At 49.7% G+C, this 115,343-nt stretch carries 87 protein-coding genes, 3 tRNA genes, 3 rRNA genes, 6 pseudogenes and 1 riboswitch; of the genes and pseudogenes, 52 read left to right on the top strand and 47 right to left on the bottom strand.

Translation table 11 applies throughout. The features are described from left to right. Positions 1–152: 152 nt before the first annotated feature. Complete coding sequence (gene gltS / locus OK023_RS17135) at positions 153–1,355, top strand: sodium/glutamate symporter (RefSeq protein WP_317693844.1); 1,203 nt, start codon at positions 153–155, stop codon at positions 1,353–1,355. 46 nt (positions 1,356–1,401) lie between these two features. On the opposite strand, the gene recG is transcribed toward gltS, so the two are convergent. Genes recG through gmk form a run of 5 tightly spaced genes read right to left on the bottom strand, consistent with a single transcriptional unit; the run spans position 1,402 to position 7,264 of the window. Further along, complete coding sequence (recG, locus tag OK023_RS17130; RefSeq protein WP_317697792.1) at positions 1,402–3,483, bottom strand: ATP-dependent DNA helicase RecG; 2,082 nt, start codon at positions 3,481–3,483, stop codon at positions 1,402–1,404. Further along, positions 3,480–4,178: a tRNA (guanosine(18)-2'-O)-methyltransferase TrmH gene (gene trmH, locus OK023_RS17125; RefSeq protein ID WP_317693843.1), complete on the bottom strand. Its 699-nt coding sequence runs from the start codon at positions 4,176–4,178 to the stop codon at positions 3,480–3,482. Before trmH ends, recG begins: the two co-directional genes overlap by 4 nt. A 5-nt stretch (positions 4,179–4,183) precedes the next feature. Beyond that, positions 4,184–6,292 (bottom strand): bifunctional GTP diphosphokinase/guanosine-3',5'-bis pyrophosphate 3'-pyrophosphohydrolase, encoded by a 2,109-nt coding sequence (gene spoT / locus OK023_RS17120; RefSeq protein WP_317693842.1) that lies wholly within the window; start codon positions 6,290–6,292, stop codon positions 4,184–4,186. 18 nt (positions 6,293–6,310) lie between these two features. Next, on the bottom strand, positions 6,311–6,586 hold the full coding sequence (rpoZ, locus tag OK023_RS17115) for a DNA-directed RNA polymerase subunit omega (protein WP_317693841.1): 276 nt from the start codon (positions 6,584–6,586) through the stop codon (positions 6,311–6,313). Positions 6,587–6,640: 54 nt separating this feature from the next. Further along, positions 6,641–7,264 carry a guanylate kinase gene (gene gmk, locus OK023_RS17110; protein ID WP_317693840.1) on the bottom strand — a complete coding sequence of 208 codons (624 nt, stop codon included), beginning with the start codon at positions 7,262–7,264 and terminating at the stop codon, positions 6,641–6,643. Positions 7,265–7,695: 431 nt separating this feature from the next. Here gmk and ligB point away from each other — a divergent pair, with 431 nt between their 5' ends. Beyond that, on the top strand, positions 7,696–9,456 hold the full coding sequence (ligB, locus tag OK023_RS17105) for an NAD-dependent DNA ligase LigB (RefSeq protein ID WP_317693839.1): 1,761 nt from the start codon (positions 7,696–7,698) through the stop codon (positions 9,454–9,456). Positions 9,457–9,585: 129 nt separating this feature from the next. Here ligB and OK023_RS17100 read toward each other — a convergent pair whose 3' ends face one another. Next, complete coding sequence (locus OK023_RS17100) at positions 9,586–10,986, bottom strand: 6-phospho-beta-glucosidase (RefSeq protein ID WP_317693838.1); 1,401 nt, start codon at positions 10,984–10,986, stop codon at positions 9,586–9,588. Between the two features lie 23 nt (positions 10,987–11,009). Next, positions 11,010–12,890, bottom strand: coding sequence for a PTS beta-glucoside transporter subunit IIABC (bglF, locus tag OK023_RS17095; RefSeq protein ID WP_317693837.1), 1,881 nt, complete (start codon positions 12,888–12,890; stop codon positions 11,010–11,012). 658 nt (positions 12,891–13,548) lie between these two features. On the opposite strand from bglF, the gene OK023_RS17090 reads away from it, so the two are divergent. Further along, positions 13,549–14,298 carry an NAD(P)-dependent oxidoreductase gene (locus OK023_RS17090; RefSeq protein ID WP_317693836.1) on the top strand — a complete coding sequence of 250 codons (750 nt, stop codon included), beginning with the start codon at positions 13,549–13,551 and terminating at the stop codon, positions 14,296–14,298. A gap of 277 nt (positions 14,299–14,575) precedes the next feature. Here the strand turns inward: OK023_RS17090 and OK023_RS17085 are convergent, their stop codons facing one another. Beyond that, positions 14,576–14,812, bottom strand: coding sequence for a DUF4282 domain-containing protein (locus OK023_RS17085; RefSeq protein ID WP_317693835.1), 237 nt, complete (start codon positions 14,810–14,812; stop codon positions 14,576–14,578). Between the two features lie 700 nt (positions 14,813–15,512). Between OK023_RS17085 and OK023_RS17080 the strand changes: the two are divergent. From OK023_RS17080 to OK023_RS17055, 6 genes and pseudogenes are all read left to right on the top strand, one after another. Then, positions 15,513–15,773 (top strand): annotated as a pseudogene (locus tag OK023_RS17080) (transposase); the annotation flags it as partial. 187 nt (positions 15,774–15,960) lie between these two features. Next, positions 15,961–16,134 (top strand): annotated as a pseudogene (locus OK023_RS17075) (DUF1795 domain-containing protein); the annotation flags it as partial. Positions 16,135–16,140: 6 nt separating this feature from the next. Next, positions 16,141–17,532: an L-seryl-tRNA(Sec) selenium transferase gene (selA, locus tag OK023_RS17070; RefSeq protein WP_317693833.1), complete on the top strand. Its 1,392-nt coding sequence runs from the start codon at positions 16,141–16,143 to the stop codon at positions 17,530–17,532. Beyond that, on the top strand, positions 17,529–19,370 hold the full coding sequence (gene selB / locus OK023_RS17065) for a selenocysteine-specific translation elongation factor (protein WP_317693832.1): 1,842 nt from the start codon (positions 17,529–17,531) through the stop codon (positions 19,368–19,370). The genes selA and selB overlap by 4 nt, the downstream gene beginning before the upstream one ends. Positions 19,371–19,588: 218 nt before the next feature. Then, positions 19,589–19,747, top strand: a pseudogene (locus OK023_RS17060) (hypothetical protein); the annotation flags it as partial. Positions 19,748–19,840: 93 nt separating this feature from the next. Then, positions 19,841–21,379: an aldehyde dehydrogenase family protein gene (locus OK023_RS17055; protein ID WP_317693830.1), complete on the top strand. Its 1,539-nt coding sequence runs from the start codon at positions 19,841–19,843 to the stop codon at positions 21,377–21,379. Between the two features lie 47 nt (positions 21,380–21,426). Here OK023_RS17055 and OK023_RS17050 read toward each other — a convergent pair whose 3' ends face one another. After that, complete coding sequence (locus OK023_RS17050) at positions 21,427–22,671, bottom strand: MFS transporter (RefSeq protein ID WP_317693829.1); 1,245 nt, start codon at positions 22,669–22,671, stop codon at positions 21,427–21,429. 947 nt (positions 22,672–23,618) lie between these two features. On the opposite strand from OK023_RS17050, the gene pfkA reads away from it, so the two are divergent. Together pfkA and OK023_RS17040 are read left to right on the top strand one after the other, a co-directional pair. Then, positions 23,619–24,581 carry a 6-phosphofructokinase gene (gene pfkA, locus OK023_RS17045; protein WP_317693828.1) on the top strand — a complete coding sequence of 321 codons (963 nt, stop codon included), beginning with the start codon at positions 23,619–23,621 and terminating at the stop codon, positions 24,579–24,581. A gap of 183 nt (positions 24,582–24,764) precedes the next feature. Then, a complete protein-coding gene (locus tag OK023_RS17040) occupies positions 24,765–25,754 on the top strand; it encodes a sulfate ABC transporter substrate-binding protein (RefSeq protein ID WP_317697789.1) in 990 nt (329 codons plus the stop codon). A 72-nt stretch (positions 25,755–25,826) separates the two neighbouring features. Here OK023_RS17040 and tpiA read toward each other — a convergent pair whose 3' ends face one another. Together tpiA and OK023_RS17030 are read right to left on the bottom strand one after the other, a co-directional pair. Then, positions 25,827–26,594, bottom strand: a complete 768-nt coding sequence (tpiA, locus tag OK023_RS17035) for a triose-phosphate isomerase (protein ID WP_317693827.1) — start codon at positions 26,592–26,594, stop codon at positions 25,827–25,829. A gap of 174 nt (positions 26,595–26,768) precedes the next feature. Then, the gene (locus tag OK023_RS17030) at positions 26,769–27,356 is read right to left on the bottom strand and encodes a DUF1454 family protein (RefSeq protein ID WP_317693826.1); all 588 of its coding nucleotides are present in this window, start codon (positions 27,354–27,356) and stop codon (positions 26,769–26,771) included. A 197-nt stretch (positions 27,357–27,553) separates the two neighbouring features. Between OK023_RS17030 and OK023_RS17025 the strand changes: the two genes are divergently transcribed. Continuing rightward, complete coding sequence (locus tag OK023_RS17025; protein WP_317693825.1) at positions 27,554–27,973, top strand: DUF805 domain-containing protein; 420 nt, start codon at positions 27,554–27,556, stop codon at positions 27,971–27,973. Here the strand turns inward: OK023_RS17025 and fpr are convergent, their stop codons facing one another. After that, positions 27,974–28,720 carry a ferredoxin--NADP(+) reductase gene (gene fpr, locus OK023_RS17020; protein WP_317693824.1) on the bottom strand — a complete coding sequence of 249 codons (747 nt, stop codon included), beginning with the start codon at positions 28,718–28,720 and terminating at the stop codon, positions 27,974–27,976. It lies immediately after the preceding gene. Positions 28,721–29,319: 599 nt separating this feature from the next. On the opposite strand from fpr, the gene emrD reads away from it, so the two are divergent. Continuing rightward, positions 29,320–30,504 carry a multidrug efflux MFS transporter EmrD gene (gene emrD / locus OK023_RS17015; protein ID WP_317693823.1) on the top strand — a complete coding sequence of 395 codons (1,185 nt, stop codon included), beginning with the start codon at positions 29,320–29,322 and terminating at the stop codon, positions 30,502–30,504. A gap of 36 nt (positions 30,505–30,540) precedes the next feature. On the opposite strand, the gene glpX is transcribed toward emrD, so the two are convergent. From glpX to OK023_RS17000, 3 genes are all read right to left on the bottom strand, one after another. Then, a complete protein-coding gene (gene glpX / locus OK023_RS17010; protein WP_317693822.1) occupies positions 30,541–31,551 on the bottom strand; it encodes a class II fructose-bisphosphatase in 1,011 nt (336 codons plus the stop codon). Between the two features lie 185 nt (positions 31,552–31,736). Next, positions 31,737–33,245: a glycerol kinase GlpK gene (gene glpK / locus OK023_RS17005; protein WP_317693821.1), complete on the bottom strand. Its 1,509-nt coding sequence runs from the start codon at positions 33,243–33,245 to the stop codon at positions 31,737–31,739. A 42-nt stretch (positions 33,246–33,287) separates the two neighbouring features. Further along, positions 33,288–34,133 carry an MIP/aquaporin family protein gene (locus tag OK023_RS17000; protein WP_317693820.1) on the bottom strand — a complete coding sequence of 282 codons (846 nt, stop codon included), beginning with the start codon at positions 34,131–34,133 and terminating at the stop codon, positions 33,288–33,290. 802 nt (positions 34,134–34,935) lie between these two features. On the opposite strand from OK023_RS17000, the gene zapB reads away from it, so the two are divergent. Further along, positions 34,936–35,175 carry a septal ring assembly protein ZapB gene (gene zapB, locus OK023_RS16995; protein ID WP_317693819.1) on the top strand — a complete coding sequence of 80 codons (240 nt, stop codon included), beginning with the start codon at positions 34,936–34,938 and terminating at the stop codon, positions 35,173–35,175. Between the two features lie 57 nt (positions 35,176–35,232). Here the strand turns inward: zapB and rraA are convergent, their stop codons facing one another. The 7 genes from rraA to priA all read right to left on the bottom strand — a co-directional run bounded on the left by rraA (position 35,233) and on the right by priA (position 43,623). Beyond that, entirely contained in the window at positions 35,233–35,718 is a 486-nt protein-coding gene (gene rraA / locus OK023_RS16990; RefSeq protein WP_317693818.1) for a ribonuclease E activity regulator RraA, read from the bottom strand. Positions 35,719–35,977: 259 nt separating this feature from the next. Continuing rightward, entirely contained in the window at positions 35,978–36,895 is a 918-nt protein-coding gene (locus OK023_RS16985; protein ID WP_317693817.1) for a 1,4-dihydroxy-2-naphthoate polyprenyltransferase, read from the bottom strand. 100 nt (positions 36,896–36,995) lie between these two features. Beyond that, the gene (gene hslU / locus OK023_RS16980; protein ID WP_317693816.1) at positions 36,996–38,330 is read right to left on the bottom strand and encodes an HslU--HslV peptidase ATPase subunit; all 1,335 of its coding nucleotides are present in this window, start codon (positions 38,328–38,330) and stop codon (positions 36,996–36,998) included. A gap of 12 nt (positions 38,331–38,342) precedes the next feature. After that, a complete protein-coding gene (gene hslV, locus OK023_RS16975; RefSeq protein ID WP_317693815.1) occupies positions 38,343–38,873 on the bottom strand; it encodes an ATP-dependent protease subunit HslV in 531 nt (176 codons plus the stop codon). A gap of 101 nt (positions 38,874–38,974) precedes the next feature. Beyond that, on the bottom strand, positions 38,975–39,949 hold the full coding sequence (gene ftsN / locus OK023_RS16970) for a cell division protein FtsN (protein ID WP_317693814.1): 975 nt from the start codon (positions 39,947–39,949) through the stop codon (positions 38,975–38,977). A 206-nt stretch (positions 39,950–40,155) separates the two neighbouring features. Further along, the gene (cytR, locus tag OK023_RS16965; protein ID WP_317693813.1) at positions 40,156–41,184 is read right to left on the bottom strand and encodes a DNA-binding transcriptional regulator CytR; all 1,029 of its coding nucleotides are present in this window, start codon (positions 41,182–41,184) and stop codon (positions 40,156–40,158) included. Positions 41,185–41,427: 243 nt separating this feature from the next. Further along, a complete protein-coding gene (priA, locus tag OK023_RS16960) occupies positions 41,428–43,623 on the bottom strand; it encodes a primosomal protein N' (protein WP_317693812.1) in 2,196 nt (731 codons plus the stop codon). Between the two features lie 398 nt (positions 43,624–44,021). On the opposite strand from priA, the gene rpmE reads away from it, so the two are divergent. Continuing rightward, entirely contained in the window at positions 44,022–44,237 is a 216-nt protein-coding gene (gene rpmE, locus OK023_RS16955) for a 50S ribosomal protein L31 (protein ID WP_317693811.1), read from the top strand. Positions 44,238–44,325: 88 nt separating this feature from the next. Here the strand turns inward: rpmE and metJ are convergent, their stop codons facing one another. After that, complete coding sequence (metJ, locus tag OK023_RS16950; protein WP_006317756.1) at positions 44,326–44,643, bottom strand: met regulon transcriptional regulator MetJ; 318 nt, start codon at positions 44,641–44,643, stop codon at positions 44,326–44,328. A 318-nt stretch (positions 44,644–44,961) separates the two neighbouring features. On the opposite strand from metJ, the gene metB reads away from it, so the two are divergent. From metB to metF, 3 genes are all read left to right on the top strand, one after another. Further along, positions 44,962–46,122: a cystathionine gamma-synthase gene (gene metB / locus OK023_RS16945; protein ID WP_317693810.1), complete on the top strand. Its 1,161-nt coding sequence runs from the start codon at positions 44,962–44,964 to the stop codon at positions 46,120–46,122. Between the two features lie 2 nt (positions 46,123–46,124). After that, positions 46,125–48,560, top strand: coding sequence for a bifunctional aspartate kinase/homoserine dehydrogenase II (locus OK023_RS16940; RefSeq protein WP_317693809.1), 2,436 nt, complete (start codon positions 46,125–46,127; stop codon positions 48,558–48,560). Between the two features lie 335 nt (positions 48,561–48,895). Continuing rightward, complete coding sequence (metF, locus tag OK023_RS16935) at positions 48,896–49,789, top strand: methylenetetrahydrofolate reductase (RefSeq protein ID WP_317693808.1); 894 nt, start codon at positions 48,896–48,898, stop codon at positions 49,787–49,789. Between the two features lie 99 nt (positions 49,790–49,888). Here the strand turns inward: metF and ppc are convergent, their stop codons facing one another. Next, on the bottom strand, positions 49,889–52,525 hold the full coding sequence (gene ppc / locus OK023_RS16930; protein WP_317693807.1) for a phosphoenolpyruvate carboxylase: 2,637 nt from the start codon (positions 52,523–52,525) through the stop codon (positions 49,889–49,891). Positions 52,526–52,846: 321 nt separating this feature from the next. Next, positions 52,847–53,992: an acetylornithine deacetylase gene (gene argE / locus OK023_RS16925; protein ID WP_317697786.1), complete on the bottom strand. Its 1,146-nt coding sequence runs from the start codon at positions 53,990–53,992 to the stop codon at positions 52,847–52,849. 216 nt (positions 53,993–54,208) lie between these two features. On the opposite strand from argE, the gene argC reads away from it, so the two are divergent. From argC to oxyR, 5 genes are all read left to right on the top strand, one after another. Continuing rightward, positions 54,209–55,213, top strand: a complete 1,005-nt coding sequence (gene argC / locus OK023_RS16920; RefSeq protein ID WP_317693806.1) for an N-acetyl-gamma-glutamyl-phosphate reductase — start codon at positions 54,209–54,211, stop codon at positions 55,211–55,213. A gap of 92 nt (positions 55,214–55,305) precedes the next feature. Further along, positions 55,306–56,079 (top strand): acetylglutamate kinase, encoded by a 774-nt coding sequence (argB, locus tag OK023_RS16915; RefSeq protein WP_317697783.1) that lies wholly within the window; start codon positions 55,306–55,308, stop codon positions 56,077–56,079. Between the two features lie 26 nt (positions 56,080–56,105). Continuing rightward, positions 56,106–57,323: an argininosuccinate synthase gene (locus tag OK023_RS16910; RefSeq protein WP_317693805.1), complete on the top strand. Its 1,218-nt coding sequence runs from the start codon at positions 56,106–56,108 to the stop codon at positions 57,321–57,323. A 72-nt stretch (positions 57,324–57,395) separates the two neighbouring features. Continuing rightward, positions 57,396–58,769, top strand: coding sequence for an argininosuccinate lyase (gene argH, locus OK023_RS16905; RefSeq protein WP_317693804.1), 1,374 nt, complete (start codon positions 57,396–57,398; stop codon positions 58,767–58,769). A 316-nt stretch (positions 58,770–59,085) separates the two neighbouring features. Beyond that, positions 59,086–60,003, top strand: coding sequence for a DNA-binding transcriptional regulator OxyR (gene oxyR, locus OK023_RS16900; protein WP_317693803.1), 918 nt, complete (start codon positions 59,086–59,088; stop codon positions 60,001–60,003). Here oxyR and sthA read toward each other — a convergent pair. Beyond that, positions 59,986–61,383, bottom strand: coding sequence for a Si-specific NAD(P)(+) transhydrogenase (gene sthA / locus OK023_RS16895; RefSeq protein WP_317693802.1), 1,398 nt, complete (start codon positions 61,381–61,383; stop codon positions 59,986–59,988). The two genes, oxyR and sthA, sit on opposite strands and share 18 nt — an antisense overlap. A gap of 216 nt (positions 61,384–61,599) precedes the next feature. Between sthA and fabR the strand changes: the two genes are divergently transcribed. Together fabR and OK023_RS16885 are read left to right on the top strand one after the other, a co-directional pair. Next, the gene (fabR, locus tag OK023_RS16890; protein WP_317693801.1) at positions 61,600–62,265 is read left to right on the top strand and encodes an HTH-type transcriptional repressor FabR; all 666 of its coding nucleotides are present in this window, start codon (positions 61,600–61,602) and stop codon (positions 62,263–62,265) included. After that, a complete protein-coding gene (locus OK023_RS16885; RefSeq protein WP_317693800.1) occupies positions 62,246–62,614 on the top strand; it encodes a YijD family membrane protein in 369 nt (122 codons plus the stop codon). Before fabR ends, OK023_RS16885 begins: the two co-directional genes overlap by 20 nt. A gap of 46 nt (positions 62,615–62,660) precedes the next feature. Here the strand turns inward: OK023_RS16885 and trmA are convergent, their stop codons facing one another. Then, a complete protein-coding gene (gene trmA / locus OK023_RS16880; protein ID WP_317693799.1) occupies positions 62,661–63,764 on the bottom strand; it encodes a tRNA (uridine(54)-C5)-methyltransferase TrmA in 1,104 nt (367 codons plus the stop codon). Between the two features lie 120 nt (positions 63,765–63,884). Beyond that, positions 63,885–64,200, top strand: a riboswitch (cobalamin riboswitch). A 68-nt stretch (positions 64,201–64,268) separates the two neighbouring features. On the opposite strand from trmA, the gene btuB reads away from it, so the two are divergent. From btuB to OK023_RS16840, 8 genes are all read left to right on the top strand, one after another. Continuing rightward, positions 64,269–66,155, top strand: coding sequence for a TonB-dependent vitamin B12 receptor BtuB (gene btuB, locus OK023_RS16875; protein WP_317693798.1), 1,887 nt, complete (start codon positions 64,269–64,271; stop codon positions 66,153–66,155). Beyond that, a complete protein-coding gene (murI, locus tag OK023_RS16870; protein WP_317693797.1) occupies positions 66,100–66,978 on the top strand; it encodes a glutamate racemase in 879 nt (292 codons plus the stop codon). Before btuB ends, murI begins: the two co-directional genes overlap by 56 nt. Before the next feature lie 412 nt (positions 66,979–67,390). Then, positions 67,391–68,932: ribosomal RNA gene (locus tag OK023_RS16865) — 16S ribosomal RNA — on the top strand. Positions 68,933–69,137: 205 nt separating this feature from the next. Then, positions 69,138–69,213 (top strand) — tRNA-Glu (locus tag OK023_RS16860). A gap of 218 nt (positions 69,214–69,431) precedes the next feature. Beyond that, positions 69,432–72,341 (top strand): 23S ribosomal RNA (locus tag OK023_RS16855). Positions 72,342–72,460: 119 nt separating this feature from the next. Next, positions 72,461–72,576: ribosomal RNA gene (gene rrf, locus OK023_RS16850) — 5S ribosomal RNA — on the top strand. Together the 16S, 23S and 5S rRNA genes with 3 tRNA genes alongside form the textbook arrangement of a ribosomal RNA operon. Positions 72,577–72,670: 94 nt before the next feature. Next, positions 72,671–72,747 (top strand) — tRNA-Asp (locus tag OK023_RS16845). A gap of 8 nt (positions 72,748–72,755) precedes the next feature. Beyond that, a tRNA-Trp gene (locus OK023_RS16840) sits at positions 72,756–72,831 on the top strand. A 526-nt stretch (positions 72,832–73,357) separates the two neighbouring features. Here the strand turns inward: OK023_RS16840 and hdfR are convergent. After that, positions 73,358–74,185, bottom strand: a complete 828-nt coding sequence (gene hdfR, locus OK023_RS16835) for an HTH-type transcriptional regulator HdfR (RefSeq protein WP_317693796.1) — start codon at positions 74,183–74,185, stop codon at positions 73,358–73,360. Positions 74,186–74,304: 119 nt separating this feature from the next. On the opposite strand from hdfR, the gene OK023_RS16830 reads away from it, so the two are divergent. Then, the gene (locus OK023_RS16830; RefSeq protein ID WP_317693795.1) at positions 74,305–74,643 is read left to right on the top strand and encodes a DUF413 domain-containing protein; all 339 of its coding nucleotides are present in this window, start codon (positions 74,305–74,307) and stop codon (positions 74,641–74,643) included. 26 nt (positions 74,644–74,669) lie between these two features. Here OK023_RS16830 and OK023_RS16825 read toward each other — a convergent pair whose 3' ends face one another. Continuing rightward, complete coding sequence (locus tag OK023_RS16825) at positions 74,670–76,193, bottom strand: YifB family Mg chelatase-like AAA ATPase (protein WP_317693794.1); 1,524 nt, start codon at positions 76,191–76,193, stop codon at positions 74,670–74,672. 450 nt (positions 76,194–76,643) lie between these two features. Here OK023_RS16825 and ilvL point away from each other — a divergent pair, with 450 nt between their 5' ends. The 7 genes from ilvL (at position 76,644) to OK023_RS16790 (ending at position 83,976) form a co-directional block, all read left to right on the top strand. Further along, positions 76,644–76,742 (top strand): ilv operon leader peptide, encoded by a 99-nt coding sequence (gene ilvL / locus OK023_RS16820; protein ID WP_317693793.1) that lies wholly within the window; start codon positions 76,644–76,646, stop codon positions 76,740–76,742. A 141-nt stretch (positions 76,743–76,883) separates the two neighbouring features. Continuing rightward, the gene (gene ilvG / locus OK023_RS16815) at positions 76,884–78,530 is read left to right on the top strand and encodes an acetolactate synthase 2 catalytic subunit (protein ID WP_317693792.1); all 1,647 of its coding nucleotides are present in this window, start codon (positions 76,884–76,886) and stop codon (positions 78,528–78,530) included. After that, a complete protein-coding gene (gene ilvM / locus OK023_RS16810; protein ID WP_317693791.1) occupies positions 78,527–78,784 on the top strand; it encodes an acetolactate synthase 2 small subunit in 258 nt (85 codons plus the stop codon). The genes ilvG and ilvM overlap by 4 nt, the downstream gene beginning before the upstream one ends. Positions 78,785–78,805: 21 nt before the next feature. Further along, on the top strand, positions 78,806–79,732 hold the full coding sequence (locus tag OK023_RS16805) for a branched-chain amino acid transaminase (protein ID WP_317693790.1): 927 nt from the start codon (positions 78,806–78,808) through the stop codon (positions 79,730–79,732). A 120-nt stretch (positions 79,733–79,852) separates the two neighbouring features. Then, the gene (gene ilvD, locus OK023_RS16800) at positions 79,853–81,703 is read left to right on the top strand and encodes a dihydroxy-acid dehydratase (RefSeq protein ID WP_317693789.1); all 1,851 of its coding nucleotides are present in this window, start codon (positions 79,853–79,855) and stop codon (positions 81,701–81,703) included. 5 nt (positions 81,704–81,708) lie between these two features. Further along, positions 81,709–83,253 (top strand): threonine ammonia-lyase, biosynthetic, encoded by a 1,545-nt coding sequence (ilvA, locus tag OK023_RS16795; RefSeq protein WP_317693788.1) that lies wholly within the window; start codon positions 81,709–81,711, stop codon positions 83,251–83,253. A gap of 21 nt (positions 83,254–83,274) precedes the next feature. Continuing rightward, positions 83,275–83,976 carry a DUF2461 domain-containing protein gene (locus OK023_RS16790; protein ID WP_317693787.1) on the top strand — a complete coding sequence of 234 codons (702 nt, stop codon included), beginning with the start codon at positions 83,275–83,277 and terminating at the stop codon, positions 83,974–83,976. Between the two features lie 178 nt (positions 83,977–84,154). Here OK023_RS16790 and ilvY read toward each other — a convergent pair whose 3' ends face one another. Then, complete coding sequence (ilvY, locus tag OK023_RS16785; protein WP_317693786.1) at positions 84,155–85,036, bottom strand: HTH-type transcriptional activator IlvY; 882 nt, start codon at positions 85,034–85,036, stop codon at positions 84,155–84,157. Positions 85,037–85,235: 199 nt separating this feature from the next. Between ilvY and ilvC the strand changes: the two genes are divergently transcribed. Next, positions 85,236–86,711: a ketol-acid reductoisomerase gene (gene ilvC, locus OK023_RS16780; protein ID WP_317693785.1), complete on the top strand. Its 1,476-nt coding sequence runs from the start codon at positions 85,236–85,238 to the stop codon at positions 86,709–86,711. A 125-nt stretch (positions 86,712–86,836) separates the two neighbouring features. Here ilvC and OK023_RS16775 read toward each other — a convergent pair whose 3' ends face one another. From OK023_RS16775 to OK023_RS16755, 5 genes are all read right to left on the bottom strand, one after another. Next, positions 86,837–87,769 carry a sugar kinase gene (locus tag OK023_RS16775; protein ID WP_317693784.1) on the bottom strand — a complete coding sequence of 311 codons (933 nt, stop codon included), beginning with the start codon at positions 87,767–87,769 and terminating at the stop codon, positions 86,837–86,839. Between the two features lie 160 nt (positions 87,770–87,929). After that, positions 87,930–88,133, bottom strand: coding sequence for a 4-oxalocrotonate tautomerase family protein (locus OK023_RS16770; protein ID WP_317693783.1), 204 nt, complete (start codon positions 88,131–88,133; stop codon positions 87,930–87,932). Positions 88,134–88,185: 52 nt separating this feature from the next. Continuing rightward, positions 88,186–88,938 carry a CDP-diacylglycerol diphosphatase gene (locus tag OK023_RS16765; protein ID WP_317693782.1) on the bottom strand — a complete coding sequence of 251 codons (753 nt, stop codon included), beginning with the start codon at positions 88,936–88,938 and terminating at the stop codon, positions 88,186–88,188. A 106-nt stretch (positions 88,939–89,044) separates the two neighbouring features. Continuing rightward, positions 89,045–90,367, bottom strand: coding sequence for an MFS transporter (locus tag OK023_RS16760; protein WP_317693781.1), 1,323 nt, complete (start codon positions 90,365–90,367; stop codon positions 89,045–89,047). A 198-nt stretch (positions 90,368–90,565) separates the two neighbouring features. Continuing rightward, positions 90,566–91,261 (bottom strand): IS6 family transposase, encoded by a 696-nt coding sequence (locus OK023_RS16755; protein ID WP_317693780.1) that lies wholly within the window; start codon positions 91,259–91,261, stop codon positions 90,566–90,568. A 47-nt stretch (positions 91,262–91,308) separates the two neighbouring features. Between OK023_RS16755 and OK023_RS16750 the strand changes: the two genes are divergently transcribed. Together OK023_RS16750 and OK023_RS16745 are read left to right on the top strand one after the other, a co-directional pair. After that, entirely contained in the window at positions 91,309–92,016 is a 708-nt protein-coding gene (locus OK023_RS16750) for a group II intron maturase-specific domain-containing protein (protein ID WP_317693779.1), read from the top strand. Between the two features lie 612 nt (positions 92,017–92,628). Continuing rightward, positions 92,629–93,447 (top strand): DUF4225 domain-containing protein, encoded by an 819-nt coding sequence (locus OK023_RS16745; protein ID WP_317693778.1) that lies wholly within the window; start codon positions 92,629–92,631, stop codon positions 93,445–93,447. On the opposite strand, the gene OK023_RS16740 is transcribed toward OK023_RS16745, so the two are convergent. The 3 genes and pseudogenes from OK023_RS16740 to OK023_RS16730 form a co-directional block, all read right to left on the bottom strand. Further along, positions 93,444–93,764, bottom strand: a complete 321-nt coding sequence (locus OK023_RS16740; protein ID WP_317693777.1) for a hypothetical protein — start codon at positions 93,762–93,764, stop codon at positions 93,444–93,446. The two genes, OK023_RS16745 and OK023_RS16740, sit on opposite strands and share 4 nt — an antisense overlap. 180 nt (positions 93,765–93,944) lie before the next feature. Next, a pseudogene (locus OK023_RS16735) lies at positions 93,945–94,355 on the bottom strand (IS6 family transposase); the annotation flags it as partial. A 52-nt stretch (positions 94,356–94,407) separates the two neighbouring features. Next, positions 94,408–94,569 (bottom strand): annotated as a pseudogene (locus OK023_RS16730) (IS6 family transposase); the annotation flags it as partial. 71 nt (positions 94,570–94,640) lie between these two features. Between OK023_RS16730 and OK023_RS16725 the strand changes: the two are divergent. Next, positions 94,641–95,806 (top strand): IS3 family transposase gene (locus OK023_RS16725; protein ID WP_317692555.1). Its coding sequence is split into 2 segments (ribosomal slippage): positions 94,641–94,905 and positions 94,905–95,806, totalling 1,167 coding nucleotides; the frame shifts between segments, so codons are not numbered across the junction. Positions 95,807–95,824: 18 nt separating this feature from the next. On the opposite strand, the pseudogene OK023_RS16720 reads toward OK023_RS16725, so the two are convergent. Then, positions 95,825–96,361 (bottom strand): annotated as a pseudogene (locus OK023_RS16720) (IS6 family transposase); the annotation flags it as partial. Between the two features lie 216 nt (positions 96,362–96,577). Beyond that, positions 96,578–97,579 carry an inner membrane protein YhjD gene (yhjD, locus tag OK023_RS16715; protein WP_317693776.1) on the bottom strand — a complete coding sequence of 334 codons (1,002 nt, stop codon included), beginning with the start codon at positions 97,577–97,579 and terminating at the stop codon, positions 96,578–96,580. Between the two features lie 485 nt (positions 97,580–98,064). On the opposite strand from yhjD, the gene OK023_RS16710 reads away from it, so the two are divergent. Then, the gene (locus OK023_RS16710) at positions 98,065–98,931 is read left to right on the top strand and encodes a crotonase/enoyl-CoA hydratase family protein (protein WP_317693775.1); all 867 of its coding nucleotides are present in this window, start codon (positions 98,065–98,067) and stop codon (positions 98,929–98,931) included. Between the two features lie 18 nt (positions 98,932–98,949). Here OK023_RS16710 and pdeR read toward each other — a convergent pair whose 3' ends face one another. Then, the gene (pdeR, locus tag OK023_RS16705; protein WP_317693774.1) at positions 98,950–100,944 is read right to left on the bottom strand and encodes a cyclic di-GMP phosphodiesterase; all 1,995 of its coding nucleotides are present in this window, start codon (positions 100,942–100,944) and stop codon (positions 98,950–98,952) included. Positions 100,945–101,281: 337 nt separating this feature from the next. Between pdeR and rsmJ the strand changes: the two genes are divergently transcribed. After that, the gene (gene rsmJ / locus OK023_RS16700; RefSeq protein WP_317693773.1) at positions 101,282–102,028 is read left to right on the top strand and encodes a 16S rRNA (guanine(1516)-N(2))-methyltransferase RsmJ; all 747 of its coding nucleotides are present in this window, start codon (positions 101,282–101,284) and stop codon (positions 102,026–102,028) included. A 350-nt stretch (positions 102,029–102,378) separates the two neighbouring features. On the opposite strand, the gene gdhA is transcribed toward rsmJ, so the two are convergent. Together gdhA and uspA are read right to left on the bottom strand one after the other, a co-directional pair. Then, positions 102,379–103,722: an NADP-specific glutamate dehydrogenase gene (gene gdhA, locus OK023_RS16695; RefSeq protein ID WP_317693772.1), complete on the bottom strand. Its 1,344-nt coding sequence runs from the start codon at positions 103,720–103,722 to the stop codon at positions 102,379–102,381. 187 nt (positions 103,723–103,909) lie between these two features. Beyond that, positions 103,910–104,344 (bottom strand): universal stress protein UspA, encoded by a 435-nt coding sequence (uspA, locus tag OK023_RS16690; RefSeq protein ID WP_317693771.1) that lies wholly within the window; start codon positions 104,342–104,344, stop codon positions 103,910–103,912. 858 nt (positions 104,345–105,202) lie between these two features. Here uspA and uspB point away from each other — a divergent pair. Further along, on the top strand, positions 105,203–105,538 hold the full coding sequence (uspB, locus tag OK023_RS16685) for a universal stress protein UspB (RefSeq protein ID WP_317693770.1): 336 nt from the start codon (positions 105,203–105,205) through the stop codon (positions 105,536–105,538). 63 nt (positions 105,539–105,601) lie between these two features. Here uspB and pitA read toward each other — a convergent pair whose 3' ends face one another. Next, a complete protein-coding gene (gene pitA, locus OK023_RS16680; RefSeq protein WP_317693769.1) occupies positions 105,602–107,107 on the bottom strand; it encodes an inorganic phosphate transporter PitA in 1,506 nt (501 codons plus the stop codon). 295 nt (positions 107,108–107,402) lie between these two features. Here pitA and OK023_RS16675 point away from each other — a divergent pair, with 295 nt between their 5' ends. Together OK023_RS16675 and OK023_RS16670 are read left to right on the top strand one after the other, a co-directional pair. Then, positions 107,403–108,593, top strand: coding sequence for an NAD(P)/FAD-dependent oxidoreductase (locus OK023_RS16675; protein WP_317693768.1), 1,191 nt, complete (start codon positions 107,403–107,405; stop codon positions 108,591–108,593). Between the two features lie 416 nt (positions 108,594–109,009). After that, positions 109,010–109,312, top strand: coding sequence for a hypothetical protein (locus OK023_RS16670; RefSeq protein ID WP_317693767.1), 303 nt, complete (start codon positions 109,010–109,012; stop codon positions 109,310–109,312). A 24-nt stretch (positions 109,313–109,336) separates the two neighbouring features. Here OK023_RS16670 and OK023_RS16665 read toward each other — a convergent pair whose 3' ends face one another. From OK023_RS16665 to OK023_RS16655, 3 genes are all read right to left on the bottom strand, one after another. Continuing rightward, entirely contained in the window at positions 109,337–109,483 is a 147-nt protein-coding gene (locus OK023_RS16665; RefSeq protein ID WP_317693766.1) for a hypothetical protein, read from the bottom strand. Positions 109,484–109,802: 319 nt separating this feature from the next. Continuing rightward, positions 109,803–110,639 carry a TIM barrel protein gene (locus OK023_RS16660; protein WP_317693765.1) on the bottom strand — a complete coding sequence of 279 codons (837 nt, stop codon included), beginning with the start codon at positions 110,637–110,639 and terminating at the stop codon, positions 109,803–109,805. Positions 110,640–110,735: 96 nt separating this feature from the next. Continuing rightward, the gene (locus OK023_RS16655; protein ID WP_317693764.1) at positions 110,736–112,178 is read right to left on the bottom strand and encodes a sugar porter family MFS transporter; all 1,443 of its coding nucleotides are present in this window, start codon (positions 112,176–112,178) and stop codon (positions 110,736–110,738) included. A 556-nt stretch (positions 112,179–112,734) separates the two neighbouring features. On the opposite strand from OK023_RS16655, the gene OK023_RS16650 reads away from it, so the two are divergent. Next, entirely contained in the window at positions 112,735–114,240 is a 1,506-nt protein-coding gene (locus OK023_RS16650) for a CoA-acylating methylmalonate-semialdehyde dehydrogenase (protein WP_317693763.1), read from the top strand. 134 nt (positions 114,241–114,374) lie between these two features. After that, positions 114,375–115,187: a 5-deoxy-glucuronate isomerase gene (gene iolB, locus OK023_RS16645; protein WP_317693762.1), complete on the top strand. Its 813-nt coding sequence runs from the start codon at positions 114,375–114,377 to the stop codon at positions 115,185–115,187. The last annotated feature ends 156 nt before the right edge of the window (positions 115,188–115,343 follow it).

The raw sequence follows: 115,343 nt of genomic DNA, 5'->3' as shown, positions 1-115,343 counted from the left end.
GGTCTGCGACGGCACCACGGGCAATTGAGGGACACAGCCTGGTGGCCGGGGTGAATCCCACCCTTTGTACTCTTATGTGGGTTAGCTAAAAGTCTGATTAGATTTATGGTTTATAATTAATCACATATTGATTCTAAAATGGGGTAATTGAGATGTTCCATCTCGATACTTATGGCACTTTAGTTGCAGCCACGCTGGTTTTGCTGATTGGAAACAAAGGTATCCGCACCATTCCTTTTCTGAGAAAATATACTATTCCCGCTCCCGTTGCCGGGGGACTGCTCGTAGCATTGCTGCTACTACTACTGAAAAAAACCATTAACTGGGAAATCAGCTTCGATATGTCGCTCAGAGATCCCCTAATGTTGGCTTTTTTTGCCACTATCGGTCTGAATGCCAATCTGGCGCGTTTGCGTGCAGGAGGGAAGGCACTGTTTATATTCCTGTTTGTGGTGCTTGGGCTGCTGGTGGTGCAAAACGGTATTGGTGTTGCCATGGCGAAAATGCTGGGTCTGGACCCTCTAATGGGGTTGATCGCAGGCTCGATCACGCTTTCTGGTGGTCATGGTACAGGCGCTGCTTGGAGCAAAGTGTTTATTGAGCGTTATGGTTTTGAGAATGCGACAGAAGTCGCAATAGCCTGCGCTACTTTTGGTCTGGTTCTAGGGGGGCTCATTGGTGGCCCGGTTGCACGCTATTTGGTGAAACATTCCTCAACCCCTGAAGGGAGGCCGGACGACAGTGTACAGCCGAGTGGTTTTGAAAAGCCGGAAAGTGGCCGTCTGATTACCTCATTGGTTATGGTGGAAACCATTGCCATGATCGCTATTTGCCTGAGTGTTGGCCAATTTATTGCCGAATTATTGAAAGGTAGTGTGTTTGAATTACCTATTTTCGTTTGCGTGCTGTTTGTGGGAGTGATCCTTAGCAATTCGCTGTCGGCTACCGGTTTCTACACCGTTTTTGAACGTGCGGTTTCGGTGTTGGGTAATGTCAGTCTCTCGCTGTTTCTGGCGATGGCATTAATGAGTCTGCGCCTGTGGGAACTGGCTTCTCTGGCACTGCCGATGCTGGCTATTCTAGCCGTTCAGACTTTGGTGATGGCACTGTATGCGATTTTTGTGACTTACCGCGTCATGGGCAAAAATTATGATGCCGCCGTGCTGGCGGCCGGGCATTGTGGTTTTGGGATGGGGGCAACACCTACAGCTATTGCTAACATGCAGGCGATTACCGATCGTTTCGGCCCTTCCCACTTGGCTTTCCTTGTTGTGCCAATGGTTGGTGCATTCTTTATCGATATCGCCAATGCGATTGTAATTAAGCTGTATCTGTTGCTACCAATGTTTGGCTGATTTGCATGGGAGATCCTGCAGCTCGCCGAGCGGGAGGGTTGCAGGTTCAGGCGTTGGAGTAGCGGGTTGTTTCCGGCATCCAGCGCTCGATCAGGGCATGTGCATGCTGTGGGTAATGCTGGTGTATATGGCGTGCCACGCGCTGAACTTCGGGGATCATCGACTGATCGCGCAATAAATCGGCCACTTTGAACTCTACGCTACCGGTTTGGCGGGTACCCAATAACTCACCCGGCCCACGGATTTCTAAATCTTTCTGAGCAATAACGAAGCCATCGTTACTGTCCCTAAGTACTTGTAGGCGTTTTTGTGCGGTTTTGCTCAGTGGTGTTTTATAGAGCAATACGCAGTGTGAGGCTATGGCACCACGACCAACCCGGCCACGCAGCTGGTGCAACTGCGCCAGTCCTAAACGCTCAGGGTTTTCGATAATCATCAAGCTAGCATTCGGCACATCGACACCCACTTCAATTACGGTTGTGGCTACCAGTAATTGCAGCTCTCCCTGTTTGAATGCTTGCATGATGGCCTGTTTCTCTTGGGCCTTCATGCGCCCATGAACCAATCCAACTTTCAGCTCTGGTAGGGCGATTTTTAACTCTTCCCAAGTTGCTTCAGCTGCCTGAGCTTCCAGTAAATCGGATTCTTCAATCAGCGTACACACCCAATAAGCCTGCCGGTTTTCTTCAAGACAAGCACTTTTTACTCGCTTAATGATATCGGCACGGCGCGTATCGGGAATAGCAACGGTAGTCACGGGGGTGCGCCCCGGGGGCAGTTCATCAATGACGGAGGTGTCGAGATCGGCGTAGGAAGTCATTGCCAGTGTGCGTGGGATGGGAGTGGCAGTCATGATCAACTGATGCGCATGGAATCCTTGTTCTTCACCTTTTTCCCATAATGCTAGCCGTTGGTGCACGCCAAAACGGTGCTGTTCATCAATGATCACCAGTGCGAGGTTGCTAAACAGCACTTGCTCCTGAAACATGGCATGCGTTCCCACCACCATGGAGACTTGACCGCTGGCAATCGCTTCCTGCTGTGCGATTCGCGCTTTACCTTTTTGCTTTCCAGCCAGCCAGCCTACCTCTAAACCCAGAGGTTCAAACCATTGCCGGAAGTTATTGGCATGTTGTTCAGCTAGCAGTTCGGTTGGTGCCATTAGTGCTACCTGTTTACCATGAGCAATGGCTTGCAAAGCTGCCATTGCTGCAACTAACGTTTTACCTGAACCCACGTCGCCCTGAACCAGACGCATCATTGGGAAGCCTTTTTGCATATCGGCTTCAATCTCTGCCACTACGCGATATTGTGCTGCAGTGGGGGCAAACGGGAGTTGAGAGAGGAAACGGGTTCTCAGCTTATGATCTGGTAGTAACGGTAACGCTTTGTGACTTTGTGCCCCGGCACGAACTGCTAGCATACTGAGGTTGTGTGCCAGTAACTCTTCAAGGATAAGACGTTTTTGTGCAGGATGTTTACCCTGTTCCAAATCAGCCAGTTGGATATCAGGTGGTGGGCGGTGCAGAGTATGCAAAGCCTGCGATAGGCTCATCAAACCACCGCTTAACTCTGGTGGCAATAGTTCGGCAATAGCACTGCTATCCAGAAGGGTTAGTGCCTGATCGGTCAACTTACGTAGCGTAGCTTGCCGCACTCCTTCAGTGGTGGAATAAACAGGCGTTAAGGCTTCCTGTAGCGCCATGTCACTGTTCTCACCCTGAATACGATATTCCGGGTGAATGATTTCTGCACCATGGGTACCACGTTTGACTTCACCATAGGCGGTTACACGGCGACCAGTAGCCAGGCTATTCTTCATTGCTGCATTGAAGTTGAAGAAGCGCATGGTCAGGATGCCGGTGCCATCGCTGATCTGGCTGGTCAGCATACGGCGACGACCAAAACTGATATCGGTGCGCAAAACCTCACCTTCAACCGTAGCAAAAATGCCAGGTAGCAGATCGTTAATCAGGTACAAACGAGTACGGTCTTCATAACGCAGAGGGAGGTGTAGCAGCAAATCCTGAATGGTGCTCAAACCGATTTTAGCCAGTTTTGCCGCCTGGCTGGCCCCAACCCCGGAGAGCGTCGTTAGTGAGACGGCATCCAGTAAACGGCCTTTCATCGGTGTGCCGTTGTCGCCTGCATGGTTGCCCACCATTCGGCATCGGCGACCACTTGGCCTTGTTCGTCAATGTGTGGGCGCGGCAACCTTTTGCGTTTGGCCACGTTGGCCAACACCGGATAACCGCCTTCAAACAGCAGACGTTGCTGTTCTTCTACATCCAACGCGCTGTATTCACGGCGATACATGTCTGCATTTTGCCGCTGGCGTTGTGCTTCATACAGAATAAGTGCTGAGGCGACAGAAACATTGAGCGATTGCACCATACCGATCATCGGAATAATGATATCTCTATCGGCCAGGCCCAAGGCTTCTTCGGTAATACCTGTTTTTTCCTGCCCCAATAGGATACATGTGGGGCGGGTATAGTCTATTTCACGGAAATCGACGGCGCGTGTAGAAAGGTGAGTTGCCAGGATTTGCATGCCCTGAGCTTTGAGGTGGGCGACCGCATCGACAATGGTACGATGCGTTTTTACATTTACCCAGCTGTTACTGCCCGCGGCTGAGGCAACTTGCGTACGCATCCGTGTGGATGGCCACACCGCGTGGACCTGATGCACGCCAACGGCGTCGGCAGTGCGAATAATAGCGGAGACGTTATGCGGTTTGTTCACCTGCTCAAGGCAGACCGTCAGGTCGGGCTGCCGTGTCGTCAGCATTTCACAAATCCGCGCATAGCGTTCAGGGCTCATAAGCGCTAATTTCGGTTTCGGTGAACTTTAATCACATCCGGCATAATACGGATTTTACGCATGATATTTGCCAAATGGATGCGATCGCGGGTGGTTAAACGAATAAAGGCGCAGTAGACCCGACCATCTTTCTCTTCGGTATTCAGACTTTGAATATTTGATTCTGCTGCATTTATAGCTGCCGTAAGGCTGGCCAGCACCCCTTGATGGTTGAACATATCTACTTTGATTTCCGCAATGAATTCCTGTTCAGTTTCCATATCCCATTCTACCGCCATGAATTTTTCAGGTTCTTTCTGATAGCCGCGTATATTACGACAGGACTCATGGTGGATCACCAGCCCTTTACCTGGACTGACATGGGCAATGATTGGATCACCGGGAATTGGGCGGCAGCATTTGGCGAAAGTAATAAGAACACCATCAGCACCTTTGATCGCCAGATGGTGCGTGCCAGAGGAAGCTCCCAGGCTTGACTTGTCACCCTGCAGGTTCTTCGCCACTACAACACTCATGGCGTTACCGAGGCCAATTTCTGCCAGCAGATCGTCCAGAGTGGCCAATTTCATGCGTTCCAGCTCGTGCTGAATGTTTTCTTTTGGAACTTCGGAAAGTTTGCGGCTACCACCGAGTGCATGGTTGAGCAACCGGCGGCCCAAGCTGACGGAGTCGTCGCGCTTAAGGTTTTTCAGCATCTGGCGTATTTTTGCGCGGGCCTTCGAGCTCACAACAAAATTCAACCAGGCTGCATTTGGCCGCGCACCTGGGGCGGTGATGATCTCTACCGTTTGACCACTGTGCAGGGCCTGCGACAAAGGATAAGGTTGGCGATCAACACGTGCACCGACGCAGGCATGACCGATATCGGTATGTACCGCATAGGCAAAGTCGACAGGGGTTGCGCCTGCCGGCAGCTCAACAATACGACCTTCTGGTGTGAAAACGTAAATCTCATCCGGGAACAGATCGGATTTCACACTTTCGATAAATTCAAATGAACTGCCCGCGCTTTGTTGCAATTCAAGCAGGCTTTGCATCCACCGCTGTGCGCGAATTTGTGCGGTAGTACCGGGTGTTTCCCCCTGTTCCTTATAGGCCCAGTGTGCAGCAACCCCCATTTCTGCCATCTGATCCATATCATCGGTACGGATCTGCACTTCAACGGGTACGCCATGTGGACCAATCAGCGAAGTATGCAGCGATTGGTAACCGTTGGCCTTTGGAATGGCAATATAATCTTTGAAGCGGCCTGGGCGCGGTTTATAGAGGCTGTGTGCCTGGCCCAACACCCGATAGCAGGTGTCGACTTCTTTCACAACGACTCTGAACGCGTAAATATCCATAATGGAATGGAAACGCTGTTCTTTCAGATGCATTTTGCAATAGATAGAATAGAGGTGTTTTTCTCGCCCACTGACGCGGCAAGGGATACCAGCCTCGGTCAGACGGCCTTCGATTTCGGCGAGGATTTTCTGGATCATTTCCTTGCGGTTACCACGTGCGGATTTCACCACTTCTTTAATTACGCGGTAGCGGTTCGGATAAAGCGCCTCAAAACCCAACTCTTCCAGTTCGGTTTTCAGATTGTGAATACCTAAACGGTGAGCCAACGGGCTATAGATTTCCAGCGTTTCACGGGCGATACGCCGGCGTTTGTCCGGGCGCAATGAACCAAGCGTTCGCATGTTGTGTGTGCGGTCGGCCAATTTGATCAGTACGACGCGGATATCTTGCACCATCGCCATGATCATCTTGCGGAAGTTTTCCGCCTGCGCTTCTTTTTTATTCTGGAACTTTAATTTGTCGAGTTTGGATACGCCTTCAACCAGTTCAGCAACGCTTTTGCCGAACAGTTGTTCCATATCCTGATAGGTGGCAGTGGTATCTTCGATAACGTCGTGCAGCAGGGCTGCCATCAGTGTCTCATGATCGAGACGCATCTCTGCCAGAATACAGGCCACTGCGACGGGGTGAGTAATATAAGGCTCACCGCTGGAGCGCGTCTGCCCCTCGTGAGCATCACGTGCAACAAGGTATGCCTGTTTGAGACGCTTAATCTGCTCCTCAGGCAAGTAACGTTGAATCAGCAGATTCAGGCTTTCAAACAGGTACAAGGCAGACTCACTGTCTAATCAACGACGACCTTCAGCAATGGCAGTAACCGCTTGGATCTCTGCGGCTTCCTGTTCTTGCTGTTCCTGACGCTCACGTACATCGAGGATCTGGCTATTGATCAGGCCTTTTTCGATTTCACGTAGAGCGATAACGGTGAACTTATCGTTCTCTTCGGGTACCAGAGCGTCTTTACCACCAGTCTGGATCTGACGAGCTCGACGAGCAGCGACCAACACCAGGTCAAAACGGTTACCAATTTTCTCTACAGCGTCTTGAACAGTTACGCGTGCCATATTTGTGCTACTCCACAGGTGACGAAAAGACTGGGCATAATACTGAAACTGTCTTCAGTCTGCCAATAATTTGCTGATTAAAGCATCATGCCGCAATATTTGACGGCCCAAACGCAAGCGTTCGGCACGAATAATGGTTTTCAGATCGGACAGTGCCAGATCGAAATCATCATTTACTATTAAATAATCATACTCCGCGTAATGCGTCATTTCTGCAACGGCTTGAGCCATACGCCGTGCGATCACATCATCGGCATCTTGCCCACGACCACGCAGGCGTCGGCCAAGTTCTTCCTTCGAAGGTGGCAGAATGAAGATGCTGCGCGCGTGTGGCATCTTTGCACGGATTTGTTGAGCACCTTGCCAATCGATATCCAGAAAGATATCAACACCGGTCGACAGGACTTGTTCAATTGCGGCGCGTGAGGTGCCGTAATAGTTGCTGAAGACTTCTGCATGCTCAAGAAACTCATCCTGCTCAATCATACGGTGGAATTCGTCTTTCGAAACGAAAAAGTAATGTTCACCGTGATTCTCACCCGGGCGGCGTTCGCGCGTGGTGTGTGAAACGGAAACCTGCGTGTCGTACAGCGGTTGCGTTTTTAACAAAGCCTGAATCAGACTTGATTTCCCTGCGCCACTTGGTGCTGAGACAATATAAAGCGTGCCTTGAGCCATGATGATGTTCGTTGATATCGATTGATTAAAAGCCTGCCCTTTAGGGCTATTTCACTTGTCAATTTGGGCCTTGGCAAGGCGAGAAATCCTTACGCACTGCCTCTACGTTATGGTTTCAGCATGCTGCCGTGTCCAAACTGTCTGCGCCAATAAAGCCTACCGGTATAGGCCGCAGGTTAGTGACAGCGGAAGTGTAATTTCTCGACACAGTATACACGGCTGACGGGCGATATGCAGTGTTCGCTCTCATTTTGGTCGCTGTTTTCTAGCAAAAATAGGAATAAAAAGCCGATTTGAGTGATGTATCGGGATAATTTTAATGTTTTCTGCAAACACGCATATTTTTTGGAAAACATTTTGCATTTCATTTTATTGCTGTTCGTCAAAATGGAATATTGCGTGTTTACTCTTGCATATCAAGGAGGTGTGCAATGTTGAACTGCGTTAGTCGAGGGAGTCGCGTGCTGATGGTGATGATATTTCTATGTGGTACTGCATGGGCTAAAAACTGTCCGAATTGGTCTACCGAAAGGTTGCGTTTGGAAATGACGGCGCTGCATGACCAGTTGGCTCGCTGGGATGAGGCTTATTATCGCTTTGGTAATGGTCTGATTGAAGACGAGATATACGATGGTTTAGTGCGGCAACTGCAAGATTGGCAATATTGTGTGGGCGATGCAAGAGCAAAAGACAACATACCTACGTTGCCTGCAGGCAAAGTTCAGCATCCGGTGCCGCAAACGGGGTTACGGAAACTCCCTGACCGCAATGCGGTTGGGCAATGGATGCAAGGGCGTCATGATTTATGGGTTCAGCCTAAAATTGATGGGGTGGCGGTAACGTTGGTCTATCAAGATGGCGTACTGGTCAGTGCCATTAGCCGGGGCAACGGGCTGAAGGGGGAAAATTGGTTGGAAAAGGTTCGATCCATTCCCGCAGTGCCTAAAGTTTTAAAACAAGTGCCAGAATCTCTGGTTTTACAGGGAGAACTGTTCCTGAAGGTGAACGATCATCGGCAGCAGACTCAAGGCGGCATAAACGCCCGTTCTAAGGCTGCTGGGATGTTGATGCGCAATTCGCCCTCAGCTGAATTGAAGCAGCTTGGCTTGTTTGTATGGTCATGGCCTGATGGCCCTGAGAGAATGGCAGAACGTCTGCAACAGCTTACTGACATGGGCTTTCTGCTCTCGCAGCAATACTCAAAGCCGGTCAATACAGTGGCGGATGTGGAGCAATGGCGTGAATTCTGGCATCGGACACCCTTACCGTTCGTCACTGATGGGGTCGTTATCCATCAGGGAACAGTTCCTCCAAGCCGTTATTGGCAAGCTAAACCTGGAGATTGGGCCGCCGCTTGGAAATATCCGCCCGTTCAGCAAGTAGCGAGGGTGAACGAAGTCGAGTTTGCTATTGGCCGTACCGGTAAAATCGCAGTGGTGCTGCGTCTGGAACCAGTACGCATGGATGATAAGTGGATACGGCGTGTTAACCTCGGTTCGCTGGCATTGTGGCGGAAATGGGATATTGTTACGGGCGATCATGTTGCTATCAGCTTGAAGGGGCAAGGCATACCGCATTTGGAGCAAGTCGTATGGCGAACGATGGAAAGAAAAACTTTCGAAGTGCCAAAGCCGGAGAATTACCACCCGCTGAGCTGTTTTACTTTAGAACCTGGTTGTCGGCAGCAATTTATGGCGCGTTTAGTCTGGTTGAGTAGTGCGAATGGTCTGAATATCGCTGGCCTGGGCAAAGCCGGATGGCAAATGCTAATCGATCAGGGATTGGTAGATGGCTTATTGGATTGGCTGGATTTAACCCCAGAGCGACTTAGCCGTGTTCCTGGCATGGGGCAAAAGCGTAGGCAAACCCTTTATCAGCAGCTTCGTCTGGCGCAGCAGCAACCTTTTGGTCATTGGCTAATGGCTCTTGGTATTCCGCTTTCCCCGCTGCAGTCGGCTACTCTTCAAAATTGGTCGCAAATTAAGCAAATGACGCCAGCCCAATGGCAGGAAATTACAGGCATAGGTGCCAAAAAGGCCAAACAATTACATGATTTTCTGAAAGCGCCCGCTTTTCTGTCATTGGTGAAAAAGTTGCAACAACATAGTATAAACGGTTTCAACGAAGATCCCGTTATGACGACGTTGCCTGGTACCGTAGTAAAGGTTAGCGTTCTGAATGTTGCTCGCTAAGTACGACAGAGGTAATGCAATCAGGCGGGTCACAATGCCAGCAACAGAGGGATAACGATTACGGCTACATAGCGCCCATCTATTTTTATAGATGCCCGGCTATTACGCCGGGCTGTTTAAAAAAGGTAATTACTTGGCTTTCAGGCGGTTGCCATTGCTCTGAATCACATCACGATACCAGTAAAAACTCTTCTTGCGGCGGCGTTCAAGAGTACCGTTGCCCGCATCATCACGGTCAACATAGATAAAACCATAACGTTTCGACATTTCTGCTTTTGAAGCGCTGACCAAATCGATCGGGCCCCAACTGGTATAGCCCATGACTTCAACTCCATCGTCAATCGCCTCTGCCACTTGCACCAAATGATCGTTAAGGTAATTGATGCGGTAATCGTCATTGATACTGCCATCGGCTTCAAGACGATCTTTTGCCCCTAAACCATTTTCAACAATAAACAGGGGTTTTTGATAGCGGTCATACAACACATTAAGCAGATAACGCAGACCAACAGGGTCAATTTGCCAACCCCACTCTGAACTTGCCAGATGCGGGTTGGGTACCATATTTAGAATGTTCGCACGTGCGGTGTTGTTCAGTGTTTGATCGGTGGTAACGCAACCACTCATGTAGTAGCTGAACGAAATAAAGTCGATCGTTTCACACAGTGCCTGTTTATCTTCCTCCGTAATGGTCACTTGAATGTCATTTTCACGGAAGAAACGCGTCATATAAGATGGGTAAGCACCACGAGCTTGAACATCGCCAAAAAACAGCCAGTCGCGGTTCTGACGCTGTGTTTCCAATACGTCTTCTGGTTTGCAACTTAGTGGATAAAGAATACCACCTAATAGCATATTGCCGATTTGCCCATTGGGCACAATCTCATGGCAAGCCTTCACTGCTTTGGCGCTGGCCACCAATTGATGGTGGATCGCTTGATAAATATCGCTCTTGCTACTGTCTTCCGGTAGACCGACTCCGGTGAACGGTGCATGCAGCGACATGTTTATTTCATTGAATGTCAACCAGTACTTGACCTTGTGTTTGTAGCGCTCAAACACGGTACGTGCATAGCGTTCGAAAAACTCAATGGTCCTGCGACTCCCCCAGCCACCATACTTTTGTGTCAGGCCATAGGGCATTTCGTAGTGGGAAAGGGTAATCAACGGTTGGATACTATATTTTGCCATCTCATCAAACAGCCGATCATAAAATGCTAACCCAGCTTCGTTGGGTGCCTCTTCATCTCCTTGTGGGAAGATACGAGTCCAGGCGATCGAGGTACGTAAGCATTTAAAACCCATCTCAGCAAACAGTGCAATATCTTCCGGGTAACGGTGATAGAAATCGATCGCCACATCTTTGATACCGTTATCGCCGGCAACACGCGGTGTCAGTGCACCAAAAATCCCTTGTGGTTGCAGGTCTGACGTCGAAAGGCCTTTACCTTCTTCCAGGTACGCCCCTTCCACCTGATTTGCTGCAACCGCGCCGCCCCATAAAAAATGTTCTGGAAATTTGCAACTCATCGCTTTCTCCTCAATGATCCTGATTAACGTAATAAAGTCAGTAGCGGTGCTTGTTCTTGTACCTGACTCTGGCCACTGGTAAGCACATCGATATAGTCGTCACTGTTGCTGACAATAACGGGTGTTGTGGTATCAAAACCTGCTGCACGAATGGCCTCAAGATCAAACTCGATCAGTAGATCGCCCTGTTTGACCCGATCGCCTTCTTTGATATGTGCGGTGAAATGCAGGCCATCGAGTTTAACGGTATCAATACCAACATGGATTAACAGTTCTGCGCCGTCATTTGATTCAATACCGATGGCATGACGGGTTTTGAACAGCGACGCGATGCTGCCATCGACTGGTGAGACCACTCTGCCTAGGTGTGGTTGAATGGCGACGCCTTTCCCCAGCAGGCCACTGGCAAAGGTGTCATCTTTCACCTGCTCAAGGGGAATAATATCCCCGGTTATCGGGCTGGTAACCAGCTGCTTGCGGTTGACCGATGGGCCAGCATCTTGGGCCTTTTCCGTTTTTTGCTCTGCCATGGGCACGATACCGAACAAATAACTGGCGATAGCGGCAAATATAAACGCGAATAACGTACCGCCGATTGCCCCCCACACAGTAGTGTCAAAGCCGCCAGCAGGGATGATTTGAGCGAAAGTGAAGATGCTCACCAAACCAAATGAGTAGGTCTTGGTATGGAAGTAACCGATGATCGCGCCGCCTAAAGCCCCCCCGATACAACCGAAAATAAACGGACGCTTATTCGGCAATGTGACCCCATACACCGCAGGTTCGGTAATGCCGAAGATCCCTGCGGTAACGGCCGAACCCGCCATCACACGCAGTTTGGCATCGCGAGTACGCAGCATCACTCCCAGCGTTGCGCCCACTTGGCCCATTACCGCTGGCAACAACAGTGGTACCAGCGTGTCGTGCCTAAACACGCTGATGTTATTGATCATCAGAGGGACAAAACCCCAATGTAGGCCAAAGATCACAAAGACCTGCCACAGTGCCCCCATAAACGCTCCCGCCACGATCGGATTAAAGCCATAAATGGCTTGGTAGCCATGAGCCAGTGTTTGACTCAACCAAGTTGCTACAGGCCCAATAAGCAGGAAGGTCAAAAGTACCGTGATCGCCAGACACATCAGCGGCGTCAAAAAATTACGCAACGCACTGTGTATAACCCGGTTAAACAGCGGTTCCAGTCGGCAAGAAACCCAAGCAGCAAAAATAATCGGGATGACCGACGAGCTATAGTTGATAAAGGTAATTGGGATACCGAGAAAATACTCTGGCTGGCTTCCTGCCTGCTGCGATGCATCGAAAGCTGTCATTATCAAGGGGTGCGTCAGCGCTCCACCTATTGCCATGGTTATAAAGTGATTGCCACCGAATTTCTTGCCCGCTGTGTAACCCAGCATGATAGGGAAAAAATAGAACAGCGAATCGCTGGCGGCAAACAACAGCTTGAAAGTCCCGCTACTTTCCAGTAACCAACCACAGGCTAGACTTAATGCTAGGAACCCTTTCAAGATCCCTGAAGCCGCCATTACGCCGAGTAATGGGACAAAAATGCCGGAAACGATGTCGATAAAACGGCTGAGTAAGTTTTCCTTTTTATCCTCATTATCAGTATTAGCCGTATTGGGTGTTGCATCACCTAGCCCAGCCAGCACACTTAAGGCATTATAGACCTCACCGACATGGTTACCCACGACCACCTGAAACTGACCGCCGCTTTCCACAACCATGATAACGCCTGGATTTCTCTTCAGTGCTTCCGCATCTGCTTTACTCCGTTCATTCAGTTTAAAACGCAGGCGAGTGGCGCAATGCACCAGACTTTTCACATTGTCGCGACCACCGACGCCAGCCAATATCTCACTGGCTACTTCCTGATATTTCATCGTTCTATCCTTAAATACATGACGCTACTGTTCACGACCAACGGCGATGGCCAATCGCCGCCATGGAATTCAGCACAAAAAAAAACCTAAACCTTGTTGCGTCTATTCCCAATAAAGGAAAAAGAAGCCCAAGGTTTAGGTTTTGCCTGCCAAAGCAGTGACAACCCTAAATCGGTTGAGTCATGACGGTAGCATCCTGTTTTTCAATACGGCAAGGTTTTCCACCAAAAATTTATTAAATTGTGATCCACAATACATAATAGGTTTTCGGTTTGCCGAAATGTGAGAATGAATCGCATTAGCTCATTCATATGTACTACAGGCCAAACATTAAGCTTGCTAATTAAATGTCTGAATGTAATTTATAGTGAGTATATATATGAATCAGCGGTGAAAACTCAATGAAAATGAATAAATTAAATAAAAAACAGTAAGATAAAAATTTAAATTTGTTTTTAGATTAAACTGTTTGCATCTTTGTTAGCCCAAAGTAAATGAGAGTATTCTTACTGAATTAATCAACAACAGAAAAAATCACTAAGATAAATCTGTAATGGTGATCAAAATACATCAGAAAAATTAATTAAAAAGTAGACAAAAATAGCTCACAGTATTATTACTAATACCCGGAAAATTTGATTTAGGGATTGCAGTAGCCATGGCATTACGTACCGAGCTTGGACGGGTGTTAATTACTGGAGCTGGTGGCCGAATCGCATCAGCTTTCAGGCAGTTTGTAGGCGAACGCTACGCTTTTCGGCTAGCAGACAAAGAAATTGGCATGCTTGCACGTCTTCGCCCAGATGACCAAGTCTTGGCATTTGATATCACTGATATCCAAGCCTGCCGCGCTGCTTGTGCTAACATCGACACCGTGTTGCATTTGGCTGCCGATCTTTCCTCAAACGCAGAGTTCCGTCCTTCATTATTGAACAATAATATCCTTGGCACTTTTAATATATTTCGAGCAGCGAAAGACGCTGGCTGCAGACGTGTGGTTTTTGCCAGCTGTGCACAAGCGGTAGAAGGTTACCCGCTAAGTTATGAGATCCGTCCTGAAGATGCGCCAAGACCAAAGAATATGTACGGTGCCAGTAAAGCATTTGGTGAAGGCATTGCTGCCTATTTTGCCTATCAAGAGGGGCTCTCGGCGTTGTCAGTGCGCATTGCTAACTTTGCAGCTCTTGATGCAGGTAAACAGATCACGGCTCGGGATATGAGCGCATTCTTAAGCCATAGAGATGCCGCTGACTTACTTGATCGCTGCATCCGCATTGCTGATGTGCAATATGCCGTGGTGCATGGCATCTCTAATAACCGCTACAAAAGGCTATCGTTGGAAGAAACCACGCGCTTGCTCGACTACCATCCACAGGATGATGCGTTCACCCTCCTCGGTTTTAGCTAAGCGTTCTCCTGATGTGATGCGAAAAACCATAATGACATGGGATTTGGCAGAATAATTAAAAATCACATCCTTGTGATTTCCCTTTCGGGTCGCCGTTTAACGGTAATTAAACCGGTTACCGATAGATTCATCGTTCAGTTACTGTCTACCTGTAAGTTGAATGAACTTGGGTGAAGAACTGGAGTTGCGCCATACCCGATGTGGGAGAAAGCGTTCGTGCCACCACCACTTGGTATCAATTACGCGTAGCAAAGATCTCTGCATCAATGAACGTTTATCAAGGCTTCTCGGCAATTTTGCGCAGATATTCGTTATTCTTGAATGTAATGATGATCAGTTCAAAACCGACGCGAGTCAGTACACCAGCGATAATCATACCCAACAAACCGCTGAAAAATTCACCGTAAAACATCACCCCAACCCCACTAACTAGAATACTTAGCAGGCAGAGCCAATAAACGCCGGTAATAATTCTCGGTGTCAGCATTGCGTCAAAAAAGAAAACATTCTTCATGGTATCTCCTTCATCCTTTAGGTTTGAAACATTTCAGATAGCGTTATACCCGCATAATTGTTGGTTTTGCTACTTGGTCATCCAAGGCTTAGCCCTTTTGGTGCTGCTGCAAACAGCATTCAAATCTATTCGAAACAAATCCTGGTAATATCCCCTCTGGGTTGGGGCTATTTGAGAGCATTGCTGCGTGGTTGGCCGTTCATTGGGTCCAAAACCGTTGCACTGTGACCAAATGATCGCTAGCGGCGCTTGCGTGCATTAGGGACACAACCTAAGTAACCTGGGTGTTGCTTCGTAATGTGCCCCTTGCGCTGAAGAGTTGTTTTTAAGAAAAAATCAGGTAAAAAATTCCTTTTTATTACTGCTCTTTTTAACCATTAGTTTGATTTACTGATCTACTATTCTATATAAACTTTTTCTGACGGTGTGTTACAACGACTTCATTGAAATATCTTAATAATCATAGTGTAAATGACTTTTTTATCCATGCTTGATTTGAAATATTTTGTCACTTGATTGGTTTTTTATTTATCTGTTTGCAATTTATACCCTGCCGAAAAGAACCGATTTGAATGCCGCCAAACAGCTGCTCGAAGCTGCTGAGTCAAGCGTCAAGACCGTTGCAGCTTGTCTATAGCGGCGGCGCCTCAGTGTAGAGCCCCTCGCTAATGACCACAGCTGCACTGCCGTCTATGCTTTAAAGACTCTCGTCAACCGTGGTTTGCTGACATTCTGGCTCGACGAGCCGGCCCGCCGGGCTTGGTACGACGAGTAAAAAACGTCTTCACGAGGGCGACCACAACGTTATTGTGCGTTAGCTATTTCCACCGTACTGATGCTCAAACGCGTCTTTCGCCTCACGCTACGTGCCACTCAGGGATTCATTGATTCCATTTTTATGTTAACGACGCTCCCGCTTCGTTGCCCGAATTATTCTTGCGTCAACAGACGGGCCAAGTCCTAAAGCCGTAGGACGCAAACGATTGACAAATAGTTGCTGCACAATTTGAATAGCGTTATCTCGTAGCGATAACCTCAATCAGACTCTCCTCTTTAATCAGTACAGGTTAGAATCTGGCAAACACGGAGGCGAGTTGCTACGTTTACGCCATGGTGAGTGACACTCAAGGGATGAGATGATGCGGATATTTCGTCGGTTAGGCACCGAACAGAGCGTAAATGGGCAGAAAATGGTTTCCACCACGGGACAGACGGTGTTCAATAAGCGAGTGATTAACGTTGCAGATGCTATCACCGATTATCACGCCGGGAGCCTCCGGGCCTTGGTGCAGCGTATTATCGATACCATTCAGGTGAAATAAGCGACCATGAGTACTGAATCCCAGCGACTTTACAACCAATTACCTGCTATTGACCGCTTACTGCGCAATCCCGCTATTGAACCCAATGTAGTTCAATATGGCCAAACGCTGATTGGCGAACTGCTTCGTCAGATGCAGGCACAGGCGCGTGAGGTCATTAAGACACAGCAGCAATTGCCTGAATGGTGCCAGGACTGGCCAAAGGCCCTGCAGGAACGCCTTAACCAACAACAGCGTTCGGCGCTACAATCGGTGTTTAATCTCAGCGGTACCGTGTTACACACCAACTTGGGGCGAGCCCTGTTGGCACGTCCCGCAATTGATGCAGTGGCCCGTTCGATGGCTACCGCAGTGACATTGGAATACGATTTAGACGGTGCGGGCCGGGGGCATCGCGATCGGGCAGTCGCAGATCTGCTGTGCCAACTAACCGGTGCGGAAGATGCTTGCATCGTCAATAATAACGCCGCCGCTGTGCTGTTAATGCTGGCAGCGGTCGCGCCGGGTCAGCAAGTCGTGGTATCGCGTGGTGAATTGGTGGAGATTGGCGGCGCGTTCCGTATTCCAGACGTTATGCGTCAGGCAGGTTGCCAGTTAGTGGAGATTGGTACGACCAACCGCACGCATCTTAAAGATTATCGAGCTGCCATCAACGAGCAAACGGGTTTGCTGATGAAGGTGCACACCAGTAATTACTGTATTCAAGGGTTTACCACCGCGGTGGACGAAAGTGAGCTGGCGTTACTGGGTCGCGAACTGGGTATTCCTACGGCGACCGATCTGGGGAGTGGTTCGCTGATCGACATGACGCAATATGGTCTTCCCGCTGAGCCTATGCCGCAACGTTTGATCGCCGCTGGTGTTGATTTGGTAACATTTTCCGGTGACAAATTGCTGGGAGGGCCGCAGGCTGGGATTATCGTCGGCAAAAAAGCGCAGATTGCCCGTTTGCAACAACATCCTCTCAAACGCGCGTTACGCGTTGGTAAAATCACGTTGGCAGCGTTGGAAGCTACCTTGCGCCTGTATCAACAACCAGAGTTATTGGTTGAGCATTTACCGACGTTACGCTTGTTAACACGCCCGCAGCAGGAAATGCAGGCTAGCGCTCAGCGATTACTGAGCCGCTTGACCCCTCAGTTTGCTAGCCGTTTCGAACTTCGTGCTGAACCATGTTGGTCACAGATTGGTAGTGGATCGCTACCGGTGGACCGTTTACCCAGTTACGCACTGACATTTTCCCCTTGTGATGGGCGTGGTTCTACCTTGGAAGCATTAGCGCAACAGTGGCGCCGCTTGCCACAACCGGTGATTGGCCGCATCAACGACGGTAAATTGTGGCTCGATCTGCGCTGTCTAGAACAGGAGGACGCACTCATTGAGGCGCTAAGCGTATGATTATTGCTACTGCAGGCCATGTCGACCACGGAAAAACGACCTTATTACAGGCGATCACCGGTATTAACGCAGACCGTCTGCCGGAGGAGAAAAGCCGGGGCATGACCATCGATCTAGGTTACGCCTATTGGCCGCAACCTGATGGCCGAGTGTTGGGGTTTATCGATGTGCCAGGTCATGAAAAATTCCTTGGCAACATGCTGGCAGGTATTGGGGGTATCGATCATGCGCTTCTTGTCGTTGCCTGTGACGATGGTGTGATGGCACAAACCCGTGAGCACCTAGCGATCTTACGTTTGAGCGGTGGGGTAAACCTGACGGTCGCGTTAACCAAGGCCGATCGTGTGGAAAAAGATCGCGTGACCGAGGTGTGTAACCAGGTCGTCACCGAATTGGCGCAACAGGGCTGGCACGATGCCCCACTGTTTGTTACTGCTGCGGCGCAGGGGGAAGGTATCGATGCTCTGCGTCAGCACTTATTGGTGCTACAACCGGGTGAACACCAGCAGACTCGTCGCTTCCGGTTGGCCATAGACCGTGCTTTCAGTGTCAAAGGCGCTGGGTTGGTTGTGACCGGCACTGCGTTGGGCGGCAGTATTACTGTGGGTGATACATTATGGTTGACCGGCGCTGATGTACCGGTGCGGGTGCGGGGTTTGCATGCGCAAAATCAACCAGCAGAGCAGGCGTTTGCTGGGCAACGTATTGCGTTGAACATCAGTGGTGCTGTCAGCAAAGAAAAGGTAACGCGCGGCGATTGGCTGCTGGCTCAACAACCCCCTGCTGCGGCAGAACGTATTCTGGTGACTCTCGCGGCTGATTTGCCGTTGCAGCATTGGCAACCGCTGCATATCCATCATGCTGCCAGCCATACTACTGGCCGTATCGCCCTGTTGGACGATACGTTGGCTGAGCTGATCCTCGATCGTCCCCTGTGGCTGGTAGAAAACGATCGGTTAGTGCTACGCGATATTAGCGCGCGCCAAACCTTGGGAGCGGCGCGCGTGCTGCTGCTCTCGGCACCTAAACGGGGCAAACGCCAGCCTGATTACCTGGCCTGGCTGGCGGCATTAGCCCGTGCAGAGAGTGATAAGCAGGTACTGGATTTGCGTTTACCGGTAGGGACGTTAGATCTTGCTGCTTTTGCCTGGGCGCGACAATTGACCGAAGACGGCCTGCGTGAACTAATTAGCAGCCATGCTTTGCTGATTGCTGACGGTATAGCTTTGGCACCGCATAACGTGCAAGTGAAGGAACAGCGGTTGCTACAGGTGATTGCTGAATATCATCAACAACATGGCGATCAACTGGGATTAGGGCGTTCCCGTCTGCGGCGGATGGCCTTACCTACACTGGATGAATCACTGGTATTTATGATGATTGAGCGGTTGCTAGCGGCAGGTTTGCTTGACAACACGCGTGGTTGGCTGCATCTGCCTGAACACGGGATGACGTTTTCTGACGATCAGCAAGCATTGTGGGATCGCATTGCACCACTGTTTGGTGAAGATCCCTGGTGGGTACGCGATCTGGCGGCCGAATTGGGGGAAGAGGAAAGCCGTGTTCGTGGCACACTACGTAAAGCGGCCCAGCTTGGTCATGTGACCGCTGTTGTAGTCGACCGTTACTACCTTAGCCAGCGAATTGAGCAGTTCGCTGCCTTGATCCGTGAACTGGATGCAATCCAGGGCAGTACCAACGCTGGTGATTTTCGCGATCGGCTTGGCGTGGGCCGTAAACTGGCAATTCAGGTATTAGAGTTCTTTGATCGCAGCGGGTTTACCCGCCGCAAAGGTAATCAGCACCTGCTGAGGGACAGTGGCCTATTTGGTAGCTGAAACAAGCGATGCTATATGTTGCAGTTAGTTTAATAAATTGTGATCTCCTTCATGCGCCTGGCGATTATCTCTACGCCTTTGGCATTCCAAACCTATCCTTTTCAGCAGAGATATTTTCCCGAATTCGGTTGGTTTGATTACTGAACTTGCGGCTATCTTGTCGCGAGATTACTCATCGCCTGCGGGCGGTAGTGTTGCTATGCAAAAAGGAGACCTCAATGTCGCACATCATTACGGCAAGTCAACTCACGCCCGAAAACACCGCTTTCCCTCTAAAGTTAAAAAAACGTTATGACAATTTTATCGGTGGTACGTGGGTGCCCCCTACACAAGGTGAATATTTTACCAACCTGACCCCGATCACGGGTCAGGTGATTCGGTTGGTTTGATTACTGAACTTGCGGCTATCTTGTCGCGAGATTACTCATCGCCTGCGGGCGGTAGTGTTGCTATGCAAAAAGGAGACCTCAATGTCGCACATCATTACGGCAAGTCAACTCACGCCCGAAAACACCGCTTTCCCTCTAAAGTTAAAAAAACGTTATGACAATTTTATCGGTGGTACGTGGGTGCCCCCTACACAAGGTGAATATTTTACCAACCTGACCCCGATCACGGGTCAGGTGTTGTGCGAAGTAGCTAGCTCTTCATCTCATGATATTGAGTTAGCGCTGGATGCAGCCCACGATGCCAAAGGGGCATGGGGTAAAATGTCTGTTCAGGCACGTGCCAACTTGCTCAACCGTGTTGCCGAACGCATGGAGCAAAATATCGCATTGCTTGCGGCAGCAGAAACTTGGGATAACGGTAAACCTATCCGCGAAACCGTGAATGCTGATGTTCCACTGGCAATTGACCACTTTCGTTATTTTGCTGCGTGTGTAAGGGCACAGGAAGGTGGTATCAGTGAGATCGACACTGAGACGGTGGCTTATCATTTCCACGAGCCGCTTGGTGTTGTGGCGCAAATAATCCCCTGGAATTTTCCGTTGCTGATGGCCTGCTGGAAGATGGCACCTGCACTGGCCGCGGGTAACTGCATTATTCTGAAACCGGCTAAATTGACCCCGCTATCAGTGCTATTGTTGATGGAGTTGATCCAAGACATCCTACCGCCAGGGGTGATCAACGTTGTTAATGGGGCCGGTGGTGAAGTGGGTGAATATCTTGCTACGTCTAAACGTATTGCTAAGGTGGCGTTTACCGGTTCTACCGAGGTGGGCCGCCAAATCATGGGGTATGCCACAAAGAATATCATCCCGGTGACTTTGGAGTTGGGGGGAAAATCGCCCAACATTTTCTTTGCGGACGTCATGGATAAAGAGGACGCATTCTTCGATAAAGCGTTAGAAGGATTTGCGCTATTCGCGTTCAATCAGGGTGAAGTCTGCACCTGTCCAAGCCGCGCACTGGTGCAGGAGTCGATCTATGAACGTTTTATGGAGCGAGCGATCAAGCGGGTAGAGAGCATCCGCAGTGGTAATCCTCTGGATGCCAGCACGCAGATGGGGGCACAGGTCTCTGAAGGGCAGATGAAGACCATTCTCAATTATATTGAAATCGGAAAGCAGGAAGGAGCACGGATCCTGACCGGGGGAAGACGTAAGTCGTTGGGTGGCGAATTAGCTGAAGGATATTACCTTGAACCGACCATTTTGTTTGGTAAGAACAGTATGCGTGTGTTTCAGGAGGAGATTTTCGGCCCGGTCTTGGCGGTAACGACCTTCAAGGATATGGATGAAGCGCTGGAGCTTGCCAACGATACCGATTATGGCCTTGGTGCTGGGGTATGGAGCCGCAATGGTAATATTGCCTACCACATGGGGCGTAACATTCAGGCTGGTCGTGTCTGGACCAATTGCTACCATGCTTACCCCGCGCACGCGGCGTTTGGGGGCTATAAACAGTCTGGTATCGGGCGCGAAACTCATAAGATGATGTTGGAGCATTATCAGCAGACCAAGTGCTTACTGGTAAGCTATGGCGAAAAACCGATGGGGCTGTTCTGAATACAAGGGGCGCGGCAGCGCCCCTTGTTATTTGAGCACCGAGGCAGTCATGCCACAGTATTTGGTTCAGGTGTTACTTTACTATGGTGTTTACTGAGGAAAATGACCATCAGCATCAACCAGCACAGGCCACTCAGCAGATTGAACAAGCTAAATAAGCCATTACCACCCCAAGCATAAGCTACCTTGGCTAACTCTATACCTACGGTAAAGACAAACATACTTGTCATGCCCATGGCAGCAGAAACGGCACCCTTACTGACACTGCTGGAAAATAGGGTCAGTCGGTATAGGCCCGCATTTGCCAAACCGATGCCGTAAGCATAAAGACTCAACCCTGCAGTCATCCAGAGATAGGCGTGTGCTGAAAATACGGTGGCCAAAGCGGCGATCAACAAGCCTGAAAGCATCGGCCATGCGCCCAGTTTAATTGGGCGTTCAACACTGAGCTTACCCGTCACGCGTGCTAGCGTCAGGTTACCAAGGATCAACGCACCAAAAACCGGAACCTGCAATAAACCATATTCCAAAGTTGAAAGTGATTCACCACTAATCAGGATCACGGGTGACTGAGCGATCCACGCCAACAGTGGCAGGCTTGCAAAGCCGATGGCCAGTGCGCCACAGACAAACTGGCGGTTGACAAAAACCGTACGATAATCACGCCAAAGGTTGCTGGCGGAAAGCGCTTCTCCTTTTAGCGTGGCAGTCTCTGGCATTGCTTTCCACAAGCCAACAAAGGAGATGACTGCCAAAGCAGCAAACAGCACAAACATACTCTGCCAAGTGGCGACATGGATCCATGCTGCACCGGCCAGTGGCCCGAGCAATGGCGCGATCAACGCCACGTTTGCCATCAGCGCAGTGATTTTTATACATACGGATTCTTCGAAAGATTCCTGAATGGTGGCATAGCCGACCGCACCAATAAAGCACAGACCAACGCCCTGTAGGAAGCGCATAACGATAAACTGCTCGATATTGGTTACCAGCAAGATCGCCAAACAGGTGACGATAAAGAAGGCGACCCCAGCCAGCATGACGGGGCGACGGCCACGACGATCCGACAGCGGGCCTAGCAGCCATTGCAGAAAAATACCGCCAGCCAGATAAGCGGTCATGGACGTTGGTACCCACTCGATGCCAGCGTTGAAATCCGCGATTACCGACAGCATACCGGGCTGGATCATGTCGTTGGCGATATAGGTCGTAAACTCGAACAGTACGAGACAAAGGGGGAATAAAAGTGCCTGTCGGCCTAAGCGTACGGCAGGAGGAAGCATTGTTTTCATTTTTTATCTTACTGATAGCAAAGGAAAAATAAGGAACTGTCAGGGCGGGAAGCGCAATCTGAGCGAGTTGTTTCGTCTATTTTGCCGTCAATCGGACGCCTTAGCAATGATAAGGTGATATTTATCCTGGTCACCATTCAAGCTAGAAACGGCGTTGGTTGTGTGAGCCGTTACATCTGGGCTTAATCCCTTTGGGGCTAATGCCAGCAGCGTTCAAATCTATTAGAAATCATCCCCTTCAAATTGGTTTCCGTTTGGTTTGTCGTTCAATTGCCGGCTACCTGCAACTTGAATTCACTTGAGTGTATCCCTCTGGCAGGAGGAATGCCCGGCAAACGTATTGTCGAAAACGGCTATTTTGTTCACCCTGCTGGCTGAAGTATGTTGAGTAGGCACAGTTATGACAAGGTTTACTCATAACCGAACAGCATGAATAGCACGTGAGCGCCACGGGGGTTAAGGCTCATAGCTTGGATTTGTCCGATTCTTTTTGTCAAATAGGGCACTAAGGTCATTGGGAACTATAATCAGGTAGGATAGGTCAATGCATTGTGCTTGTAACGCTTAAAGCTGTTTGACTGTGGGTTGCCTTTACTTATAACAGTGTCAAGCTATTGGGTATTATGAGCCTTATTGAGGGGGCACCCTACGAGCCAACGCAAGCATTGTTCAAATCGGTCTACGACCAGTTTGTGACCCGGCTGTTGCCCAGTGGCAACATGAAGTAATTTGGTTATATACCTGATAGGGATCCTGAGTTAGCTCAGTTGACCATCTACAATTTTTACCTTGATATTGTGTGACTTGAATCAATTCAGCTGGGTATTTTTGATATAATATCCAATAATCAAAACTGTAAAGCTGGTTTTTCGCCGTTAAAGAGGTGCCAGGGGTAATTGGCGAATACAGAATTTTAAAAAATTGCATTTACAAGTTCAGAGGTAGTCATGATCAAGAGAATCGGTGTACTGACGAGTGGCGGTGACGCACCAGGAATGAACGCTGCCATTCGTGGTGTTGTGCGTGCTGCACTGTCGGAAGGGCTGGAAGTGTTTGGTATTTACGATGGCTACCTTGGTTTGTGCGAAGATCGTATGGAGAAATTGGACCGTTTTAGCGTGTCTGACATGATCAACCGTGGTGGTACCTTCCTAGGTTCTGCGCGTTTCCCTGAATTCAGAGATGAAAACGTACGTGCCAAGGCGATTGAAAACCTGAAAAAGCGTGGTATTGATGCGCTGGTTGTGATCGGTGGTGATGGTTCCTACATAGGGGCAAAACGTCTGACTGAAGAAGGATTCCCTTGTATTGGCCTACCTGGCACCATCGATAACGATGTGGCAGGTACTGATTACACAATCGGTTACTTCACCGCGTTGGAAACCGTGGTTCAGGCAATTGACCGCCTGCGGGATACCTCTTCATCGCATCAACGCATCTCTATTGTTGAAGTGATGGGGCGCTACTGTGGCGATCTGACACTAGCTGCGGCGATTGCTGGTGGTTGTGAGTTTATCGTACTGCCAGAGATCGAATTCAGCCGTGACGATTTGGTAAATTCAATCAAAGCTGGGATCTCTAAAGGTAAAAAACATGCCATTGTGGCTATCACAGAGCATATTTGTGATGTTGACGAACTTGCGCGGCACATTGAACAAGAAACCAATCGTGAAACGCGTGCTACCGTATTAGGCCATATCCAGCGTGGTGGTTCACCGGTTGCCTATGACCGTATCCTTGCTTCCCGTATGGGCGCGTACGCTATTGAGCTGCTGTTGCAAGGTTATGGTGGCCGCTGTGTGGGTATCCAGAATGAGAAGATGGTACATCACGACATCATTGATGCCATTGAAAATATGAAGCGTCCGTTCAAGGGCGATTGGCTAGAAACGGCGAAAAAGCTGTACTGATCTTCAATCTGATTGTTGTCTTGTAGCCTCCTTTTGGGAGGCTTTTTTATGTATGAAGCTGCTTTATTCCATAATGGTCTAGCCCAACATTTTTAATTCTTTAATCGCGGGAAAAGTTTCTGGCAGGCTTTGATGCTAAATCAACCGATTGAGGTTGCGGTCATTATTCCGGGGGAACTTGCAATGCGTAAATTGGGTTTGGGTCTGACTTTATTGCTGTTGGCAACGGGCGGTATAGCGAAAGATATTCAATTGCTGAACCTTTCATACGATCCAACGCGTGAGTTTTATCAGGAATATAATACGGCATTCAGCAAATATTGGCAGCAACAGACTGGCGATAACATTACCCTACGGCAATCGCACGGTGGTTCGGGGAAGCAGGCAACCTCGGTTATTAATGGTATTGAGGCTGATGTTGTCACACTGGCACTGGCTTATGATGTTGATGCAATTGCTGAGCGTGGCCGCATTGACAAAGGTTGGATCACGCGTTTGCCAGACAACTCGGCGCCTTATACGTCGACCATCGTATTCCTGGTTCGCAAAGGTAACCCAAAGCAGATCCATGATTGGACCGATCTAGTGAAACCCGGCGTTTCTATCATTACCCCAAATCCTAAAACTTCTGGTGGTGCCCGTTGGAACTACTTAGCCGCTTGGGGTTTTGCATTGCACCATAATAACGGTGATAAAACCAAGGCGCAGGAATTCGTCACACAGCTGTACAAGAACGTTGATGTGTTAGATTCAGGGGCTCGTGGTGCAACCAATACCTTTGTTGAACGTGGCATTGGCGACGTGTTGATCGCTTGGGAAAATGAAGCCTTATTAGCGGAAAAAGCGTTGGGCAAGGACAAATTTGAGATTATTACCCCAAGCGAATCAGTCTTGGCTGAACCGACAGTATCGGTTGTTGATAAAGTGGCAGATAAGCGTGGGACCCGCGATGTGGCCACGGCTTATCTTAACTATCTGTATTCAAATGAAGGCCAGACGATAGCGGCCAAACATTACTACCGGCCTCGCGATGCTGCAGTTGCCGCTAAATTTGCCGAGCAGTTCCCTAAGCTGAAATTGTTCACCGTGGATAATACTTTTGGCGGCTGGGCTGAAGCACATAAGGTGCACTTTGCTACGGGCGGGCTGTTCGACGAAATCAGTAAACGTTGATCGCCGACCCGCACCAAAACCAAAACACCCCAGCGGCATGCAGGGGTGTTTTGTTTAATGCAGAGCAGAATGTCAGGCTTTTTTCGCTGTTGCTGCAGCTTTGACAATCACTGAAAAAGCGTCTGCTTTCAAGGACGCACCACCAACCAATGCGCCGTCAATGTCCGGTTGCGCAAACAGTTCAGCGGCATTTTTATCGTTAACCGAACCACCGTATTGGATGATCACTTCAGCTGCTACGGCGGCGTCCTGCTTGGCGATATGATCACGGATAAATTTGTGTACTGCTTGAGCTTGCGCAGGCGTTGCAGATTTGCCGGTACCGATAGCCCATACGGGTTCGTAAGCGATAACCGTACCTTTGAATGCTTCAGCACCTTGAGTTTTCAACACGGCGTCGATCTGGCGAGCGCAAACTTCTTGCGTTTTGCCCGCTTCGTTTTCTGCTTCTGTTTCACCGATGCACAGTACCGGTGTCAGGCCAGCAGCTTTCAGCACGGCAAATTTCTCTGCGATCGCTTCATCCGTTTCTTTATGATAGGTGCGGCGTTCGGAGTGGCCTATGATGATGTATTGTGCACCCACATCTTTCAACATGGTGGCGGAGACTTCGCCAGTAAATGCGCCTGACAGGTTGATGTCAACGTTTTGTGCGCCTAGGGCGATGCGGCTGCCACCCAATTCGTGCTTGGCCAAATCCAGATACATGACCGGAGGCGCGATAGCAACGCCACAGCCATCGACGTCGCTCAGTTCTTTACGCAAGCCTGCGATCAGGTCGTTAACCATTTGAATGCTGCCGTTAAGCTTCCAGTTACCCATAACTAATGGATGACGCATGTGTTTTCCTCCAAAAAGGGGACGCGAGAGTCTAAATGACAACTGTCGGGCCGACAGTTTACCAGCCCAACAGTATAGAGATGTATAAGCGCAAAGGCTTTGCTTTTTGTCATTAATTACCGGGCTGTGCCAATTGGTTGCACATGAGCAGCATAAGGGGCATAGCCTGTAGCATTAGGGTTCAGAGAGTGTCAGCTTAATCGGTTCAACAGCGAAGGTTATGCCTTTATCGCCGTTATCTGATACCACATAGCGTATTGCGCCTACCTGTTGCTGGTAAAAGTGTGCACCTTTACCTTTTGCCAGAAGATTGTTCACTTTGAGAATGCTTTCTTCCACAGTGAGTGTCAGCTCGAACTGGCGCATTAACGCTGCCATATAATTAACAGCAACAGCTCGTGCGGCCTTTTCTTCGCTTCCCTGTAAGGGTAAGTGGGTGATTTGCAGCGTTTTGATTTTACCCGTGCCTTTTTCCAGCGCCGTTGAGGCATACAGGTTTTCGTTAAGTTTACTCGCGGCACGGGTCAGTAACGGTGAATCATCTTCCCTGGAGGCGACAACACGAAACTCACCGATCTTTAATGCTGGGTTGTCGCGGTTGTACTTTTCGCGAAATTTTACCACCGTCAAATCAAATGTTGGCGCTCCAGCCAGCAGGTAAGGGGCGTTTGACCGGGTTTTGGTTGCAGCATCTGGCGTAATGACCCTAGCGCCGCTGATTCCAGAGAACAGGCAGACAACGACAATAATTTTTCTCAGCATGATAGACAGCATCGGTAACAAAGATGACTCTGATTAAAGCGACAACCAAGGGGGAATGTCAAAAATTCCACATGATGATTGTTCGCAGACGGAAAAACGGTATGCAGCCCCTACATTATCCGGGTGATTCACTCAACCTGATATCGCCGTGTTACACTGTGAAGAATAATAGGGGCATGCCTAGAGTATAAGGACAAATGACTTTACAGCAGTGGTGTTTTTCATTTAAAGGCCGTATTGGTCGGCGTGATTTCTGGCTCTGGATGGCGGTCTGGGTGGTTTTGATGGCGGTGGCTTTTACCTTGGCTAATTACCAGCTGGTGGCGATCCAGTCTGTTGCTTTTTTTATCGTGGTGCTACTGTGGCCAACGGCAGCAGTGTTGGTTAAACGGCTGCACGATCGTAACAAAACAGGATGGTGGGCTTTATTGTTGGTCTTGGCGTGGATGTTGGCGGTGGGTAATTGGCAGATACTCGCCCCCATATGGCAGTGGGGGATTGGACGATTCATTCCGACACTGATCATTGTAATGATGATGATCGATTTAGGCGCTTTTGTCGGTACTGAGGGCGATAACCGGTTCGGCCCGGAAGCCGAACCGGTCAAGTTCTGCTGATTACCAGTAATGTTCGCTGGTGATATGCCCTGGTTTTCGGCGCAAGTGTTTGCGCATTTGACGATGTTCTTTCAGCGTGTGTTGAGTGTCGCGAACCATCTGTGGGTTTCCGCACAACATCACGTGACTGGTTTCAGCATCAATGGTTAGGCCTACCGCTGTCTCCAATTGCCCGCTTTCAAGTAGAATCGGGATCCGTCCGGTCAACGACCCACCTACCGCTTCGCGGCTGACCACGGTTTGAATATGTAGCTTACCGTTATAGCGCTGTTGTAATTGCTGCATCAACGGTAGGTAGTTGAGATCTTGAACGTAGCGTGCCGCGTGAACCAGAACCAGATTGTTAAACCGTTCCAGATCCTTACCTTCTTGCAGAATTGAGAGGTAGGGGCCGATCGCGGTGCCAGTCGCAAGCATCCATAACGTGTCGCAATTCGGCACTTCTTCCAGCACAAAGAATCCTGCGGCTTCCTTAGTGATCATCACTTCAGAGCCCGGTTTTAACTCTCGAAGCTGTGGGCTGAGTTTTCCCTCTGGCACGGTAACTAGGTAAAACTCTAGCTCAGGATTGCCGGGTGCATTGACGTAAGAGTAAGCACGTTGAATACGTTCTCCATCGATTTCCAGCGCCAGCTTGGCAAATTGCCCGGCTGTAAAATTGTCGATCGGGGCATTGACGATGATGCTGAACAGCCTGTCTGTCCAGTGTTGTACTCGTACCACTTTGCCACTAACCCATTCAGCCATACTTTTAATGCTCCCGTGGTTGAATCAAAAAAGCACAATGTCGTGAGCCGGACGTTGCATGTATGGTGCGTTCTATCCGGTAACCATTGCCAAAAATAGGGTATGCGCTGCTCCCAACAATATTCCGTCACTCTCCGACCTATCGCCTTTCAAGATGTAAGGGCTGCATTACTGGGTTCGCGGAGAGCCAGGTTTACTCGTAACAAACCAATTCACATAGTTTAAAAGATTTCAGATGTTAGCGGACATCTTTAGGCGATTATGCCCTGATATTGGCCAATAAAATCCAGGGTCTTTAACGATGCACCTTTCATAAACCAAATCCCTGCGCGGTATTCTATTTCAAGTTGATGAAAGCTATTATCGATTAAATGCTAAATTTAACCCCATGAAAGTCTGACGGTTTTGAGTTTTTTCCGTTATGCGTACACTTTAATTTACGTGGCTGGTTGCGATTACTGCCAGCATTAAGGTTGGCGATTTCAGCTCGAAACTCGCTAAAAAAAGCAGATTTGTTAGCTTATTTTACCAAAGAGGTGCGTCTTGAGTGTACGAGCCATAGATGCGTGCTGTGATGGTTAAATACGTTAGCGAAGACAATGAGAGAAATTAATAACTTTCACCTATTGGTGATGCTGATCCTGTTGATTGCCGTAGGTCAGATGGCACAAACCATTTATGTTCCCACTATTGCGGATATTGCCCGCGATCTTTCAGTACAAAACGGTGCTGTACAACGTGTCATGGCGGCTTACCTGATGACTTACGGTTTCTCGCAATTATTCTATGGGCCACTATCTGATCGTATTGGTCGCCGCCCGGTGATCCTGGCCGGTATGATGATTTTTATGCTGGGAGCGCTGGGTGCATTACTATCCACCAGCTTGGCGCTGTTGGTTGCGGCAAGTGCCATTCAGGGCATGGGCACCGGCGTGGCAGGCGTGATGGCTAGGACTATGCCGCGCGATTTATATTCTGGTACGGCACTGCGCTACGCAAACAGTGTGTTGAATATGGGGATACTGGTCAGCCCACTATTGGCCCCGATTATTGGGGGGATGCTGGCGATGGCGTTCGGTTGGAGAGCGTGCTATGCCTTCTTGTTTGTGTTATGTGCAGGCGTTGCATTTGCTATGTACCGTCGGCTACCAGAAACCCGACCGCAGCAAACAGAAAAACGTTTTATGCTTTCCTGCTTTCGTCAACTGTTAGCAGATGGCACCTTCAGTTGCTATCTAGTAATGCTGGTTGGCGCACTGGCAGGGATTGCGGTATTTGAAGCCAGTTGTGGCGTTTTGATGGGGGGCGTGTTGGGGTTGAGTGGATTTACAGTGAGTATCCTGTTTATCTTGCCGATCCCACTCGCGTTTTTCGGTGCATGGTATGCAGGCAGAGATGGAAAATCGTTTCACACTTTGATGTGGCACTCAGTACTCAGTTGCCTGTTAGCTGGTGTGATGATGTGGCTCCCCGGTTGGTTCGGCATAATGAACATTTGGACGCTGATTGTGCCTGCGGCACTATTTTTCTTTGGCGCCGGTATGTTATTTCCATTAGCGACGACGGGTGCTATGGAGCCGTTCCCTTATCTGGCGGGTGCCGCAGGTGCGTTGGTGGGCGGCATGCAGAACTTAGGGTCTGGTCTGGCGACCTGGGCTTCCGCCATGTTGCCACAAACCGGGCAATTCAGCCTTGGTTTGCTGATGTTTGCTATGGCATTGTTGATCTTGCTGTGTTGGTGGCCATTATCCAGCCGTATGCAGCACCAAGGGTACCGTGTTTGAGCAAAAACGGGGCTCAGAATGCCGAGCCCTTGTGACTTACAGCAGAAATTCGTGCAATGAGACGTCTTTACGGTCCAGATAATGGGTTGAGCGGATGCGGCGAATGGTGCGCGACTTACCACGAATCAGTAGCGTTTCGGTGGTGGCCATATTGCCCTTGCGGCTAATACCTTCCAGCAGATCCCCTTTGGTGATGCCTGTCGCTGCAAAGATGACGTTGTCGTTGCGTGCCATTTGGCCCAGTGTTAACACTTCTCCGGTTTTGATGCCCATTTGTTTACACCGTGCCAACTCGTTTTCGCCGATGCGGCGGTTTTCTTGGTTGTCTCCCTTTACCTGATGCCGTGGAAGCAGGCGTGCCTGCATGTCGCCATCCAGAGCTCGGATAACGGCGGCGGATATCACGCCTTCTGGCGCGCCACCAATACCATACATCACATCCACCTCGCTTTCAGGCATGCAGGTCAGGATTGAAGCTGCGACATCGCCGTCGGGAATGGCAAAAACTTTCACTCCGAGTTGCTGCATTTGCGCAATCACCGCGTCGTGACGAGGTTTTGCCAGTGTGATCACGGTAAGTTCGGTTAATGGTTTACCCAGAGAGTTGGCGATGTTGGTCAGGTTGGTGGCCAGTGGTAAGTTGAGATCGATAACGCCATGTGCTTGTGGACCAACGACCAGTTTTTCCATGTACATGTCGGGCGCATGCAGGAAGGTACCGCGATCGCCCACGGCCAATACTGCCAGTGCGTTAGATTGGCCCATTGCCGTCATCCGTGTGCCCTCGATCGGGTCAACGGCAATATCCACCGCATCCCCCTGCCCGGTTCCGACTTTTTCACCAATATACAGCATGGGGGCTTCATCGATTTCACCTTCGCCGATCACGATACGGCCATCGATATCCACTTTGTTAAGCATAATGCGCATGGCATTGACGGCAGCCCCGTCGGCGGCGTTTTTATCACCACGCCCTAGCCATTTATAGCCGGCCAGCGCGGCGGCTTCGGTAACACGGGAAAACTCGATGGCTAATTCACGTTTCATAGCAAACCTGTCTGAGGGAAAGGGGAGCAAGTTATACCTAAAGGATCTTGAATTGCAGCCAGCAATGGTGTGACTTGAAGAACCTAAAGTGGATAAAGTTTATCACAGTGCGATGAGCGCAGGGGGAGGCAAAAAAAGCGCCGCCAATCAGGCAGCGCGTGCTTGGTGTGAAACCGCAAGGTCGTTTACTCGTGATCTTCCCAAGCTTGTGCGCGGGTGACGGCTTTCTTCCAACCATCATAGCGGAAATTACGCTCGGTTGTTTCGATGCCAGGACGGAATTCACGCTCAATGTTGGCTTTGCTTTTCACTTCATCCAAATCGTTCCAATAACCCACCGCGAGCCCTGCTAGGTAGGCGGCCCCTAGAGCCGTTACTTCCCGCACTTCGGGGCGCTCTACACGGGTTCCCAGAATGTCGGACTGGAACTGCATCAGGAAGTTATTGGCAACAGCGCCACCATCTACTCGCAGCGATTGCAAGCGGGTATTAGCATCGGCCTGCATAGCATCCAATACATCGCGGGTCTGATAGGCGATGGACTCCAAAGTGGCACGGATAATGTGGTTACTGTTCACGCCGCGAGTCAGGCCAAAAATGGCACCACGGGCATATGGGTCCCAGTATGGTGCGCCCAGGCCGGTAAAAGCGGGAACCACGTACACACCGTTGCTGTCTTTTACCTTGGTGGCAAAGTATTCAGAATCGGTTGCGTCGCTGATCAGTTTCAGCTCATCGCGTAACCACTGGATAGATGCGCCGCCAATAAACACTGCACCTTCCAGCGCATAATTGACTTCACCACGAGGGCCACAGGCAATAGTGGTCAGCAGACCATGGTTGGAGCGTACCGCTTCATTACCGGTGTTCATCAACAGGAAGCAGCCTGTGCCATAGGTATTTTTTGCCATACCTGGTTGCACACAGAGTTGGCCATATAACGCCGCTTGTTGGTCACCGGCAATCCCCGCGATGGGAATACGTGTACCGCCTTTGCCCCCAATGTTGGTCTGCCCATAAATTTCAGAGGATGGACGAACTTTTGGCAGCATGGCTCGTGGGATATCCAGCTTTTCAAGCATCTGTTCGTCCCAATCCAACTTATGGATGTTGAACAGCATGGTACGTGAGGCGTTGGTATAATCGGTCACATGCACACGCCCTTGAGTCATTTTCCAAACTAGCCAAGTATCTACTGTACCGAACAGCAGTTCTCCGCGTTTGGCACGTTCGCGGGCACCTTCAACATGATCGAGGATCCATTTGACTTTTGTTCCCGAGAAGTAAGGATCAACCACCAAGCCGGTATTATGGCGGATATACTCCTCCATGCCATCGCGCTTGAGTTTTTCGCAGATTTCTGCAGTGCGGCGGCACTGCCAGACGATGGCGTTATAAACGGGTTTACCGGTTTCTTTTTCCCAAACGATAGTTGTTTCGCGCTGGTTGGTAATGCCAATACCAGCGATTTGATCAGAACTGATGTCGGCTTTGGCCAGTACTTCAACCAACGTTGAACTTTGTGATGACCAAATTTCCATGGGATCGTGTTCCACCCAGCCTGCTTTGGGGTAGATTTGCGTAAATTCACGTTGTGAAACCGCAACAATGTTTGCATCGTGGTCGAGCACAACGGCACGTGAACTGGTAGTTCCCTGATCGAGAGCAACAATATATTTCTTTTCGGTTGTCATATTTTAATCCTGCTGTTGTAAACCGTTAAAACGGGGTATCAATCACGCTTCACGTTGTTCTGGGGGGGATGTGGGCTGCTCTTCTTCTGCACAGACATCACAGGGCAATTGGCTGCCTATCAGTGCACGGTAGCCAAAAGCCCCTAGGCCAGCACCAACAATTGGGCCGAAGATGGGTACCAGAAAGTAAGGAATATCACGTGCACCAGTAAAGGCAACGTTTCCCCAACCTGCCAGACAGGCGAACAGCTTCGGTCCAAAATCACGTGCTGGGTTCATTGCAAAGCCAGTTAATGGTCCCATGGATGCACCGATAACGGCAATCAGAATACCGATTAACAAGGGGGCCAGAGGACCACGGGGAATACCGTTACCATCGTCGGTTAACGCCAAGATCAGGCACATCAGGATGGCGGTGATCACGGTTTCTACCAGGAAGGCCTGGCCGACAGAAATATGGGCGTTCGGATAAGTAGAGAAAATCCCGGCTAACTCGAGGCTTTCGTTGCTGCCACGAACCATCTGGTGTGTAGTTTCAAAATCTACGAACAGGCTATAGTACAATCCATAAACCAAAGCCGCGGCACAGAATGCACCGGCAATTTGCGCCACAATATAAGGCAGTACTTTGCGCCCATCAAAGCAAGCAAACAGCCACAACGCAACGGTCACTGCTGGATTAAGGTGCGCACCGGAAACAGCAGCCGTCAAGTAAATGGCCATGGCAACACCAAGTCCCCAAATGATGCTGATTTCCCACTGACCAAAACTGGCCCCTGCCAATTTAAGCGCGGCAACACAACCTACGCCAAAGAATATCAATAGACCAGTGCCGAGAAATTCCGCTATGCACTGTCCTTTTAAGGTGGGATGGGTGATTTGGCTCATAATGTCATTGTCCTGCAGACGACGGTTATAGTCTTATACCTTAGACGGGTATATAGGCTCGGCTAAGGGTACTGTTAATTCCATATCGTCCAGTTATCAGTTATCAGTTGAATGCGAGGTGTGAATTTATCGTTAGCGAACATAAACGAGAAATAGCGAAATCAAAATGTGTGTGCCTCGTCATAAAATTGAGCGAATTCGAGTGGGCAAGCGTTCTTTTTGTACCAATAAACGGGTCATGTATTCAATGAGTGTACTGCTACATAGTCTGGCGTATACAAAAGGGTGTTTAAAACCAGCCTGAATACCTGAAGAGAACACAGAGCATGGGTGCTATTTTTATTGCGGAGCAACATATTGAATACTTGACCCAATAAACGATGATTTAAGCCACCATCTGACAGCCATTTATTAACTATCCCATCAGTGCGCAAGGAGATTTTCGATTTTTACTGATGGTTACAGCATGAAAATTGCAACAGACTACACGTTGGACCGGTATGTCGCTAGACACTGAGAGGCAGGCTACTTACAATCGTCTCTATCTAGAGAGCGTTTTATCAAGACAAGCGTACTTTCTCTATACACTAGGGATTTCAAGTAGCAGGTAGACGGTAACTGAATGAAACCCCAGGAGCTTGGTAAAAACGGCTGGGGGAGAAGGCTGTTAATACCGTTGTCACTTGAAGGCAATAGGGAGAAAAGCGCGTGTCACTTGGCGCGAGCATATTCGCAGTAGCTACAACGTGTGTTGTGGCGCTACTTATGGATGTACGCCTTGCTATCATGAGGGGACTGAAGAATGTCATTTGAAGTATTTGAAAAACTGGAAGCAAAAGTTCAGCAGGCGATCGATACCATCACGTTACTGCAGATGGAAATTGAAGAGCTAAAAGAGAAAAATAATACTCTGTCTCAAGAAGTTCAGAACGCATCAGCAAATCATGAATCGCTGGTGCGCGAAAATCAGCAATTGAAAGAAGAACAGCACCTCTGGCAAGAACGCTTGCGCGCATTGCTGGGCAAAATGGAAGAAGTTTGATCTTCTATTCGCTGTGATCGCAAAGGGCGCGGAAGCGCCCTTTGTCATATTCCGCGATTACTCGATGTCGAGTGGGTATTCAGAAAGGATAATGCCGGTATTGTCGGCATACAGGTGATCGCCAGAGAAGAAGGTGACGCCACCGAAATTAACGCGAATATCACTTTCGCCGATGCCATCACTGGATGCACCTACCGGTATCGCTGCCATCGCTTGAATGCCGATATCCAGCTCTTCCAGATCGTCCACCTGGCGGACAGCACCGTAAACGACAATACCTTCCCACTCATTTTGAGTTGCCAAGCGAGCCAATTCCGCGTTGATGAGTGCACGGCGCACAGAACCACCACCATCGATCAGCAATACACGGCCTCGGCCATTTTCTTCGAGCAGTTCAAACAACAGGCCGTTATCCTCGAAGCATTTCACCGTTGTGATCTGCCCGCCAAATGAAGTACGCCCGCCAAAATTAGAGAACAGAGGCTCAACTACGTTGACCTCTTCCTGATAGATATCGCAGAGTTCGGAAGTATCGTATTTCATAGGATTTTACGTCTGTTTGCCGCTGGTGTAATCAGTATATCCCTTTATCCGCCCTGTTGGCAAAATCATCAATGCAAGGAAGGATATCCAAGCGATTGCAAGATTCAGGCAGGTGGTAAGAGTCTCTTACATCACCTTCAAAGTATTAGCGTTTATACGGGCTTCACAACGGTGTTGTTCATCGCTTAATTTTGCCCATCGAACCGCGTGTTTCCCGCCTTTGCGCCAGCGATGCTGGCGTGTAATCAAGGGATTCAGCCTAGCTGAGTACTACGCCAATAGCGAATAACACATTGGCCAGTAATGCCGCTTTTACCATATGTTCCAGCATTGGCCGCATACCGATGGCCGTTTGGTCTCGCAACACTCGCAGAGCATGCCGGAAAAGTAGCGGGGTGGCCAAAAGAAACAACCAGCCCCAGAGGCTGTGAAGATTAAGCAGGGTGAACAGAGCGAAGCACACCACGGCGGCGCTCAACAGAAATGCGTGATAATAGCGCCCATTCTTTGGGCCAAGGCGAACCACCAGGGTATGCTTTCCGTTGTCTCGATCGCTTTCGATGTCGCGCAGATTATTAATATTCAAAACCGCAGTGGCTAACAGACCACATGCTGTTGCTGGCAGCATGATGATGGTGTCAAAGGTATGGGTTTGCAAATAGTAACTCCCCGCCACACTGAGCCAACCAAAAAAGACCAGCACCGACATGTCACCTAACCCCATATAACCATAAGGTTTGGCACCAACGGTATAGGTTATAGCCGCAATAATCGCCAATCCACCCAACACCAGGAAACCAACAACATCGCTGGGTTTTTCACAGGCAACGGCTATCAGCCAACAGCCGGAAATGGTGATGAGGAGCACCATTAGCATCATTGCTCGTTTCATCTGGCTCTGTGTAATCATGCCTTTTTGCATGCCACGCAATGGGCCGATACGGTCTTCTTTATCGCTACCTTTCACTGCGTCGCCGTAGTCATTAGCTAGATTGGAAAGGATCTGCAACAGACCCGCAGTGATTAGAGCCAACGCTGCCACACTTGGCTTCAGACTACCTTGCCACGCAGCAATAGCTGAACCCACGAAGATAGAGGCAAAGGCCAATGGTAGGGTCCGCGGTCGTAAACTTTCCAGCCAGGCTCGAGCTGGGGTGGTGGGGGTTGATAGGCTCATTTTTCGCTTCAGTAAGTCAAAAAGACGGTGTCCATCAAAAAAACAAATGTGGGAGGCTTTGCCTCCCACATAGATAACTGACAGGACAGTGATAGAGCGATTATAAGATGAAACGGCTCAGATCTTCATCTGCTACCAGTTCATCCAGATGATTGCGCACGTAATCGGCGTCAATTGTAATGGATTGGCCGCTAATTTCACTCGCATCGTAGGATATATCTTCCATCAGGCGTTCCAGTACGGTATGCAGGCGGCGTGCGCCAATGTTTTCGGTGCGTTCGTTAACCTGCCATGCTGCCTCGGCGATACGGCGGATACCATCGGTGGTGAAATCAATGGAGACGCCTTCGGTTGCCATTAACGCCTTGTACTGTTCGCTCAGCGATGCACTCGGTTCTGTCAGAATGCGTTCAAAATCTTCTGTTGTCAGCGCTTGCAGCTCCACACGGATCGGCAGACGGCCTTGTAGCTCTGGGATCAAGTCTGAAGGGCTGGCAGTCTGGAAAGCGCCAGAGGCAATAAACAGAATGTGATCGGTTTTTACCATTCCGTGCTTGGTAGAAACCGTACACCCTTCCACCAAGGGCAACAGATCACGCTGAACACCTTCGCGAGAAACGTCCGGGCCAGAACTTTGACCACTACGCTTACAGATTTTATCGATCTCATCGATGAACACGATGCCGTGCTGTTCAACGGCTTCTACAGCCTGTTCTTTCAGCTCTTCCGGGTTGACCAGCTTGGCTGCTTCTTCTTCAACCAGCAGCTTGAAAGCCTCTTTGATCTTTAGCTTACGTGGTTTCTGTTTTTGTCCCCCCAGATTCTGGAACATCGATTGCAACTGGTTGGTCATCTCTTCCATGCCTGGAGGAGCCATGATTTCTACCCCAATCGGTGCCGCAGCCAGATCGATCTCGATTTCTTTATCATCCAGCTGACCTTCCCGCAGTTTCTTACGAAATGCCTGACGGGCGGCAGAAGGTTCTTGCTGCTCTTCTGGTTGGCCCCAGTTATTCTTGGCTGGTGGGATTAACACATCCAGAATGCGTTCTTCCGCCATTTCTTCTGCACGGGTACGGTTTTTTTCGATCGACTGCAAACGCACCATTTTCACGGCAGCATCTGTCAGATCGCGGATAATAGAGTCTACTTCTTTACCTACATAGCCCACTTCGGTGAACTTGGTAGCCTCTACTTTGATGAATGGGGCATTGGCTAGTTTGGCCAGGCGACGAGCAATCTCTGTTTTACCAACACCAGTAGGACCGATCATCAGGATATTTTTTGGCGTCACTTCGTGACGGAGCATCTCGTTGAGTTGCATCCGGCGCCAGCGGTTACGCAGGGCGATAGCGACAGCACGTTTGGCTTTGTTCTGGCCAATAATATAACTGTCCAGCTCACTGACGATCTCGCGCGGGGTCATTTCAGACATGGTATTCGATCCTTACGCTTTGGAAGGCAATTCTTCAATAGTGTGGAAATGGTTGGTGTAAATACAGATGTCACCTGCGATGCAGAGGGATTTCTCAACGATCTCACGGGCGCTTAATTCGGTATTTTCCAACAGTGCGCGGGCGGCAGATTGGGCATAAGGGCCGCCGGAACCGATAGCAATCAAATCATTTTCTGGCTGAACGACGTCGCCGTTACCGGTAATGATTAGCGAGGCATTTTCATCAGCCACTGCGAGCAGCGCTTCCAATTTGCGTAGCATGCGATCGGTACGCCAGTCTTTTGCCAGTTCAACAGCGGCTTTAACTAAATGGCCCTGATGCATTTCCAATTTGCGCTCGAATAATTCGAACAGGGTAAAAGCATCAGCCGTACCCCCAGCAAACCCGGCAATCACTTTGTCGTTATACAGGCGACGGACTTTTTTGACGTTGCCCTTCATTACCGTGTTGCCCAGTGTGGCTTGACCATCACCACCGATCACTACCTGACCGTTGCGGCGTACGCTTACAATTGTTGTCACGAGTAGACCCTCGTTGCAGACTTAAAAAGATCCCCGTAGCCTCCGGGGGGTAGTGGCTACGAGGCATATTGAGAGTATAGATGGGGGGGGATTAACGCTTTTCAACCCCCAATGGCTAGGGGAATGCAACTTGACATACCATTACCCTTCAGATGAGCTAAGGCTTTATCTGCAGCTGTACGGCTATTGTATGGGCCCAGCATAACGCGGTTCCAACCTCCACTTGAGGTGATGCGACTTTCGATGCCGCCAAATGCCAGCTGTGCCCTCACCGATTCAGCTTGTTCAGTTGCACGGAACGAACCACATTGCACCATCCATTTTTGTTTCTGTTCAGGTTTGGCCTCTTGTTTTGCAATTTCTGGTTTCACTTCTTGCTTTAGTTGTGACTTAACTTCTTTTTTGGGCTCAGGCTTAGTTTCTTGTCTTACTACAGGTTTTAACTCTGGTTTTGGTTCCACTTGCCGAATTGGTTCTGGTGGTGCGATCACCTGTGGTTTGGGTTGCGATACCGTTTGTTGATGCTGCTGAGAAGATACACCATTGTTGAACGGGTTGCGCGGTTGGGCTACCTGCTGCTGTGCCGGTGGTTGCTGCAATTGTTGTTGCATCGGCTGTTGACGGTCGCCTGCATTATGCGTCTGCTTGCTACTGTTATAAGGCACTTCAGACAGCTGCGTTGGGCGCTGTTGCATATCGGACTGCATTTGTTCCAGCAACTGGCGTTGTTCATCCGTCAACTGGGGTTTAGCAATGCTTTCACCCCCAGCATTTGGCTCGGTGGGTGACGGAATACTAATTTGGCGGTTTTCCAACTCTTTAATATAACGCCAGCGTTCTTCTGGCTTCGGTGGTAAACCGTTGCCTGAGCGACTGCTGTGTGTGGGTATGATTGTTTTATCATCTGGCTGGTGGTGCGTAATGAAATAGAGGCCACCGATAAACACAACCAAAATAGCAACCGCAAGCGTCACCATGGTTTTGGGTACCTGTGGCGAACTGCGTCTTTTACGGCTGGTGGTTTTACGCTGCGCGGCTTCTGAGCGCCCGCGGCCTACATAGTCTTTCTGTGCCACTATAATTCCGCTGTATCCTGATGGGGTTAAAAACCTATCCACTTATTGAGAACTATGGATATAAGCTACTTTATCAGCCATTTCACATCAGCTTAATGCACGTGATTAACGCGCTTGGAGCTGTTCTGGCAAAATGGCTACAACTATTATTATGCCAGCCTGACAGGTACTAGGTCAGCCATGTTACTTAACCCAAAATTATTTGACTAGCGTTTCGGGGCCGAAGTGCTATCCCTAATGATTAATTCGCTGTCTAAGAGCCTTGAACCGTTGTTGACTACTTGCCCGTGTAACTGCTCTAGCAACAGTAGCATTGCTTGTTGACCAATCTGGAAACGGGGTTGAGCCACTGTTGTCAAAGGTGGGTCACAATATTGGGTCAACTTGATATCGTCAAAACCGACAATAGAGAGGTCTTGTGGTATACGAAAGCCCATTTTTTTTGCTTGGGATAGTACGCCAATAGCAATGGTGTCGCTATGACAAAAGACGGCCGTAGGCGGTTTTGGTAGTGCCATCAACGATGCCAACGCTTTTGCCCCTGCTTCGTAAGAAAAATCACAGCGAGTTATATAGCTGCTCTCGATGTCAATGCCATTTCGACGTAAGGCCTGAATGTAACCTTGTAAGCGATAATGGCTGAGCGGCATATTTTCTGGCCCAGCCACACATGCTATCCGTTTATGGCCAAGTTGTTGTAGATAATTTACGGCTTCAAACGCAGCTGTCAGGTTATCGATATGAACGGTTGGTAGCTCAAGTTCCGGTGCAAACTCGTTGGCCATCACCATGGGAGGCAAGTTGCGCTGTTCCTCTTTGCTGGCGTCGAAGGGCAGATTTGAACCGAGCAGCAGCATTCCGTCAATTTGCTTGGTGATGATCAGATTGACGAAGGTTCGTTCCTGCTGATGTTGCTGAGCGCAATCACCGATCAGTACCAGATAGCCATGCTGGGCTGCAGTTTGCTCGATCCCCTGGATCACATCGGCGAAAAATGGATCGCAGATGTTCGGGACAATCACTAGAATGGTGCGGGATTCATTGCGTTTGACACTCCGTGACAGAGCATGAGGCGAGTAACCCACAGCCAACACGGCCTGCTCTACTTTCTGACGCGTTGGAGTTGATACCTTCTCTGGGTTCATGAGCGCGCGCGATACGGTTGCCGTTGAAACGCCAGCCATTTCGGCAACGTCTTTCATGGTTGTCATGGATAATTCTTTTTTGTGTTCCAACGCCTTTCTCCTTGCGTCAGCTTCATGCTAACGCCGCTACTTCAGTTTGTTCATACATTCTGGCATTTGTTGATGTAATTATTTTTTAGCGCCATTGACGTTCAAACATTCTAAACAGATTACGATCTGTTTTTGTTACCTAGTTTGCATAAAAAGTGTGATGTTAGAGGTTTTTTCGTATCAACTCGCAAAATCAAGGGCAAGTGTTTGGGTCTATCAGCCCTAGAATCAGGATTTTTCGTTTTAGCTATCGATGGGGTCGACGTCCAATGTCCATTTCACTTTACGTGCCTGTGGCAAGCTCCCAATCAGCGGTAATGTGTTTTTCATAAGTTGCTGCAATAGGCGCCGCGAAGGATGTTGTAGTAACAGTTGCCAGCGGAATCTGCCTCCGCGTTTTGGTTGCAATGCAGGGACTGGCCCCATCACCCACAGTGAATCATCTTTTAGTGGGCTTGCTTCTAACAGATTGCGCAGTTGCTGAAGGAACAACGAGGCTTGCTGGTTATCGTGGTCTTCCGAACGCACGATAACATGATTGGTATAAGGGGGAAGAAATACGCTGTTGCGCTCTGCCAGCGTTTGCTTGGCGAAAGCGTCGTAACCTTGCTGCAGTAATATCTGGAGTAATGGATGGTCCGGGTGATGGGTTTGCAACAGAACTTCTCCCTGTTTGCCAGCGCGCCCAGCACGGCCTGAAACTTGAGTATAAAGCTGAGCAAAGCGCTCAGCAGACCGAAAGTCCGCTGAGAACAGCGCACCGTCAACATCCAGTAGTGCAACTAGGGTTACATTCGGAAAATGGTGGCCTTTTGCCAACATTTGTGTCCCTATCAGGATCCGTGGGCCGCCGCGGTGAATATCGACCAGATGCTGCTCCAGTGAGCCTTTACGGCTAGTGGTATCACGATCGATACGGGTAATGGCGGTTTCCGGGAACAGCGGGGCCAGTTCATTTTCCAGCTGTTCGGTTCCAACGCCAATAGAAACAAGGTGTGTCGAACCACACTGTGGACACTGATAGGGAACTGGGCGTTGACTGTCGCAGTGGTGGCAGCGTAACTGGCGCTGATTTTGATGGAACGTATAGTAGCGATCGCAGCGCTGACACTCGGCGATCCATCCGCACTCATGACAAAGAAGCGCAGGTGCGTATCCACGTCGATTCAGGAACAACATCACCTGATTGCCGTTTTTCAAATGATGTTGCATGCTTTTCAATAAAGGCTGAGAGAGCCCGACCTTCAGTGGCAGGCCTTTTAAATCTATCAGATGCTGATTCGCCAGTTTGGCATTACCTGCTCGCTGAGTCAGTTTTAGCTGACGATATTTGCCTAACTGCACGTTATGCAGTGTTTCTAGAGCAGGGGTGGCAGAGCCCATAACCATAGGGATATTTTCTTCATGGGCACGGAATACCGCCAGATCGCGGGCGTGGTAACGCCAACCCTCCTGCTGTTTATAAGAGCTGTCATGCTCTTCGTCGATAATGATTACGCCCAGGCGTGAGAAGGGGGTAAACAGCGCTGAACGCGTACCGATCACGATTGCGGCTTCACCACTGCGAGCACGTAGCCAAACGGCCAGCCGCTCGCTATCGTTAAGACCAGAGTGAAGCACGTCTATCGGGGCATTAAAACGTTCACGAAAGCGGGCGATAGTCTGCGGGGTTAAGCCGATCTCAGGTACCAGAACCAACGCCTGTTTACCTTGCGCCAAGATGTTTTCCAGGACGCTGAGATAAACCTCCGTTTTACCCGAACCGGTGACACCAGCCAGCAGCCAGGCAGCAAAGCTATCGTCTTCGCTGCGGATAGCGCCCACCGCCGTAGCCTGTTCGGTATTGAGTCTCAGGCGTTCACCAAGCACTTCAAAACCGGGTCGCCAGTCTAGCGTTGCCACCGCTTGCGCACGGATTTCACTCAACCCTTTGACACGTAACGCTTGTAATGCGCTTTCTGTCAGGTCCAACTCATTGATCTGATGGCGATACACCGGCCGCTGTAGCAGAGCTGCCAGTGCTTGTTGTTGTTTCGGAGCACGTCTTAGACTTTCCGGTGGTGTGGCCCGCCCCTGTTCGGTGGCAAACCATTGCCATAGAGGGGCACCTTCGGCGGGTTTTCCCTGCCGCAACAGGATCGGCAAGGCGTGGAAGAGTACTTCACCAATGGGATAATGGTAGTATTCGCTGGCCCACCGCAGTATGCGCCATAGGCTGTTGGAAAACAGCGATTGGTTATCCAGCAAGCCTTCGATGGGCTTGAGCTTTTCCAAGGGCAGTTCACTGGTCTCACTGCACCCGGTGATGATACCTATCGCCCGTTGTTTTCCCCAAGGTACTCTGACACGCGCGCCGATAACCGGCTGTAGGTCTTCTGGCAGCAGATAATCGAAGGTACGGGCGAGGGGAACCGGCAGAGCGACGTGTACAACAGGCATGTGGCGATCCAGCTAGAAAAGGTTGTCGGTTAGTTTACACTGCTGGCCGTTAAATGTGCTCATACTCGTCATGCATCAAGTTGCCAGTGTGTGTGCTGCGTCCACTCGGCTACCTTTTGGCTTATCCCTTTCTGGGCTTGCAAGTCGTGCACAAATTTATTTATGACGGATTTGTTGGGCGTCCTAGCCATCAATAATTCGCGATGCTGCCGGGGACTTACGAGTTTGCTGTCTGTCGGCAACTCGAATTATTTAGAGTACATGCGATTGCGCAGTGTATTTTATTCTGTATAATTTGCCGCCTTTGGTATAATTCCATACCAAAATCGATCATCAACTACGTGTGGTGTCTGGCGGAACAAGGCTGGATAGCGACACGGCCTTAACTGAGGTTTCCCATGAAACAAGGTATCCACCCAAAATACGAAGAAGTTACTGCTAACTGCTCTTGCGGTAACGTGATCAAAATCCGTTCTACAGTGGGTCACGATCTGAACCTGGACGTTTGTGGCGAATGTCACCCGTTCTATACGGGTAAGCAGCGTGACGTTGCTACCGGTGGCCGCGTAGACCGCTTCAACAAGCGTTTCAGCGTACCAGGCACTAAGAAGTAATATTTCTTGCTGTCGGATGAAAAAGGCGCCCTCGGCGCCTTTTTTCTTGTCTGCAATCCACACATTGCACCGGCCTCTGGCGGCGGCATCAATATTCCCAAGTATCTGGGTCAACACCCAACTCACGCATCAGCACTTTTGCGGCTTCCGGGATTTCATCACTGCGTTCTTTGCGCAGGTCTTCATCGTTCGGTAGCGGCTGGCCGGTAAAAGCATGTAGGAATGCTTCGCACAGCAGTTCGCTATTGGTGGCGTGGCGCAGGTTGTTTACCTGGCGACGAGTGCGTTCATCAGTCAGGATTTTCAGCACCTTCAGCGGGATGGATACCGTGATTTTTTTTACTTGCTCGCTTTTTTTACCGTGTTCAGCGTAAGGGCTGACATACTCGCCGTTCCACTCAGCCATGGGATACCTTAAAATTTGTCAGAAAATTTACAAAATTCTAAAAACCGGCTAATTATGCCCGATCTTCACTGTTCTCACTAAATAAATGTCAATTTTACGCGACAAGAGTCACTGAGTCCGGTCAATGAATAGGCATGGCCTACGCGTATCGGGTTAACATCTTACTGAGATCACAAATCTCCATAATTTTAGCGGTTATTGTCTCTTTGCTCAATCTATACGCAAAGAAGTTTAGATGTCCAGATGTATTGACGTCCATTTGCTCTGCGGTTAATCTTGAGATCTTATATATCCACTTTTCGAGAGCTGAGCCACCCTATGACGCGTAAACCAGCCACGATTGCCGTACGTAGCGGTCTGAATGACGACGAACAGTACGGTTGTGTTGTCCCGCCGATCCATCTTTCCAGTACCTATAATTTCCCTGACTTCAATCAACCCCGTGCTCATGATTACTCGCGTCGCGGAAATCCGACGCGAGATGTGGTGCAACGTGCGTTGGCTGAGCTTGAAGGGGGGGCGGGGGCGGTCATGACCGGCAGTGGGATGTCAGCAATTCACCTGGTGACAACGGTTTTTCTCAAACCAGGCGATCTGTTAGTGGCTCCACATGATTGTTATGGCGGCAGCTATCGCTTGTTCGATAGCCTGAGTAAACGTGGTGCCTATCGCGTGTTGTTTATCGACCAGGGTAATGAAGCCGCGTTACAACAGGCATTGGCTCAAAAACCGAAACTGGTACTGATTGAAAGCCCAAGCAACCCACTGTTGCGGGTGGTGGATATTGCGGCAATTTGTAACGCGGCGCACGAAGCAGGTGCCCTGACCGTGGTGGACAACACATTCCTCAGCCCTGCGTTGCAACGACCGATCGAACTGGGTGCTGATTTGGTTGTGCATTCCTGTACCAAATACCTCAATGGTCATTCCGATGTGGTTGCTGGGGCGGTGATCGCCAAAGATAAAGATTTGGCCGTTGAGCTGGCATGGTGGGCGAACAATATCGGTGTGACTGGTGCAGCGTTTGACAGCTATTTGCTGTTGAGGGGGATCCGCACCCTGTCGCCGCGAATTAAGGCGGCACAACACAATGCCGCGGCAATTGTCAGTTATTTACAGCAGCAACCGTTGGTCAAAAAGCTGTATCATCCCTCCCTGCCAGAACACCCAGGCCATGAGATAGCTCGCCGTCAGCAGCGAGGTTTTGGGGCCATGCTCAGTTTTGAACTGGACGGTGATGAAGCGCTTTTGCGCCGTTTTTTGTCTGCACTGGAACTGTTTACGCTGGCAGAGTCATTGGGTGGTGTAGAGAGTTTGATCTCACATGCGGCGACCATGACCCATGCAGGCATGGTTCCAGAGGCGCGTGCCGCAGCAGGTATTTCCGAAAGCTTGCTGCGTATTTCCGTTGGAATTGAAGACAGCGAAGATCTGATTGCCGATCTGGAACAAGCTTTCCAGGCGGCGGTAACGAGGTAAGCATGAATGCAATTGCGCTAGCAGGGCCGGTGACGGGTCGTCAACTGCACAAATTTGGTGGCAGCAGTCTGGCAGATGTTAAGTGTTATCTGCGGGTTGCCGGTATCATAGCCGAATACAGCCAATCAGGTGACATCGTGGTCGTCTCTGCGGCTGGCAGTACCACTAACCAATTGATCAACTGGCTCAAATTCAGCCAGAGCGATCGCCTTTCCGCCTATCAGGTGCAGCAGGCGCTGCGCCGTTATCATAGCGAACTGATCGGTGGCCTGTTACCACTAGAAATGGCAGAACCGTTAATTGCCGAATTTGTCCGCGATCTTGAACGCTTAGCGGTCCTGCTGGACGGTAACGTGGATGATGCGCTCTACGCCGAAGTGGTGGGGCATGGTGAAATCTGGTCAGCACGCCTTATGGCCGCAGTCCTCAATAAGATGGATATGCAGGCAGAATGGCTGGATGCACGTGACTTTCTCCGCGCTGAACGAGCGGCACAGCCGCAGGTAGACGCAGGCCGCTCTTACCCGTTATTGCAACAGCTGCTGGTGCAACACCCAGGCAAACGCTTGGTGGTGACGGGGTTTATTGCGCGCAATGACAAGGGTGAAAGCGTGCTGTTGGGGCGTAACGGCAGTGACTATTCTGCAACCCAGATTGGTGCGTTGATTGGTGTAGAACGCGTGACGATCTGGAGTGATGTTGCGGGTGTCTACAGCGCCGATCCGCGCAAAGTGAAAGATGCCTGTCTGCTACCTCTGCTGCGCCTGGACGAAGCCAGCGAACTGGCACGTCTTGCAGCACCGGTTCTACATACCCGTACCTTGCAGCCTGTGTCTGGTAGCGATATCGATCTGCAGTTGCGTTGCAGCTACCAGCCTGAACAGGGTTCTACGCGTATCGAGCGTGTGTTGGCTTCCGGTACAGGGGCCAAAATTGTGACCAGCCATGATGATGTTTGCCTGATCGAACTCAGTGTGGCTCCACGGCATGATTTCCAATTAGCGCAGAAAGAACTAGAGCTGGTTCTGAAGCGTGCACAGATCAAACCTTTGGCTGTCGGCGTTCATTCTGACCGTAATCTTATCCAGCTGTGTTATACCGCTGAAATCGTGGGTAGCGTTTTGCGCATCTTGCAGGAGGCATTGCTCCCTGGTGAATTGCAACTCCGTCAAGGGTTGTCGTTGGTAGCCTTGGTTGGGGCTGGTGTGTGTAAGAACCCGTTACATAGCCATCGTTTCTACCAGCAATTGAAGGATCAGCCCGTCGAGTTCATCTGGCAGGCAGAAGATGGCATCAGTTTGGTAGCGGTGTTGCGTCAGGGGTCAACCAGCTTGTTGATTCAGGGCTTGCATCAGGCACTGTTCCATGCAGAAAAACGTATTGGTTTGGTGTTGTTTGGTAAAGGGAATATTGGTTCTCGTTGGCTGGAACTATTTGCGCGTGAACAGAAAAATCTCTCGGCGCGTAGCGGCTTTGAGTTTAGCTTGGCAGGGGTAGTGGACAGCCGCCGTAGTTTACTGGCTTACGAGGGTCTAGACGCTAGCCGTGCATTGGCCTTCTTCGAAGAGGAGTCCAAGGAGCTTGATGAAGAGTCGCTGTTCCTGTGGATGCGTGCTCATCCGTTTGACGATCTGGTGGTGCTTGATGTTACTGCCAGTGAGGCTCTGGCTGAACAGTATCTCGACTTTGCCAGCTATGGTTTCCACGTGATTAGTGCCAATAAGCTTGCGGGGGCATCGGGCAGCGATAATTACCGTCAGATCCGCGATGCGTTTGCCAAAACGGGCCGCCACTGGCTGTATAACGCCACGGTAGGTGCCGGTTTGCCGGTAAACCACGCTGTACGCGATCTGCGCGACAGTGGTGATAGCATCTTGGCGATCAGCGGTATTTTTTCTGGCACGCTTTCATGGTTGTTCCTGCAGTTTGATGGCACCGTGCCATTTACTGAGTTGGTTGATCAGGCTTGGCAGCAAGGGCTGACGGAACCAGACCCGCGTGTTGATCTGTCCGGGCAAGACGTAATGCGCAAACTGGTGATACTGGCGCGTGATGCAGGTTACGACATTGAACCTAATCAGGTGCGCGTTGAATCATTGGTCCCTGCAGGCACAGAAAATGGTTCTATCGATCAGTTCTTCGAGAACGGTGATACGCTCAATCAGCAAATGCTGCAGCGTTTTGAAGCCGCGAATGAAATGGGCTTGGTACTCCGCCATGTGGCACGTTTGGATGTTAATGGTAAAGCTCGGGTGGGGGTTGAGGCTGTACGGCCTGAACATCCCTTGGCCTCGTTACTGCCCGGCGACAACGTGTTTGCCATTGAAAGCCGTTGGTATCGTGACAACCCTTTGGTGATCCGTGGGCCGGGTGCTGGACGTGATGTTACTGCTGGTGCGATCCAGTCGGATCTTAACCGTTTGGCACAGTTACTTTGATTCCTGAAGGGCGCAGTTTATGCCTGCGCCCTTTTACTGTCTGCGATCATGAAATTCTCTCATGCTGTTTGAGGATTACTCATGGTATTCCCTTCACTTTCCTGTTGACTCTTCAAGTTATATACGGCATTTTCTATCTAGACGTCTAAACGTATAGACGCTTATTCTCTAAGTGATTCGAGTTGTATGCAGGCGGAAAGTCCGAGAGTCGCTAGGAGCTAGCCCACTGTGTGACTGGTGCGACAAATCTAGCCGGATGCAGCCAACGCTCATGCAACTTGAAGTATGGCGAGTGAAATAAAGTAGAACAGTGATCGATAAGGAACGGACAGGGTATGAGTTTTTATCACGCAAACCAGCGGGAAGCGCTGAATCAGAGTTTGGCAGAGATAAGTGGCCAGATTAATGTGTCGTTCGAGTTTTTCCCGCCGCGTACCAGCGAGATGGAAGATACCCTGTGGCAGTCAATTGACCGGCTGAGCAACCTCAAGCCTAAGTTTGTTTCCGTCACTTATGGTGCAAATTCAGGTGAGCGCGATCGCACTCATAGCATTATCAAAGGAATTAAGGACCGGACCGGCCTAGATGCAGCACCGCATCTGACCTGTATTGACGCCAGCACGGCACAACTGCGTGATATTGCCGCTGACTACTGGAACAACGGTATCCGCCATATTGTTGCTTTACGTGGCGATCTGCCACCGGGTGGAGGTAAGCCCGACATGTACGCTACCGATCTGGTTGCGTTGCTGAAAGATGTCGGTGATTTTGATATTTCTGTGGCAGCTTACCCGGAAGTGCATCCAGAAGCGAAAAGTGCACAGGCAGATTTGATCAACCTGAAGCGTAAAATTGATGCCGGAGCTAACCGAGCTATCACTCAGTTTTTCTTCGACGTAGAAAGTTATTTGCGTTTTCGTGACCGTTGCGTAGCCACGGGTATTGATGTGGAAATCGTGCCAGGTATTCTACCCGTGTCCAATTTCAAGCAGTTACAGCGTTTTGCGGCTATGACCAACGTGCGTGTACCAAACTGGATGAGCAGCATGTTTGCAGGTTTGGATGAAGATCCGGAAACCCGCAAGATGGTTGGTGCTAACATCGCCATGGACATGGTGAAGATCTTGAGCCGCGAAGGTGTTAAGGATTTCCACTTTTATACGTTGAACCGTGCGGAAATGAGTTACGCTATCTGCCATACTTTGGGTGTACGCCCAGTGGCGGCATAACTCGTTAATCATCCAGAAAAGCGCTGTGTTATCACGGCGCTTTTTTATTGTATGCAGAAAACCCCCAGCTAGGCTGGGGGTTCAGAACGGTTTACCGTTCTAGCCGGTATTGCGCATTCCGGCAGCGACACCAGCAATGGTGACCATCAGCGCTTGTTCGACCCGCGCATCCGGTTGTTCTTGCTGGCGTGAACGGTGCAACAGTTCGGCCTGTAAGACGTTGAGCGGATCGGTGTAAACGTTGCGTAATGCAATCGACTCAGCAATCCAAGGCAAATCAGCCATCAAGTTGTCGTCGTTGGCGATGGTCAGAATAACTTTGATATCACTTTCCAACTGTTCGCGCAGCTGTTTGCCCAGCGGCCAGAGGGACTCATCCACCAGACGCTGATCGTAGTATTCGGCCAACCACAGATCGGTCTTGGCGAACACCATTTCCAGCATGGCGATACGGGTGGAGAAGAATGGCCAATCGTGACACATAGCTTCCAACTGTTCCTGCTTACCGGCCTTAACGGCTTCCTGCAGACCCGCACCGGCACCCAACCATGCAGGCAGCATCAGACGGTTCTGTGTCCAAGCAAAGATCCACGGGATGGCGCGCAGGCTTTCTACTCCGCCATTGGGGCGACGTTTGGCTGGGCGTGAACCTAACGGCAATTTCCCCAGTTCCTGCTCTGGCGTAGCAGCGCGGAAGTAATGAACGAAGTCCGGATTTTCCCGCACATAGGCGCGGTACATTTTGCATGAAGTTTCCGACAGCTCATCCATCAGCGAACGCCACTCTTTCTTTGGTTCTGGCGGCGGCAACAGGTTAGCTTCCAGAACGGCTCCGGTATAGAGCGCTAGGCTACTGATAGTGACTTCTGGTAGACCGAACTTGAAGCGGATCATTTCGCCTTGCTCGGTTACGCGCAAGCCTCCTTTCAGACTACCCGGTGGTTGCGACAGCAGTGCCGCGTGCGCAGGTGCGCCACCCCGGCCAATCGAACCGCCACGGCCATGGAACAGGGTCAGTGCGACACCGGCTTTCTCACAGGTTTTGATCAAGGCATCCTGTGCACGGTATTGCGCCCATGAGGCGGCCATCACACCAGCGTCTTTTGCCGAATCTGAATAGCCGATCATCACCATCTGCTTGCCTTGAATAAAGCCGCGATACCAGTCGATGCTCAGCAGTTGCGTCATGACATCATCGGCGTTATTCAGATCGTCGAGTGTTTCGAACAGTGGGGCGACCGGCAGCGCGAATGGGCAACCCGCCTCTTTCAGCAACAGGTGTACGGCCAGTACATCAGACGGTGTGCGTGCCATAGAAATCACGTAAGCAGCGATTGAGCCTTGCGGTGCTTCGGCGATAACCTGACAAGTTTCCAGCACTTCTTGAGTTTCAGGGCTTGGTTCCCACTTCAACGGCACCAACGGACGTTTGGAATTCAGTTCGCGGATCAGGAAGGCCTGTTTGTCGGCTTCCGACCAGCTTTCGTAATCACCCAATCCCAGATAACGAGTCAGTTCAGCAATAGCTTCAGTATGACGGGTGCTTTCCTGGCGCACATCAATGCGAACCAGCGGTACGCCAAAGCAGCGAACGCGGCGCAGGGTATCCAGCAATTGCCCGTTGGCAATGATACTCATGCCACAGGCCGCTAATGATTGATAGCAGGCGTACAGCGGTTCCCATAGCTGTTCGTTGTTTTCCAACAGGTCGTGTGGGCGCAGCACACGCTCGCCTTTCAGCTGGCCTTCAAGATAAGCTTGAGAGTTCATTAGTTGGCTGCGCAGGCGCTTCATCAGTTCGCGGTAAGGTTCCTGAACCTCATCACCACCCGCCAGCTCACGCAGTTCAGGGGTGCATTCGGTCATCGATAGCTCGGACACCAATACCTGAATGTCGCGGGTGAACAGATCGCAGGCCTTCCAGCGGCTCAGTAACAAGACATGACGGGTGACTTCTGCCGTTACGTTCGGGTTACCGTCGCGATCGCCCCCCATCCAGGAGGTAAAGCGAATGGGTACCGCTTCTACCGGCAGGAGGTAATCGATGGAATTTTCTAATTGCTCGCTAAACTCACGCAGGAAGGCAGGCACCCCTTCCCACAGGCTATTTTCCACCACCGCAAAGCCCCACTTGGCCTCGTCGATAGGCGATGGGCGATTTTTACGGATCTCGTCGGTATGCCAGGATTGCGCAACCAATTGACGCAAACGACGCATGATTTTATTACGTTCGTAGTCAGCCAGATCGTTGTGGTCTAGCTGGCTGAGGCAGGTGTTAACCTCAACCAGTTTATGAATCAGGGTACGGCGGGTAATTTCTGTTGGGTGTGCCGTGAGTACCAGCTCGATAGAAAGGTCATTCACTGCCTTTTGCAGCTCTTTGTTACTCAGCTGTTTGTCTTTAAGCCGTACAAACAGTTGGGCCAGTGCTTCTGGATTACTGGCAGCCTCACCATGAGGTGAAATGCTGTGATATTGCTCGGCAACGTTGGTCAGGTTCAGGAACTGGCTGAAGGCGCGGGCAACGGGTAGCAGTTCATCGTTAGACAGGTTTTGCAATGTTGATAGCAACTCCTGTCGATGCGCTTCATTACCGGCACGTGAAGATTTGGAAAGCTTACGGATGGTTTCAACGCGATCGAGAATATGCTCGCCTAGCGCTTCTTTGATGGTATCGCCGAGCAATTTGCCGAGCATACTGACATTACTTCGCATTGCCGAATATTGTTCGTTCATATAACCCCTGGCCCAGTTCTCTGTATACTCACTATCTCCCGGGTGGTGGTGCTGCTGCTCACCACCACCTGAAAGCCGTGAGTACATGATTTCTCATCTTGTAAGTAAATTTCACGTGTCTGGCAAAGACCGACTGTTTTTCCAGCCACGTTCCTGTCCAATTATCAATTGACACTATTTTTAGCAAAAAAACATCAAATTCAGCGAATTTTCTGAAATTTAATTACGGAACGTTGATTATCAGTCTGGCTTATTAGCCTCATTGCCTACTTGTTAGGAGGTAGAGAAACGATAAGCCATCCCCCTACCTGTACTCAGGATTTATTGCTGGCAAAAATGGTCGACCAGCTGCCCCAATAGCTTGCGCGTCGGCTCAATAAACGCGGTATCGAGATACTCATCGGGTTGATGCGCTTGGTTGATCGAGCCCGGGCCTAGAACCAGCGTCGGACAGACTTCTTGGATAAATGGTGCTTCAGTGCAGTAGTTAACAACCTCGGTGCGTGAACCCAGCAGTTTTTCGATCACGGCCACCATATGATGATCGGTTGGGCATTCGTAACCAGGGATTGGCGGATGCAGTTCATCGATCGACAAACGTCCCGGCCAACGCTGGCTAACAGGTGCCAGTGCTTCATGTAACAGTTCGTTGATGTTATCCAGCGTCATGCCTGGCAGTGGGCGGATATCCATATGCAACTCACAGCAGGCGCAGATGCGGTTAGCGGCATCACCGCCGCTGATATGGCCGAAGTTCATGGTTGGATAGGGGACAGCGAACGCCGGGTTGTTGTAGCGCTCTTGTAGCGTCTTACGCAATTCCATCAGATGACCGATGGATTCATGCATCAGGTCGATCGCGTTGACTCCACGGGCCGGATCGCTCGAATGCCCTGATTTGCCGACGATACGGATTGCATTGGAGATATGCCCTTTGTGTGCGCGTACCGGCTTCAAGGAAGTGGGTTCACCAATAATGGCAAAATCCGGGCGAACTTTGTTAGACGCTGCGAAGTAACGTGCGCCAGCCATCGTCGTTTCTTCATCTGCTGTTGCCAAAATATACAGTGGCTTGGTCAGTTTGCTGGCATCGATATCGCGTACTACGTCCAGGATAAAGGCAAAGAAGCCTTTCATGTCAGCGGTACCCAATCCATATAGCTTGTTGTCGTGCTCAGTCAGGGTAAAGGGATCTCGTGTCCAGCGGCCTTCATCGTAGGGTACCGTATCGGTATGGCCTGCCAGCAACAGGCCACCGCTGCCTTCACCGATGCTTGCCAGCAGGTTGAATTTATTGCGGGTGCCTGGCACGGGTTGGACGTCGACGCGAAACCCCAAATCGTGGAACCAGCCAGCCAGCAAGTTGATTAATGCTTCATTACTCTGATCGAGGGCACCATCGGTGGCACTGATCGATTTTGTCTCGATCAATGCCCGGTACAACTCAATAAATGGAGGTAATTTCATCTTCACTGTTGACAGCCTTTGGTTAGGATAGTATCAATATTCATGCATTTATTTTGAATAAAAATACAGTAAACAAGAGCGTAAGGGAAATATGCCCATGTGTGTCGAAAAACATCAACGCTCTACCACGTGGGTGAACCGCGCAACAACGCGACCAAGCCCCATTACCTGGGTCGCCAGAGACTCTGATTGCTAGCCAAGAAGGTGAAAAGCCACATGTTGAATACGCTGATTGTTGGTGCCAGCGGTTATGCTGGAGCAGAGCTTACGGCTTACCTGAATCGCCACCCACATATGAACATAACCGCTTTAGCGGTTTCAGCGCAAAGCACAGATGCAGGAAAATTACTTTCTGACCTGCATCCTCAATTAAAAGGTGTCGTCGATCTGCCTTTGCAACCACTGGTTGACGTTGCTGAAGCGGCTAAAGGCATCGATGTTGTATTCCTTGCGACCGCACATGAAGTCAGCCATGACATCGCCCCTGCTTTTTTGGCGGCCGGCTGTGTGGTGTTCGATCTTTCAGGTGCTTTCCGCGTTCAGGATATTGATTTTTATAGCCAATATTATGGCTTTAAACACCAGCATGCGGATTGGTTGGCAAAAGCGGCATATGGCTTGGCGGAATGGCAGAGTGAAAGGATCCGCCAGGCTCAACTGATTGCTGTGCCGGGCTGTTACCCAACGGCGGCACAACTGGCGTTGAAACCCCTACTCGATAAGCAGCTGTTGGATCTGAATCAATGGCCAGTCATCAATGCCGTCAGCGGTGTGAGTGGTGCCGGGCGTAAAGCGAGTATTACCACCAGCTTTTGTGAGGTCAGCCTTCAGCCTTACGGCCTTTTCAACCACCGTCATCAACCGGAAATTGCTGCCCATCTCGGCGTACCGGTCATTTTTACCCCTCATCTGGGTAATTTTTCGCGTGGTATTTTGGAAACCATCACCTGCCGTCTGCAAACCGGTGTTACCGAGCAGGATGTGGCTGCGGCGTATCGTGCGGCTTATGACGACAAGCCGCTGGTACGGCTATATGAAAAAGGTATTCCAGCACTGAAATCGGTGGTGGGCCTACCATTCTGTGATATCGGTTTTGCCGTGCAAGGCGAACACCTGATTGCGGTGGCTGCTGAAGACAATCTATTGAAAGGGGCGGCTGCTCAGGCGGTTCAGTGCCTGAATATCCGTTTTGGGTTCTCGGAAACCCAGTCATTAATCTAAGGTCTGCCCAACAGATTTCAAGCTGCAATGATGCGCTAACCGGTGACATGCGGTAGCTTGAAAGAGAGTTGGCAAGTGTGAGTAAAACAGCAATGAATCCATTAATTATCAAGTTGGGTGGCGTGCTTCTGGACAGTGAAGAAGCGCTGGAGCGCTTGTTTTCCGCGCTGGATGTCTATCGCCAAGCACATCAGCGGCCGTTGGTGATCGTGCACGGTGGCGGTTGCGTGGTGGACGAGTTAATGAACAAGCTTTCCCTGCCGGTCGTCAAGAAAAACGGTCTGCGGGTTACACCTGCCGATCAGATCGACATCATAACGGGTGCCTTAGCGGGTACGGCGAATAAAACCCTATTGGCGTGGGCTGTAAAACATAAAATCGATGCGGTTGGGCTCTGCCTGGCTGACGGTGGGAGTGCTATTGTTACGCCGTTGGATCCCGAGCTAGGCCACGTCGGTAATGCGCAACCAGGTTCTCCGGCACTGCTCAATACCCTGTTGGCTGCCGGTTATCTACCTGTGATCAGTTCCATCGGCATTACCGCCGAAGGTCAACTGATGAACGTGAACGCCGATCAGGCCGCGACGGCATTGGCCGCCACGCTGGGGGCGGATTTGATTCTGCTGTCGGATGTCAGTGGCATTCTCGACGGCAAAGGGCAGCGTATCGCGGAAATGACAGCACAAAAAGCAGAACAACTGATTGCTCAAGGCATTATTACCGATGGTATGGTGGTGAAGGTGAATGCGGCACTGGATGCGGCGCGCACGCTTGGCCGCTCGGTGGATATCGCCAGTTGGCGTAATGTCGAAAAGCTTCCTGCTCTCTTTAATGGTGTGCCTATTGGTACCCGGATCCTCGCTTAAATTTAGTATTAAAAAGGAATAATACAATGAAAAATAAAGGCATAAAAAAAATCGTCCTGGCGTACTCTGGTGGCCTGGATACCTCTGCCATCATTCCGTGGCTGAAAGAAAACTACGGTGGTTGTGAGGTTGTTGCCTTCGTAGCGGATATCGGCCAGGAGCGTAGCGATCTGGAAGGCGTTGAGCAGAAAGCGCTGCAATCCGGTGCCTCTGAGTGTCATGTTGTCGATCTGCGTGAAGAGTTTATCCGTGATTACGTTTATCCGGTGCTGCAGACGGGGGCATTGTACGAAGGCAGTTATCTGCTCGGTACTTCGATGGCGCGTCCGATTATCGCCAAAGCCCAGGTTGAGTTGGCACTGAAAGTAGGCGCAGATGCGCTGTGCCACGGTGCGACGGGTAAAGGCAACGATCAGGTGCGTTTTGAAACCACCTATACCGCGCTCGCACCACATTTGAAAGTGGTAGCACCGTGGCGTGAGTGGGACTTGCGTTCCCGTGAGGCGCTGTTGGATTACCTGAGAGAACGTGATATCCCAACGACCGCATCATTGGAGAAGATCTATAGCCGGGACGAAAATGCCTGGCATATCTCTACTGAAGGTGGCGTGCTGGAAAGTCCATGGAATGCGTCAAACAAAGATTGCTGGGTATGGACAGTTGATCCACAGGAAGCACCGGATCAGCCTGAACAAGTGACGGTGACCGTAGAGAAAGGGTGTGTTGTTGCCGTAAATGGTAAAGCAATGAGCCCGTATAAATGCTTGGAAACCCTGAACGTGCTGGGTGCCAAACACGGCGTTGGCCGTATCGACATCGTAGAAAACCGTTTGGTTGGCATTAAATCCCGTGGTTGCTACGAAACCCCTGGAGGCACCATCATGGTGGCCGCACTGCGTGGTGTTGAGCAATTGGTTCTGGATCGCGATAGTTTTAAATGGCGTGAGCAGTTGGGCCTAGAGATGTCCTACGTAGTCTATGATGGCCGCTGGTTTGCCCCATTGCGTCGTTCCATTCAAGCTTCTGCGCAAGCACTGGCTGAAGAAGTGAACGGTGAGGTGGTATTACAACTGTATAAAGGCCAAGTGACGGCGATCCAGAAAAAGTCTGCCAATAGTCTGTACTCAGAAGAGTTTGCCACCTTTGGTGAAGACGAAGTTTACGATCACAGCCACGCGGGTGGCTTTATCCGTCTGTTCTCGCTCTCTTCCCGTATTCGTGCGTTGAACGAGAAGAAAAAGTAACCTTGGTTTAGCGTCAATTCTAGGGGGCGCAGCATGCTGCGCCCTTTCGCATACTTATTCAGGAGTAAGATTATGGCACTTTGGGGCGGAAGGTTCAGTCAGGCGGCAGACCAGCGGTTCAAACAGTTAAATGATTCTCTGCGCTTCGACTATCGCCTGGCGGAACAGGATATTGTGGGTTCCGTCGCCTGGTCAAAAGCGCTGGTGACCGTCAACGTATTGACGCCAGCAGAACAACAGCAACTTGAGCAGGCACTGAATGTGCTGCTGGAAGAAGTGAGGGACGACCCGCTGGCGATTGTTAAAAGTGATGCTGAAGACATTCACAGTTGGGTGGAACAGAAGCTGATCGATAAGGTCGGCGACTTGGGTAAAAAATTGCATACTGGCCGCAGCCGTAACGATCAGGTCGCTACCGATTTGAAATTGTGGTGCAAACATCAGGTCAGTGAACTACATCAGGCACTGGTACAGCTACAACAAGCGTTGGTTGAAACCGCAGAAGCCAATCAAGACGCGGTAATGCCAGGTTATACCCACTTGCAGCGTGCACAACCTGTGACTTTTGCCCACTGGTGCCTGGCATATGTTGAAATGTTGGCGCGTGATGAAAGCCGCTTGCAGGATACCTTGAAGCGTCTTGACGTTAGTCCGTTAGGTAGCGGTGCTCTTGCGGGAACGGCGTATCCGATCGACCGTGATCAACTCGCTGGGTGGTTGGGTTTTGCGTCTGCCACGCGAAACAGTCTGGACAGCGTTTCTGACCGCGATCACGTGCTGGAACTGCTGTCTAATGCCGCTATCAGCATGGTACACCTGTCGCGTTTCGCCGAAGATCTTATCTTCTTCAACAGCGGAGAAGCCGCATTTGTCGAGCTTTCGGATCGGGTAACGTCGGGTTCATCTTTGATGCCGCAAAAGAAAAACCCGGATGCGCTGGAACTGATCCGTGGCAAGTCTGGCCGTGTGCAGGGGGCGTTAACGGGCATGATGATGACGTTGAAAGGCTTACCGTTGGCCTACAACAAAGATATGCAGGAAGACAAAGAAGGGTTGTTCGACGCGCTCGACACCTGGATGGACTGTTTGCAGATGGCTGCCTTGGTTCTCGATGGTATCCAGGTGAAACGCTTACGTTGCCGAGAGGCGGCGCAGCAGGGTTATGCCAACGCCACAGAACTTGCCGATTACCTGGTAGCTAAAGGGGTTCCATTCCGTGAAGCGCACCACATCGTTGGTGAAGCGGTGGTGGAAGCCATTCGTCATGGAAAACCGTTGGAAGACCTGCCGCTGGCAGACCTGAAGAAATTTAGCAACGTGATTAGCGACGATGTTTATCCGGTTCTGTCACTGCAATCCTGTCTGGATAAGAGGGCGGCCAAGGGAGGGGTTTCCCCGCAACAGGTCGCTGAGGCGATAGCCGAAGCCAAGAAACGGTTGTTTTAATTTGTGGATTGAGAACTGACTTCGTTATGGCGCAGCAAGCTGCGCCTTTGTTATTCCACTTAATTATTCGCCAGAATAACGCTCTTGCCTCGCATCACAGCCTAGTTGTCTCGAGAGTGTAGAAAGCAACTTGAGATGTCTTTTTGCCTTGTTGATAGGCAAATACTGATTAACCCTTTAATTAAGATGATAAATTTTTAGCGTTGACGATATTCTTTTTCCTTGGCGAGTATTATTCACTCTAGGGGTTGATAGTTATAATCACTCGTTGGTATCTTATCTATCGCCATGAGCTATCATGGTATGGAGGGTAACAATGAATATTCGTGATTTAGAATACTTGGTCGCCTTGGCTGAGCACCGCCATTTCCGGCGTGCTGCCGATTCGTGCCATGTCAGTCAGCCTACATTGAGTGGGCAGATCCGCAAGCTGGAAGATGAGTTGGGTGTGATGTTGCTCGAGCGAACCAGCCGTAAAGTGTTGTTCACTCAGGCGGGTTTATTGCTGGTGGAACAGGCGAGAACCGTGCTGCGTGAAGTCAAAGTTCTCAAGGAAATGGCAAGCCAACAGGGCGAAACGATGTCCGGACCTTTGCATATCGGTCTTATCCCCACCGTCGCACCTTATCTCTTGCCACATATTATCCCAACGCTGCATAAAACGTTTCCCAAGCTGGAATTGTACCTGCATGAAGCGCAGACTCACCAATTATTGGCACAACTGGATAGCGGTAAGTTGGATTGCGCCATCTTGGCTTTGGTGAAGGAAACCGAAGCTTTTATCGAGGTGCCGTTGTTTGATGAGCCGATGAAATTAGCGGTGTATTCGGACCACCCATGGGCGCACCGTGACAGTGTGGCGATGCCTGATTTAGCGGGAGAGAAATTGCTGATGCTGGAAGATGGTCACTGTTTGCGTGACCAGGCTATGGGTTTTTGCTTCCAGGCCGGTGCAGATGAGGATACCCATTTCCGTGCAACCAGTCTGGAAACACTGCGTAATATGGTGGCGGCAGGCAGTGGGATAACGCTGTTACCCGCTCTTGCAGTACCACGTGAACGTGAGCGTGACGGCATTTCCTACCTAGATTGTTACAAGCCAGAACCGAAACGTACCATCGCTCTGGTATATCGCCCCGGTTCTCCGCTGCGTAGCCGCTACGAGCAGTTGGCTGAGGCGATCTGTCAGCACATGCAGAATGTCATGGGCATGGCCTTAAAACAGGCGGTTTAAACCGTTGAGTGCGGCAACACGGTAGGCCTCCGCCATAGTCGGATAATTGAAGGTGGTATTAACAAAATACTCGATAGTATTGCCTTCACCTTTCTGTTCCATGATCGCTTGGCCAATGTGAATGATCTCTGCCGCACGTTCACCAAAACAGTGGATCCCAAGGATCTGCAGCGTTTCACGGTGGAAGAGGATCTTCAAGCTGCCAACGCTCACTCCGGCAATTTGCGCTCTAGCCAGATGTTTGAACTGAGCGCGTCCCACTTCGTAGGGCACTTTCATTGCGGTCAACTCTTGCTCGGTTTTGCCAACAGAGCTGATTTCCGGAATGGTGTAAATACCGGTTGGAATGTCTTCAATCAGGTGCCTGCTACCCTCGCCAGAGGAAATTGCCCTGGCGGCAATACGTCCCTGATCGTAAGCTGCTGAAGCCAGGCTTGGGTAACCAATGACATCGCCGACAGCATAGATGTGCGCCACCGCGGTTTGGTACATGCTGTTAACCTTGAGTAGACCTCGGCTATCGGCTTCCAGGCCGACATTATCAAGACGCAGCGAATCGGTGTTACCGGTACGGCCATTGGCGTAAAGCAGGCAATCCGCCTTCACTTTTTTGCCGGATTTAAGGTGAACGATAACACCGTCATCCGTCCCCTCGATCTTCTCGAACTCCTCGTTGTGGCGGATCACCACCCCGTTATTCCAGAAATGGTAAGACAAGGAGTCTGACATTTCCTGATCGAGGAAGGCCAGCAAACGATCACGCGTGTTAATCAAATCTACTTTCACGTTCAATCCACGGAAGATTGAAGCGTACTCACAGCCAATCACCCCTGCGCCATAGATAATCACATGACGTGGTTCATGGTTCAGTTCAAGAATGGAGTCACTGTCATAAATACGTGGATGCTTAAAATCAACGTTGTTTGGATGATAGGGCTTTGAACCGCAGGCGATGACGATATGATCGGCGCGGATGGTATCTTGAGTGCCGTCCTTATATTTCACGCTGACGGTATTTGCGTCGACAAAGTGAGCATCACCAGCAAACAGTTTGCATTGATTACGTTCATAAAACCCTTGGCGCATTCGGGTTTGCTGGTTAATGACGTTATCAGCGTGGTGTAAAATGTCGGGGAAGGTTGCACTGAGAGTGCGTGAATTATTGTAAAGTGGGTTTTGATTGAATTCGATGATACGGCTGACAGCATGGCGGAGGGCTTTCGAGGGGATGGTTCCCCAGTGTGTACAACCGCCACCCACATTATTATACCGCTCAATCACGGCAACGTGAAAACCCTGTTTTACCAACCCCATAGCGGCGCCTTCACCACCAGGGCCCGAGCCAATAACAATGGCGTCAAATTGATAGTGCTGTTGCATGTGGAAGTGACCTGTTCTTATACAAATTTACAACGGTATCTTAACACCATCGTGTTGCCAGCCCAATGAACATTAGGCTTTTTGGGACAAAGCGCAATCGATGTGATACGGAACTGTGACAAGACGTGTTTGTCTATAATGTTGTTGCCATAAATTTGCTATATTGCCAGTTCTGCGACGTTAGACTGAGAGAAGGGATGTTATCCAGATATGCATATGGGCGTCAGAGCACAACAAAAAGAACGGACGCGTCGTTCCCTGATTGAAGCGGCTTTCAGCCAACTCAGTGCTGAACGTAGTTTTGCTAGCCTTAGCCTGCGCGAAGTCTCGCGTGAAGCAGGTATTGCTCCCACTTCGTTTTATCGTCATTTTCGCGACGTGGACGAACTTGGCCTTACCATGGTGGACGAGAGCGGTTTGATGCTGCGCCAGTTGATGCGACAAGCACGCCAGCGGATTGCCAAAGGTGGAAGTGTGATCCGAACGTCGGTTTCTACCTTTATGGAGTTTATCGGTAATAATCCTAATGCCTTCCGATTATTATTACGCGAGCGTTCCGGAACTTCCGCCGCCTTCCGTGCAGCGGTAGCGCGAGAAATTCAACATTTTATCGCTGAACTGGCAGATTACCTTGAGCTGGAAAATCATACGCCGCGCAGCTTTACTGAAGCGCAGGCGGAAGCCATGGTGACTATTGTGTTTAGTGCCGGTGCCGAAGCTTTGGATGTTGATATCGAGCAACGGAGGCAGCTTGAAGAACGTTTAGTCTTGCAGCTACGGATGATTTCCAAAGGGGCTTACTACTGGTATCGCCGTGAACAAGAGAAAGCATCTGTATCCCACGTATATAAAGGTGAAAGTGATGGAAAAATCATGTCGTGAGAATGGAACGTTGATGCTGGCATTTATTGCTGGCCTATCTATTAACGGCGCTTTCACCGCGCTGTTCAGCTCTGCAGTGCCGTTTTCGATCTTCCCGTTGATTGCTTTAGCGCTGGCGGTATATTGCCTGCATCAGCGTTACCTGAATCAGCCTATGTCCGATGGTATACCAAAATTGGTCGCAGCCTGCTTCCTGTTGGGGATACTCGCATTCAGTGCCTACGTGCGTGCGGAATATCCACAGATGGGTTCTAACTTCCTGCCGGCGCTTATTTGCGTGGCACTGGTTTTCTGGATTAGTTTGAAACTGAAAGCGCGTAAAGCACAGGTAGAAAGGTCTTTGCAATAAAAATAAGCAGATGGGGTAGTGTGGCCCCCATCTGCATCCCAACCGGTTAAGCAAATTTTTCCAGTAGCACACCGCATTCCATATGGTGGGTATAGGGGAATTGATCGAACAGCGCTAGCCGGGTGATTTGATGAGTTGCCTGCAATGTGCCCAGATTGGCGCACAGCGATTCAGGATTGCAGGAGATATAAAGAATGCGTGGATAGGCTTGTACCATCTTCACCGTTTCGTCATCTAATCCACTGCGCGGAGGATCGACGAAAATTGTTTCACAATTATAGCTACTCAGGTCTATGCCTTGCAGACGGTTAAACTCACGAATGCCGTTCATCGCTTGTGTAAACTCTTCCGCAGCCATACGTATAATCTGTACGTTGTCGATATGATTGGCCGCGATGTTGTATTGTGCTGCTGCCACGGAAGGCTTGGCTATCTCAGTGGCCAATACACGTTCGAAGTTGCGTGCCAGGGCCAGAGAGAAGTTGCCATTACCACAATACAGTTCCAACAGATCGCCTTTTGAACCTTGGGTAACGGCTAAAGCCCATTCCAACATTTTCACGTTCACTCCGGCGTTTGGCTGGGTGAAACTGTTTTCTACTTGGCGGTAAATCATGTCTCTGCCACCAACTTGCAGCACTTCATCAACATGGTCCTGGTCTAGCAGGACTTTCATCTTCGAAGCGCGGCCAATCAGATGCAGGTCGAACCCTTGTGCACGCAATACGTCACGTAACGTTGTGGCTTCCTGTTGCCACTGCTCATCCAGCTTGCGGTGGTAAAGCAGGGATGCCATGATTTTTCCGCTCTGCGTCGACAGATAATCAATCTGGAACAGTTTATGGCGTAGCGTAGGGTTTGGCTTGATGGCCGTCATCAGCGCACACATTAGCTGATTAATCAGTTTGCTGGCGGCTGGGAAAGCGTCGACACGGATGCGCTGTTTTGTCTGCTGATCGAACATGATGTGGTACATATCAGCTTCATCGTGCCAAATACGGAATTCAGCACGCATACGGTAGTGCTCAACCTGTGAACTGAACACCTCCGGCTCAGGAGCCGTGAACGGCAACATCATCGTCTTCAGACGGGTAGTTTTCTCTGCCAGTTGGTCCTCATAGCGTTCAATAGGCAAAATTTCGGGTGTCATGCTCTTCTCGTCAGGCAAATTGGATCTGCGGGGGATTGTAGGGAATCAGTCCGTGAAGTCCAGTTTTGTGATGTCTACGAGTGATAGTGGCGTTGGTGGTCTAGCTATCTATTTTCATTGATCGTAGCATTGCCATCCGGCCTCAAGCAGCGAGTTAAAAGGGAATCCAGTGCAAATCTGGAGCTGACGCGCAGCGGTAAGGGGAAGTCACGGCGATAGCGTCTTAACCTGGAATACGTTTCACCCATTTCTATACCCGAATAACTTCGAGCAGCAGGCGGAGGACAACGCCGCTGCAACTTAAAGGGCGACGGGTATAAACGTTAAATGACGCAGACACTGTCCACTGCTGGATGGGAAGTCATCGCCCGGTGTAGGTAGAGAAACAACCTGCAAATCCCAAGCCCGAAAACCTGCCGGTGTACGTCGCAATATCCATGGCCGTCGCGAATTATCGGCTGTGGGCCTGCGGCATCCGCCAATTAAGTTTGGATGCTTTTCGTAATGACAATGATAAAAAATACCCTGCTGGCGGTGGTTTCCTCCGTGACGGCCTTTTCTGGTTTGGCGCAAGACAACACCTCCGATAATAATCACGATAAGCTGGTGGTAACTGCCAACCGCTTTCCTCAGCCGGTATCTTCCGTATTGGCCCCCACTTCTGTGGTGACGCGTGATGATATCGAGCGCTGGCAGGCTAAAAGTGTGATTGATGTTATGCGTCGCTTGCCGGGTGTTGATATTTCCCAAAATGGTGGGTTGGGGCAGAGTTCCGCCGTGTTTATCCGCGGTACCGAATCCCGACATGTGCTGTTATTGATTGATGGCGTTAGGCTGAATCAGGCCGGGCTCAGTGGCTCATCAGACTTGAGCCAGATCCCGATTTCCTTGGTACAGAGGGTTGAGTATATCCGCGGCGCTCGTTCTGCTGTATATGGCTCCGACGCTATCGGCGGGGTCATCAACATCATTACTACACGCGAGAAGATTGGCACCACGCTTTCAGCGGGTATAGGCTCCAAAGGTTTTCAGGCATATGACGGCGCGACTCAACAACAATTAGGTGAAAATACCCTTGTGACCGTAGCGGGTAACTACACCTATACCAAAGGCTATGATGTGGTAGCGAATCTGCCTGACAGTTTTGGTAATCCGGCACAACCCGATCGCGATGGTTTTATGAGTAAATCGCTGTATGGTGAACTGCAGCATCAATTCACCGAGCAGTTGGGCGGTTTTATGCGTGGTTATGGATATGATAATCGCACCGGATACGATGGTAACTATCAGGACCCTCTGCATTCTGATGCATTGCCAGATACTCGCCAGCTATACAGTCAGTCTTGGGATAGCGGTTTGCAATATCGCAAAGGAATTTATGCAACACGGCTGACGGCGAGCTACGCCCACAGTAAAGACTATAACTATGATCCCAAATATGGCCGTTATTCGACCTCTTCCACTCTCGATGACTCCACACAATATAATGTGCAGTGGGGAAACAACTTCCGGGTTGGGCAAGGGAGTATCAGCACGGGCATTGATTGGCAGCAACAGAAGTTGGAGCCAGGCACGGCTTCTGTCACCGACAGTAAGAGTCAGCGCAATGCGGGTCTTTACCTCACGGCCCAACAAAAATTTGACGCTGTCACTCTGGAATGGGCGGTGCGGGGGGATGATAACTCGGCATTCGGCTGGCATGATACTTGGCAAACCAGCGCTGCTTGGGAGTTTATTGCAGGGTATCGTGCGATTGCTTCTTATGGCACAGCGTTCAAGGCACCCAATCTTGGACAACAATACGGCCACTTTGGCGGTAATCCCAATCTGAAGCCAGAAGAGAGTAAACAGTGGGAAGGCGGATTTGAAGGATTGACCGGCCCAGTGAACTGGCGTATCACGGGTTATCGCAACGAAGTCAATAATCTGATTGACTACATTTATAGTGGTTCTGGTTCACTGTATTACAACGTGGGGCAGGCAACGATTAAAGGTATTGAAGCTAGCGCTTTATTTGATACTGGCCCGTTAACACATCAAGTCAGTTATGACTATGTTGATCCACGTAATGGGCAGACCCATGAAGCCTTACTGCGGCGTTCCAAGCAACAGGTTAAATATGAATTGGATTGGCAGCTCTATGATTTGGATTGGGCGGTAACGTATCAGTATCTGGGGGAACGATACGATCGTGATTACAGTGGCTATCAGACTCGTACTCTTAAATTGGGTGGTGTCAGCCTGTGGGATCTCGCAGTTTCGTATCCTGTCACATCACATCTGACAGTTCGTGGTAGAATCGCCAACCTGTTTGATAAAGATTATGAGACAGCTTATGGCTACGTCACCCCAGGAAGAGAATTCTATCTCACTGGAAACTATACCTTCTAACACCAATGCGGCTGTGCGACCAACGGTACTGGTCTTTGATTCAGGTGTTGGTGGCCTGTCAGTGTATCAGGAGGTTCGGCAGCTATTGCCGGATCTCCACTATATTTATGCCTTCGATAACCTGGCATTCCCCTACGGTGAGAAATCCGAAGAGTTTATCATCGCGCGCGTGCTGGAAATTGTTAGCGCCGTTCAGCAGTATCATCCTTTAGCGCTTGTCATCATTGCCTGTAATACAGCGAGTACCGTATCTCTGCCTGCGCTGCGTGAGCATTTTGTTTGCCCGGTAGTGGGTGTCGTGCCGGCTATCAAGCCTGCGGCGAAACTCACAGCTAATGGTATTGTTGGTCTGTTGGCAACGCGCGGTACCGTCCAGCGTACCTATACCCGTGAGCTCATTGAGCGTTTCGCAGCAGATTGCAAAATTGAACTGCTCGGCTCCTCAGAATTGGTGGAATTGGCAGAAGCCAAGCTGCATGGCGAATCAGTACCGTTGACGACGCTGAAGAGGATATTGCAACCGTGGTTGAACATGCGCGAACCACCAGACACGGTGGTCCTTGGGTGTACTCATTTTCCTTTATTATCTGAAGAGTTGGTACAAGTGTTACCTGAAGGGACCCGTCTGGTCGATTCTGGTGCCGCCATTGCGCGTCGAGCTGCCTGGCTTATTTCTACTCAGGAAGATTTGGTCTCATCTCAGGAAGAAAATCTGGCCTATTGCATGATACTCAATGAAAGCACTGACGCTTTATTGCCTGTATTGCAGGGCTATGGCTTTAATTCGTTGAAAAAACTGCCGATTTGCGAGAGTATTGATTAAACATTCGACGGTTGGAAAAAAAAATGAAATTAGGGGTTGCGGTGTTTTTAGAACGCCCTATAATGCGCCTCCACTGACCGGGAACAACGACTTCTTTATAGCAAAGCAGGTTGCCCAGGCAGGAAGCAGCAAGCCGGTGAAAACACCACTTCTTAATAAGAAAATGGCTTGACTCTTCAGCGGGAAAGCGTATTATCTGCCTCCCGCGTTACCGTGAAAGTTTCCGGTAACCAACGCTCTTTAACAATTTATCAGACAATCTGTGTGGGCACTCACAAGACGATATCCAGCTGCTTAGGCAGCAAAAAAATATCAAGTCTTGAAGAGTGACCAAGCAGTAATTCATGCGAATGAATTATTACGAAAGTTAATTTTCGAGCATCGCTTCACGAGTTGAAGCAAATCAAGCTTTTAATTGAAGAGTTTGATCATGGCTCAGATTGAACGCTGGCGGCAGGCCTAACACATGCAAGTCGAGCGGTAGCACAGGGGAGCTTGCTCCCTGGGTGACGAGCGGCGGACGGGTGAGTAATGTCTGGGAAACTGCCCGATGGAGGGGGATAACTACTGGAAACGGTGGCTAATACCGCATAACGTCGCAAGACCAAAGTGGGGGACCTTCGGGCCTCACACCATCGGATGTGCCCAGATGGGATTAGCTAGTAGGTGGGGTAATGGCTCACCTAGGCGACGATCCCTAGCTGGTCTGAGAGGATGACCAGCCACACTGGAACTGAGACACGGTCCAGACTCCTACGGGAGGCAGCAGTGGGGAATATTGCACAATGGGCGCAAGCCTGATGCAGCCATGCCGCGTGTGTGAAGAAGGCCTTCGGGTTGTAAAGCACTTTCAGCGAGGAGGAAGGGTTCAGTGTTAATAGCACTGTTCATTGACGTTACTCGCAGAAGAAGCACCGGCTAACTCCGTGCCAGCAGCCGCGGTAATACGGAGGGTGCAAGCGTTAATCGGAATTACTGGGCGTAAAGCGCACGCAGGCGGTTTGTTAAGTCAGATGTGAAATCCCCGAGCTTAACTTGGGAACTGCATTTGAAACTGGCAAGCTAGAGTCTTGTAGAGGGGGGTAGAATTCCAGGTGTAGCGGTGAAATGCGTAGAGATCTGGAGGAATACCGGTGGCGAAGGCGGCCCCCTGGACAAAGACTGACGCTCAGGTGCGAAAGCGTGGGGAGCAAACAGGATTAGATACCCTGGTAGTCCACGCTGTAAACGATGTCGATTTGGAGGTTGTGCCCTTGAGGCGTGGCTTCCGGAGCTAACGCGTTAAATCGACCGCCTGGGGAGTACGGCCGCAAGGTTAAAACTCAAATGAATTGACGGGGGCCCGCACAAGCGGTGGAGCATGTGGTTTAATTCGATGCAACGCGAAGAACCTTACCTACTCTTGACATCCACGGAATTTGCTAGAGATAGCTTAGTGCCTTCGGGAACCGTGAGACAGGTGCTGCATGGCTGTCGTCAGCTCGTGTTGTGAAATGTTGGGTTAAGTCCCGCAACGAGCGCAACCCTTATCCTTTGTTGCCAGCGATTCGGTCGGGAACTCAAAGGAGACTGCCGGTGATAAACCGGAGGAAGGTGGGGATGACGTCAAGTCATCATGGCCCTTACGAGTAGGGCTACACACGTGCTACAATGGCGTATACAAAGAGAAGCGACCTCGCGAGAGCAAGCGGACCTCATAAAGTACGTCGTAGTCCGGATTGGAGTCTGCAACTCGACTCCATGAAGTCGGAATCGCTAGTAATCGTAGATCAGAATGCTACGGTGAATACGTTCCCGGGCCTTGTACACACCGCCCGTCACACCATGGGAGTGGGTTGCAAAAGAAGTAGGTAGCTTAACCTTCGGGAGGGCGCTTACCACTTTGTGATTCATGACTGGGGTGAAGTCGTAACAAGGTAACCGTAGGGGAACCTGCGGTTGGATCACCTCCTTACCTAAAGATATTAGTTGAGTGCAGTGTCCACACAGATTGTCTGATGAAAAGTAATGAGCAAAAAACCTGTGGTATGGGTGGTTAAGTGCTGTGCGGTTTGTGGCTGTCAAATGCAGTGACAAATCACAATGGCGCTCGATTTTTCTTGAAAAATCTCACCTTTACCCGAAATTATCGAATCGGTGATTCGATAAGCAAATTTCGGGTCCCCATCGTCTAGAGGCCTAGGACACTGCCCTTTCACGGCTGTAACAGGGGTTCGAATCCCCTTGGGGACGCCAATTCGATAATGAGTGAAAGACATTATCACCGAATATCTTAAAGATGACTTTCGAGTCGTGTTTAAGATATTGCTCTTTAACAATCTGGAACAAGCTGAAAATTGAAACCTGACAGCTGAAACTTATCTCTCCGTAAAAGTATTGAGATAAGGACTAACCTGTCAGAGAGTCTCTCAAATGTTTGCAGCACGAACGATGGAAACATCTTCGGGTTGTGAGGTTAAGTGACTAAGCGTACACGGTGGATGCCTAGGCAGTCAGAGGCGATGAAGGGCGTGCTAATCTGCGATAAGTGTCGGTAAGCTGATATGAAGCGTTACAACCGGCAATACCCGAATGGGGAAACCCAGTGCAATTCGTTGCACTATCCTGTCATGAATACATAGTGGCAGGAGGCGAACCGGGGGAACTGAAACATCTAAGTACCCCGAGGAAAAGAAATCAACCGAGATTCCCCCAGTAGCGGCGAGCGAACGGGGAACAGCCCAGAACCTGAATCAGGGTGTGTGTTAGTGGAAGCGTCTGGAAAGTCGCGCAGTAAAGGGTGATAGCCCCGTACACTAAAATGCACATTCTGTGAGTTCGATGAGTAGGGCGGGACACGTGACATCCTGTCTGAATATGGGGGGACCATCCTCCAAGGCTAAATACTCCTGACTGACCGATAGTGAACCAGTACCGTGAGGGAAAGGCGAAAAGAACCCCGGCGAGGGGAGTGAAATAGAACCTGAAACCGTGTACGTACAAGCAGTGGGAGCCTTCTTAATGGGGGTGACTGCGTACCTTTTGTATAATGGGTCAGCGACTTATATTTTGTAGCAAGGTTAACCGAATAGGGGAGCCGTAGGGAAACCGAGTCTTAACTGGGCGTCTAGTTGCAAGGTATAGACCCGAAACCCGGTGATCTAGCCATGGGCAGGTTGAAGGTTGGGTAACACTAACTGGAGGACCGAACCGACTAATGTTGAAAAATTAGCGGATGACTTGTGGCTGGGGGTGAAAGGCCAATCAAACCGGGAGATAGCTGGTTCTCCCCGAAAGCTATTTAGGTAGCGCCTCGTGAACTCATCTTCGGGGGTAGAGCACTGTTTCGGCTAGGGGGCCATCCCGGCTTACCAACCCGATGCAAACTCCGAATACCGAAGAATGTTATCACGGGAGACACACGGCGGGTGCTAACGTCCGTCGTGAAGAGGGAAACAACCCAGACCGCCAGCTAAGGTCCCAAAGTCATGGTTAAGTGGGAAACGATGTGGGAAGGCACAGACAGCCAGGATGTTGGCTTAGAAGCAGCCATCATTTAAAGAAAGCGTAATAGCTCACTGGTCGAGTCGGCCTGCGCGGAAGATGTAACGGGGCTAAACCATGCACCGAAGCTGCGGCAGCGACGCTTAGGCGTTGTTGGGTAGGGGAGCGTTCTGTAAGCCGTTGAAGGTGGACTGTGAGGTCTGCTGGAGGTATCAGAAGTGCGAATGCTGACATAAGTAACGATAAAGCGGGTGAAAAGCCCGCTCGCCGGAAGACCAAGGGTTCCTGTCCAACGTTAATCGGGGCAGGGTGAGTCGACCCCTAAGGCGAGGCTGAAAAGCGTAGTCGATGGGAAACAGGTTAATATTCCTGTACTCGGTGTTACTGCGAAGGGGGGACGAAGAAGGCTAGGCTAGCCGGGCGACGGTTGTCCCGGTTTAAGCGTGTAGGGGGTGTGACCTGGTAAATCCGGTTGCATATCAACCCTGAGGCGTGATGACGAGTCACTACGGTGGCGAAGTGGTTGATGCCCAGCTTCCAGGAAAAGCCTCTAAGCATCAGGTAACACAGAATCGTACCCCAAACCGACACAGGTGGTCAGGTAGAGAATACTCAGGCGCTTGAGAGAACTCGGGTGAAGGAACTAGGCAAAATGGTGCCGTAACTTCGGGAGAAGGCACGCTGGCACGTAGGTGAAGAGACTTGCTCTCGGAGCTGAAGCCAGTCGCAGATACCAGCTGGCTGCAACTGTTTAATAAAAACACAGCACTGTGCAAACACGAAAGTGGACGTATACGGTGTGACGCCTGCCCGGTGCTGGAAGGTTAATTGATGGGGTTAGCGGCAACGCGAAGCTCTTGATCGAAGCCCCAGTAAACGGCGGCCGTAACTATAACGGTCCTAAGGTAGCGAAATTCCTTGTCGGGTAAGTTCCGACCTGCACGAATGGCGTAATGATGGCCAGGCTGTCTCCACCCGAGACTCAGTGAAATTGAACTCGCTGTGAAGATGCAGTGTACCCGCGGCAAGACGGAAAGACCCCGTGAACCTTTACTATAGCTTGACACTGAACATTGAGCCTTGATGTGTAGGATAGGTGGGAGGCTTTGAAGTGTGGACGCCAGTCTGCATGGAGCCAACCTTGAAATACCACCCTTTAATGTTTGATGTTCTAACTCTGCCCCATAATCTGGGGTGAGGACAGTGTCTGGTGGGTAGTTTGACTGGGGCGGTCTCCTCCCAAAGAGTAACGGAGGAGCACGAAGGTTAGCTAATCACGGTCGGACATCGTGAGGTTAGTGCAAAGGCATAAGCTAGCTTGACTGCGAGAGTGACGGCTCGAGCAGGTACGAAAGTAGGTCTTAGTGATCCGGTGGTTCTGAATGGAAGGGCCATCGCTCAACGGATAAAAGGTACTCCGGGGATAACAGGCTGATACCGCCCAAGAGTTCATATCGACGGCGGTGTTTGGCACCTCGATGTCGGCTCATCACATCCTGGGGCTGAAGTAGGTCCCAAGGGTATGGCTGTTCGCCATTTAAAGTGGTACGCGAGCTGGGTTTAGAACGTCGTGAGACAGTTCGGTCCCTATCTGCCGTGGGCGTTGGAAGATTGAGAGGGGTTGCTCCTAGTACGAGAGGACCGGAGTGAACGCACCACTGGTGTTCGGGTTGTCATGCCAATGGCACTGCCCGGTAGCTAAGTGCGGAAAAGATAAGCGCTGAAAGCATCTAAGCGCGAAACTTGCCTCGAGATGAGTCTTCCCTGGGCCTTTAAGGTCCCTGAAGGAACGTTTAAGACTAAGACGTTGATAGGCTGGGTGTGTAAGTGCAGCGATGCATTGAGCTAACCAGTACTAATGATCCGTGAGGCTTAACCTTACAACACCGAAGGTGTTTTGGATTTGAGAGAAAAGAGTCGGTTTTCAGCGAAAGTTCCGGATTGGTTCTGATGGCTGCACGCGAGAGAAGCGTGAGCGGTTGGGATGAAACAGAATTTGCCTGGCGGCAATAGCGCGGTGGTCCCACCTGACCCCATGCCGAACTCAGAAGTGAAACGCCGTAGCGCCGATGGTAGTGTGGGGTCTCCCCATGCGAGAGTAGGACACTGCCAGGCATTAAATAAGCGTTATCAGAGTGACACCTGGTAATAGGCATAGACACGAGCGTGTTTTTGCCAGCATTGAAAAATGCAACGTAAAAGAATCGGTGGAGCGGTAGTTCAGTTGGTTAGAATACCTGCCTGTCACGCAGGGGGTCGCGGGTTCGAGCCCCGTCCGTTCCGCCACCCTATTTAGGGGCGTAGTTCAATTGGTAGAGCACCGGTCTCCAAAACCGGGTGTTGGGAGTTCGAGTCTCTCCGCCCCTGCCACAAATTTAAAACCCTTTGCTTACGCAAAGGGTTTTTTTTCCTTGAATATTTCTCTCATGCTCATTTTTTTATAAAGCTTGCCTGAAACTCCTGCTGAAGAAGTTGTACCCAATTCAATACTGTTTATATCGGAGGCGTGCCCCTATATTTTCAAAGCGATGATAAAACTGTGCGGTAAATAACTCCAAACATGGCCTGTTGGTAATGAAGAAAAATATGAGGTTATTGATAAGCAACAAGCTGATTACCCATTGAAATTTTTGGCGTAAAGATTTTTACCAATGCTACTTCAGGCGAGTTCAACTTGAAAAACATCCTAACCGCTGCCGTCGACGAATACACTTTACTGGCAGTATAGCCATCCTATTTATGGCTCTGTTTGGCGTATTAATCCCGAGTTATATTATTTCAATGATACGGATTACCCCTAGCAGATAAAATATTTCAAAGTATCCCGTTGTTTTATCGGCTGCCAGAAGGCGATGGGTGACATACAGTGCTCTGAATCTGAAGACGTCATAACGCCTCATATAGAGGTGTTTAAAGGCATTTTTAGCAGTTCTCGGATTAATTGTTGTTGATCGCTGTTTTGCAGCCAGACTGCATACAGAGGGCGAATGATGGGTTGTACATCTGCGACAGCGCTCAATTGTGGATATTCTTTTTCCCATTGGCAGGGAAGAAAAGCACAGCCGCCAGTTGTTTCGAGCAATTGGCGAGTTAGGTGTGCCGAAGTGGTAGTCAATACTGGCATGTTATCGTTTTCTAACATGCTGTTTTCATGTGTGTGAAAGTCTGCTCCCCATTCTAGTTTGACATAAGGCATGGGCGCTTGTTTATCGCGTAATGCAGAGGAAAACAATCGCAAAGAAAAGTTACCCAAAGCTTGGCTTGCCAGCTCATCCATCTTTGGTGGCTCTGTGGTAATGAGCAAGTCGAGCTGCCTTTCATGCAACTGTTTCACCAATGAATGACGTAACGCAACCCTCGCCTCAACTTGCAGTGATTCTCGGTACTGGTAAAGAGATTGCAACCAGGTTGTCAGGTAAGCTTCCCATAGCGAGGCCGTAGCACCAATTGAAAATTCGGTATGTTGCAGCGAGCGTACCACGTCTTTTTTTGCCAACTGCCAGGTATGCATCAAGTTTTCTGCATAGGGTAACAAACGTTCTCCCGCCGGTGTCAGACGAATATTATTGCGGTGACGGGTGAATAAACTTGCACCTAGTTGATTTTCAAGTTGTCGGATGCGGAAACTTACCGCAGATTGCGTTAAGTACAGTGATTCCGCTGCTCTGCCAAAGTGACGTGTCCTACTGACCTCCAAAAAGGTTTTCAGTAATTCGGTATCCACACTAGTCTCCAAAATTATTTATCTTCTAGATATAAATTTTTTGTTTTACACAATCTCAAGCCTATCTAATACTCCGCGCCATAAACAGCGCGGCCATGAGAGAATTAGGAGCGTGTCAGATGGCGGATAGCTTCACCACGACCAATCGTTTTTTTGATAATAAGCATTATCCTCGCGGGTTCTCCCGTCACGGCGATTTCACCATTAAAGAAGCACAATTACTAGAGCGTTTCGGCTATGCCTTCAATGAACTGGATGCCGGCAAACGTCAGCCAGCCACAGAAGAAGAACAGCTGTTCGTCGCTGTGTGCCGTGGTGAACGTGAGCCAGTTACCGAGCAAGAGAAAGTATGGTCCAAATATCTTGCGCGTACCCGTCGCCCGAAAAAGTTCCATACGTTATCAGGCGGCAAGCCACAGGCTGACGCGATAGAAGATTACACGGAAACTGACGATTGATCATCATGGGGCCTTTTGGCCCCGTTTTACTCTAGACTTCGATGCAACTGCAGTAAAAGGCGATCCATACTACGGTAGCTGAGTGCTTCGCTAAGGTGACGTTTATCTATATCTTTTTCTCCGTCCAAATCGGCCAATGTACGAGCCACTTTTAGGATGCGATGCCAGGCTCGAACTGATAACCCCAATTTACTCAGTGTTCCCTCGAGAAACTCCGCTTCTGCCACAGGCAGATGACAATACCTATCAACCTCTTGGTTACTCAGCAGCGCATTTATCTTTCCCGAACGTTCCATCTGTCGTTCGCGGGCCCTTAGTACTCGTTCTCGGACCTGTGAACTATTTTCTCCGAGATTACGTTGTTTGCTGAGTACTCCCGGAGGTAACAGTGGCACTTCGATCGATAAGTCAAATCGGTCGAGAAATGGGCCAGAAAGGCGCCCTAGATAGCGCAAGATTTGCTGTGGAGGCGTACGGTTGAGCATTCCCTGATAGTGCCCTGTTGGGCTTGGATTCATCGCTGCAATTAACTGTACCCTAGCGGGAAAACAAACTTTGGCACTGGCACGTGAAATGACAATTTCGCCCGATTCCAGGGGTTCGCGTAGTGCGTCCAAAACACGCCTTTCAAACTCAGGTAATTCATCGAGAAACAGTACACCATTATGCGCCATCGATATTTCCCCAGGGCGAGGCAAAGATCCTCCACCGACCAAGGCAGCCATGGATGCGCTGTGGTGTGGGGCTCGAAATGGCCGCTGGCGCCAAGGCAACTTTTCATCTCGGTGATGGGATAAGCTGGCAATGGCGACACTTTCAAGAGCCTCTTGGTCGCTCAATGGGGGTAACAAACTGTTAAGGCGGCTGGCTAGCATGGTTTTTCCGGTACCCGGTGGACCAAGCAATAATAGGTTATGGCCACCTGCTGCTGCGATTTCCAGTGCTCTTTTGGCTTGCTCCTGACCGATAATTTCCTGAATGTCAGCGGTTTCCGTTGTTCCTTCAGCTGCGGGAGACGTGACAGCAATCGGGAGCTCACTTTTTCCTTGCAGGAATGCACATACCTCCAACAAATGGCTTGCTACCCGTGTGGTGCTTTGGGGTAGTAGCCCTACTTCTTGACCGTTGGCGGTAGCCAGAATAAGTTCACGTTTTGCCTCAATAGCGGCTATCGCTGCAGGTATAGCACCGTTGACCGGTCTTAGTGACCCTGAAAGCGCTAGCTCACCGAGAAACTCATGGTGTGCCAGCCGATCTGAAGGGATTTGTTCTGAAGCCGCGAGAATGGCGAGCGCAATGGGTAAATCATAACGCCCACCTTCTTTAGGCAAGTCAGCTGGAGCCAGATTGACCGTGATTCGTTTGGCCGGAAAGGTGAACCCATTGTTGATTAATGCACTACGTACCCGATCGCGTGCTTCTTTTACCGTGGTTTCTGGTAGACCGACCAGTGTTAGGCCGGGTAATCCATTACTGATATGAACTTCTACCGTAACAGAAGGTGCCTGCACACCGATCGTGGCGCGTGTATAGATTACTGCCAATGACATATTACTCTCCTTGCAGAAGGCATTCATGATGCGGTATTCCGTTGATATCTGCGCTCAGGGAATGAGTAATTTGCGTAGTGATAGACGGTTAAAATTACTCTACTTCAGAAAGTTAATTATTCATTTCGAGTTGATACGCATTTTTTCGCCATGTTTATTACTGATTACAACAGGGCCACGAATGCTGAGTATGATGGGTAAAAGCAAAGAATGACGATTGCCGTTACTGTGAGGGATAGCGCCGGTAGAGCCAATTTCGTATCGGGAACGGAAATGTCAGTTAATACCAACATACTAAGTTACCGTATTACTAATTGAATTAATTGATTTTTTATTAATAATCGGTTGGGTGATGACGAAAATTAACGCAAAAAAATGTTGTCATACCACATGTGGCTATGATAACTCTGTAGGCATTAGTTCGTACTGAGCACAGTGAACAGCCCTATTATGAAATCCCTAACCCAAGTGATTAGCCTAGTTTTGATTAACGTGGTGGTGATTATTATCCCACAGTGCGGGGCTGCACTTGGACGAAGAAAGGCTTAGAAAACAAGCCGGAATCGCAAGAAAACCCCCGCACCACAAGGTTCGGGGGTTTTTTTATGCAATGGAAAAGTGAATCGAGGAGCAGAGAATGAATAACGGAAGAAAATACTGCAAATCTCGCAGCAAGGTGGGGGAATAACCATGAATGGTGCTCAGTGGGTAGTTCAAGCGTTGCGAGCGCAGGGAGTGGATACCGTATTCGGTTATCCGGGGGGCGCAATTATGCCTGTCTATGATGCGTTGTATGACGGTGGGGTAGAACACCTGCTGTGCCGCCATGAACAGGGTGCGGCGATCGCCGCTATCGGTTACGCCCGTTCGAGTGGTAAAGTTGGCGTTTGTATCGCCACTTCGGGGCCAGGAGCGACCAATCTGATCACTGGTTTGGCAGATGCACTGCTGGACTCAGTACCGGTAGTCGCGATCACTGGGCAGGTTGGGTCGCAGTTGATTGGCACCGATGCTTTTCAAGAGATCGATGTTCTGGGCCTGTCTTTGGCCTGCACAAAACACAGTTTCCTGGTTGAGTCGCTTGAAGCACTGCCGGGGATTATGGCGGAGGCTTTCGCCATTGCTACCAGCGGCCGCCCTGGCCCGGTATTGATCGATATCCCGAAGGACATCCAACTGGCGCAAGGGGATTTACCACCTCACCTGTTGCCGGTAGAAGATGAACTCGAACATCCTGTGTCTGAACTGGTAGTAGCGAAACAACTACTGGCTCAGGCGAAAAAGCCGATGCTGTATGTCGGGGGTGGCGTAGGCATGGCGCAAGCGGTGACGACATTGCGTGATTTTGTCGCTGTAACCAGAATGCCAACGGTTGCCACGTTGAAAGGATTAGGTACACCAGACGCCGATAATCCGTACTATCTTGGTATGTTGGGTATGCACGGGACTAAAGCGGCCAACTTAGCGGTACAGGAGTGCGATCTGTTGATCGCCGTTGGTGCGCGTTTTGACGATCGCGTGACCGGCAAATTGAATGCTTTTGCGCCACATGCCAAGGTTATTCATATGGATATTGACCCGGCAGAGATGAGTAAGCTGCGCCAGGCGCATGTTGCTCTTCAGGGGGATTTAAAAAAGCTGCTGCCAGCACTGCAACAACCACTGAGTATCGCAACCTGGCTGCAGCGAGTTGCTGAACTGAAAGAGCTTCACCCTTGGCGTTACGATCACCCTGGTCAACCTATTTATGCTCCCCTGTTTCTCAAACAACTCTCTGAATGCATGCCCGCGAATACCGTCGTCACAACTGACGTAGGCCAGCACCAGATGTGGGCGGCTCAGCACATGACCTTCGAACGTCCCGAAAACTTTATTACCTCCAGTGGGTTGGGGACGATGGGGTTTGGCATTCCTGCCGCGGTTGGGGCACAGGTAGCCCGCCCGGAGGATGCGGTGATCTGCGTGTCTGGAGATGGCTCTTTCATGATGAACGTTCAGGAACTGGGTACCATAAAGCGAAAACAGTTACCGCTTAAAATCGTTTTACTGGACAACCAACGCTTGGGAATGGTTCGTCAGTGGCAACAACTGTTTTTTGATGGGCGTTACAGTGAAACCAATCTTTCTGATAACCCTGATTTTCTGATACTGGCCAGTGCCTTCGGTATTCTTGGTCAGCGCATTACCCGTAAAGATCAGGTTGCAGATGCCCTCGATGCCTTGCTAAACAGCGAAGGCCCGTATCTGCTTCAGGTTTGTATTGATGAACTCGAGAATGTTTGGCCACTGGTACCACCAGGTGCAGGTAACGAAACCATGTTGGAGAAAGTATCATGATGCAGCATCAACTCTCGATTCAGGCCCGCTTCCGCCCTGAAATGTTAGAGCGCGTATTGCGTGTTGTACGCCATAGAGGCTTCCAAGTCTGCGCTATGAATATGGCAGCGGGCATCAACACTAACGACATTAATATTGAATTGACCGTTGCCAGCCAGCGCTCTGTGGATTTACTGTCTTCCCAGTTAAGTAAGCTGATGGATGTCTCCAGCGTTGAGATCCAGCAGCTAACCTCACAACAAATACGCGCCTGAGGGTGCAAAAGGAACAGAACAATGACGAAGAAAGCTGATTATATTTGGTTCAATGGTGATATGGTTCCTTGGGCTGATGCCAAAGTACACGTTATGTCACATGCGTTGCACTACGGAACTTCGGTATTCGAAGGTGTGCGTTGTTACGACTCTCACAAGGGCCCGGTTGTTTTCCGCCATCGCGAACACATGCAACGTTTACATGATTCAGCAAAAATTTACCGTATGCCGGTAACGCAAAGCGTTGATGAGTTAATGGAAGCCTGCCGCGCTACGCTACGTAAAAATAATCTGGTCAGTGCTTATATTCGTCCGTTGGTATTTATTGGGGATGTTGGTATGGGGGTTAACCCGCCTGCAGGTTATAAAACCGACGTGATCATCGCTGCGTTTCCTTGGGGCGCTTATCTGGGTGAAGAAGCGCTGGATCAAGGCATCGATGCAATGGTTTCATCGTGGCACCGTGCTGCACCTAACACCATCCCTACCGCGGCTAAAGCCGGTGGTAACTATCTTTCCTCACTGTTGGTGGGCAGTGAAGCACGCCGCCATGGTTATCAGGAAGGGATTGCTCTGGATGTACATGGTTACATCTCTGAAGGAGCAGGCGAGAACCTGTTTGAAGTGAAGGATGGGGTATTATTTGCTCCGCCATTCACCTCGTCTGCACTACCGGGTATTACCCGCGATGCGATCATCAGGCTAGCGAAGGATATGGGCTTTGAAGTGCGTGAACAGGTACTTTCTCGTGAGTCTCTGTACTTGGCGGACGAAGTCTTTATGTCGGGAACTGCAGCCGAGATCACTCCAGTGCGCAGTGTTGATGGTATCCAGGTGGGTATTGGCAAGTGCGGTCCTGTCACCAAGGAGATCCAACAGGCGTTCTTTGGGCTGTTCACCGGTAAAACTGAAGACAAGTATGGCTGGTTGGATCCGGTCAATCAGTAACAACGCTACCCGTCGTTTTCACGCTGTAGCTTGAAATCGTCAGGGGAGTAACGACAGACACGAACAAACGGGCGGTTCGTTTGCCGCCTGCAAAATGACAATATTTGGAGTGAAAAGAGCATGCCTAAGTACCGTTCCGCCACCACAACGCATGGCCGCAACATGGCGGGTGCCCGCGCATTATGGCGCGCGACCGGGATGACCGACGCCGATTTTGGCAAACCGATTATTGCGGTGGTCAACTCCTTTACCCAGTTCGTTCCGGGGCATGTGCACCTGCGCGATCTGGGTAAGCTGGTTGCAGAACAGATAGAGGCTTCTGGCGGCGTCGCCAAAGAGTTCAACACCATTGCGGTAGATGACGGTATCGCCATGGGCCACGGCGGTATGCTCTATTCCCTGCCGTCACGCGAACTGATTGCCGACTCGGTAGAATACATGGTGAATGCTCACTGTGCCGATGCGATGGTCTGTATTTCTAACTGCGACAAGATCACCCCAGGGATGTTAATGGCGTCATTGCGCCTGAATATTCCGGTGATCTTTGTTTCTGGTGGTCCGATGGAAGCGGGCAAAACCAAGCTTTCTGACAAAATCATTAAACTGGACCTGATCGACGCGATGATACAAGGGGCCAACCCCAACGTCAGCGACGCTGACAGCGCGCAGATAGAGCGCTCTGCCTGTCCAACCTGTGGTTCTTGTTCGGGCATGTTTACTGCCAACTCGATGAACTGCCTGACCGAAGCCCTGGGTCTGTCACAACCGGGTAATGGCTCGTTGCTGGCAACGCATGCCGATCGTAAAGACCTGTTCCTGAATGCCGGGAAACGCATTGTTGAGCTCACTAAGCGTTACTATGAGCAGGATGATGAAAGTGCGCTGCCACGTAGTATTGCCAACAAGGCGGCGTTTGAAAACGCCATGACCTTGGATATTGCAATGGGTGGTTCAACCAACACGGTGTTGCACCTGTTGGCAGCGGCGCAGGAAGGTGAAGTCGATTTCACGATGGCAGATATTGACCGTCTTTCCCGCAAAGTGCCGCATCTGTGCAAAGTGGCACCAAGTACCCAAAAATATCATATGGAAGATGTGCACCGTGCTGGTGGGGTATTGGCCATCCTTGGTGAGCTGGATCGTGCGGGTTTAATGAATCGTGACGTCAGCAATATTCTAGGGATGAAACTGCCCGAAACGTTAGAAAAATACGACATCATGCTGACCAAAGATGATGCCGTGAAGAAGATGTTCCGTGCCGGTCCAGCGGGTATCCGCACTACGCAGGCATTTTCACAGGATTGCCGTTGGGACACGCTGGACAACGATCGTGCTGAAGGTTGTATCCGTTCTTTGGAAAATGCCTTCAGCCTTGAAGGCGGCTTGGCGGTGTTGTACGGCAACATGGCAGAAGATGGCAGCATCGTCAAAACGGCTGGCGTTGACAGCGATAACCTGACCTTCCGTGGGCCAGCAAAAGTTTATGAGAGCCAGGATACCGCCGTTGAAGCGATCCTCGGTGGGAAAGTGGTAGCCGGTGACGTGGTTGTGATCCGTTACGAAGGGCCAAAAGGTGGACCCGGAATGCAGGAAATGCTGTATCCAACCACTTATCTGAAGTCAATGGGGCTGGGTAAGTCCTGCGCATTGATCACCGATGGTCGCTTCTCTGGCGGTACTTCTGGCCTGTCGATTGGCCACGTTTCTCCTGAAGCGGCTAGCGGTGGCCTGATAGCGCTGATCGAAGAAGGCGACATGATCGATATTGATATCCCGAAACGCAGCATGGTGCTGGATGTGCCAGAGAGTGTATTGGCTGCGCGTCGTGAAGCGGAATTGGCTCGTGGGGACGCTGCATGGACGCCGAAAGCGCGTGAACGTCAGGTATCTTACGCGCTGCGTGCCTATGCCACATTGGCGACAAGTGCCGATAAAGGCGCGGTGCGTGACAAAAGCAAGCTGGGAGGCTAAGCATAATGGCAGTATCGCAACCCCTACCCGACGCTCCCTGTGGCGCGGAATATTTGCGAGCGGTTCTCCGCTCGCCAGTTTACGAGGTGGCTCAGGTCACCCCGTTACAGACGATGGGCAAGATCTCTTCGCGCCTCGGTAATACGATCCTGGTGAAACGCGAAGATCGTCAGCCGGTGCACAGCTTCAAGCTGCGTGGGGCTTACGCGATGATCGCCAGCCTGGATGAAGAGCAGAAAGCGCGTGGCATAATCACCGCCTCTGCGGGAAATCATGCGCAAGGCGTAGCGCTCTCTGGCAACCGGTTGGGGATCAAAACCCTGATTGTGATGCCCGTGTCCACTGCGGATATCAAAATAGATGCGGTGCGTGGTTTTGGTGGTGAGGTGTTGCTGCACGGGGCAAACTTCGACGAGGCTAAAGCCAAGGCGATCGAGCTTTCGCGGCAACAGGGGATGACTTTTGTACCACCGTTTGACCATCCCGCAGTGATCGCTGGGCAGGGTACGTTGGCGATGGAACTGTTGCAGCAGGATGCGCATCTGGATCGCGTTTTTGTTCCCGTAGGTGGTGGTGGCTTGGCGGCAGGGGTCGCGGTACTGATCAAGCAATTGATGCCTCAAATCAAGGTGATTGGTGTAGAAGCCGAAGACTCAGCCTGCTTGCGTGCTGCGCTGGATGCGGGGCATCCTGTCGATCTGGCTCGCGTAGGGCTGTTTGCCGAAGGTGTCGCAGTAAAACGTGTTGGTGATGAAAGCTTCCGTCTGTGTCGCGAGTATTTGGATGATGTGATCACTGTCGATAGCGACGCGATTTGCGCAGCGGTGAAAGACCTGTTTGAAGACGTACGTGCTATCGCTGAACCTTCTGGCGCGCTGGCGCTGGCAGGGTTGAAGAAGTATGTGCAGCAGCACAATATACGGGGTGAAAGGCTGGCACACATCCTTTCCGGCGCGAATGTGAATTTCCACGGTCTGCGTTATGTTTCCGAACGCTGTGAGTTGGGGGAACAACGCGAAGCACTACTGGCAGTGACCATACCGGAACAGAAGGGCAGTTTCCTGAAATTCTGCCAACTGCTTGGTGGGCGTTCGGTAACCGAGTTCAACTACCGTTATGCGGATGCCGACAGCGCTTGCATCTTTGTTGGTGTGCGTCTGAGTAGAGGCCATGCTGAACGGTTGGAAATCATTGATGAATTGAACAATGGTGGCTATCAGGTGGTTGATCTGTCTGACGATGAGATGGCGAAACTGCATGTACGTTACATGGTCGGTGGCCGGCCTTCTAAACCATTGCGGGAGCGGCTCTATAGCTTTGAATTTCCAGAGTCACCGGGGGCATTGCTTAAGTTCCTGCAAACGCTGGGTACTCATTGGAATATCTCTCTATTCCATTATCGCAGCCACGGTACAGACTTTGGCCGCGTATTGGCGGGTTTTGAGCTTTCGCAGACCGATCCCGAGTTTGAGCAGCACCTGACTGCGCTAGGTTATGATTGTCATGATGAGACTGATAACCCGGCATTCCGTTTCTTCCTGCAGGGATGAACGCAGCGAAAAGGACAGCGTATGGTCAATCAGTTTACCGGCTTCAGTCAGCAAGGGTTGAATTTCCTTCAACAGGTGCGGATCGAAAACGACAAAGCATGGTTTGACGCCAATCGTGCGGTGTATGACCGTGAGTTATTAACGCCGTTTCGTTCGCTGGTGGATGCGCTGAGCCCGACGATGCTAACGATTGATCCGCAGTTCGAGACTCGCCCGGCAATCGGCAAAACGCTGTCGCGTATTCATCGCGACACGCGCTTTTCTCATGATAAATCCCGTTACCGCAGCCGCATGTGGTTGACCTTCAAGCGGCCAAGCAAGGATTGGAAAGATGCGCCGGTGTACTTTTTTGAACTGGGGCCAGACATGCTGCGCTATGGCTTGGGATATTACAGCGCCAACAAAGCCACGATGGACTTATTTCGCCATACCCTGCAGCGCAGGCCAAAGCCGTTTTTAGAGATAGCGGCTTGCTGCCGAGCGCCGTTCGAACTGATGGGCGAGAGCTATAAGCGCCCGCTGGTGAAAGAGCAGGCAGCAGAAATTGCCACCTGGTACAACCGCAAATCCTTTGCGGTCATGGTCACTGACAGTGAAGTGGAAAAACTCTTCAGCGCCAATCTGGTCACGTTGTTGGCGCAGGGCTTTCAGCAGTTGGAACCGCTGTACCACTGGTTGATGCAGGTTGAGGCGATGAAGCAGGTTGACCCGCAAGATTTATGAATACCCGTCGTCTTTCAAACCACAGCGTTGTTGGCTGCGCTTACTCACCCCAGTCACTTACTTAAGTAAGTGACTGGGGATGAGCACGCTCGCCGCCTAGCTGTGACTCGAAATCCATAGGGTATTTTCAGTTTTTAATGAATGAGTTAATGGAGTTCATAACGAAATGGCATTTCGTTCATAGTAAATGCCAGAATGCCTCGATCAGCGGTTCGTTGAGGCGTTTCTTCAGCACGCATACGCCCAGTTCAAAAGGCTCGACCATGGAAACATTCTCCAACTGGGAAATACGGTTGCGTACCGGTTCCGGGCTATTGTCTACAACCACGCTAGGGATCAACGCGATACCACAGCCCAAAGCAACCATCGAGACGATCGCTTCGTGTCCACTGACGGTGGCGTAGATCAGCGGGTTAGTGATGCGCTGGCGGCGGAACCATAACTCAATGCGTTTTCGTGAAGGGCCATGTTCCGGCAGAATAAAGGGCATATTGGCCCAGTCGGGTTGTTCAGCAAAAGCCTGGGTACGAACCGCACAAGGCAGGGCTGGAGCAATCAGCACCAATGGGATTTCACCAATTTGGGTGAAAGCCACGCTGGTGGGCAGCGTTTCCGGCCTCCCGGCGATCCCGAGATCGGCTTCATTTGATTGCACTTTGTCTACCGCATCGGCGGCATCACCCGTAGTCAGTTTGATTTCCACCAACGGATGCTGGGCGCGGAAGCGGTCAAGGATCGGGGGTAGATGGCTGTAGGCGGCGGTAACTGAGCAGAACAGGCGAAGTTCACCGCTAAGCGATGGCCCATGCTGGCCAAGCGCATGTTTCAACTGCTGATATTGCAGCAGCGTTTGCTGAGCAAAAATTTTCAGTTGTTCACCAGCATCGGTGAGTTGTACGGTGCGGTTATCTCGCAGAAACAGCGGTTGTCCTAGAGTCTCTTCCAGCCGTTGGATTTGCCGGGAAAGTGTTGAAGGACTGACGTGCATCACTTTGGCTGTGCGGCCAAAGTGATGACTTTCAGCAAGATGCAGAAACAGCTTGAGATCACGTAAATCCATTTTAGTATGCTCGCAGCAGAAGTGTTGCATAAATTGCAATATCACATTCGTAATATATCAATTTAAGCAACGCAATTCCTGTTATACATTGGATCCAACAGATCTCGCTCACACAGAGCGGGGGTGAAAATAATTTTGCTATACCCAAGTAACTTGAAGGACGGCGGGTATAAATACAACATCTAATTGGAGTATCACCATGGCTAACTATTTCAACACATTAAACCTGCGTCAGCAGTTGGCGCAATTGGGTAAGTGCCGTTTCATGGCGCGTGACGAGTTTGCAGATGAAGCCGGTTACCTGAAAGGGAAAAAAGTGGTGATTGTCGGCTGTGGTGCGCAGGGTTTGAACCAGGGTCTGAACATGCGCGACTCTGGTTTGGATATTGCCTATGCATTGCGTAAAGAAGCCATTGATGAGAAGCGTGCATCATGGCGTAAAGCGACCGAGAACGGTTTCAAAGTCGGGACTTACGAAGAGCTGATCCCACAGGCCGATCTGGTTGTTAACCTGACGCCAGACAAACAGCATACTTCCGTTGTTCGTGCCGTACAGCCGCTGATGAAAGATGGCGCCGCCTTGGGGTACTCCCATGGCTTTAACATTGTTGAAGTGGGTGAGCAGATCCGCAAAGACATCACCGTGGTGATGGTTGCACCTAAATGCCCAGGCACCGAAGTGCGTGAAGAATACAAGCGTGGTTTCGGTGTGCCGACGCTGATCGCCGTTCACCCGGAAAACGATCCAAAAGGTGAAGGCATGGCGATTGCCAAGGCGTGGGCAGCGGCAACCGGTGGTCACCGTGCTGGCGTACTGGAGTCGTCTTTCGTTGCAGAAGTGAAATCTGACCTGATGGGTGAGCAGACTATTCTGTGCGGTATGTTACAGGCCGGTTCTTTGCTGTGCTTCGACAAACTGGTATCTGAAGGTACCGATGCCGCTTACGCGGAAAAACTGATTCAGTTTGGCTGGGAAACTATCACCGAAGCGCTGAAGCAGGGTGGGATCACCCTGATGATGGATCGCCTGTCCAACCCGGCGAAGCTGCGTGCATACGCGCTGTCTGAGCAATTGAAAGGCATCATGGCTCCGCTGTTCCAAAAACACATGGACGACATCATCTCTGGTGAATTCTCCAGCGGTATGATGGCCGACTGGGCAGCAGACGATGTGAAATTGCTGACCTGGCGTGAAGAGACCGGTAAAACTGCCTTTGAAAATGCACCACAGTTCGAAGGGAAAATCAGCGAACAGGAATACTTCGATAACGGCGTACTGATGGTAGCGATGGTGAAAGCGGGTGTTGAGCTGGCGTTCGAAACCATGGTGGATTCCGGTATTATCGAAGAGTCTGCATATTACGAATCCCTGCACGAACTGCCGTTGATCGCTAACACCATTGCGCGTAAGCGTCTGTATGAAATGAACGTGGTTATCTCTGATACTGCCGAATACGGTAACTATCTGTTCTCTTATGCTGCAGTACCGCTGCTGAAAGAATTCATGACCACACTGCAGGCTGGCGATCTGGGTAAATCCGTTGCAGGAACCACCGTTGACAACGCGCAACTGCGTGATGTGAATGAAGCGGTACGTAACCACCCAATCGAAACCGTTGGCCGCAAGCTGCGTGGCTATATGACCGATATGAAACGCATCGCGGTTGCAGGCTAAATACTCTTTGTCCTTCAAGTTGCAGCCTACCTGCAACTTGAAATCGATAGGGTATAAAATTGCCCTATCGAGCCCAATAAAAAGGCCAGCATTGTCGCTGGCCTTTTGCTTTTCTTAGCGTTGAATTACTTCGGCATCGCGTCTCGTGGGATGATGGCCCCACGGTATTGGATCACCGTACTGGCGGTCAGGTGGCCGCGTTTAGCGGCATTGGTTTCGTCACCACCGGTTAGGCGTACTGCCAGATAGCCGGCGCTAAATGAATCACCTGCTGCTGTCGTATCGATCACTTTCTCTTTTGGTAATTTGACGGCAGGCACGTCGTGGATTGTTCCATCCGCACTGAATACCAGGCACGAGTCTGCCCCACGCTTGATGATGATCTCACTTACACCAAAATCTCGTGTGCGATTAACAACCTGCTCAATAGGTTGTTTACCCCACAGTAAATCTTCATCATCCAGCGTGAGGAAAGCGATATCGGTACATGAAAGGATATCACGATAGGTTTGCTGGGTTTCGTCCTGGTTCTGCCACAGCCTTGGGCGGTAGTTGTTATCGAAAATCACCTTGCCACCGTGAGCTCGGCATTGACGCAACAGATTCAGTAGTTTTTTCCTGCTGGCAGGGTTGAGGATGGCAACGCTGATACCGCTTAGGTAAAGGTAATCAAACCGTGCCAGTTGGGCACACAGGCTTTCCGCTTGTGGGCTATCCAACCAGTAACGGGCAGCGGCATCATTACGCCAGTAATAGAAGGTACGTTCACCGGCATCGTCGGTTTCGATCACATACAGCCCTGGCAGTTTATTGTCCAACTGTTGAGTCAGATCGGTTTTTACCTGCTCTTGTTGCCAGGCTTGAAGCATTTCCTGACTGAAGCTGTCGGTGCCCAGAGCGGTAACATAATGCACACTCAAGGCATGCTGAGGGACTTGGCGAGCAATATAGACAGCGGTATTCAGGGTATCGCCGCCGAATCCGCGGCTGAGATTTGCGCCTTTTTGCGACATTTCGATCATGCATTCGCCGATCACGGCGAGGTTTTTACGGTTCATGATAATCTCTGGCTGAACAATGAATGAAATAGGGTTGAGGCGAAATATATCCAGTCTCAACGCAAGGGAGAATTGAGTCAATATAAATAAAACGGCGTTTTAATTATTTCATGATCGCGATCGGGAAACCTGCTGTTTCCCGATTATTGATGAGGGGAAACTATTTGGCTAACGCGCGCAGGTCGGTGACGCATTGACCACCGATGCCCCAGTTATCGATGTCTACTTCATCGATCACGACCACGGTAGTGGCCGGATTCTTACCTAACGTGTCGACCAACAGTTGAGTAACGCCGGCAATTAACTGTTTCTTCTGCTCTGGGGTAGCCCCTTCACGGGTAATTTTGATATTGACGTAAGGCATTTTATTTTCCTTTATGATTGATGTACTGGCTGTTTCCGGAAGCTGAAATATATTATTGCAGGACCTTGCAGTTATGATCCTGGAGTTCTTCTGCTGAAGCCATATTCAACTGCAAGAAATTGCGTTTAATAGCCAACAATAGAAAATTGCCATCGGGTAGTACGGACATCGCCATGCCATAGCTACCCATATTTTCACTTGCGCCGTCGACACCTTGTGCTAACAAACGGAATGCGCCCTGCTGTTGCAGCTCACTGGTGGAAACGCGGCGAAACAGATAGGGTTTATCCATCAGCCCGCCAGGAAATGGTTGCCATTGTTCGCTGGGAGTGACTTGTAACTGCGCCAGTTTATTTTTTACCGCAGGTTGCAGGCAGGAGATATGGATGTGCAGCTGATTTTGTGTACGGCCATATTCAGAATTGACAGCCAGTGAGATATTGGCATCATCGATCTGCTCGCCGTATCTATTCGCCATAAAATGGCGTGCTTGCCAGGCTAATACGAAGAAATTTGCCGTTTCTGGCTCTAAAATCTGCGGGCTTTCTATACCGGAGATTTTTGTGCTTGGCAGTAACAGATATTGCAAAGGTCCGTTACGGTCTTTTAGCACCACAAATCCTGCTTGCTCGTCCACTTGAGTGCAAGGGGCTGGATGGTGGTTTTGCCGTTGGTTTGGTAAACACTGTTGGTTGATGATGTGCCAGAGTGCGTCTGGGTGAGCGGGTTTAAGCCAGGCATAGAGAGCAGTAGCGGCGGCCACCACTAATGCAGCAGACAAAAAAAGCCAATGGCGCAATAACATGAGCGTTTTCCACACTTATGAATTTGTCTGACAGCATAGCCGGGTTTTATGACCGCAACAAACGGCCCCAAAGCAGGGGCCGTAAAAGTACCCTAAGGAATATGGCCTAAAGTGACGTGTGACGGGTTTCTTTCATCAACAGTAGAGCAATCAGTGTCAGGCTTGCCATGGCTGCCAAGTACATCCCTACGTAAAACAACCCGTAATTATTAGCCAACCAGGTTGCAATATAGGGGGCAACCGACGCGCCCAGGATCGAGGCTACGTTATACGAGAACGAAGCTCCGGTATATCGCACTTCGGTCGGGAATAGCTCTGGCAGCAACGCCCCCATCGGGCCGAAGGTTAGCCCCATAATGCTTAGCCCTATCAGTAGGAATGCCATAACCAAGACCTGATTGCCCGAACCTAACATGCTGGGGAACAAGAATGCAAAGGCGATCATCAGCATCGTAATTACAATCATGGTCTTGCGGCGGCCAAAAGCATCGGCCAGCAAGCCCGCAATGGGTACCATGACACCAAAGCCAATCACCGCTACCATCAACATCCAGAGAAAGCTATTGCGTGAGTAACCTAATCCTAAAGGTTCTGGGGCCGTCCCGAAGGTCATAGAGTAAACGGTCATCAGGTAGAACAGCGTGTAAGTGGCTAACATGATGAAAGTACCCAAGATGGTTGCCTTCATATGTTTGCTCAACAATGTCCCTAGCGGGATCTTCACTTGTTTGCCAGCTTTGGCTATCTTGGCAAATACGGGAGTCTCATGCAGTGAAATACGGACGTACAGGCCAACGAGAACCAGCGCAGCAGAAAGGATAAAAGGTACGCGCCAACCCCAAGTCATAAACTGTTGGTCCGTCAGCAGCCAGGAAAGCAGCAGGAAAGTGCCGTTGGCGAAGAAAAATCCAATCGGTGCACCTAACTGAGGGAATGATCCATACAGCGCCCGTTTGTTCGCTGGGGCGTTCTCGGTTGCCAGCAGAGCTGCGCCCCCCCATTCACCACCTAATCCAAGCCCTTGGCCGAATCGCGCCAGTGCCAGTAGGATAGGGGCAAAGATGCCGATCGCTTCATAACTTGGTAGTAGCCCGATCAACACAGTGGAGATCCCCATGGTCAACAGCGAGGCCACCAGAGTGACTTTACGCCCAACGCGATCGCCAAAGTGACCAAACAGGGCTGAACCGATTGGCCGTGCGACAAAAGCAATTGCGAAAGTGGCCAAAGATTGTAGCGTGGCCGCAGCCGGATCGCCTTGCGGGAAGAAGATATGGGGAAACACAAGCACCGCAGCGGTGGCGTAAATATAGAAATCAAAGAACTCGATGGCGGTACCGACAAGAGAGGCGACAATGACTTTGCTCCGAGAGTTAACCGGGGCTGACGCTGTTTCGGCGTCAGGGGGTGTTGCAATGGGGGTTTGCATAGTGATTTCTTATAGTTGGAATATTAAAAAAGCCATCTTAGTCATAGCAAAATACCTTTTCAACGGCGAAATTTCAAACAGAATGGTAATTTAACCTTCTAAAAAGATTAATGTTTTAATGTGGTTGTTTTTTATGGTTTTAAGCGGGCTCTGTTGCATTAGCGTAAAGAGGTTAGCAAAAGTTGTGCTGCCTGTTTTTTAGGCGGCCAACAGATAGAATTGTTCCGCCGGGGATAAACCCTCGCCGTCGAGATGCTGAAACTGACCTTTACGTATCATCTGCACACATTCAATGCCGGTCAATATCGTCTGTGCTCGACGAGATGAGTTGAATCCCAGCATCGACCGTATCCGGCGTTTGATGTTTCGGTGGTCTTGCTCTATCAGATTATTCAGGTATTTACTCTGTCTTACCGTGATACTCTCTTCTTCCGCCTTGTCAGCATTGAGCGTAGCCAGTGCCGCTGTATTAGCTCCGCTTTTATCGAGGGTCACCACTTCCGGTTCGCCATGATGACGAATGGCCTTACGGAAGAAACGCAAGGCTGCCGCCGCATCCCGCTTGGCCGTCAGCAGAAAGTCGATGGTCTGACCTTGAGTATCTACAGCCCTGTACAGATATTTCCACTGACCTTTGATTTTGATGTAGGTTTCATCCATTCGCCACCGAGGTCCAACACTGCGCTTGTGCCTGCGGAAGGCCTTATCAAGCAGTGAGGTTAACCGGATAACCCAGCGATACAGGGTAGAATGGTCAACGACAATATCGCGTTCTGCCATCATTTCTTCCAGGTTGCGCAGACTCAGGGCATAGGCCAAGTACCAGCGAACACACTGGGCGATGACATCCACGGGATAGTGCAGACGTTTGAAGGCTTTTCTTATCAGAGACATTGTCAGATAACATCATAAAAAACGGCATGTTAACCGACGGCAGCTTAATGCAACAGAGCCAGGTCAACTTCATCTCCTACGCCGACAATTTCGTTGTCACAGGTGCCTCAAGGGAGTTGCTGGAGAATACGATAAAACCGTTAATTGTGTCGTTCCTGAATGAGCGCGGACTGGAACTCTCTCCCGAGAAGACCATCACGACGTCCATTAGTCAGGGATTTGATTTTCTGGGGTTCAATATTCGTAAATACAGAAATAAGCTGCTGATTAAACCCAGTAAAGCCAACGTATTAACGTTTATCAGGAACACCAGGGCACTAATCAAATCCCATCCCACAATGGCGACAAGTGAATTAATCAGGCTACTCAATCCCAAATTACGGGGCTGGGGAAACTATTACAGACACAGCGTCGCCAATCAAACCTTTGGATATGTTGACTGCCAGATATTCAAAACATTACAGCGCTGGGCAAAGCGAAGGCATCCGAATAAAGGCGCAAGATGGGTAACCAGAAAGTACTTTTTACCGGAATATGCGCGGCACTGGTGTTTTCAGGGAAGATCGCATTTTGATGGTGTGACGACCTCAGAATATCTGACTCAACTGGTCACTATCCCGATAAAACGGCATACCAAAATCCGTGGTGAGGCGACACCTTATGATCCGGCGTTCGCCAGTTACTGGCGTTCACGCAAGGAAAATCGGGATAAAAGTCGAAACAGCTGGCATATATCGCCGGAAACCGCGTTATGAGAAGCCTTGCCGGGTAACAATAAATGCCTTTGAGAGGCTTGAGCGGAGTGCGGTGAAAGTCGCACGCTCCGTTCTTAGGAGAGCACAGTCAGGCAACTGGCTGTGCTTATCCGACTTTATAGCACCAACTGTTGGCCGTTATTGCCCCCTATCATTACCCCAAACCGTAAGTTTCTGCGAAAGTGCTCCCGCTAGCCCAACCCGGACTGGACACGCTAAAGCCCCACTGGCAGCAGCCATTGGTAACTGGACTTTTGCAGGAACAGACGGAGCGATTTAGATACAATTCTGCTTGAAGGGTGGTGCAACTTGAGGCTACACTCATCAGACAAATTTGGCGACTGTTCCTGCCAAAGTCCAGTTACCGCCCGGTTTCGAAGAGTTTGCAGCTCAACGAACCCGAACCAACCCGCCATCTGTTTTAGCGGGTTTTTTCGTTTACAGGGCAGGACATTACGCGCAGAACTCCACGATCTCAAGAGTATCTTTGAAAGATCCGCCTAAAAACGAGATCACCAACGTAAATCTGCCGTCGGCATAAGCGTGATAGACCCTAGTCTCATGACGAGACACTCACATGAATAACCACACATTTTGGGATGGAGATACCATATGGATGAGTCACTACTTAGCATTATGCGCACTGGTCGCAGGAATCAGGGTTGGGCAGAGGCAATGATTAACCTTGAAGCAAGAAAACTTATAAGTACAGCCAATAAGCTTTCCTCATTGCATCTTCAGGATGCGATGACAAGAATGAATTTCGTTGAGGAAATCAAACAGGTTATTGAAAGGCAGTTCTTAACTGCACGCAGCGCAAAAACCGACGAGGAGTGCATAGCGTGTGTAACAGCACTTAGGGCTGAGAATGAAAGCCTTGAAGAGCAGAGTAATATGTTGCGAATGAAAACAGCCCAACTCTATGCCAAAGTTGAGTTTATCCGCGAAAATAATATAATTGTTGGCTATGTTATCAGCGCAGTTAAAGTAGTTGTCTCAGGTATGGCTATTGTCGGTGGCGGCATGATGATTGCTACAGGAACACCAATAGGAGTGCTTGCTGGAGCAATTCTTATTGCCGATGGAGTTAATCAGATATCAAAAGAGATTATCAATTTAACGAAAATGGATAATTCAAAATCTGAAGGAATCATTGCAGATCAAACTATGGAAATAGCGAAATTCATCGGATTTAGACCAGAGTCAGGACTTGCTGTATATAATTCAGTTTCATTAGCAGCCAGCATTTATAGTATTGCTGGACTAATGAGAAAACCCGAAGCATGGCGACTTTTTCGTTACATCAAGAGTGATTTCCACAGAAAAGTAACCACCATGAGCAAACCAAAACTGACGATGAAAATAGTTGGCTTTGGCATTTCTGCCAAAGTAATATTTGACCTAACCAGCACAGACAGTGGCAACAGTTAATTATTTCCTACTCTGCAAAACCGCCATGATTTATAAGAAATTATTGGCGGTTGAATCAGTGCAATAATCAGCACCGCAATAAGCAAAGAAACACCGCCAGAAAAAACATACAATAAATCATCATGCTTTGAGTAAATAAGAAATAAAAAAAACGCGAGACTACAAAAAAAAACCCACAGAAAAATTTTAAACCTTTTAGCTAAATCCCTTATAACCTCTTCCATTGTTCCACCAAAACTGTCGATGTTGTTTTGCAGGATCTGCAATTCCCTCTCTGTAAACCCTGACGCTAAAAGGCGCTCTTTGCTGAAGTCCATAACATCAACATCCTTAATCTAGTAACTTAAACCTGTATCATCATCGCAAAAACAGACAAAACTTTCCATAACACCCGTGAAATTGCGTGCATTTCGTTGGGGTTCTACGCCGGAACCCCAGATTTTTCGGTTCTGTTGCATTAGCGTAAAGAGGTTAGCAAAAGTTGTGCTGCCTGTTTTTTAGGCAGCCAACAGATAGAATTGTTCCGCCGGGGATAAACCCTCGCCGTCGGGATGCTGAAACTGACCTTTACGTATCATCTGCACACATTCAATGCCGGTCAATATCGTCTGTGCTCGGCGAAATGAGTTGAATCCCAGCATCGACCGTATCCGGCGTTTGATGTTTCGGTGGTCTGGCTCTATCAGATTATTCAGGTATTTACTCTGTCTTACCGTAATACTCTCTTCTTCCGCCTTGCCAGCATTGAGCGTAGCCAGTGCCACTGTATTAGCTCCGCTTTTATCGATGGTCACCACTTCCGGGTCGCCATGATGACGAATGGCCTTACGGAAGAAACGCAAGGCTGCTGCTGCATCCCGCTTGGCCGTCAGCAGAAAGTCGATGGTCTGACCTTGAGTATCTACAGCGGCTCTGTTGCATTAGCGTAAAGAGGTTAGCAAAAGTTGTGCTGCCTGTTTTTTAGGCGGCCAACAGATAGAATTGTTCCGCCGGGGATAAACCCTCGCCGTCGAGATGCTGAAACTGACCTTTACGTATCATCTGCACACATTCAATGCCGGTCAATATCGTCTGTGCTCGACGAGATGAGTTGAATCCCAGTATCGACCGTATCCGGCGTTTGTAGTGGATCAGTAATACCGGACACCTCAATAGCCTGTTAATTTAATGACAGCCAATTGAGGTAATTGATAATGACTCAACCTAAACAGACCAAACGCCGTTTTTCTCCTGAATTCAAACTGGAAGCTATTGAGCAGGTCGTTAAGTATCAGCGGTCAACCATCGAGGTTGCACGCGCTCTGGAGTTGGACCCCAGCCAATTGCGTAAATGGATACGCCAGCACAAAGAAGAAGTCAGCGGGGTGACGCCGGACAATCCTGCACTGACACCAGAGCAACGTGAAATCCAGTCGCTCAGAGCGCAGATTAAACGGCTAGAAATGGAAAAAGAAATACTAAAGCAGGCAGCCGTGTTGATGAGCGAGCTCCCCATCAAATCTTTGCGTTAATCACACGGCTGAAAACAAAATGGTCGGTGGTCGAATTGTGCCGCCTGCTCAAAGTAACGCGCAGTGTTTACTATGCCTCGCTGAATTCGCGGGTTGATGTAAAACGTCTGCAACTGCGTGCTCAGGTGCGGAAATTGCATCAACAGAGCCGGGGAGCAGCCGGCAGCAGAACACTGAGTCTGCTGATGCGTCAGTCGGGTTATAACGTGGGGCGCTGGCTGGCCCGCAGGCTGATGCAGGAATGTGGTCTGGCGAGTCGCCAACCCGGCAAGCCTCGTTACCGAGGTGAACGGGAGACGTCACTGGCATCGCCAGACTTACTGAAAAGGCAGTTTAAGCCGTCGGAGCCCAATCGTGTGTGGAGTGGAGATATCAGCTATATCAAAGTCAATGGTGGCTGGTGCTACCTGGCACTGGTGATTGACCTTTACTCCCGTCGGATAGTGGGCAGTGCCATATCGTCATCCCCGGATGCCGAGCTGGTGTGTCGAGCCCTGCGTAATGCACTGGAGACGCGACCAAAGGAAAAGAGGCTGCTGTTTCATTCGGATCAGGGAGGGCAGTACAGGAGTAAGAAATACAGGCAGTTACTGTGGAGGAACGGAGTGATGCAGAGTATGAGCCGCAGGGGTAACTGCCTGGATAACTCACCAATGGAAAGAGTGTTCCGAAGCCTGAAAAGTGAATGGCTGCCTGTCGGGGGTTATATGGATATCCATCATGCGGTACGAGATATCGGTGAATGGATACAAAGTTATTACAACACGGTACGCCCCCATCGGCACAATGGTGGATTACCGCCCTGTGAATACGAAGAGCAGTGGAAAAAGGCTACGAAGGTGTCCTGATTTTGTGATCCACTACAGTTTGATGTTTCGGTGGTCTTGCTCTATCAGATTATTCAGGTATTTACTCTGTCTTACCGTGATACTCTCTTCTTCCGCCTTGTCAGCATTGAGCGTAGCCAGTGCCGCTGTATTAGCTCCGCTTTTATCGAGGGTCACCACTTCCGGTTTGCCATGATGACGAATGGCCTTACGGAAGAAACGCAAGGCTGCCGCCGCATCCCGCTTGGCCGTCAGCAGAAAGTCGATGGTCTGACCTTGAGTATCTACAGCCCTGTACAGATATTTCCACTGACCTTTGATTTTGATGTAGGTTTCATCCATTCGCCACCGAGGTCCAACACTGCGCTTGTGCCTGCGGAAGGCCTTATCAAGCAGTGAGGTTAACCGGATAACCCAGCGATACAGGGTAGAATGGTCAACGACAATATCGCGTTCTGCCATCATTTCTTCCAGGTTGCGCAGACTCAGGGCATAGGCCAAGTACCAGCGAACACACTGGGCGATGACATCCACGGGATAGTGCAGACGTTTGAAGGCTTTTCTTATCAGAGACATTGTCAGATAACATCATAAAAAACGGCATGTTAACCGACGGCAGCTTAATGCAACAGAGCCAATAAAAGTGATGCCTCAGTCTCTTATGCTGTTTTTCCCGGTTTAACATCTATTTTTTGAAGTTATATTCTAATTAATCGCCGCGTTCCTAGCATAGGAAACTAATTGTGTTGCCAAGGTTAGCATGAATACACTGTAGCCTATGGTGTGACCAATTCACCTACAACTTTTTTTATCCTGATTGTATTGTGCTGTCGCAATCCATGCGGCGCAAAACAATGTCAGTCGAGCAAAGAAGTAGAAGAACGCCATCAAACCAATCACAGAACCAAAGGCGGCACCTGAAGGCGATCTTGCGAGTTGTGGCAGTGTCATGGTCATCACAAACTTAATCGCTTCAAAACCGATAGCGGCGAGTAATGTACCCCGCAGCAGTGCTTTTTTCTTTGGTTTATGGCGCGGTAGCATCCAGAAAATCCACAAAAACAGCAGGTAGTTGGCGAAGATAGAAATAGACAGCGCGATCAAGGTCATCGCAGGACGAAGCCATTCGATGCCATCCAGCCCTAATGCGTGAACAATAGTGGCTTGGGCTGAACCGGCAATAGACGTTAGCGATAGCGTGATGATCAGTGCAACTACTAAGCCGATCAAGGAAATAAAGTCGCGGGTGTATCTGAAGTAGATTTTCTCTCGATCTTGCGGATGACGTTCCCAAACATCACGCGATTGGGCTCTGATAGCTTCCCGTAGGTTTCCCATCCAACTGATACCTGAATACAACGCTAACGCTAAACCGGTAAGGCCAACGGTTGTACGCTGCTGAACAGCCGTATTCACGGTGTTTTTTAGCGTAGCTGCTAGGGAGGGGTCGCTGATGCTATTGACAATTTTATTGATCAGTTCAGCCAGTAAGTCTGGATTGGAAGCCAGCACAAAACCGACCGTGGCAAACGAGACCATCAGAATCGGGATCAGCGAAAGGAAAGAGAAATAGGTTATGGCTGCACCAAACTGGCTACCCAGGCGATCGTTAAAGCGTTCTGTCGCTCTTAGCCAATGCGCGATACTAGGCCATGCTTTCACATGTTTTACCCAGCGAGAAAATACAGATAGGCCGTTATCCAGTTTTGCATGGCCCGTTTTAAGGGGCATCAGCGTAGGCTCTTTAGTCTGGTGCTGAGTTTGTTGAGTGTCTTTATCTTGTTCTGTCTGCATTACTTCACGGTTTCCTTAGCCTAGGTTCTATCTAATTGCACGCGAGCGCCGTTGGCGGTCATTTTAGCGTAAGACAAGGCGTCAGGTTTGGTGGGCCAAATAAGCGGCGAACAACGCAGCAATGCGCTCAAATAGCACCCGCCTTTAGGGAAAACAGCCTAGCATACCCTCGATTATAACCAAATGTGTTGTCGATTCGGACACAGCTAAGGCGAGTGGCTTAACAGCAAAAGAAATGTTGTGGCCTTTACCTCTAACGGTCGCAGCTTGAAATTGATTGGCAACGTTTGGAAAGCGAAGAAGTTTCCTTTTGTATTATTCACTATGCACACGCTTTTATGAATACTTCCAATTTTTATCTATTTAACTGCCAAGAAGGGGTTTACTCATCTTATGGCGCTGCATTTTCAAGCTGTCTGCGCCTACTGCAGCCATTAGGGCTGGAACGGTTACCACTTGTTATAAATAGATAAATGGAAGGTCCTATGAAACTATTCAATCATCCAACCTGTCGCCCATTCACCGAAGCGGGCAACTTGTCACAGCTTTCCGCTTATTATGAGGAGGATCGTCACATAATGTGGATGATGTTACGTGCTGAACCTCGTCCTTGTTTCAATCAGGCATTGATTGAAGACATTATGACGCTGGCGCAGGCAGCGAAAGAGTCTACATTGCAGTTCGATTTTTGGGTTACCGGTTCTTTGGTGCAAAATATGTTCAATGTCGGGGGTGATTTGAGCTTTTTTGCGGAAGCGATCAAAAACCGTAAACGAGAAGCGATGATGGCTTATGCCCGTGCCTGCATTGACTGTGTACATGCGGCTGCCCGTGGTTTTGATATCGGTGCAATCAGCATTGCCATGGTGGAAGGTAGTGCATTGGGCGGTGGTTTTGAGGCTGCTCTGGCGCACCATTTTGTCTTGGCACAGAACAACGCACGTATGGGGTTTCCCGAAATTGCTTTCAACTTGTTCCCAGGCATGGGGGGATACTCGCTGGTGGCTCGTAGAGCTGGGATGCGTCTGGCAGAAGAACTGATTTGGAGTGGCGAATCCCACTCCGCTGAATGGTTTGAAAGCCGTGGGTTGGTTGATCACTTGTTCAACCCAGGAGATGCCTATGTAGCTACACGCACTTTCATTGATACCATCAGGCCGAAATTAAACGGTATGCGGGCCATCTTGCGTGCACGTCAGCGGGTATTGCAATTGACACGTTCTGAACTGATGGACATTACTGAAGACTGGGTTCATTCGGCCTTTACCATTGAGGAGAAAGATCGCCTGTATATTGAACGGCTAGTGAGACTGCAGGATAAGCATGCGCTTAACCTGCGTCGCGCAGTCTAACTTAAACTCGTGCCCGCTTCACTCTAGCGGTGAAAGCGGGCTATATGATTGCAGCCAATGTTCCAACTGTTCCGGTAACATTGGCTGTGCAAACAGGAAACCTTGCTTCTCGTCAACGCCTACGCAATCTAGAAACTGGTTTTCACTTTCCGTTTCTACACCTTCAGCAATCACCTTAAACTGCAGTGCTTCAGCAACGGCTACGATGGCGCGGATCAATGATTGCGACACTGGGGCCATATTTACCCCACGTACAAAGCTTTGATCCAGTTTGATGGCGTCAAGGGGTATACGCGCCAACTGCGCCAAAGAAGAATAACCCGTACCAAAGTCATCAAGGTGCACCTGTGCGCCGAATGTTCTTAACCGGGTAATCACTTCCCGTGCCCGTTTCTCATCCTCTATCAGGCTACTTTCGGTCAGTTCAAAATCCAACATACAGGGGAAAAGTTGGTTTTCTTCAAGCGCCTCGGCAAGATCATCGACGACACTATCATCGATCAACTGCCGGGCCGAAAGGTTGACCGCTACGCGGATATTCAAACCTTGTCGCTGCCACTTGGCTGCCTGCTTGGCTGCGGTTCGCAGTACCCAGCGACCAAGCGGGATGATAAGCCCGGATTCTTCGGCATAAGAGATAAACAGCGAGGGAGGAATCAGCCCCCGTTCTGGTGAGTCCCAGCGAACCAAAGCCTCCACGTTACTTACTGCCCCATCGCGTGACCTGATCTTAGGCTGGTAATACACTACCAGTTGATGCTGTTCGAGTCCTTTTCGCAGGTTGGTATCCAACCACATGTATTCGGCAACGCGACGGTTCATTTCTGATGAAAACACGATATAGGTGCGTTTACCCTGTTCCTTGGCGACGTACATAGCGGTATCTGCACAGCGGATCAGACTGTCAAGATCGTTACCATGTTCTGGGCATAGCGCAATGCCGATAGAACAACCGGTATAGACCTCGATCAGGCCAATGCGAAATGGGCTTTTCAGACGTTCAATAATACGTTGAGCCAAATCTTGTAGTTGGATACGGTCAGCGTGAGATACTAATACCAAAAACTCGTCTCCCCCAAGGCGGGCGAGCATATTTCCCTGGTTAATACAACCGAGAATGGCATGGGCAACTTCAACCAGTAAGCGGTCTCCAAACATATGGCCGTAGGCGTCGTTCACTTTTTTGAAGTTATCGAGGTCAAGATAAACCAAGCCGACGCTGCTTTCGCCTCGTTCGCTGATTGCCTGATTGATAACATCCTGAATGGCATTACGGTTTGGCAGGCCGGTAATGATATCGGTATTAGCCAGCACACGCAGGCGTTCCTGCGCGCGGCGCTCCTCGGTAATATCCGTTCCTGAACAGATGAGGTATACCTCTTTTTTCCCACTACCACTATGAACGAATTTATTGCGAAACAGGAATAATCGCTCACCTTTCACCGTTTTTATCCAACGTTCCACCTCGTAGGAGGAACCGTTACGAAAAAAACCGGCAATATTACGGCGGGAGGCGGCGGCTTCTTCCGGGCTCATAAACATCTGGAAGACGTTTTTGCCGATCACATCCTGTTCCTGCAAACCCGTGTACTCTTCGCTTAGACGGTTAAAACGCTGGATGCGGCCATGCTGGTCAACAATGACAATGACGGAATTGGCCTCTGAAACGACCTGCTCGGCAAATGACAGACCGTGAACCAGATCGCGGGCTACTGCTTGAGTATCGGTATAGGCAGAAGCGGTTCCTGCCCATTTAAACTTGTTAACCCGCCTGCCCACCAGATGTAGATGGATGGGTTGCCCACCTAGTTGAATCGTGATATCCAAACTGGCAGTGATCCCACTCAAACGGCGGATTTTTGCTGCCTGCATGTCGCTAAGTGCTACTGCAACGTGGGTTTTATCTTTGACTGCTGTTAACTCCAGAGCGTTACTATCAAACGCCAGATGCCAATATGGGCTGCAGGTGCCAAAATGGGTGTTAAGTAGCGTAGGGCCTTGGTCTGCGGACATGATCATTCCTCAACAAGCAGGGCGGTCGGGCATGCAGGCCCGGTATCACCGATTTCTCACCACAGGATAAACGTCTTTTGCGAGTCATTTCTATTATATAGGTAATCATTCACTTTGATAGGCAACTTTCACGCAAGTGGTATCCAGACATGGTGGTGCTGGTAAGCTGAGACTGGGGAGGGTAAAATGAGCGGAATGCGCGTTAAGAATAGGAAAATACTGTAAATTCAGATGATTAAATATAGGTATGCGATTTCAATCTTCTGTTTAAAAACATCACTAAAATCAAAGGTAATAATCTTATATTCCCTTATGGCATTAAAGGATAACCCGCCACGTGAGCGTGTTTTTATTGTGTGAAGCAGGCGCCGATCCCGGCGCCTTGTCTATTTTGGCTGAACGTTGGCAACTGACTTGTGACGAAGATGCGCCAATTGCGTTAGTACTAACACCTGAAAGGCTGGAGTTGCGTAAGCGTGACGAACCAAAACTGGGTGCGATCTACGTTGATTTTATCACTGGCCCAATGGCGCATCGGCGGCGTTTCGGAGGGGGACGGGGTGAGGCGGTAGCTAAGGCCGTAGGGATCAAGGGTAGCTATCTGCCCAACGTGGTGGATGCCACAGCCGGACTGGGACGTGATGCTTTCGTTCTGGCATCACTGGGGTGCCGGGTACGCATGCTGGAGCGTAATCCAGTGGTTGCAGCTTTGCTGGATGATGGTTTGCAACGGGGTTATCAGGATGCTGACATTGGCCCGTGGTTGCGCGAACGCATGACACTATTGTATGCCTCTAGCCTCATCGCACTTGCCGATCTCGATCCGCGCCCGGAGGTGGTGTATCTCGATCCGATGTACCCGCATAAACAAAAGAGTGCGCTGGTGAAAAAAGAGATGCGAGTATTCCAGTCGCTGGTGGGGAGTGATGACGATGCTGACGGCCTGCTTGAGCCTGCCCGTAGGTTGGCTAGCAAACGGATCGTGGTGAAACGCCCTGATTACGCGCCACCGTTGGCTGATGTTTCAGCCCACGCCGCCATTACTACCAAGAATCACCGTTTCGATATATACATGCCTTATTAGGTCGTGTCCTTTAAATGCACGTGAGCGCAGCTTGCGGTTATTTGACTGCAGGGCAAGGCAAGGCAAGGCAAGGCATGAGGTGTGGTAGACCATGCGCGCAATGTGCCCAGTCTTGATTACGCTAAAAGACGGCTATTTGTGCTGGGCCTGTAGTACGACTAGAGGCACTTAATGGACTCAGTCTAAAGTGAAAATGCCTGTTTTTGAAAAGTGGTGGCAGCTAAAAGGTGCGTTTGACACTGCTGCACAAAGAGCAAAGAAGGGTAACTTAAGAGAGCGATACTGCCGGCAGTATCGCCGGCATTGAAACATTTGACTGGTTAGCGCCGGTGGACACTCTGAGCAAAATGTCAGAGCACACCTTGAGCCAGCATTGCATCGGCAATTTTGACGAACCCGGCAATGTTGGCACCGTGCACGTAGTGTGTTTGTTTGCCTTCGCCGCCGTAATTGACGCAGGCCTGATGGATATCCGCCATGATATGCCGTAAACGGTAATCCACTTTCTCTGCTTTCCAATTTAAGCGCGCGGCGTTTTGTGCCATCTCCAGGCCTGAAGTGGCAACCCCACCGGCGTTTGCGGCTTTACCCGGAGCGAACAGTACACCTGCGTTGAGGAAGGCGTCTGTCGCCTGGATAGTGGTTGGCATATTAGCACCCTCAGCCACAGCTTTTACCCCGTTGCGAATGAGTACCTGTGCGGCTTCAAAACCTAGTTCGTTCTGGGTGGCGCATGGCAAGGCGATATCCACCGGTATATTCCACGGCTGTTCACCTGGCAGATAGGTTAGGCCACGTTCACGGGCATAATCTTCGACTCGACCATAACGTTGGTTCTTAATCTCTGAAAGGTGTGCCAGTTTCTCGGTAGTGAAACCTGCTTCATCAACCAGAGTACCACCGGAATCTGAAACGGTAATCACCCGAGCACCCAACTCCAGCGCTTTCTCAATGGTATATTGCGCTACGTTACCGGAGCCGGATACCGCGACCCGCATACCTTCAAAGCCCAAACCATGACGCTGCAACATTGAATCGGTGAAGTAAACCAAGCCGTAACCGGTGGCTTCCGGGCGGATCAGGCTTCCCCCAAACGACAGACCCTTACCGGTAAATACACAACCGGTATTGTTCGACAACTTCTTCATCATCCCAGCCATGAAACCCACTTCACGGCCACCTACACCGATATCCCCTGCAGGCACGTCTGTATCAGGACCTAGATGACGGTAAAGTTCTGTCATCAGTGATTGGCAGAAGCGCATGACCTCACCTTGGCTTTTACCTTTAGGGTCAAAGTCTGAGCCACCCTTGCCGCCACCCATTGGCAGAGTAGTCAGAGCATTCTTAAAGGTTTGTTCAAAGCCGAGGAATTTAAGAATGGAGGTGTTAACCGAAGGGTGGAAACGCATTCCGCCCTTGTACGGCCCGATAGCTGAGTTGAACTGGATACGATAAGCCCGATTAACCCGAACCTTGCCCTGATCGTCTATCCAACTGACGCGAAACTGAATGATGCGTTCTGGCTCTACCAAACGTTCCAGCAATGCATAGTCACGATAATGAGGATTACGCTCAATGAATGGCCACAGCGAGGTAAAAACCTCCCGCACTGCTTGTAAATATTCTGGTTGGTGAGAGTTATGGCGTTGTAATGACTTTAGAAAGGATTCTAATGATGCAGCCTGTTCCATTGAGATAGCTCCTGTTTAGCATTTTATTTCCCCCTGTTTTTATAGATTAGGATCACAGTTGGGGAGGATGTTGTGTCTTTATCGACTATATCATTGGGGGGGAGTTGTTTAACAAGAAATAAATAAAGGTATTGTAATGAAAAACGCCTGCATGCTGCAGGCGTAGGTTAGTAAGGTTTGCGAGTGCTTACTTTTCTTCGTCGCGCAGCGGTACGATCAGCATGTCAACGTGGATAGAGTTAATCAACTGGCGGGCGGAAGACATTAGTTTGCTCCAGAAGTCCTGGTGATGCCCACAGAGAACGAGGTCAATATCATATTTATTGATGGCGTCGATCAATACTTGTGCCAGATCTCCACTGCCACTGAGAGTTTCAGTAACCGGATAGCCTGCATTTTGTGACAGCTCTGTTAAGGCATGGTGGGTTTCTTCAGAGATCCGTTTTTGCATATCGCCAAGGTTGACATCAATCAAGCCGGTATAAAGGTCAGAATAATTCACATCAACGTGGATCAAGGAGACTTTGGCATTGTAAGGCTGAGCCATTGACACTGCTTTTTCTACCAGGACCTTGCTTTCCGGCGATAGATCAACCGCAATCAAAATGTGTTTATAAGCCATGAGAATACTCCTTCCGTATAATGCCGGTTAAAGGGGGATACAGGTATTCAGATGTTCTGTCTTGGCGTTTTTGCCCTACCTGCATCGTACCATCCTGATCACACTGCGATATGTAATAGCGATCACACTGTATTGCATCAATAAGGTATTCCCGAAATGCGGGAAGCGGTGATATATCCGTTTTTCTCCAAGATGAAGGGTTTTTGACTGTGTGACTCGGCCCATCCCTTGATATTGCCTTTTCGGGGCAGCGGTCAAATCGGTTTCTGACCTCCTTGCTCCCTAGTTTAGCCATACTGGCCAAATAACTGAGTACAACCAACATGCATGTAACTTGAAGAGGCATGAGTAGATTAACATTATGAATTATAAGCGCCCAGAGTAAAACATAGCTCACTTTTTCAAATCTGGTGGCTAATACTATATTTACTGCGACGCGACGCTACTGAGCAAAATTTACGGACTACGATAAATTTTGCTCAGCATTTGGGCCTGTTTGCGCTTCACTATTCTACAATAGTGAATGTGGGCCTCACCATTTCCTCTCTAGGACAGAAGACGCCTCAGTAAGCATCTTTTGTATTAATGGCTGAGAGGTATTGCAGGGGTATATACCCTAAATAATTCGAGTTGCATGAAGGTAACGATGTCACGACGAGTCGGACGATTTCCGGTTTGAACGCTGTCAGTGACTCCTTAGGGAGCGAGGCTTTACAATCATGCAACTTGAAGTATGACGGGTGTTAACGGGTATAAGGTGCTAGGAGGATGGGAGCCAAAGGCTCCGGCAGCATTGGGGTGAAGTAGGGTCGTTGGTCCGGCGGTTTGCCGTGATAACAACGCCTTGAGGGGGTAATCATGATTAGTACCGTCGCGCTGTTTTGGGCTTTGTGTGTGGTATGTGTAGTTAACATGGCTCGGTATTTCTCTTCTCTGCGGACGCTGTTAGTAGTTTTACGCGGCTGCGACCCGTTGCTGTATCAATACGTCGATGGTGGAGGGTTTTTTACTTCGCATGGACAGCCAAGCAAACAGATACGATTAGTACGCTATATTTTCGCGCAACGTTATGTTGAGCACCATGATCCTGAATTTATCCGTCGCTGTCAGCGTGTACGCGGACAGTTTGTGCTGACATCTTCGCTTTGTGGACTGGTAGTGATCAGTCTGGTAGCGATGGCGATTTGGTATTAATACCCTCTTCACGAGGTAAAAAAATGGCGGCTTACTAGCCGCCATTTTTACCATGGTAACGGGTTAAATCAGTTTGAGCGCTATCCAGTACAAGCTGCCTGAAAGCACAATCGATACTGGTAGGGTAAGTATCCATGCCAGCGCAATGTTCTTCACGGTCTTGCCTTGTACACCGCCACCATCAACGATCATCGTACCGGCAACCGCCGAGGAGAGGACATGAGTGGTAGAAACTGGCATACCGGTGTAGCTGGCTACGCCAATAGATAGCGCTGCAGTCATCTGGGCTGATACGCCTTGGGCATATGTCATCCCCTTTTTGCCGATTTTCTCACCAATTGTTGTGGCAACTCTTCTCCAACCTATCATTGTGCCGAGAGAAAGTGCCAGTGCAACGGCAACAATTATCCAGATTGGCGCATACTCAACGGTTTGCAGCAGATCAGAGCGTAGTTTTTTCAGAAAACGTCTGTCGTCTGCTGAGATTTCCGGTTGCTTAGCTACTTCATCTGCGGTTTCCGTTACGCACATCAGCAGTCGGCGCAGATGGCTACGCTGTTCTACGGTCAGTTGACTGTAACTTTGCAGATTATTCAGCAAATCAAGTGAATGTTCTACCGCAATCAAGGCACGCGAACTTTCACAATGGAACTCGACCGGCTGATTTGGTGTTGGAGATGCCTCTTCAGGTGTCTGGCCCAGTGGTTTTTGCATGACCACATGTGTCAGCGAATTTCCATGCTGTTGGTAGAATTGCTGAAGGTGAACCACAGCATCACGCGTTCGTGATATGTCATAGCCGCTCGCATTCATATTGAGTACGAAACCTGCAGGTGCAACACCGATCAGCACCAGCATAATCAGACCGATCCCCTTCTGGCCGTCGTTTGCACCGTGTGAGAAGCTCACACCAATCGCGGACATGATCAGAGCAATGCGCGTCCAGAATGGCGGTTTGCGTTTGCCATCGACCTTCTCACGTTCTGCCGGTGTCATATGAATACGCTGACGTTTCTTGGTGTTACTCCAACAACGGCGCAACACGAACACCATCAAACCGGCAATCATCATCCCCACGAGTGGAGAAAAGATTAATGACAGGAAGATACTGATCATTTTAGGAACGTTCAGCGCGTCAACCACGGATGTGCTGGTTACTAGCGCATTGGTTAAACCGACACCAATGATGGCGCCAATCAGCGTATGCGAACTAGAGGCCGGCAGACCAAGATACCAGGTACCGAGGTTCCAGATAATCGCCGCCAACAACATGGAGAAAACCATGGCTAATCCATGTGCTGAACTGACATTCAACAACAGATCGGTTGGCAACAGGTGAACAATGGCGTAAGCGACACTCAAACCGCCTAGCATAACGCCAAGAAAGTTGAACAAACCCGCCATCACGACCGCAAGTTGCGAGCGCATAGCGCGGGTATAAATTACAGTAGCAACCGCATTGGCCGTATCATGGAAGCCATTGATAGCTTCATAAAATAATACGAATAACAATGCGAGAATTAACATCAGGCCGGTATGGAAATCCAGGCCAGCGAACAAATGCAGCATAAGCGTTACGCCAGGTTTTTTGTGGACATGAACGGCGCGCATTATCGGCGACAATTGGTGCTGGATAAAAGGAAAATATGACGTTTTTTTGATTTCCATGTTGTAGCAGAGCACTAACTCCTAAGGAATCAAAACAATTTCATGGTCTTACTGGCATTTACGCAGGCTAATATTTTCTTACATTGGCGTTGGCACACCGATACCTTTACAATCCTTCGCCGGTTTACAGGTAGCGAAAAGGCGCAAAATGCGCCTTTCTTGCTGCGATTTTGATTTATTGTTGGGAGAGGTTTGAGTGGAACAGTTTGATGTTGTTGTCATTGGTGCGGGAGCTGCGGGAATGTTTTGTGCCGCACAGGCGGGGCAACTCGGCTGCCAGGTACTATTACTCGACAACGGTAAGAAGCCGGGCCGCAAAATCCTGATGTCAGGTGGCGGGCGTTGTAATTTTACCAACATATATGTTGAACCCGCAGCCTACCTCTCCAATAACCCTCATTTTTGCAAATCGGCGCTGGCCAGATATACCCAATGGGATTTTATCGACCTGATAAATCGCTATGGTATTGCCTACCACGAAAAGACGTTGGGGCAGCTGTTTTGTGATGACTCAGCACAACAAGTGGTTGATCTGTTGGTCAAAGAGTGCGAACAAGGGAACGTGGTATTCCGCCTGCGTAGCGAAGTGTTGAGTGTCGAGAAAACAACCAGTGGTTTCGAGTTGACACTCAATGGAGAAAAAGTTAGTGCTCGCTCACTTGTTGTGGCAAGTGGTGGTCTTTCCATGCCGGGCTTAGGAGCATCTCCTTTTGGTTATAGATTGGCGGAACAGTTTGGCCTTAACGTTTTGCCAACTCGTGCAGGGCTGGTGCCTTTCACTCTGCATAAACCCTTACTTGAACAATCTCAAACGCTTTCTGGGGTCTCAGTTCCTGCTGTTGTTACGGCGGAAAATGACACTAGCTTCCGTGAAAGCATTCTGTTTACTCACCGTGGATTATCTGGGCCGGTAGTTCTGCAAATTTCCAACTACTGGCAACCGGGTGAGTTTGTAAGTGTTAACTTACTTCCTGAGCTTAGTTTGGAGGAATTTCTGAATGAGCAACGGCAAGAACATCCCAACCAAAGCCTGAAGAATACGCTGGCCTTGCATATGCCGAAACGTTTGGTGGAATTCTTGCAAGGTTTGGAGCAATTGCCAGATGTAACGCTGAAGCAGCTCACACCAGCGCAACAGGCCGTTGCGATCGAAAACTTGCAAAATTGGCGCATACAACCCAACGGTACCGAAGGTTATCGCACTGCGGAAGTGACATTGGGAGGCGTCGATACCAAAGAACTCTCCTCTAAGACCATGGAGGCAAACAAGGTGCCTGGCTTATACTTCATTGGTGAAGTGGTGGACGTTACGGGATGGCTAGGAGGGTATAACTTCCAATGGGCTTGGAGTTCTGCATGGGCTTGTGCGCAAGCCGTGGCTGGGTAATAAGTCCCTGTGATAGGCAGTGGGAATGTAGTGCAACGGCACCACCGGCAATTGATGGACACAGCCTAGTCATTTGACCTTCATTAGTACCTGAGAATTATGAGTTTCACTCTTCGGATTTGCGTTGTGGCTTCCATATTCAGCTCAAATAATTTTAAGTGAAAGTTCTACCGCTCATAGATGAAATAGATACAGTGATTTCACTGTCAGCATCACGCTTCACAGGCAACTAGCATAAAATGTTAACTATCTTTATCTAATGTGACCTAAATCAATATGTTGTTCCTGAAAAAAACTATCGTGTCATTTATAGTTGCCTACTCTAACGGCATATTTTCTGCCAGAGTAGTAAGAAACTCTCAAGTAAATTATTATTAATATCTTGACAGACGGGTAAGTTTTTGAGGAATGCTGTTATGCCATGGAGTCTTGAAATTCAACGGGCAATCAACTTGCTACATGCGTGCCAGCATCGACATTCGGATAACATTCCTTGCCCGGCTAGGGCTGATGAACCCGGAGCATGTGGTACTTGTGCTGAAAAGATCATGCCATCAATCATTCTGCTTAATGCTTTCGCTGATGTGCTTCCGCAGCATCAGGAATTACATCGTTTTGGTATTATTCTCGAGGAGAAAGGCCTTATCAATAAGTTAGAGCGGGGTGAGAGTTATAGCCAAAAGGCGCTAGAGTATTTGCGCAGGCAGGTCGAGTCGTGATGAATCCGAAATCATTTTATTGCCTTAGCTGACTCGCCATGCTTCAAGCTGGCGGTGGTGATCGTGTTCGTCAAGGGGGATGTTGTAGAAAGCGCTCAAATCAGTCAGAAACCACATCCTTGTGATTTCCTCTTCGTGCTGCTGTGTTGCGGTATTTAAATCGGTTCTCACAGGTTCTTCCTAGCAATTGTTGTTCACCTTCGCCACATGCTAAGGCATGCACCAAGGTATCCTTGCTCCTGTATCCTCCTGCATCTTGAAGCTGCTTAGGTATAGATCATACTTCTTTCAAACGAAAATCGGGTGAATCAGCAGATAACCTGTGAGTTGAAGCAACGGTTTTTGGCGCTAAGTTTAATGTATTGTTTACTGAACTCCTGGTAAAAATTTTTAGTGTGATTGGTTATTGCAGCAAGCATTCGCTGTGCCCAACTCGTTGTCCTGTTTGCCGAAGAAGCAATATCTGCCATTGTCCTTGAGGGCGCTTGAACTACGCTTGCAATAACGCGATGCTTTGCCGAATTTCACGTTCTATATCGCTTTCTGTCCAGTTATTTAACTGTGAAGAGAACGGCTCAAAAGAGTAGGTGCCTTGGTAACCCAAGCGTTCGAGATTATGTACTTGGCTAATGCTAGCTAACCGATCTTTATCACTAAGCATAATGCGTTCTTCATCAGTTAGCGCTTCTTTAGCCAGTGATTCCTCAACGCCAGAGAGGTGTACCAAGCCAATTTGGTCAATCTGGATCTGCGCATCAAAGTCTTGCTGGGCTGTGTCAGTCAGGTAGTGATGGAAGGTATCCAAAACAATCTTATAGGGCGCAGCAGAATCGCGAATAATTGACTGGGTCAACAAAGAAGAACGTAACGAACTGGAACCAAAACCCAAAGGTTCAACATAGCCTTTTACGTTGTAATGCTTGAACAATGGGGCAAGTAGCTGCAGCGCTGTTAGCGTATCAGCTCTCTTTTGCGTGTCACTGCGCTGATCGCCTGCATTACAGTCTGGGCACATAACGACTGCCGTGCTATTAATCGCTTTTGCCTGTTTTAACAATGTTTCTGCTTTTTTCAGTAACGTAGCTTTGTCTTCTATCCGATTGAACATTTCCAGAGCGTTAATGGTGACGATCTCAATGTTGTATTCTGTTGCTAACCTATTCAACTGTGTGTCACTCAGATTATCCGTCACTTTGCCGCCCTGCATATCGTTACGCAGCTCAACTTTACTTAACCCACAACGAGCTACCAAGCGGAAGAAGTTCTCTAACGTGAGATTAGGTGCGATCTTTCGGTTAACACAAAAGCGTTCTGAACCAATGACCATGATGCGTTATTCCTGGAGTTATTGGTGGTGGGTTGTTTTATTCTTCAAATTGCAGTGTGTTTACTTAGCTGCAACTTGAAATCCATAGTGTATGTTTCAAGGCTTGCCGTGTTCTATTGATGCGGTCTTCACATCTGATAATGGCTGGCGATAGCGTTTCGCCATTACTACGTCCTCCATTTTCTCCAGAGATATCCCTTTTGTTTCAGGGATAAAGCGGCCGATAAACCAATAGCTGAATAGACAACAGATAGCAAAGATCCACATAGGAAAAGCACCGTGGAAGGTCGAGAACAGATAAGGCTGGTCATTGATCATCGGGAAGCTCTGTGACACGACAAAGTTAGCCAACCACATGCAACCGACAGCAATGCTCATTCCCTGTGAACGCATTCGATTAGGGAAGATCTCGGAAACCAGCACCCAAGCTCCCACGCCCCATGACAAAGCGTAAAACACCATAAAGAACAACATGCCAAACAGTGCAAAATATCCAGTAGCCTGGGTATAAAGTGCATAAGAGGTGATCAACAAGCCAGCAATGCTTCCAAGTGTTCCCCAGCGCATCAGTGGAATGCGTCCCATACGATCCATCAGCATGGCACCAATCACTGAACCGACAAGCTGCAAAACGCCGATCCAGATAGTTTGGAATAACGCTTCCTGTGCATTTTCAGTGACGGTTTTCAGCACAACGGGTGCGTAATACATCATCACGTTAACCCCAGTAACCTGTTGCAGCATAGCGATCATACAGCCGACAAACAGAATGAAACGGACACGCACATCGCTGTAGTTTAGTTTCTGTTTATGGTCTTTCTGATCTTGGCGGACGGAGTCCTTGATTTCCCGTAGTACGCTTTGTGCATGCTGCGCATTAGAAACTCGGGTCAACATCGCCAGAGCTTGATCATCACGCCCCACCATCACATTCCAGCGCGGTGATTCAGGAATGATGAAGACTAGAATACAGAACAATATGCAGGGAATAACGCCCGAGGCGAACATCCAGCGCCACCCCATCTCAATTAACCATGTTTCGCTGGCGATACTGGCAATCTTGAAGTTGACATAAAAAATCAGTATTTGGCCAAACACAATAGCGAATTGCTGCATGCTGAGAGCTCGGCCACGCATATCTTTTGGCGAAACCTCCGACATGTACATGGGGGAAACAGTGGCCGCTATTCCCACCGCCAGACCACCGATAATGCGATAAATGACAAACCAAGTGAATGTAGGGGCCAAAGAGGAGCCAATGGCAGAAATAGTAAATAGCAATGCTGCCAGCATCAGGGCTTTTTTACGGCCAAAATGTCCGGCAAGTGGTCCGGCGATGAAGGCCCCAACTACACAGCCAACTACAACGTTGGAGACTGCCCAGCCGGTTTCCAATGGGCTGAGGTTGAAGTAGGTTTTCAGGGCTTCTATTGCCCCTGAAATCACGGCGGTATCATAACCAAACAAAATGCCACCGAGTGCTGCGATCCCACAGATTCGCAGAATATACCCAGTATTGTGTTTACGCTGATGTGACATACGTTGCTCCGATTTTTATCCTGATTTCTGCCCACGAAGTGATCTGTAGAGGTGCAGGGGACAGAAATATAAAGCGTGTCTGTAATCAAGGTGGAATGATTCAGGTTGTCCTTTGTTTAACAAAAACATTTATTTCATATTTAGTGAATAATGAAATATTGATTTTTGGATCTAGTTCAAAAAATTGGCACTAATATGATTGTTAGTCACTTCTCCGGTTGCTAATACAGGTAAAAAACTTCTCTCTGAATAGAGGTGATTTCTATGTGAAGGTCATAAAATATCTGAAAAATATGACTAAAACTAAGCTATGTGCCTGATCGATTACCATTGCTGATGCATATATTCAGTTTGGTAAATTTGCTATCCACTTTGATAAAAATAATTTTCTAAAATATTTCATTTGAAACTTTTTTTTCAATGGAATAGAGTTTGTTTCATATGGTCAGGATTTAGCCTGCTTGTGAATCCTATCCCGTAGGTGGATCAATGAATGCCACAGTGTGTAGCAGCGCAATGGACTGTGGACGATAGCGGACATAAAAGAGGGTGAGACATGAAAACCGTGGGTAACTTTATTGGTGGGCAGGTTTGCCTGAGCAGCAGTAATCAGACTGTTGACGTGCATAATCCTGCAACCGGCCAGGTTGAACGCCGTGTGACACAGAGTACCGCCGCCGAGGTAAAACAGACCATCGATGTCGCCCATCGGGCGTTTACCGATTGGGCACGAACCACACCGTTACGTCGAGCACGTATTATGTTCAATTTTAAAGCGTTGCTGGAAAAGCATCGTGAAGAATTGGCGCAACTTATCGTCAGTGAGCATGGCAAAGTTTATTCCGATGCGCTCGGGGAGTTGACGCGGGGAATGGAAGTCGTGGAATTTGCCTGTGGGATCCCACATCTCATCAAAGGGGAATACTCACCTGATGTGGGCACCGGCGTCGACAGTTTTTCATTAATGCAGCCATTGGGTGTGGTGGCGGGGATCACGCCATTCAATTTTCCAGCAATGGTGCCGATGTGGATGTTTCCGATTGCACTGGCCTGTGGTAACACCTTCGTTTTGAAACCACCCGCGCTAGTCCCTTCTGCTTCAGTACGTTTGGCCGAGTTGTTGAAAGAAGCTGGCTTGCCTGATGGAGTGTTCAACGTGGTTCATTGCGGCAATGGGGAAGCCTCACAGTTGTGTACCGACCCACGTATCCAAGCAGTGAGTTTTGTTGGTTCTTCTGTCGTTGCTGAACATATTTATACTACTGCTAGTGCGCATGGCAAACGTGTACAAGCTTTCGGTGCTGCAAAAAATCAGGCAATAGTGATGCCGGATGCGGATCTGGATGCTACTGTCAATGCGTTGATGGGGGGAGCGTTTGGGTCTGCTGGTGAACGCTGTATGGCGTTACCTGTCGCCGTAGTGGTTGGTGATGACACCGCAGATAAACTAATCGCTAAACTCAAACCTCTTATTACCCAATTGCGTGTAGGGCCAGGTATTAAGCAAGGTGGGGAGGAAAATGAAATGGGGCCATTGGTCTCATCTGCCCATCAGAAAAAGGTGTTGGATTATATTGATATCGGTGTAGCAGAAGGCGCGAAATTAGTGGTCGATGGCCGTCGTTACCAAGTGCCTGGTTACCCTAATGGCTTCTATGTTGGTGGAACTTTATTCGACAATGTAAAACCTGACATGCGTATCTATCGCGAAGAGATCTTCGGGCCGGTGTTAGGTATCTTGCGAGTCTCTGATTACCAAACCGCCATTGATACGGTTAATAGTCACGAATTTGGCAACGGTAGCGCTATTTTTACCAGTAATGGTCATTGTGCACGCCAGTTTGTACATGAAGTTCAGGCTGGGATGGCGGGAGTTAACGTACCCGTACCGGTGCCTATGGCTTTCCACAGCTTTGGTGGTTGGAAACGTTCAGTATTCGGTGCGCTTAATGTACACGGTACAGACGGTGTGCGTTTTTACACCAGAATGAAGACGGTTACAGCACGGTGGCCGGCTGGTCAGCAAACGGTATCTGAATACAGTATGCCAACGTTGGGTTAATTCCTGCAAAGTACGCTGGGCCGTTATTTAACAAAAATAATGGCTTTTTTGCTGATATCTAAACCTGTGTGACTTCAATAATGCCGTCTATAGGCGGTAAGAGTGATTAAACACAGGATATAAGGAGAAGTGTCATGTCTTCACTACTGGCTAAATGTCAGCAACCAGATGCTAATGGTCGCATTCAGTGTGTTACTCCAGAAAATGCCAATTGGCGTTTTGTTGGTTTTGAAGTCTACCGTATGCAGACGGGGCAGATGCTAAAATTGGAGAGTAGAGATAGAGAGCTATGCTTGGTTTTAGTGGCAGGCATTGCTTCTGTGGCAACGAGGCATGCTGATTACCCGCATATTGGCAAACGTATGAGTCCGTTTGAACGTATACCTCCTTACGGAGTATATGTTCCGCACCATGAACATGTCGAAGTTAGGGCAGAAAGTGACTTGGAGTTGGCTGTGTGTAGTGCTCCAAGTAAAGGAAACTTGTCTTCGCGCTTGATTAGCCCTGCGGACGTAGGTGTAGAACGACGTGGTAAGGGCCGTAACCAACGGTTGGTTCATAATATTCTGCCGGATAGCCAACCTGCTGACAGTTTGCTGGTGGTGGAAGTTTATACTGATGAAGGGAATACCAGCTCTTATCCGAGCCATAAGCATGACCAAGAGCATTCGCCAGACGAAACTTACCTAGAGGAAACCTATTACCATCGCCTTCATCCCGAGCAAGGATTCTGTTTGCAACGTGTATATACCGACGATCGCTCGCTGGATGAATGTATGTCGGTATATAATCGAGATGTAGTGAAAGTACCTAGGGGCTACCATCCGGTAGCAACGCTTGCCGGTTACGATAACTACTATCTGAACGTTATGGCGGGTCCAGTGCGTCTTTGGAAATTCACTTGGGAGAAAGAGCACGCTTGGATCAACAGTGAAAGTTACAGATGAGTTGGTGTGTAACGTTAAGAGGCTAAGGTGCGGAGTACTGCGCCTTTTTCTGTTTCAAGTCGCAGCTTAAGAGATAGTCTACTCTTTGCCCTTCAAACTATAGGGAAGCAGCCCCTACTTACTTGTAGGTAGCACAAGTGCTGTGTAAATCGAGGT

Origin of the sequence: Serratia sp. UGAL515B_01 (assembly GCF_033095805.1) — a bacterium.
Lineage (GTDB): Bacteria > Pseudomonadota > Gammaproteobacteria > Enterobacterales > Enterobacteriaceae > Chania.
The sequence above is the reverse complement of the archived record's forward strand: the minus strand, read 5'-3'. Positions and strand labels throughout refer to the sequence as shown.

Bases quoted from the DNA above. Each gene is read 5' to 3' on its own strand.
- OK023_RS17100 (WP_317693838.1), bottom strand. From the start codon at position 10,986: ATGAGTTGCAAATTTCCAGAACATTTTTTATGGGGCGGCGCGGTTGCA.
- OK023_RS17055 (WP_317693830.1), top strand. From the start codon at position 19,841: ATGTCGCACATCATTACGGCAAGTCAACTCACGCCCGAAAACACCGCT.
- rpoZ (WP_317693841.1), bottom strand. From the start codon at position 6,586: ATGGCACGCGTAACTGTTCAAGACGCTGTAGAGAAAATTGGTAACCGT.
- OK023_RS16650 (WP_317693763.1), top strand. From the start codon at position 112,735: ATGAAAACCGTGGGTAACTTTATTGGTGGGCAGGTTTGCCTGAGCAGC.
- OK023_RS16885 (WP_317693800.1), top strand. From the start codon at position 62,246: ATGGAAAAATCATGTCGTGAGAATGGAACGTTGATGCTGGCATTTATT.
- OK023_RS16825 (WP_317693794.1), bottom strand. From the start codon at position 76,193: ATGTCATTGGCAGTAATCTATACACGCGCCACGATCGGTGTGCAGGCA.
- OK023_RS17025 (WP_317693825.1), top strand. From the start codon at position 27,554: ATGACTTTACAGCAGTGGTGTTTTTCATTTAAAGGCCGTATTGGTCGG.
- argH (WP_317693804.1), top strand. From the start codon at position 57,396: ATGGCACTTTGGGGCGGAAGGTTCAGTCAGGCGGCAGACCAGCGGTTC.
- OK023_RS16940 (WP_317693809.1), top strand. From the start codon at position 46,125: ATGAATGCAATTGCGCTAGCAGGGCCGGTGACGGGTCGTCAACTGCAC.
- OK023_RS16745 (WP_317693778.1), top strand. From the start codon at position 92,629: ATGGATGAGTCACTACTTAGCATTATGCGCACTGGTCGCAGGAATCAG.
- OK023_RS16830 (WP_317693795.1), top strand. From the start codon at position 74,305: ATGGCGGATAGCTTCACCACGACCAATCGTTTTTTTGATAATAAGCAT.
- yhjD (WP_317693776.1), bottom strand. From the start codon at position 97,579: ATGCAGACAGAACAAGATAAAGACACTCAACAAACTCAGCACCAGACT.
- argC (WP_317693806.1), top strand. From the start codon at position 54,209: ATGTTGAATACGCTGATTGTTGGTGCCAGCGGTTATGCTGGAGCAGAG.
- OK023_RS16760 (WP_317693781.1), bottom strand. From the start codon at position 90,367: ATGCAAACCCCCATTGCAACACCCCCTGACGCCGAAACAGCGTCAGCC.
- OK023_RS17090 (WP_317693836.1), top strand. From the start codon at position 13,549: ATGGCATTACGTACCGAGCTTGGACGGGTGTTAATTACTGGAGCTGGT.
- iolB (WP_317693762.1), top strand. From the start codon at position 114,375: ATGTCTTCACTACTGGCTAAATGTCAGCAACCAGATGCTAATGGTCGC.
- uspB (WP_317693770.1), top strand. From the start codon at position 105,203: ATGATTAGTACCGTCGCGCTGTTTTGGGCTTTGTGTGTGGTATGTGTA.
- bglF (WP_317693837.1), bottom strand. From the start codon at position 12,890: ATGAAATATCAGGAAGTAGCCAGTGAGATATTGGCTGGCGTCGGTGGT.
- fabR (WP_317693801.1), top strand. From the start codon at position 61,600: ATGGGCGTCAGAGCACAACAAAAAGAACGGACGCGTCGTTCCCTGATT.
- selA (WP_317693833.1), top strand. From the start codon at position 16,141: ATGAGTACTGAATCCCAGCGACTTTACAACCAATTACCTGCTATTGAC.
- OK023_RS16770 (WP_317693783.1), bottom strand. From the start codon at position 88,133: ATGCCTTACGTCAATATCAAAATTACCCGTGAAGGGGCTACCCCAGAG.
- ilvD (WP_317693789.1), top strand. From the start codon at position 79,853: ATGCCTAAGTACCGTTCCGCCACCACAACGCATGGCCGCAACATGGCG.
- pitA (WP_317693769.1), bottom strand. From the start codon at position 107,107: ATGCTGCATTTGTTCGCTGGCCTGGATTTCCATACCGGCCTGATGTTA.
- oxyR (WP_317693803.1), top strand. From the start codon at position 59,086: ATGAATATTCGTGATTTAGAATACTTGGTCGCCTTGGCTGAGCACCGC.
- ilvC (WP_317693785.1), top strand. From the start codon at position 85,236: ATGGCTAACTATTTCAACACATTAAACCTGCGTCAGCAGTTGGCGCAA.
- hslU (WP_317693816.1), bottom strand. From the start codon at position 38,330: ATGTCTGAAATGACCCCGCGCGAGATCGTCAGTGAGCTGGACAGTTAT.
- OK023_RS17040 (WP_317697789.1), top strand. From the start codon at position 24,765: ATGCGTAAATTGGGTTTGGGTCTGACTTTATTGCTGTTGGCAACGGGC.
- OK023_RS16790 (WP_317693787.1), top strand. From the start codon at position 83,275: ATGGTCAATCAGTTTACCGGCTTCAGTCAGCAAGGGTTGAATTTCCTT.
- selB (WP_317693832.1), top strand. From the start codon at position 17,529: ATGATTATTGCTACTGCAGGCCATGTCGACCACGGAAAAACGACCTTA.
- fpr (WP_317693824.1), bottom strand. From the start codon at position 28,720: ATGGCTGAATGGGTTAGTGGCAAAGTGGTACGAGTACAACACTGGACA.
- metB (WP_317693810.1), top strand. From the start codon at position 44,962: ATGACGCGTAAACCAGCCACGATTGCCGTACGTAGCGGTCTGAATGAC.
- OK023_RS16740 (WP_317693777.1), bottom strand. From the start codon at position 93,764: ATGGACTTCAGCAAAGAGCGCCTTTTAGCGTCAGGGTTTACAGAGAGG.
- ilvM (WP_317693791.1), top strand. From the start codon at position 78,527: ATGATGCAGCATCAACTCTCGATTCAGGCCCGCTTCCGCCCTGAAATG.
- OK023_RS17050 (WP_317693829.1), bottom strand. From the start codon at position 22,671: ATGAAAACAATGCTTCCTCCTGCCGTACGCTTAGGCCGACAGGCACTT.
- btuB (WP_317693798.1), top strand. From the start codon at position 64,269: ATGACAATGATAAAAAATACCCTGCTGGCGGTGGTTTCCTCCGTGACG.
- pdeR (WP_317693774.1), bottom strand. From the start codon at position 100,944: ATGTCCGCAGACCAAGGCCCTACGCTACTTAACACCCATTTTGGCACC.
- sthA (WP_317693802.1), bottom strand. From the start codon at position 61,383: ATGCAACAGCACTATCAATTTGACGCCATTGTTATTGGCTCGGGCCCT.
- glpK (WP_317693821.1), bottom strand. From the start codon at position 33,245: ATGACAACCGAAAAGAAATATATTGTTGCTCTCGATCAGGGAACTACC.
- murI (WP_317693797.1), top strand. From the start codon at position 66,100: ATGGCTACGTCACCCCAGGAAGAGAATTCTATCTCACTGGAAACTATA.
- OK023_RS16910 (WP_317693805.1), top strand. From the start codon at position 56,106: ATGAAAAATAAAGGCATAAAAAAAATCGTCCTGGCGTACTCTGGTGGC.
- OK023_RS16775 (WP_317693784.1), bottom strand. From the start codon at position 87,769: ATGAACCGTAAAAACCTCGCCGTGATCGGCGAATGCATGATCGAAATG.
- argE (WP_317697786.1), bottom strand. From the start codon at position 53,992: ATGAAATTACCTCCATTTATTGAGTTGTACCGGGCATTGATCGAGACA.
- ilvA (WP_317693788.1), top strand. From the start codon at position 81,709: ATGGCAGTATCGCAACCCCTACCCGACGCTCCCTGTGGCGCGGAATAT.
- OK023_RS16755 (WP_317693780.1), bottom strand. From the start codon at position 91,261: ATGTCTCTGATAAGAAAAGCCTTCAAACGTCTGCACTATCCCGTGGAT.
- metJ (WP_006317756.1), bottom strand. From the start codon at position 44,643: ATGGCTGAGTGGAACGGCGAGTATGTCAGCCCTTACGCTGAACACGGT.
- gltS (WP_317693844.1), top strand. From the start codon at position 153: ATGTTCCATCTCGATACTTATGGCACTTTAGTTGCAGCCACGCTGGTT.
- OK023_RS16670 (WP_317693767.1), top strand. From the start codon at position 109,010: ATGCCATGGAGTCTTGAAATTCAACGGGCAATCAACTTGCTACATGCG.
- recG (WP_317697792.1), bottom strand. From the start codon at position 3,483: ATGAAAGGCCGTTTACTGGATGCCGTCTCACTAACGACGCTCTCCGGG.
- OK023_RS17000 (WP_317693820.1), bottom strand. From the start codon at position 34,133: ATGAGCCAAATCACCCATCCCACCTTAAAAGGACAGTGCATAGCGGAA.
- zapB (WP_317693819.1), top strand. From the start codon at position 34,936: ATGTCATTTGAAGTATTTGAAAAACTGGAAGCAAAAGTTCAGCAGGCG.
- OK023_RS16750 (WP_317693779.1), top strand. From the start codon at position 91,309: ATGCAACAGAGCCAGGTCAACTTCATCTCCTACGCCGACAATTTCGTT.
- uspA (WP_317693771.1), bottom strand. From the start codon at position 104,344: ATGGCTTATAAACACATTTTGATTGCGGTTGATCTATCGCCGGAAAGC.
- ppc (WP_317693807.1), bottom strand. From the start codon at position 52,525: ATGAACGAACAATATTCGGCAATGCGAAGTAATGTCAGTATGCTCGGC.
- rraA (WP_317693818.1), bottom strand. From the start codon at position 35,718: ATGAAATACGATACTTCCGAACTCTGCGATATCTATCAGGAAGAGGTC.
- argB (WP_317697783.1), top strand. From the start codon at position 55,306: ATGAATCCATTAATTATCAAGTTGGGTGGCGTGCTTCTGGACAGTGAA.
- OK023_RS16660 (WP_317693765.1), bottom strand. From the start codon at position 110,639: ATGGTCATTGGTTCAGAACGCTTTTGTGTTAACCGAAAGATCGCACCT.
- rpmE (WP_317693811.1), top strand. From the start codon at position 44,022: ATGAAACAAGGTATCCACCCAAAATACGAAGAAGTTACTGCTAACTGC.
- pfkA (WP_317693828.1), top strand. From the start codon at position 23,619: ATGATCAAGAGAATCGGTGTACTGACGAGTGGCGGTGACGCACCAGGA.
- OK023_RS16655 (WP_317693764.1), bottom strand. From the start codon at position 112,178: ATGTCACATCAGCGTAAACACAATACTGGGTATATTCTGCGAATCTGT.
- OK023_RS16765 (WP_317693782.1), bottom strand. From the start codon at position 88,938: ATGTTATTGCGCCATTGGCTTTTTTTGTCTGCTGCATTAGTGGTGGCC.
- tpiA (WP_317693827.1), bottom strand. From the start codon at position 26,594: ATGCGTCATCCATTAGTTATGGGTAACTGGAAGCTTAACGGCAGCATT.
- OK023_RS16710 (WP_317693775.1), top strand. From the start codon at position 98,065: ATGAAACTATTCAATCATCCAACCTGTCGCCCATTCACCGAAGCGGGC.
- glpX (WP_317693822.1), bottom strand. From the start codon at position 31,551: ATGAAACGTGAATTAGCCATCGAGTTTTCCCGTGTTACCGAAGCCGCC.
- ilvY (WP_317693786.1), bottom strand. From the start codon at position 85,036: ATGGATTTACGTGATCTCAAGCTGTTTCTGCATCTTGCTGAAAGTCAT.
- OK023_RS16805 (WP_317693790.1), top strand. From the start codon at position 78,806: ATGACGAAGAAAGCTGATTATATTTGGTTCAATGGTGATATGGTTCCT.
- ilvL (WP_317693793.1), top strand. From the start codon at position 76,644: ATGAAATCCCTAACCCAAGTGATTAGCCTAGTTTTGATTAACGTGGTG.
- OK023_RS17030 (WP_317693826.1), bottom strand. From the start codon at position 27,356: ATGCTGAGAAAAATTATTGTCGTTGTCTGCCTGTTCTCTGGAATCAGC.
- trmA (WP_317693799.1), bottom strand. From the start codon at position 63,764: ATGACACCCGAAATTTTGCCTATTGAACGCTATGAGGACCAACTGGCA.
- OK023_RS17085 (WP_317693835.1), bottom strand. From the start codon at position 14,812: ATGAAGAATGTTTTCTTTTTTGACGCAATGCTGACACCGAGAATTATT.
- gmk (WP_317693840.1), bottom strand. From the start codon at position 7,264: ATGGCTCAAGGCACGCTTTATATTGTCTCAGCACCAAGTGGCGCAGGG.
- emrD (WP_317693823.1), top strand. From the start codon at position 29,320: ATGAGAGAAATTAATAACTTTCACCTATTGGTGATGCTGATCCTGTTG.
- ligB (WP_317693839.1), top strand. From the start codon at position 7,696: ATGTTGAACTGCGTTAGTCGAGGGAGTCGCGTGCTGATGGTGATGATA.
- trmH (WP_317693843.1), bottom strand. From the start codon at position 4,178: ATGAGCCCTGAACGCTATGCGCGGATTTGTGAAATGCTGACGACACGG.
- metF (WP_317693808.1), top strand. From the start codon at position 48,896: ATGAGTTTTTATCACGCAAACCAGCGGGAAGCGCTGAATCAGAGTTTG.
- OK023_RS16985 (WP_317693817.1), bottom strand. From the start codon at position 36,895: ATGAGCCTATCAACCCCCACCACCCCAGCTCGAGCCTGGCTGGAAAGT.
- gdhA (WP_317693772.1), bottom strand. From the start codon at position 103,722: ATGGAACAGGCTGCATCATTAGAATCCTTTCTAAAGTCATTACAACGC.
- priA (WP_317693812.1), bottom strand. From the start codon at position 43,623: ATGCCTGTTGTACACGTCGCTCTGCCGGTTCCCCTCGCCCGTACCTTC.
- ilvG (WP_317693792.1), top strand. From the start codon at position 76,884: ATGAATGGTGCTCAGTGGGTAGTTCAAGCGTTGCGAGCGCAGGGAGTG.